Source organism: Bacillus sp. G402, assembly GCF_051172515.1.
In the GTDB taxonomy this organism is placed as follows: domain Bacteria; phylum Bacillota; class Bacilli; order Bacillales; family Bacillaceae; genus Bacillus; species Bacillus altitudinis.
Genome location: NZ_JBPIZC010000001.1, coordinates 915,739 through 1,031,081, shown reverse-complemented (window position 1 = coordinate 1,031,081; position 115,343 = coordinate 915,739). Strand labels below are relative to the sequence as shown.

General features: G+C 41.9%; 118 protein-coding genes, 1 riboswitch and 1 other annotated feature (3 of these 120 cut by a window edge). Of the genes, 116 read left to right on the top strand and 2 right to left on the bottom strand.

Annotation, left to right across the window (positions count from 1 at the left end):
• The 49 genes from spoVE to ACSBQP_RS05160 all read left to right on the top strand — a co-directional run.
• Positions 1 to 841, top strand: partial view of a stage V sporulation protein E gene (gene spoVE, locus ACSBQP_RS05400; RefSeq protein WP_007499768.1) — the 3' portion only. It extends 260 nt beyond the left edge of the window; 841 of the gene's 1,101 nt are visible here — the last part of the coding sequence; its start codon lies off the left edge, out of view; it ends in the stop codon at positions 839 to 841.
• Between the two features lie 198 nt (positions 842 to 1,039).
• The gene (gene murG, locus ACSBQP_RS05395; protein ID WP_008344982.1) at positions 1,040 to 2,134 is read left to right on the top strand and encodes an undecaprenyldiphospho-muramoylpentapeptide beta-N-acetylglucosaminyltransferase; all 1,095 of its coding nucleotides are present in this window, start codon (positions 1,040 to 1,042) and stop codon (positions 2,132 to 2,134) included.
• A 30-nt stretch (positions 2,135 to 2,164) separates the two neighbouring features.
• Complete coding sequence (gene murB, locus ACSBQP_RS05390) at positions 2,165 to 3,076, top strand: UDP-N-acetylmuramate dehydrogenase (RefSeq protein WP_007499764.1); 912 nt, start codon at positions 2,165 to 2,167, stop codon at positions 3,074 to 3,076.
• 136 nt (positions 3,077 to 3,212) lie between these two features.
• Positions 3,213 to 3,992: a cell division protein FtsQ/DivIB gene (locus ACSBQP_RS05385; protein WP_017359362.1), complete on the top strand. Its 780-nt coding sequence runs from the start codon at positions 3,213 to 3,215 to the stop codon at positions 3,990 to 3,992.
• Complete coding sequence (locus tag ACSBQP_RS05380) at positions 3,989 to 4,678, top strand: DUF881 domain-containing protein (RefSeq protein ID WP_007499760.1); 690 nt, start codon at positions 3,989 to 3,991, stop codon at positions 4,676 to 4,678. The genes ACSBQP_RS05385 and ACSBQP_RS05380 overlap by 4 nt, the downstream gene beginning before the upstream one ends.
• Positions 4,679 to 4,698: 20 nt before the next feature.
• Positions 4,699 to 5,424 (top strand): DUF881 domain-containing protein, encoded by a 726-nt coding sequence (locus tag ACSBQP_RS05375; protein ID WP_025207297.1) that lies wholly within the window; start codon positions 4,699 to 4,701, stop codon positions 5,422 to 5,424.
• On the top strand, positions 5,424 to 5,792 hold the full coding sequence (locus ACSBQP_RS05370) for a small basic family protein (RefSeq protein WP_003210988.1): 369 nt from the start codon (positions 5,424 to 5,426) through the stop codon (positions 5,790 to 5,792). Before ACSBQP_RS05375 ends, ACSBQP_RS05370 begins: the two co-directional genes overlap by 1 nt.
• A 159-nt stretch (positions 5,793 to 5,951) precedes the next feature.
• Positions 5,952 to 7,274, top strand: a complete 1,323-nt coding sequence (ftsA, locus tag ACSBQP_RS05365) for a cell division protein FtsA (RefSeq protein ID WP_007499754.1) — start codon at positions 5,952 to 5,954, stop codon at positions 7,272 to 7,274.
• A gap of 33 nt (positions 7,275 to 7,307) precedes the next feature.
• The gene (gene ftsZ / locus ACSBQP_RS05360) at positions 7,308 to 8,453 is read left to right on the top strand and encodes a cell division protein FtsZ (RefSeq protein WP_007499752.1); all 1,146 of its coding nucleotides are present in this window, start codon (positions 7,308 to 7,310) and stop codon (positions 8,451 to 8,453) included.
• Positions 8,454 to 8,753: 300 nt separating this feature from the next.
• Complete coding sequence (locus tag ACSBQP_RS05355) at positions 8,754 to 13,073, top strand: S8 family serine peptidase (protein ID WP_435028238.1); 4,320 nt, start codon at positions 8,754 to 8,756, stop codon at positions 13,071 to 13,073.
• Between the two features lie 250 nt (positions 13,074 to 13,323).
• Entirely contained in the window at positions 13,324 to 14,253 is a 930-nt protein-coding gene (gene spoIIGA, locus ACSBQP_RS05350; protein ID WP_017367198.1) for a sigma-E processing peptidase SpoIIGA, read from the top strand.
• Between the two features lie 59 nt (positions 14,254 to 14,312).
• On the top strand, positions 14,313 to 15,032 hold the full coding sequence (sigE, locus tag ACSBQP_RS05345; RefSeq protein ID WP_007499746.1) for an RNA polymerase sporulation sigma factor SigE: 720 nt from the start codon (positions 14,313 to 14,315) through the stop codon (positions 15,030 to 15,032).
• 143 nt (positions 15,033 to 15,175) lie between these two features.
• Positions 15,176 to 15,955 (top strand): RNA polymerase sporulation sigma factor SigG, encoded by a 780-nt coding sequence (gene sigG / locus ACSBQP_RS05340; protein ID WP_003211879.1) that lies wholly within the window; start codon positions 15,176 to 15,178, stop codon positions 15,953 to 15,955.
• Between the two features lie 150 nt (positions 15,956 to 16,105).
• Complete coding sequence (locus ACSBQP_RS05335; protein ID WP_052320394.1) at positions 16,106 to 17,044, top strand: sugar-binding transcriptional regulator; 939 nt, start codon at positions 16,106 to 16,108, stop codon at positions 17,042 to 17,044.
• A gap of 243 nt (positions 17,045 to 17,287) precedes the next feature.
• Positions 17,288 to 18,532 (top strand): NAD(P)H-dependent oxidoreductase, encoded by a 1,245-nt coding sequence (locus ACSBQP_RS05330; protein WP_435028237.1) that lies wholly within the window; start codon positions 17,288 to 17,290, stop codon positions 18,530 to 18,532.
• Positions 18,533 to 18,544: 12 nt separating this feature from the next.
• Positions 18,545 to 18,976, top strand: coding sequence for a transcriptional regulator GutM (locus tag ACSBQP_RS05325; RefSeq protein ID WP_008354650.1), 432 nt, complete (start codon positions 18,545 to 18,547; stop codon positions 18,974 to 18,976).
• Positions 18,977 to 18,993: 17 nt separating this feature from the next.
• Complete coding sequence (gene srlA / locus ACSBQP_RS05320; RefSeq protein WP_003210918.1) at positions 18,994 to 19,524, top strand: PTS glucitol/sorbitol transporter subunit IIC; 531 nt, start codon at positions 18,994 to 18,996, stop codon at positions 19,522 to 19,524.
• Between the two features lie 13 nt (positions 19,525 to 19,537).
• On the top strand, positions 19,538 to 20,548 hold the full coding sequence (gene srlE, locus ACSBQP_RS05315) for a PTS glucitol/sorbitol transporter subunit IIB (RefSeq protein WP_024720315.1): 1,011 nt from the start codon (positions 19,538 to 19,540) through the stop codon (positions 20,546 to 20,548).
• A gap of 26 nt (positions 20,549 to 20,574) precedes the next feature.
• Positions 20,575 to 20,931 carry a PTS glucitol/sorbitol transporter subunit IIA gene (locus ACSBQP_RS05310; RefSeq protein ID WP_007499733.1) on the top strand — a complete coding sequence of 119 codons (357 nt, stop codon included), beginning with the start codon at positions 20,575 to 20,577 and terminating at the stop codon, positions 20,929 to 20,931.
• Positions 20,932 to 21,059: 128 nt separating this feature from the next.
• Entirely contained in the window at positions 21,060 to 21,836 is a 777-nt protein-coding gene (locus ACSBQP_RS05305) for an ABC transporter ATP-binding protein (RefSeq protein WP_017367201.1), read from the top strand.
• A 79-nt stretch (positions 21,837 to 21,915) separates the two neighbouring features.
• A complete protein-coding gene (locus tag ACSBQP_RS05300) occupies positions 21,916 to 22,152 on the top strand; it encodes a YlmC/YmxH family sporulation protein (RefSeq protein WP_008344958.1) in 237 nt (78 codons plus the stop codon).
• Positions 22,153 to 22,364: 212 nt separating this feature from the next.
• Positions 22,365 to 23,228 carry a peptidoglycan editing factor PgeF gene (pgeF, locus tag ACSBQP_RS05295; protein WP_057079577.1) on the top strand — a complete coding sequence of 288 codons (864 nt, stop codon included), beginning with the start codon at positions 22,365 to 22,367 and terminating at the stop codon, positions 23,226 to 23,228.
• 6 nt (positions 23,229 to 23,234) lie between these two features.
• On the top strand, positions 23,235 to 23,924 hold the full coding sequence (locus ACSBQP_RS05290; protein ID WP_375830666.1) for a YggS family pyridoxal phosphate-dependent enzyme: 690 nt from the start codon (positions 23,235 to 23,237) through the stop codon (positions 23,922 to 23,924).
• Position 23,925: 1 nt separating this feature from the next.
• The gene (sepF, locus tag ACSBQP_RS05285) at positions 23,926 to 24,384 is read left to right on the top strand and encodes a cell division protein SepF (RefSeq protein WP_041090582.1); all 459 of its coding nucleotides are present in this window, start codon (positions 23,926 to 23,928) and stop codon (positions 24,382 to 24,384) included.
• A gap of 9 nt (positions 24,385 to 24,393) precedes the next feature.
• Positions 24,394 to 24,672, top strand: a complete 279-nt coding sequence (locus ACSBQP_RS05280) for a YggT family protein (protein WP_373422526.1) — start codon at positions 24,394 to 24,396, stop codon at positions 24,670 to 24,672.
• Positions 24,673 to 24,726: 54 nt separating this feature from the next.
• The gene (locus ACSBQP_RS05275; protein WP_025207303.1) at positions 24,727 to 25,503 is read left to right on the top strand and encodes an RNA-binding protein; all 777 of its coding nucleotides are present in this window, start codon (positions 24,727 to 24,729) and stop codon (positions 25,501 to 25,503) included.
• 26 nt (positions 25,504 to 25,529) lie between these two features.
• Positions 25,530 to 26,024: a DivIVA domain-containing protein gene (locus ACSBQP_RS05270; protein ID WP_008344947.1), complete on the top strand. Its 495-nt coding sequence runs from the start codon at positions 25,530 to 25,532 to the stop codon at positions 26,022 to 26,024.
• A gap of 59 nt (positions 26,025 to 26,083) precedes the next feature.
• Positions 26,084 to 26,321 (top strand) — a binding site (T-box leader).
• Between the two features lie 59 nt (positions 26,322 to 26,380).
• Positions 26,381 to 29,146 carry an isoleucine--tRNA ligase gene (gene ileS, locus ACSBQP_RS05265; RefSeq protein WP_008344945.1) on the top strand — a complete coding sequence of 922 codons (2,766 nt, stop codon included), beginning with the start codon at positions 26,381 to 26,383 and terminating at the stop codon, positions 29,144 to 29,146.
• Positions 29,147 to 29,306: 160 nt separating this feature from the next.
• Complete coding sequence (locus ACSBQP_RS05260; RefSeq protein WP_008344944.1) at positions 29,307 to 29,681, top strand: TraR/DksA family transcriptional regulator; 375 nt, start codon at positions 29,307 to 29,309, stop codon at positions 29,679 to 29,681.
• 94 nt (positions 29,682 to 29,775) lie between these two features.
• Positions 29,776 to 30,243 carry a signal peptidase II gene (lspA, locus tag ACSBQP_RS05255; RefSeq protein WP_008344942.1) on the top strand — a complete coding sequence of 156 codons (468 nt, stop codon included), beginning with the start codon at positions 29,776 to 29,778 and terminating at the stop codon, positions 30,241 to 30,243.
• The gene (locus ACSBQP_RS05250; protein WP_435028236.1) at positions 30,240 to 31,154 is read left to right on the top strand and encodes an RluA family pseudouridine synthase; all 915 of its coding nucleotides are present in this window, start codon (positions 30,240 to 30,242) and stop codon (positions 31,152 to 31,154) included. Before lspA ends, ACSBQP_RS05250 begins: the two co-directional genes overlap by 4 nt.
• Positions 31,155 to 31,324: 170 nt before the next feature.
• Positions 31,325 to 31,867, top strand: coding sequence for a bifunctional pyr operon transcriptional regulator/uracil phosphoribosyltransferase PyrR (pyrR, locus tag ACSBQP_RS05245; protein ID WP_007499718.1), 543 nt, complete (start codon positions 31,325 to 31,327; stop codon positions 31,865 to 31,867).
• 156 nt (positions 31,868 to 32,023) lie between these two features.
• Positions 32,024 to 33,352 carry a uracil-xanthine permease family protein gene (locus ACSBQP_RS05240; protein ID WP_045034243.1) on the top strand — a complete coding sequence of 443 codons (1,329 nt, stop codon included), beginning with the start codon at positions 32,024 to 32,026 and terminating at the stop codon, positions 33,350 to 33,352.
• 130 nt (positions 33,353 to 33,482) lie between these two features.
• Positions 33,483 to 34,406, top strand: a complete 924-nt coding sequence (locus tag ACSBQP_RS05235) for an aspartate carbamoyltransferase catalytic subunit (RefSeq protein WP_017367206.1) — start codon at positions 33,483 to 33,485, stop codon at positions 34,404 to 34,406.
• Positions 34,390 to 35,676: a dihydroorotase gene (locus ACSBQP_RS05230; RefSeq protein ID WP_035700692.1), complete on the top strand. Its 1,287-nt coding sequence runs from the start codon at positions 34,390 to 34,392 to the stop codon at positions 35,674 to 35,676. The genes ACSBQP_RS05235 and ACSBQP_RS05230 overlap by 17 nt, the downstream gene beginning before the upstream one ends.
• Positions 35,673 to 36,767, top strand: coding sequence for a carbamoyl phosphate synthase small subunit (locus ACSBQP_RS05225; RefSeq protein WP_019743288.1), 1,095 nt, complete (start codon positions 35,673 to 35,675; stop codon positions 36,765 to 36,767). The genes ACSBQP_RS05230 and ACSBQP_RS05225 overlap by 4 nt, the downstream gene beginning before the upstream one ends.
• The gene (carB, locus tag ACSBQP_RS05220) at positions 36,752 to 39,967 is read left to right on the top strand and encodes a carbamoyl-phosphate synthase (glutamine-hydrolyzing) large subunit (protein WP_007499710.1); all 3,216 of its coding nucleotides are present in this window, start codon (positions 36,752 to 36,754) and stop codon (positions 39,965 to 39,967) included. Before ACSBQP_RS05225 ends, carB begins: the two co-directional genes overlap by 16 nt.
• On the top strand, positions 39,964 to 40,740 hold the full coding sequence (locus tag ACSBQP_RS05215) for a dihydroorotate dehydrogenase electron transfer subunit (RefSeq protein ID WP_008344928.1): 777 nt from the start codon (positions 39,964 to 39,966) through the stop codon (positions 40,738 to 40,740). The genes carB and ACSBQP_RS05215 overlap by 4 nt, the downstream gene beginning before the upstream one ends.
• Positions 40,734 to 41,666 (top strand): dihydroorotate dehydrogenase, encoded by a 933-nt coding sequence (locus tag ACSBQP_RS05210; RefSeq protein WP_017359348.1) that lies wholly within the window; start codon positions 40,734 to 40,736, stop codon positions 41,664 to 41,666. The genes ACSBQP_RS05215 and ACSBQP_RS05210 overlap by 7 nt, the downstream gene beginning before the upstream one ends.
• Positions 41,638 to 42,342: an orotidine-5'-phosphate decarboxylase gene (pyrF, locus tag ACSBQP_RS05205; RefSeq protein WP_017359347.1), complete on the top strand. Its 705-nt coding sequence runs from the start codon at positions 41,638 to 41,640 to the stop codon at positions 42,340 to 42,342. Before ACSBQP_RS05210 ends, pyrF begins: the two co-directional genes overlap by 29 nt.
• Before the next feature lie 7 nt (positions 42,343 to 42,349).
• A complete protein-coding gene (gene pyrE, locus ACSBQP_RS05200; RefSeq protein WP_017367212.1) occupies positions 42,350 to 42,988 on the top strand; it encodes an orotate phosphoribosyltransferase in 639 nt (212 codons plus the stop codon).
• 159 nt (positions 42,989 to 43,147) lie between these two features.
• Positions 43,148 to 43,250, top strand: a riboswitch (SAM riboswitch).
• Positions 43,251 to 43,324: 74 nt separating this feature from the next.
• The gene (locus tag ACSBQP_RS05195; protein ID WP_008344920.1) at positions 43,325 to 43,471 is read left to right on the top strand and encodes a YezD family protein; all 147 of its coding nucleotides are present in this window, start codon (positions 43,325 to 43,327) and stop codon (positions 43,469 to 43,471) included.
• A gap of 45 nt (positions 43,472 to 43,516) precedes the next feature.
• Positions 43,517 to 44,218 (top strand): phosphoadenylyl-sulfate reductase, encoded by a 702-nt coding sequence (locus tag ACSBQP_RS05190; protein WP_008344917.1) that lies wholly within the window; start codon positions 43,517 to 43,519, stop codon positions 44,216 to 44,218.
• A gap of 13 nt (positions 44,219 to 44,231) precedes the next feature.
• Complete coding sequence (locus tag ACSBQP_RS05185; RefSeq protein ID WP_050827247.1) at positions 44,232 to 45,296, top strand: inorganic phosphate transporter; 1,065 nt, start codon at positions 44,232 to 44,234, stop codon at positions 45,294 to 45,296.
• A gap of 57 nt (positions 45,297 to 45,353) precedes the next feature.
• Positions 45,354 to 46,490 carry a sulfate adenylyltransferase gene (gene sat, locus ACSBQP_RS05180; protein ID WP_008344912.1) on the top strand — a complete coding sequence of 379 codons (1,137 nt, stop codon included), beginning with the start codon at positions 45,354 to 45,356 and terminating at the stop codon, positions 46,488 to 46,490.
• Positions 46,491 to 46,503: 13 nt separating this feature from the next.
• The gene (cysC, locus tag ACSBQP_RS05175; RefSeq protein WP_008344911.1) at positions 46,504 to 47,097 is read left to right on the top strand and encodes an adenylyl-sulfate kinase; all 594 of its coding nucleotides are present in this window, start codon (positions 46,504 to 46,506) and stop codon (positions 47,095 to 47,097) included.
• A gap of 28 nt (positions 47,098 to 47,125) precedes the next feature.
• Positions 47,126 to 47,881 (top strand): uroporphyrinogen-III C-methyltransferase, encoded by a 756-nt coding sequence (cobA, locus tag ACSBQP_RS05170; RefSeq protein WP_435028235.1) that lies wholly within the window; start codon positions 47,126 to 47,128, stop codon positions 47,879 to 47,881.
• Positions 47,882 to 47,924: 43 nt separating this feature from the next.
• Positions 47,925 to 48,743, top strand: coding sequence for a sirohydrochlorin chelatase (locus tag ACSBQP_RS05165; RefSeq protein WP_435028313.1), 819 nt, complete (start codon positions 47,925 to 47,927; stop codon positions 48,741 to 48,743).
• On the top strand, positions 48,724 to 49,227 hold the full coding sequence (locus tag ACSBQP_RS05160; RefSeq protein ID WP_435028234.1) for a precorrin-2 dehydrogenase/sirohydrochlorin ferrochelatase family protein: 504 nt from the start codon (positions 48,724 to 48,726) through the stop codon (positions 49,225 to 49,227). Before ACSBQP_RS05165 ends, ACSBQP_RS05160 begins: the two co-directional genes overlap by 20 nt.
• A 31-nt stretch (positions 49,228 to 49,258) precedes the next feature.
• Here ACSBQP_RS05160 and ACSBQP_RS05155 read toward each other — a convergent pair whose 3' ends face one another.
• Entirely contained in the window at positions 49,259 to 50,968 is a 1,710-nt protein-coding gene (locus ACSBQP_RS05155) for an Rqc2 family fibronectin-binding protein (RefSeq protein ID WP_056704713.1), read from the bottom strand.
• 165 nt (positions 50,969 to 51,133) lie between these two features.
• Here ACSBQP_RS05155 and ACSBQP_RS05150 point away from each other — a divergent pair, with 165 nt between their 5' ends.
• The 17 genes from ACSBQP_RS05150 to spoVM all read left to right on the top strand — a co-directional run bounded on the left by ACSBQP_RS05150 (position 51,134) and on the right by spoVM (position 68,704).
• On the top strand, positions 51,134 to 53,809 hold the full coding sequence (locus ACSBQP_RS05150) for a calcium-translocating P-type ATPase, SERCA-type (RefSeq protein WP_007499684.1): 2,676 nt from the start codon (positions 51,134 to 51,136) through the stop codon (positions 53,807 to 53,809).
• Positions 53,810 to 53,892: 83 nt separating this feature from the next.
• Positions 53,893 to 54,768, top strand: a complete 876-nt coding sequence (locus ACSBQP_RS05145) for a YicC/YloC family endoribonuclease (RefSeq protein ID WP_008344900.1) — start codon at positions 53,893 to 53,895, stop codon at positions 54,766 to 54,768.
• A gap of 76 nt (positions 54,769 to 54,844) precedes the next feature.
• Positions 54,845 to 55,114 (top strand): extracellular matrix/biofilm regulator RemA, encoded by a 270-nt coding sequence (gene remA / locus ACSBQP_RS05140; protein ID WP_008344898.1) that lies wholly within the window; start codon positions 54,845 to 54,847, stop codon positions 55,112 to 55,114.
• Between the two features lie 9 nt (positions 55,115 to 55,123).
• A complete protein-coding gene (gene gmk / locus ACSBQP_RS05135) occupies positions 55,124 to 55,738 on the top strand; it encodes a guanylate kinase (protein ID WP_007499680.1) in 615 nt (204 codons plus the stop codon).
• Between the two features lie 3 nt (positions 55,739 to 55,741).
• Positions 55,742 to 55,945 carry a DNA-directed RNA polymerase subunit omega gene (gene rpoZ / locus ACSBQP_RS05130; RefSeq protein ID WP_008344896.1) on the top strand — a complete coding sequence of 68 codons (204 nt, stop codon included), beginning with the start codon at positions 55,742 to 55,744 and terminating at the stop codon, positions 55,943 to 55,945.
• 115 nt (positions 55,946 to 56,060) lie between these two features.
• On the top strand, positions 56,061 to 57,278 hold the full coding sequence (coaBC, locus tag ACSBQP_RS05125; protein ID WP_326110332.1) for a bifunctional phosphopantothenoylcysteine decarboxylase/phosphopantothenate--cysteine ligase CoaBC: 1,218 nt from the start codon (positions 56,061 to 56,063) through the stop codon (positions 57,276 to 57,278).
• On the top strand, positions 57,275 to 59,683 hold the full coding sequence (priA, locus tag ACSBQP_RS05120; RefSeq protein WP_435028233.1) for a primosomal protein N': 2,409 nt from the start codon (positions 57,275 to 57,277) through the stop codon (positions 59,681 to 59,683). Before coaBC ends, priA begins: the two co-directional genes overlap by 4 nt.
• 15 nt (positions 59,684 to 59,698) lie before the next feature.
• Positions 59,699 to 60,181 carry a peptide deformylase gene (def, locus tag ACSBQP_RS05115; RefSeq protein ID WP_017359337.1) on the top strand — a complete coding sequence of 161 codons (483 nt, stop codon included), beginning with the start codon at positions 59,699 to 59,701 and terminating at the stop codon, positions 60,179 to 60,181.
• A 5-nt stretch (positions 60,182 to 60,186) separates the two neighbouring features.
• On the top strand, positions 60,187 to 61,140 hold the full coding sequence (fmt, locus tag ACSBQP_RS05110; RefSeq protein ID WP_017359336.1) for a methionyl-tRNA formyltransferase: 954 nt from the start codon (positions 60,187 to 60,189) through the stop codon (positions 61,138 to 61,140).
• Complete coding sequence (rsmB, locus tag ACSBQP_RS05105; RefSeq protein ID WP_039956215.1) at positions 61,127 to 62,470, top strand: 16S rRNA (cytosine(967)-C(5))-methyltransferase RsmB; 1,344 nt, start codon at positions 61,127 to 61,129, stop codon at positions 62,468 to 62,470. The genes fmt and rsmB overlap by 14 nt, the downstream gene beginning before the upstream one ends.
• Positions 62,471 to 62,473: 3 nt before the next feature.
• Complete coding sequence (gene rlmN, locus ACSBQP_RS05100; RefSeq protein ID WP_007499669.1) at positions 62,474 to 63,562, top strand: 23S rRNA (adenine(2503)-C(2))-methyltransferase RlmN; 1,089 nt, start codon at positions 62,474 to 62,476, stop codon at positions 63,560 to 63,562.
• Positions 63,563 to 63,565: 3 nt separating this feature from the next.
• Entirely contained in the window at positions 63,566 to 64,336 is a 771-nt protein-coding gene (locus ACSBQP_RS05095; RefSeq protein ID WP_017359109.1) for a Stp1/IreP family PP2C-type Ser/Thr phosphatase, read from the top strand.
• Positions 64,330 to 66,285, top strand: a complete 1,956-nt coding sequence (gene pknB / locus ACSBQP_RS05090; protein ID WP_025207318.1) for a Stk1 family PASTA domain-containing Ser/Thr kinase — start codon at positions 64,330 to 64,332, stop codon at positions 66,283 to 66,285. The genes ACSBQP_RS05095 and pknB overlap by 7 nt, the downstream gene beginning before the upstream one ends.
• Positions 66,286 to 66,297: 12 nt before the next feature.
• On the top strand, positions 66,298 to 67,194 hold the full coding sequence (gene rsgA / locus ACSBQP_RS05085) for a ribosome small subunit-dependent GTPase A (protein WP_336749778.1): 897 nt from the start codon (positions 66,298 to 66,300) through the stop codon (positions 67,192 to 67,194).
• Between the two features lie 3 nt (positions 67,195 to 67,197).
• Positions 67,198 to 67,848, top strand: a complete 651-nt coding sequence (rpe, locus tag ACSBQP_RS05080; RefSeq protein WP_007499663.1) for a ribulose-phosphate 3-epimerase — start codon at positions 67,198 to 67,200, stop codon at positions 67,846 to 67,848.
• Between the two features lie 59 nt (positions 67,849 to 67,907).
• Positions 67,908 to 68,552, top strand: coding sequence for a thiamine diphosphokinase (locus ACSBQP_RS05075; protein ID WP_041090541.1), 645 nt, complete (start codon positions 67,908 to 67,910; stop codon positions 68,550 to 68,552).
• A gap of 71 nt (positions 68,553 to 68,623) precedes the next feature.
• The gene (spoVM, locus tag ACSBQP_RS05070; protein ID WP_008354550.1) at positions 68,624 to 68,704 is read left to right on the top strand and encodes a stage V sporulation protein SpoVM; all 81 of its coding nucleotides are present in this window, start codon (positions 68,624 to 68,626) and stop codon (positions 68,702 to 68,704) included.
• 69 nt (positions 68,705 to 68,773) lie between these two features.
• Here spoVM and rpmB read toward each other — a convergent pair whose 3' ends face one another.
• The gene (rpmB, locus tag ACSBQP_RS05065; protein WP_003212514.1) at positions 68,774 to 68,962 is read right to left on the bottom strand and encodes a 50S ribosomal protein L28; all 189 of its coding nucleotides are present in this window, start codon (positions 68,960 to 68,962) and stop codon (positions 68,774 to 68,776) included.
• A 271-nt stretch (positions 68,963 to 69,233) separates the two neighbouring features.
• On the opposite strand from rpmB, the gene ACSBQP_RS05060 reads away from it, so the two are divergent.
• A complete protein-coding gene (locus ACSBQP_RS05060; protein ID WP_008344871.1) occupies positions 69,234 to 69,596 on the top strand; it encodes an Asp23/Gls24 family envelope stress response protein in 363 nt (120 codons plus the stop codon).
• Positions 69,597 to 69,611: 15 nt separating this feature from the next.
• A complete protein-coding gene (locus ACSBQP_RS05055; protein ID WP_048002836.1) occupies positions 69,612 to 71,285 on the top strand; it encodes a DAK2 domain-containing protein in 1,674 nt (557 codons plus the stop codon).
• 149 nt (positions 71,286 to 71,434) lie between these two features.
• Entirely contained in the window at positions 71,435 to 72,097 is a 663-nt protein-coding gene (sdaAB, locus tag ACSBQP_RS05050) for an L-serine ammonia-lyase, iron-sulfur-dependent subunit beta (protein ID WP_008344864.1), read from the top strand.
• 20 nt (positions 72,098 to 72,117) lie between these two features.
• Positions 72,118 to 73,020 (top strand): L-serine ammonia-lyase, iron-sulfur-dependent, subunit alpha, encoded by a 903-nt coding sequence (sdaAA, locus tag ACSBQP_RS05045; protein WP_008354543.1) that lies wholly within the window; start codon positions 72,118 to 72,120, stop codon positions 73,018 to 73,020.
• Positions 72,998 to 75,046, top strand: a complete 2,049-nt coding sequence (gene recG / locus ACSBQP_RS05040; protein WP_041507316.1) for an ATP-dependent DNA helicase RecG — start codon at positions 72,998 to 73,000, stop codon at positions 75,044 to 75,046. Before sdaAA ends, recG begins: the two co-directional genes overlap by 23 nt.
• Positions 75,047 to 75,158: 112 nt before the next feature.
• Positions 75,159 to 75,725, top strand: coding sequence for a transcription factor FapR (fapR, locus tag ACSBQP_RS05035; RefSeq protein WP_017359102.1), 567 nt, complete (start codon positions 75,159 to 75,161; stop codon positions 75,723 to 75,725).
• A gap of 15 nt (positions 75,726 to 75,740) precedes the next feature.
• Positions 75,741 to 76,739, top strand: a complete 999-nt coding sequence (gene plsX / locus ACSBQP_RS05030; RefSeq protein WP_159159617.1) for a phosphate acyltransferase PlsX — start codon at positions 75,741 to 75,743, stop codon at positions 76,737 to 76,739.
• Positions 76,740 to 76,754: 15 nt separating this feature from the next.
• Complete coding sequence (gene fabD / locus ACSBQP_RS05025) at positions 76,755 to 77,699, top strand: ACP S-malonyltransferase (protein ID WP_050827258.1); 945 nt, start codon at positions 76,755 to 76,757, stop codon at positions 77,697 to 77,699.
• On the top strand, positions 77,699 to 78,442 hold the full coding sequence (gene fabG, locus ACSBQP_RS05020; protein ID WP_039166716.1) for a 3-oxoacyl-[acyl-carrier-protein] reductase: 744 nt from the start codon (positions 77,699 to 77,701) through the stop codon (positions 78,440 to 78,442). Before fabD ends, fabG begins: the two co-directional genes overlap by 1 nt.
• Positions 78,443 to 78,523: 81 nt before the next feature.
• Positions 78,524 to 78,757: an acyl carrier protein gene (acpP, locus tag ACSBQP_RS05015; RefSeq protein ID WP_003212028.1), complete on the top strand. Its 234-nt coding sequence runs from the start codon at positions 78,524 to 78,526 to the stop codon at positions 78,755 to 78,757.
• Positions 78,758 to 78,941: 184 nt separating this feature from the next.
• A complete protein-coding gene (rnc, locus tag ACSBQP_RS05010) occupies positions 78,942 to 79,685 on the top strand; it encodes a ribonuclease III (protein ID WP_017367233.1) in 744 nt (247 codons plus the stop codon).
• Positions 79,686 to 79,790: 105 nt separating this feature from the next.
• Positions 79,791 to 83,351, top strand: coding sequence for a chromosome segregation protein SMC (smc, locus tag ACSBQP_RS05005; RefSeq protein ID WP_254505749.1), 3,561 nt, complete (start codon positions 79,791 to 79,793; stop codon positions 83,349 to 83,351).
• 21 nt (positions 83,352 to 83,372) lie between these two features.
• Positions 83,373 to 84,359, top strand: coding sequence for a signal recognition particle-docking protein FtsY (gene ftsY / locus ACSBQP_RS05000; protein WP_435028232.1), 987 nt, complete (start codon positions 83,373 to 83,375; stop codon positions 84,357 to 84,359).
• 342 nt (positions 84,360 to 84,701) lie between these two features.
• Positions 84,702 to 85,034, top strand: coding sequence for a putative DNA-binding protein (locus tag ACSBQP_RS04995; RefSeq protein WP_008344844.1), 333 nt, complete (start codon positions 84,702 to 84,704; stop codon positions 85,032 to 85,034).
• A gap of 13 nt (positions 85,035 to 85,047) precedes the next feature.
• Positions 85,048 to 86,391, top strand: coding sequence for a signal recognition particle protein (gene ffh, locus ACSBQP_RS04990; protein WP_007499640.1), 1,344 nt, complete (start codon positions 85,048 to 85,050; stop codon positions 86,389 to 86,391).
• 105 nt (positions 86,392 to 86,496) lie between these two features.
• Positions 86,497 to 86,769, top strand: coding sequence for a 30S ribosomal protein S16 (gene rpsP / locus ACSBQP_RS04985; protein ID WP_008344841.1), 273 nt, complete (start codon positions 86,497 to 86,499; stop codon positions 86,767 to 86,769).
• Positions 86,769 to 87,014, top strand: coding sequence for a KH domain-containing protein (locus ACSBQP_RS04980; RefSeq protein ID WP_012009937.1), 246 nt, complete (start codon positions 86,769 to 86,771; stop codon positions 87,012 to 87,014). The genes rpsP and ACSBQP_RS04980 overlap by 1 nt, the downstream gene beginning before the upstream one ends.
• A 103-nt stretch (positions 87,015 to 87,117) precedes the next feature.
• Complete coding sequence (locus ACSBQP_RS04975; RefSeq protein ID WP_008344839.1) at positions 87,118 to 87,504, top strand: YlqD family protein; 387 nt, start codon at positions 87,118 to 87,120, stop codon at positions 87,502 to 87,504.
• An 8-nt stretch (positions 87,505 to 87,512) separates the two neighbouring features.
• On the top strand, positions 87,513 to 88,037 hold the full coding sequence (gene rimM, locus ACSBQP_RS04970; RefSeq protein WP_007499637.1) for a ribosome maturation factor RimM: 525 nt from the start codon (positions 87,513 to 87,515) through the stop codon (positions 88,035 to 88,037).
• Positions 88,034 to 88,768, top strand: a complete 735-nt coding sequence (trmD, locus tag ACSBQP_RS04965; RefSeq protein ID WP_007499635.1) for a tRNA (guanosine(37)-N1)-methyltransferase TrmD — start codon at positions 88,034 to 88,036, stop codon at positions 88,766 to 88,768. The genes rimM and trmD overlap by 4 nt, the downstream gene beginning before the upstream one ends.
• A gap of 137 nt (positions 88,769 to 88,905) precedes the next feature.
• Positions 88,906 to 89,253 carry a 50S ribosomal protein L19 gene (gene rplS, locus ACSBQP_RS04960; protein ID WP_008344834.1) on the top strand — a complete coding sequence of 116 codons (348 nt, stop codon included), beginning with the start codon at positions 88,906 to 88,908 and terminating at the stop codon, positions 89,251 to 89,253.
• 90 nt (positions 89,254 to 89,343) lie between these two features.
• Positions 89,344 to 90,192, top strand: a complete 849-nt coding sequence (ylqF, locus tag ACSBQP_RS04955) for a ribosome biogenesis GTPase YlqF (protein WP_007499632.1) — start codon at positions 89,344 to 89,346, stop codon at positions 90,190 to 90,192.
• A gap of 76 nt (positions 90,193 to 90,268) precedes the next feature.
• Positions 90,269 to 91,033 carry a ribonuclease HII gene (locus ACSBQP_RS04950; RefSeq protein WP_076821715.1) on the top strand — a complete coding sequence of 255 codons (765 nt, stop codon included), beginning with the start codon at positions 90,269 to 90,271 and terminating at the stop codon, positions 91,031 to 91,033.
• Between the two features lie 28 nt (positions 91,034 to 91,061).
• A complete protein-coding gene (locus ACSBQP_RS04945) occupies positions 91,062 to 92,792 on the top strand; it encodes a glycosyltransferase (RefSeq protein ID WP_435028231.1) in 1,731 nt (576 codons plus the stop codon).
• Positions 92,789 to 93,064, top strand: a complete 276-nt coding sequence (locus ACSBQP_RS04940; protein WP_008344827.1) for a FlhB-like flagellar biosynthesis protein — start codon at positions 92,789 to 92,791, stop codon at positions 93,062 to 93,064. Before ACSBQP_RS04945 ends, ACSBQP_RS04940 begins: the two co-directional genes overlap by 4 nt.
• 176 nt (positions 93,065 to 93,240) lie before the next feature.
• Positions 93,241 to 94,401 (top strand): ADP-forming succinate--CoA ligase subunit beta, encoded by a 1,161-nt coding sequence (sucC, locus tag ACSBQP_RS04935; protein ID WP_008344824.1) that lies wholly within the window; start codon positions 93,241 to 93,243, stop codon positions 94,399 to 94,401.
• Positions 94,402 to 94,423: 22 nt separating this feature from the next.
• The gene (sucD, locus tag ACSBQP_RS04930) at positions 94,424 to 95,326 is read left to right on the top strand and encodes a succinate--CoA ligase subunit alpha (protein ID WP_007499624.1); all 903 of its coding nucleotides are present in this window, start codon (positions 94,424 to 94,426) and stop codon (positions 95,324 to 95,326) included.
• Between the two features lie 63 nt (positions 95,327 to 95,389).
• The gene (gene dprA, locus ACSBQP_RS04925; RefSeq protein WP_008344822.1) at positions 95,390 to 96,292 is read left to right on the top strand and encodes a DNA-processing protein DprA; all 903 of its coding nucleotides are present in this window, start codon (positions 95,390 to 95,392) and stop codon (positions 96,290 to 96,292) included.
• 194 nt (positions 96,293 to 96,486) lie between these two features.
• Positions 96,487 to 98,562: a type I DNA topoisomerase gene (gene topA / locus ACSBQP_RS04920; RefSeq protein ID WP_058213783.1), complete on the top strand. Its 2,076-nt coding sequence runs from the start codon at positions 96,487 to 96,489 to the stop codon at positions 98,560 to 98,562.
• 70 nt (positions 98,563 to 98,632) lie between these two features.
• A complete protein-coding gene (gene trmFO, locus ACSBQP_RS04915) occupies positions 98,633 to 99,937 on the top strand; it encodes an FADH(2)-oxidizing methylenetetrahydrofolate--tRNA-(uracil(54)-C(5))-methyltransferase TrmFO (protein ID WP_007499618.1) in 1,305 nt (434 codons plus the stop codon).
• Between the two features lie 62 nt (positions 99,938 to 99,999).
• Positions 100,000 to 100,917: a tyrosine recombinase XerC gene (gene xerC / locus ACSBQP_RS04910; protein ID WP_007499616.1), complete on the top strand. Its 918-nt coding sequence runs from the start codon at positions 100,000 to 100,002 to the stop codon at positions 100,915 to 100,917.
• Positions 100,918 to 100,931: 14 nt separating this feature from the next.
• Positions 100,932 to 101,477, top strand: a complete 546-nt coding sequence (gene hslV / locus ACSBQP_RS04905; protein WP_007499614.1) for an ATP-dependent protease subunit HslV — start codon at positions 100,932 to 100,934, stop codon at positions 101,475 to 101,477.
• A 16-nt stretch (positions 101,478 to 101,493) separates the two neighbouring features.
• The gene (gene hslU, locus ACSBQP_RS04900; protein WP_057079562.1) at positions 101,494 to 102,894 is read left to right on the top strand and encodes an HslU--HslV peptidase ATPase subunit; all 1,401 of its coding nucleotides are present in this window, start codon (positions 101,494 to 101,496) and stop codon (positions 102,892 to 102,894) included.
• A 34-nt stretch (positions 102,895 to 102,928) separates the two neighbouring features.
• Entirely contained in the window at positions 102,929 to 103,708 is a 780-nt protein-coding gene (gene codY / locus ACSBQP_RS04895; RefSeq protein WP_041108981.1) for a GTP-sensing pleiotropic transcriptional regulator CodY, read from the top strand.
• Between the two features lie 288 nt (positions 103,709 to 103,996).
• On the top strand, positions 103,997 to 104,386 hold the full coding sequence (gene flgB / locus ACSBQP_RS04890; RefSeq protein ID WP_017359092.1) for a flagellar basal body rod protein FlgB: 390 nt from the start codon (positions 103,997 to 103,999) through the stop codon (positions 104,384 to 104,386).
• The gene (gene flgC, locus ACSBQP_RS04885) at positions 104,386 to 104,838 is read left to right on the top strand and encodes a flagellar basal body rod protein FlgC (RefSeq protein WP_008344813.1); all 453 of its coding nucleotides are present in this window, start codon (positions 104,386 to 104,388) and stop codon (positions 104,836 to 104,838) included. Before flgB ends, flgC begins: the two co-directional genes overlap by 1 nt.
• 11 nt (positions 104,839 to 104,849) lie before the next feature.
• Positions 104,850 to 105,167 carry a flagellar hook-basal body complex protein FliE gene (fliE, locus tag ACSBQP_RS04880; protein WP_435028230.1) on the top strand — a complete coding sequence of 106 codons (318 nt, stop codon included), beginning with the start codon at positions 104,850 to 104,852 and terminating at the stop codon, positions 105,165 to 105,167.
• A 50-nt stretch (positions 105,168 to 105,217) separates the two neighbouring features.
• Positions 105,218 to 106,810: a flagellar basal-body MS-ring/collar protein FliF gene (fliF, locus tag ACSBQP_RS04875; protein WP_017359091.1), complete on the top strand. Its 1,593-nt coding sequence runs from the start codon at positions 105,218 to 105,220 to the stop codon at positions 106,808 to 106,810.
• A gap of 11 nt (positions 106,811 to 106,821) precedes the next feature.
• On the top strand, positions 106,822 to 107,838 hold the full coding sequence (gene fliG, locus ACSBQP_RS04870; RefSeq protein ID WP_017367244.1) for a flagellar motor switch protein FliG: 1,017 nt from the start codon (positions 106,822 to 106,824) through the stop codon (positions 107,836 to 107,838).
• Positions 107,831 to 108,595, top strand: a complete 765-nt coding sequence (gene fliH, locus ACSBQP_RS04865; RefSeq protein ID WP_217815755.1) for a flagellar assembly protein FliH — start codon at positions 107,831 to 107,833, stop codon at positions 108,593 to 108,595. The genes fliG and fliH overlap by 8 nt, the downstream gene beginning before the upstream one ends.
• Positions 108,592 to 109,908, top strand: coding sequence for a flagellar protein export ATPase FliI (fliI, locus tag ACSBQP_RS04860; protein WP_008344803.1), 1,317 nt, complete (start codon positions 108,592 to 108,594; stop codon positions 109,906 to 109,908). The genes fliH and fliI overlap by 4 nt, the downstream gene beginning before the upstream one ends.
• A gap of 8 nt (positions 109,909 to 109,916) precedes the next feature.
• Complete coding sequence (gene fliJ, locus ACSBQP_RS04855) at positions 109,917 to 110,360, top strand: flagellar export protein FliJ (RefSeq protein WP_024720352.1); 444 nt, start codon at positions 109,917 to 109,919, stop codon at positions 110,358 to 110,360.
• 12 nt (positions 110,361 to 110,372) lie between these two features.
• A complete protein-coding gene (locus tag ACSBQP_RS04850; protein ID WP_017359089.1) occupies positions 110,373 to 111,059 on the top strand; it encodes a MotE family protein in 687 nt (228 codons plus the stop codon).
• The gene (locus ACSBQP_RS04845; protein WP_435028229.1) at positions 111,060 to 112,382 is read left to right on the top strand and encodes a flagellar hook-length control protein FliK; all 1,323 of its coding nucleotides are present in this window, start codon (positions 111,060 to 111,062) and stop codon (positions 112,380 to 112,382) included.
• A complete protein-coding gene (flgD, locus tag ACSBQP_RS04840) occupies positions 112,382 to 112,825 on the top strand; it encodes a flagellar hook assembly protein FlgD (RefSeq protein WP_060781056.1) in 444 nt (147 codons plus the stop codon). The genes ACSBQP_RS04845 and flgD overlap by 1 nt, the downstream gene beginning before the upstream one ends.
• Before the next feature lie 21 nt (positions 112,826 to 112,846).
• Positions 112,847 to 113,638, top strand: coding sequence for a flagellar basal body rod protein FlgG (gene flgG / locus ACSBQP_RS04835; RefSeq protein WP_017359086.1), 792 nt, complete (start codon positions 112,847 to 112,849; stop codon positions 113,636 to 113,638).
• 37 nt (positions 113,639 to 113,675) lie between these two features.
• Positions 113,676 to 113,891, top strand: a complete 216-nt coding sequence (locus ACSBQP_RS04830) for a flagellar FlbD family protein (protein WP_008344794.1) — start codon at positions 113,676 to 113,678, stop codon at positions 113,889 to 113,891.
• Positions 113,888 to 114,316 (top strand): flagellar basal body-associated protein FliL, encoded by a 429-nt coding sequence (gene fliL, locus ACSBQP_RS04825; RefSeq protein ID WP_007499592.1) that lies wholly within the window; start codon positions 113,888 to 113,890, stop codon positions 114,314 to 114,316. The genes ACSBQP_RS04830 and fliL overlap by 4 nt, the downstream gene beginning before the upstream one ends.
• A 32-nt stretch (positions 114,317 to 114,348) precedes the next feature.
• Positions 114,349 to 115,343, top strand: partial view of a flagellar motor switch protein FliM gene (fliM, locus tag ACSBQP_RS04820; protein WP_008354483.1) — the 5' portion only. Its footprint extends 4 nt past the window's final position; the window shows 995 of its 999 coding nt (coding positions 1–995); it begins with the start codon at positions 114,349 to 114,351; the stop codon falls past the right edge of the window.
• Positions 115,337 to 115,343 carry the 5' portion of a flagellar motor switch phosphatase FliY gene (fliY, locus tag ACSBQP_RS04815; protein ID WP_035700748.1) on the top strand. It continues 1,115 nt past the right edge of the window, so the window shows 7 of its 1,122 coding nt (coding positions 1–7); its start codon is at positions 115,337 to 115,339; the stop codon falls past the right edge of the window. Before fliM ends, fliY begins: the two co-directional genes overlap by 11 nt.

The window sequence follows — 115,343 nt, the reverse complement described above, 5'->3', positions numbered from 1 at the left end:
GCTTGTCTTGATTCCTGGTATCGGTATGGAGAGAAATGGTTCAAGAAGCTGGATTGGTGTCGGTGCGTTTAGTATTCAGCCCTCTGAATTTATGAAGCTTGCGATGATTGCGTTTCTTGCAAAATTCTTATCTGAAAAGCAAAAGAATATCACATCCTTTCGTAAAGGTTTTGCCCCAGCACTAGGCATTGTGTTTTCTGCATTTGCCATCATTATGCTGCAGCCGGACCTAGGTACAGGAACGGTTATGGTTGGAACCTGTATTATTATGATATTTGTTTCAGGTGCGAGAATCGCTCACTTTATCTTTCTCGGTCTTTTAGGGCTTAGCGGATTTGCCGCACTTGTCTTATCAGCACCCTATCGAATAAAACGAATTACATCTTATTTAAATCCTTGGGAGGATCCACTTGGCAGCGGGTTTCAAATTATTCAATCGTTATACGCTGTCGGTCCAGGTGGCCTGTTTGGAATGGGGCTAGGTCAGAGTAGACAAAAATTCTTCTATTTGCCTGAGCCTCAAACAGACTTTATCTTTGCTATATTGTCTGAAGAACTTGGATTTATAGGTGGATCACTCATTTTGCTGCTCTTTAGTGTTCTATTGTGGAGAGGCATTAGAATAGCCCTCGGGGCACCAGATTTATATGGGAGTTTCTTGGCAGTGGGCATCATCTCAATGGTTGCCATTCAAGTAATGATTAATATCGCAGTTGTCACTGGCCTCATCCCTGTGACGGGCATCACACTCCCATTCTTAAGTTATGGCGGTTCATCACTTACATTAATGCTGATGGCAATTGGCGTACTTTTGAATGTAAGCAGGTATGCTAGATATTAATGTGCTGATAGTTCATGAAACCATATAGACTTGTATTTTGCAAAAGTATGAAAAAATGATTTGAAGAGTGAAAATGGCAGTTTCTGTTTCGAAAACATGATGATTGACTCTTCTTTACAGGTTTTGACGGAGCCCTGTTGTTTAAAACAGGGTTTATACTTTGTTCAGAGCAGAAAAAAATTGAGGGGAAATGGTATAATGCGTATAGTTATTAGTGGAGGCGGAACAGGCGGGCATATTTATCCTGCTCTAGCTTTTATTAAAGAAGTGAAAAGACTGCATCCTGATGTGGAATTTTTATATATTGGCACTGAGAATGGGCTTGAAAAGAAAATTGTAGAAAGAGAAAATATCCCTTTTAAATCAATTGAAATTTCAGGTTTTAAAAGAAAGCTTTCCTTTGATAATGTAAAAACAGTGATGAGGTTTCTAAAGGGCGTTCAAAAAAGTAAATCTTATTTAAAAGAATTTAAGCCGGATGCTGTTATTGGAACAGGTGGTTATGTGTGTGGTCCTGTTGTTTATGCTGCGTCTAAGCTAAAAATCCCGACGATCATTCACGAACAAAATAGCCTGCCAGGCATCACAAATAAGTTTCTGGCACGATATGTGAATAAAGTAGCCATCTGTTTTGAAGAAGCAAAGGAACACTTTCCTTCAGAAAAGGTTGTTTTTACGGGAAACCCAAGAGCCTCTGAAGTCGTCTCTATTAAAGAGGGAAAATCTCTTAAAGAGTTCGGGCTGGATGAGAAGAAAAAAACGGTTCTCATTTTTGGCGGGAGCAGAGGTGCAGCTCCAATCAATAAAGCAGTGATTGACATGCAAGATGAATTAAAGGCAAAGAACTATCAGCTTTTATATATTACAGGTGAGGTTCATTATGAAAAAGTGCTGAACGAATTAAAAGAAAAAGGTGAAGCACCGAATATGATCACAAAGCCTTTCTTGCATCAAATGCCGGAGTATTTAAAATCAATTGATGTCATTGTTGCAAGAGCGGGAGCCACAACGATTGCTGAAGTGACGGCACTTGGAATTCCGACCATCTTCATTCCAAGTCCATACGTGACCGCAAATCATCAGGAAATTAACGCAAGATCACTTGAAAAACATGATGCTGCGATCGTTTTAAGAGAATCAGAGCTTTCAGGAGATCGCTTGCTTCATGCAATTGATGAAATTGCTGGTAATGACGAGAAACTACATCAAATGAGCCGTTTAACAAAAGAACTCGGAGTACCAGATGCGGCCACACGTTTATATAATGTGTTAAAAGAAATTACGACTTCATGATGAATGATATGAGGTAAGGCGGAGGGTAATATGGAGAACTTGAAGAATGAATTATTAGAAGCGCAAGTTGGTAAAGTACTTGAAAACGAACCGCTTGCAAATCATACGACAATGAAAATAGGCGGACCGGCCGATCTATTAGTCATCCCTAAAGATGTCGATGCTGTCAAAACAATTATGGATCAGGTGAAAAAACATGATACTCAATGGACGGTCATTGGGAGAGGGTCCAATTTACTTGTTCTTGATAAAGGAATTCGCGGCGTCGTTTTAAAGCTGGGTGCTGGGCTTGATCACTTAACTGTCAATGATGAAGAGATTACAGTTGGCGGAGGCTATTCAGTTGTAAGACTTGCTACGTCTCTTAGTAAGCAGGGGTTGTCAGGATTGGAATTCGCAGCTGGTATTCCAGGTTCTATTGGTGGCGCTGTTTATATGAACGCAGGGGCACATGGATCTGACATCAGCAAGATTCTTGTGAAAGCGAGAGTCTTATTTGAAGATGGAACGATCGAGTGGTTAACTAATGAGCAAATGAACTTTAGCTATCGAACTTCTGTGCTTCAAAAGGAACGCCCTGGAATTGTTCTCGAAGCAGTGTTCAAGCTTAAACAGGACGAACGTGAGAAAATCACAAAGAAAATGCAGCAAAATAAAGATTATCGTAAGGAAACACAACCGTATAATAAACCATGCGCCGGCAGTATTTTTCGAAATCCATTACCTGAATATGCAGGACAGCTTGTAGAAAAGGCGAATTTAAAAGGATATCAGATTGGCGGGGCTAGAATTTCTGATATGCACGGAAACTTTATTGTCAACGCTGGTGGGGCGAAGGCTCAAGATGTGCTCGACTTAATTCAGTACATTCAAAAGAAAATCAAAGATGACTACAATGTAGAGATGCATACAGAAGTAGAAATTATTGGTGAAGCAAATTAAAGGCTACTACTTATGAATGATGGTATCACAGGAAAACAAACGGCATTTTTTCATGCCGTTTGTTTTCTAATCAATATGAGATAAAGAATGATCCAAAGGTGCGGACAAGCAGCTTTGAATGAGGTGAAGAGTATATATGCGGCCTGATCATGAAAATGAAAAGATCGTCAATATAGAAGAGCGAATCCCTAAAATTAAAGAACAAAGGAAGCAGAAAGCGAATCGGAGATTAATCTCTTTTATTTTGCTGTTTTTTATCATGGTTTTAATTATTGTCTATTTGCAAACACCAATCAGTAAAATTTCTTCTTTAACCATTACCGGTAATGAACATGTACCAACAAAACAGCTCGTTAAACTTTCGCAAATTAAAGAAGGCGAGACAGAGTTTTGGAATTTAAATAAAGATATGACAGCAGACCATATAAAGCAAAATAAATTGATTAAAAGTGTCAGTATTAAAAAACATTTCCCTAATAAGGTCAGTATTGCTGTCAAAGAGTATGCAAATATTGCGTATCTGCAAAAGGGACATTTTTATTATGAGCTTCTTGAAAACGGGACGGCTTTGCCAGATGAAGTAACGCCAAGTCACGCAGGACCTATTTTTGTCGATTGGGACAATAAAGAGAAATTGAAGCAAACAGTGAGAGCTCTGAATCAACTGCCGGCTTCTATTCAGGAACTAATCTCAGAAGTATATTACGTACCGACTAGCTCCAATCAATGGCTCGTTAAATTTTATATGAATGATGGAAACACCGTTATTGCATCAATTAAAACATTCGCAGATAAAATGACAACGTACCCTGCCATTGTCAAAGAGCTTTCGTCCTCTGAGAAAGGTACGATTCATATGGAAGTAGCCACCTATTTTGAAGCTTTTAAATCTAAGAAAAAGGAAGATGAACGTTGAGAGGCAAAACCGTCATATTCTCAATTGTAATGCTTGTTCTTGGATTTCTGATTTCTTTTTCATACCAATATACGAAGCAGCATCGAGCAGATGTCAATCGAACAGAACAATGGAAAAAAGAATATTCTTTGAAAAGTCAGCTAACAAAGCAAGAAAAGGCGAATCAAAAACTTGAAAAAGAACTTTATCGTCTTCAATCAAAAGTCCAAGAAACAGAGTTTGGTTTGAAAAATGAAAAAGAGCAGTATTTTAATGTTTTGGAAGATGTTGAGAAATACAGAATGTTTACAGGAGAAATAGGTGTAAAAGGGAAAGGGGTAAAAGTATCTCTTGAAGATGCATCTTATATCCCGAGTGGACAAAATGTCAATAATTACATTGTGCATGAGAGCCACATTTTCCATGTGATAAACGAACTATTTATATCAGGGGCATCTGCTGTAGCTATAAACGGACAAAGAATCACACACCAATCATACATACATTGTAACGGTCCAGTCGTCACGGTTGATGGTGTTCAACATCCAGCACCATTTGTCATTTCTGCTATTGGAGATCCAGCTGTTTTAATTCCTGCATTAAACATTGCAGGCGGGGTGGTTGATCAGCTGACAAGTGATCATATTTCCATGACGATTGAAAAGAAGGATATTCGTATGAATCCTCTTCTAAGAAACAAAGATTAAATGTGAAAAGGTGAGTGGTGTTGAGGAAAAAGAAGCCATTACTTAGTTTGACAGTCCTGATGGTCATATTTGGCATCATGGTCTCCATCCAGTTTAACTCTCTACAAAAGCCTAAAGTTCGCGATACTCGAGACGTTTGGGAATTAAGAGAGGATTTATCTGCATCTAAAAGTAAGGAACTGGATTTATTGAAAGAAATTGATAAATATGATGAAATGCTAAAAAAGTATGGCAACCAAGAAGATCAATCCAAAGAAGCACAATTAACAAAAACGTTGAAGGATTTGAAAGAAAAGGCTGGTTTTACAGAGGTAACGGGTGAAGGAGTTGAAATAGAAATTACTCAGCTTTTTTCTAAGGAACTTACCGGAGAAGAAGTCAAAAATATACCACCTGATCTTCTGAAAAAATTAATCAACGAAGCCAATATGTTTGGGGCAAAACATATTTCCATTAATGAACACCGGGTGATTAACACCAGTGTTATTCGAGATATTAATGGTACGACGAAAATGGATGGTTACAGCATAGATGGTGATACAGTCACTATTAAGATGGTCAGCGAGCAGGCCGATAAATTATACAGCCGTTTAAATGTATCAGATATTGGTGATTTGTTTGCTCAGGAAAATTTCAGTTTGAGTATTAGACCGCCGAAGAAAAACATTCATTTAAAAGCATTTGACGGTACAATTCAGTTAAATGAATTGAAGCCTCTTGACGATGTAAAGGAGGGAAAATCTTAATGTGGCTTCCTGTACTTGGTCTAATCATAGGAGTTGCGATCGGTTTCTTAACGAATTTTACGATACCGAATGAGTATTCTAACTATCTTTCCCTCGCTGTACTTGCTGCGCTTGATACATTGATTGGTGGAATCAGAGCACATCTGCAAGGGGCATACGATGAACTAGTGTTTGTATCAGGTTTCTTCTTTAATATTATACTCGCAATAAGTTTAGCTTTTCTGGGCGTCCATCTTGGTGTAGACTTGTATTTAGTCGGAATGTTTGCATTCGGTGTTAGATTGTTTCAAAATATCGCCGTTATTCGAAGAATTCTACTAACAAAATGGACAATTTCTAGAGAAAAAAAGAAAAAAAGTGAGTCATAAAAAAGGATATACATATGATGTAACGAATATTTTCAGTAATCCTAATAAAAAATGTTGATTTTTTAAGTTTTGTTACACACTTGTAAAAACACATTCATTGTATTGTTGTTCAGCAAATAATAGAATAGAAAGTATTGATATGTGAGGAGGTGCCATAGAATGAACAACAATGAAATTTACGTCAGCCTTGACATCGGTACATCCAATATAAAAGTCATCGTCGGAGAAATGGCGGATGATTCGCTTAACATTATAGGTGTTGGAAATGTCCCTTCAGAGGGGTTAAAAAAAGGATCGATTGTTGATATAGATGAAACAGTTCATTCTATTAGACAAGCATTTGAACAGGCTGAGAGAATGGTAGGTTTTCCTTTACAAAAGGCGATAGTCGGAATTAACGGAAACCACATTCATATTCAAAATACGAGCGGCGTGGTCGCAGTGTCTAGTGAAAATAAAGAAATACATGCTGAAGATGTGAGACGTGTCTTGGATGCTGCACAGGTAGTATCTATTCCGCAAGAACATCTCGTAGTAGACGTCATTCCGAGACAATTTATCGTCGACGGAAGAGATGAGATCACAGATCCGAAAAAAATGCTAGGTGTACGGCTAGAAGTGGATGGATCGTTAATCACAGGTTCTAAAACGATTCTACATAACTGGCTCCGATGTGTAGAGCGGGCTGGTATTGAAATTATGGATATTTGCTTGCAGCCACTCGCATCGGGTTCAGCAGCGTTATCGAAAGATGAAAAAAATCTAGGGGTAGCTCTTGTCGATATTGGCGGCGGCTCTACCACGATATCCGTATTTGAAAACGGGCATCTCTATTCTACTCACAGTATCCCATTGGGCGGAGAGAACATTACAAAAGATTTGTCTATAGGACTTAGAACTTCCACTGAAGAAGCTGAACGAATCAAAAAGCAATTTGGGCATGCATTCTATGATGAGGCATCGTCTGAGGAGACATTTGAAGTTTCCGTCATCGGTACGGACCAAAAGCAGACGTATACACAACTTGAAGCAGCCAATATCATCGAAGCGCGATTGGAAGAGATTCTGCTTTTTGTGGCAGAGGAATTACGCAATATGGGTGTCCATGATTTGCCTGGCGGATTCGTTCTAACAGGTGGACAGGCAGCTATACCAGGTATCCTTTCTCTGGCACAAACGGTCCTACAAAACAATGTAAGAATCGCAAGTCCTAATTATATTGGGGTCAGGGAACCTCAATATATGACAGGAGTGGGCTTGATCCATTTTGCTTATCGCAATGCAAAGATTCAGGGCAGACAGGTTGGATTCCAAATGCCAGATGAAGCATTTCATGAAGTAGGCGCGTCCATGGAGCCGGTTTCTTCTACACCACAAGTAAAAGAAGCTCAGCCAAGACCGAAAGTGAAACAAAAAGCGCAACAAGAGACAAATAAAAAACCGGGCAAAATGAAAAAACTATTTAATATGTTCTGGGAATAGAACTAGATTTTCGACGGATTAGGAGGATTCAGCATGTTGGAGTTTGAAACAAATATAGACGGCCTAGCATCAATTAAAGTAATCGGTGTAGGTGGCGGCGGAAATAATGCTGTCAACCGAATGATTGAAAATGACGTACAGGGTGTCGATTTTATTGCAGTGAATACAGATGCACAGGCGTTAAACTTATCAAAAGCAGAAACAAAAATGCAAATCGGTGCTAAGCTGACAAGAGGGCTTGGAGCAGGTGCGAATCCTGAAGTTGGTAAAAAAGCTGCTGAAGAAAGTAAAGAACAAATTGAAGAAGTCCTAAAAGGCGCTGACATGGTCTTTGTCACAGCTGGTATGGGCGGTGGAACTGGTACGGGTGCTGCACCTGTCATTGCGAAAATCGCAAAAGATTCTGGAGCCTTGACAGTTGGAGTTGTGACTCGTCCTTTCACATTTGAAGGAAGAAAGCGTCAGCTTCAAGCAGTTGAAGGAATTGCTTCTATGAAAGAAGCAGTTGATACGTTAATCGTGATTCCAAACGATCGCCTGCTTGAAATTGTCGATAAAAACACGCCAATGCTTGAAGCATTCCGTGCAGCAGATAACGTGTTAAGACAAGGTGTTCAAGGGATCTCAGATCTCATTGCAACACCAGGTTTAATTAACCTTGACTTTGCTGACGTGAAAACGATCATGTCTAACAAAGGTTCAGCTCTTATGGGAATTGGTGTCGCAACAGGCGAAAACCGTGCTGCTGAAGCAGCGAAAAAAGCCATTTCTTCACCACTTCTTGAAACAGCGATTGATGGAGCACAAGGTGTTATCATGAATATTACTGGTGGTACGAACCTTAGTCTTTATGAGGTACAAGAAGCAGCGGATATTGTTGCATCAGCCTCTGATGAAGATGTCAACATGATCTTTGGATCTGTCATTAATGATAACTTGAAGGATGAAATTGTGGTCACAGTCATCGCAACCGGTTTTATTGAGCAAGAGCCGGAAGTGACAAAACCTCAAAGAAATCCATTAGGACAAGGATTAAAGCAAAATCAATCCATTCCACAAAAGCGTGAAGTAAAACGTGAGGAACATCAGCAAACATCATCACAACCAAGACAAAATACACAGTCAAGTGATGATACATTGGATATCCCAACGTTCTTACGTAACCGCAACAAACGATAAGCAAACACGATTCATCCCCTTCCTTTGGAAGGGGTTTTTTTATGTCGTCATGGTGAGAAGATCCTGCGTCTGATTGATATAAAAGTCTTGTTTTCGCGTGTTATTTGGAACTATTGTATGTGTTTTGGCTCGAGTCTTTTAAGTCAAAAGAATCATTTTTAATTCCCTTTACAAAAAACGACAAAATGTTGAACTTTATTTGACTACATTAATGAGAACACCATGAATCTTGTCATGATCAAAAAGAAGGGGGAGGGGCAGGATACACACTGTTTGACCATTTGAGGAGGAGGGATTTTATTGAAAGTGAAGTTTCGTAAAACCGCCGTCTATCGTTTCATGAGTCTTTTGGTGATTGGTATTTTAACGATGACAAGCTTTGGGATGGTTCAAGCAAAATCGACTTCTACCTCATATCAGGAGGAAGCTGTTTCCTCTAAGACAACAAAAGCCAAGATTTCTTCGAGATTAAAGAAGCAGTTTCAAAAGGAAGATAAGGTGACCTTCTTAGTCAAAATGAAGGAACAAACGAATGTACAAAAAGTAGCAAAAGAAGCTGTATCAAAAGCAAAAAAACAAAAATTAACCGCGGCTAAAACGCAGTACACAAAAAGATCAGCCGTTGTATCTGAGCTGAGAGCAACATCTGATGAAACGCAGCAAGCGCTCCTAGCGTATTTACAAAAGGAAAAAAAGAATAAGCAAGTGAATGATATTCATTCCTACTATATTGTGAATGGTCTAGCTGTGACGGCAACAAAAGAAGTGATGGAAAAGGTTGCTTCTTTTCCTGAAGTAGCTCAAGTGTTGCCGAATGAAACACGTCAACTTCATCGTCCTGTTGATTTGAAGCATGCTAAGCCAAACAAACAAATCAAAGCAGTAGATGGAGTTGAATGGAATATTGCTCAGGTGCATGCACCAGAAGCGTGGGATTTAGGCTATGACGGGACTGGAACCGTTGTGGCAAGTATTGATACAGGTGTCGAATGGGATCATCCTGCGCTAAAAGAAAAATACCGCGGGTTTGACCCTGCTCGTCCGAACGAACCATCTCATGAACTGAATTGGTATGATGCCACAACAGGCTCTGAAGTCCCTTATGATGACTTGGAGCATGGGACCCATGTGACAGGCACAATGGTTGGTTCTGAGCCAGACGGAAAAAATCAAATTGGGGTCGCACCGGGAGCAGAATGGATTGCAGTGAAAGCTTTTTCAGAAGATGGCGGTACAGATGCTGATCTGTTAGATGCCGGTGAGTGGATTTTAGCCCCGAAAGATCAAAACGGAAATCCTCACCCAGAAAAGGCACCCGATGTTGTGAATAATTCGTGGGGCGGTGGACCAGGTCTTGATGATTGGTATAAAGATGTAGTGAATGCTTGGAGAGCAGCAGACATCTTTCCAGAATTTTCAGCCGGTAATACCGATTTATTCAATCCAGGCGGTGCGGGTTCGATTGCAAATCCTGCTAACTATCAAGAAGCCTTTGCTACAGGCGCAACAGACCAGGACAACAAGTTAGGGTCTTTCTCCCTTCAGGGTCCTTCTCCATATGGCGTAATGAAACCAGATATTGCGGCTCCGGGAGTAAACATTCGTTCTTCGATCCCGGGAAAAGGATATGAGGATGGGTGGAATGGTACATCGATGGCAGGTCCGCATGTCTCAGCAGTTGTTCTTCTTCTTCGCCAAGTGCAATCAGACCTTTCTGTTGATGAAATACAGCAAATTCTCATTGAGACAGCGAAACCACTGACAGATCAGCAATTTCCTGAATCCCCTAACAATGGCTATGGGGCAGGGTTGGTTGATGCAAGAGAGGCGATTACGGCTTTAACCAATGGAATCGGTACGATTGAAGGTCAGGTGACAAAAGAGGGAGAAGATACAGAACCACCTGTTTTTTCACATAAAGGTCCGAATGAAATTTTTGCTGCAACGCCAACCCCATTAACCATCACTGCAGAAGATGGGATAGCAGTGACAAATGTTTCTTTGACTTACCGAGTAGATCAAGGTGAGTGGGAGACGCTGAAAGCCAACCGCACGGATGGAAATCATTTAAAAGGAACCTATACGGTGCAGCTCCCTGAACTTGAGGGGGAAAACGTGACATACCGATGGATTGTGAAAGATTTTGGAGGAAATGAAGCGGCATCAGATTCTTATACACTTCCAATTAAAACATCCATCACCACTGGCTACTCACAAGATTTTGAAGCATGGCCAAGTGGATGGTTCAGTGGTGGAACAAAAGATCCGTGGCAGTGGGGAAAACCGTCCACAGGTCCAAAACAAGCATTTAGCGGGGAACATGTCTATGCCACCAATTTAGACAGTCCTTATGAAAATAAAACGGACGCCAATTTGTCTATGCCGCTCATTGCTGTACCAGATTCAGGTTCTTCCTACCTGCAATATCAATACTGGCATGATCTCGAAGCCAATTATGATTATGTGCATGTCTATGTACAGCCAGAGGGTGAAGACGCCGTTCAAGCGTCTGCTTATACGGGGAAAACAAATGCGTGGACAGCAGGCGAAGTTGATTTATCTGCTTATAAAGGTCAAAAAGTGAGAGTCCTGTTTCAGATAAGAACAGATGGCAGTGTCACAAAAGATGGCTTTTATTTAGATGATGTGAAAATCACAGATGAGGCTTTGTCTCAACAAGCCAAGAACCAGCTAGGTGTGATCAAAAAAGAAAAATCCACAAGCCAGAATAAGAAATCAGTTGATCCAAAAAAGGCAAAGCCTGCTAAAGTAAAAAATAAACATGTACACATTCAAAAGCAAAACAGTCATGATGCTCCGTCTATTCAAGCTCTTCCAATGAGAGCGCAAATCAGTGTTCTAGAAAGCGGAAAATCAACTTCCACCGATGAAGCGACAGGGAAATATCAGCTGTCTCAAGGAGCAGGAGAATGGACAGTGAAAGCGGAAGCTTACGGCTTTGAATCACGGTCCCAAAAAGTCAAAGTGGCATCAAAAGAAACAGCAGAAGCGAATTTCTCCTTACAGCCGCTAGAGAAACGAACGATCTCCGGCACGGTCGTCAATGAAACAACTGGTGAAAAGGTGAAGAATGCAACTGTTTATCTTGTGGAAGACGCAAAAATTGAGCCGGTGAAAACAGATGAATCCGGTGAATTTTCTCTAGAGGCATTAAGCGGTGTCTATACAGTCAAAATTTTTGCAAAGGGGTTTAAAGGCTATACGTTTTCAGCGGATGTGACGGAAAAGCCACTTGAAAAGTCAGTGAAACTTGAGCCCTTTATCGGTTTTCCGGGAGAGATTGGCTACGATGATGGAACGGCTGAAAATGCACGGGCTTTCTACGATCCTGGCAATGGTTGGGCTGTGAAGTTTTCATTAGAAAAAGGAAAGAAACAAGCACAAGTCACAGGTGGCCTTTTCCGGTTTTGGACATCAGAATGGCCAGCTCCTGGAGGCGATGAATTTGCTGTTGAAGTATATGATGCTTCTGGGAAGGGTGGCGCACCAGGTGAGAAAATCGCAGGACCTTTAAAAGCAAATGCACTGCGTAATGGTGAATGGACAAAAGTAGATTTAGAAGATCAAGCCATTACAGTGGATGGCGATTTCTATCTTGTTTATATTCAAACGAAAAAGAATACCGAATCTCCGGGACTTGCCACAGATGAAGATGGCCCTAATGCTGAAAGAAGCTGGCAGCTGACGAGCGGTGCTTTTTCTCCTTCTCCGAAAGAAGAGGGGAATTATATGATTCGTGCGCTCGTAAACTATGAAGCAGATGTACCAGAAATCACTTCTCCAAAGGAAGGAACCATTACAAATCAAGGTGAATTGACGATTGAAGGCACGGCCTCTCCGGGTCTCGATGTGGCCATTTATCAAAATGATGAAGAGGTGGCCAACGTCAAATCAGATGAGTCGGGTACTTTCAAAGAAAATGTATCTGTTCCAAGTGGAGAGCATGTCTTCACGGTGGCGACTGTAACGGATAAAGGCTCAACAAAACATTCCAAGCCAGTCAAGGTGATCATCGATCAAACAGCACCGACGTTGACCATTGATACACCGAAAAAAGGTGACAAGTCTAATAGAGAATCACTCACGGTGGAAGGGAAAGTAGCGGATGATTATCTAGACCAAGTCACAGTCAATGGAAAAAAAGCGACCGTAAAGGATGGGGCATATTCTGCAAGGGTGCTACTTGAAAATGGGAAAAATACAATCAAAGTGACAGCAAAAGATGCAGCTGGAAACAAAACGACTAAAAAGGTCGACATCGATGTACAATATGATGCACCTGTCATTTCTGAATTAACGCCAAAAGAGAATATGAATCTATCATCAGGTGAATCGGTTAAGATTTCATTTAAAAGCAGGGAAAAGCTAGATGCCACCTTTGTTCTTCATATGCCGCTGACAAATGCTAGATCAAAACTTCAAAACACAACCGAACTGCCGATTCGTGAAGTAGCACCGGGAACGTATGAAGGCTACTGGACGGCGACATCTATTGCAAAAGCAAAAGGTGCAGTGATTGAAGTCATTGTCAAAGATGATTATGGAAATGTCACAAGACAGAAGGCAGAAGGAACACTCACCATCAATGAGAAAGAATGACAGCGAAAAAGACACGACTCATCGGAGCGTGTCTTTTTTTTGTGCAATTGATAGAGGAGACACTTGTCCAACAAATCATCCTGATGTTCTTTCTGTTTCATACGTCGACAAAAACGATAACAATCCACCAAAAGTTCTCTATCATCCCCTACAAGAATTGACAGACTTCCATCCTATGACTGTTTTATACTGGTACAAACAAGTGCAAGTACTGCTTTTGATTCTTTGTTTCAGATGAAAGGAGCAGAAGGTGGTCATTTATTTAGATGTCATTTGGCTGTTAAACTTTTGTTTTGATCTATTGCTGCTCTTACTCACGGCATTTATTCTCAAACGACAAGTGAAAAAAAGGCGATATATGTTAGGAGCTCTCATTGGATCGAGCATTGTTCTCTTGCTCTTTACGCCATTTGCAATGATTGTGTCGCACCCTTTAGGCAAACTGCTTTTTTCTGTCTTGATCGTGCTTGGAACCTTTGGCTTTCAAAGATTTCGTTCCTTTTTTCAAAACCTGTTTGCTTTTTACTTTGTCACATTTTTGATGGGAGGGGGCATGATCGGGGTTCATTCGTTTTTGCAGACAAATACAGTCATTCAAGATGGACTGCTTATTTCACAAAATGATGGATTTGGTGATCCCATTAGCTGGCTTTTTGTTCTCACTGGCTTTCCGGCCATTTGGCTGTTTTCAAAGAAACGATTAGGAGAGGTTGGTGCGAAAAAAAGACAATATGACGAACAAGTACTTGTGGAGATACACATTCAAGGAGAAACGATCCGCTTAAATGGTCTGGTCGATTCTGGAAATCAGCTGTATGATCCATTGACGAAAACACCTGTCATGATCGTCCAGCTCGATCAGCTCACATCTATTTTCGGAGAGCCATTTATAGAAAAAATGAAACAGTTTCATCCTGTTGAAGTGATGCAAAAGCTTGATGACCATTTTCCGCTGCTTGATCGTTTAAGACTCGTTCCATATCGCGCAGTCGGTCATGATCACGGGTTTCTACTATGCTTTAAACCAGATACGGTCGTCCTTTATACAAAAACGCATATGATCCAGCCAGCGAAGTGTTTTGTTGGGATGAGTCTAAGTGGATTATCAGCAGATCAGGAATTTCAATCCATCATTCATCCAGAGATGTTAGACGGAAAAATGATACAAGGGGTGTCGTAGTTTTTTTGTGATGTCTTTTATCTTACGAAGTCAACTGGACATTTAGAAGGGAGAAGAAGATGAAAAAATTAAAATTTAAACTCACTTACTACTGGTATAAACTCCTCATGAAGCTAGGGCTAAAGAGTGATGAGATTTATTATATTGGTGGAAGTGAGGCACTGCCTCCGCCGTTATCAAAGGATGAAGAACAAGAATTGCTCGTTAAATTACCAAAAGGGGATCAAACAGCAAGAGCCATTTTGATTGAACGAAACTTGCGATTGGTCGTTTATATCGCAAGAAAATTTGAAAACACAGGCATTAACATTGAGGATTTGATTAGTATCGGAACGATAGGCCTCATAAAAGCAGTAAATACGTTTAATCCAGAAAAAAAGATCAAACTGGCCACATATGCGTCTAGATGTATTGAAAATGAGATTTTGATGTATTTGCGCCGAAATAATAAAATCCGTTCAGAAGTATCCTTTGATGAACCGCTTAACATCGACTGGGACGGTAATGAACTGCTTTTATCAGATGTACTTGGGACAGATGATGATATTATCACCCGCGATATTGAAGCAAATGTCGATAAAAAATTACTGAAAAAAGCGTTAGAACAATTAAACGATCGTGAAAAACAGATCATGGAACTGAGGTTCGGTTTAGTTGGCGGTGAAGAAAAAACACAAAAAGATGTTGCCGACATGCTTGGTATTTCTCAGTCCTATATTTCAAGGCTCGAAAAAAGAATTATTAAACGATTGCAAAAAGAATTTAATAAGATGGTCTAAAAAAAATTTTTTGAAAGCTTTATCCCTGCACTGTCAAAGGGATCACCATTTTTTCACATCTTTCTCGTCGTAGACCGTGCATATTTTTCCATCCCACGGAGATACTGAACTTTGTACAACAGCTCCTGTAGGGAGGGAAAAAAGTGTCCAGAAATAAAGTGGAAATCTGCGGAGTCGACACCTCCAAACTGCCTGTTCTGAAAAACGACGAGATGAGAAAATTATTCAGACAGCTGCAAGATGAAGGTGACGATACAGCAAGAGAAAAGCTAGTTAATGGCAATTTGCGGTTGGTTTTAAGTGTGATCCAGCGTTTTAACAACAGAGGCGAGTATGTTGATGATCTCTTCCAAGTAGGCTGTATCGGATTAATGAAATCAATTGATAATTTTGATTTAAGCCACAATGTCAGATTTTCAACTTATGCGGTTCCTATGATCATAGGAGAAATCCGTCGATACTTGCGCGATAACAACCCTATCCGGGTGTCTCGTTCACTAAGAGATATTGCCTATAAGGCGCTTCAAGTCCGTGAGAGACTGATTAGTGAGACAAGCAAGGAACCAACGGCAGAAGACATTGCCAAAGTGTTAGAAGTCCCTCATGAGGAAATTGTTTTTGCCCTAGATGCCATTCAAGATCCTGTTTCTTTGTTTGAACCGATTTATAATGACGGAGGAGATCCGATTTATGTGATGGATCAAATTAGTGATGAACGGAACAAAGATACACAATGGGTAGAAGAATTGGCCTTAAAAGAGGGAATGCGCAGATTGAATGATCGAGAAAAAATGATTCTTCGTAAACGCTTTTTCCAAGGCAAAACACAAATGGAAGTGGCAGAAGAAATCGGCATTTCTCAAGCACAAGTATCAAGGCTTGAAAAAGCAGCAATCAAACAAATGAATAAAAATATTTTTTAAAGCCGCCACTAATGTGCGGCTTTTTTCATTCTTTTTAGAGAACCCATTTCTAGTATTGACTCTGTTATTTTTTTCATTTAATCTGTTTTTAACAAATGTTATTTGAAATATCATTTGTGAGGGAATAGAGAAGCGGAAAGAAGGGTTATTATGACATTCCATGATGAAAGAAGGCTGCTCATTAAGGTTGCGCATATGTACTATGAAGAAGGCGCCACTCAATCTAAAATTGCAGAAGCTGTTGGGGTTAGCCGTTCGCTCATATCGAAATATTTGGCAAAAGCACGTGAAGCAGGAATCGTGGAAATCATTATTCATGATGAAGTGAATCAACAATATGGTTCGTTAGAAAGAAAAATAGAGCGAAAATACGGGCTGCGAGAAGTCGTGTGTGTGGAATCTCTCAGTCAAGAAACAACAAAAAGTCGAATAGGAGCTGCGGCTGCGGGCTTTTTATTAAAAGTCATGAAGGATGGACAAGTCATCGGTTTTTCATCAGGGACCACCTTGCATGAAATGGCGAAAGCGCTTACGTCTGTTCAGCATTTTCCGTCTGTGACATTTGTTCCGCTAGTCGGAGGCGTCGGAAATGAAGATGTTGATATTCATGCCAACTATATTATTGGAAGATGCTCAGAAGCACTCAAATCAAAATGTGAGTTTTTACATGTGCCTGTCATGCTTGATACGAAAGAAGCGAAAGATGTACTCATTAGACAGCCGTCGATCAAAAAAGTCATTAAATTAGGAGAATCATCAAATATCGCGGTCGTAGGAATAGGCGGTGTTCCGCAACATTCAACGATGGTGAAATCCTATATGACAAGTGGTGAGGAAGATATCCTGCAAGCGAAAGATGTCGCGGGTGACATTTGTTATAACTTTATTGATCATAAAGGTGAAGTGTATCCGCATCCGTGGAACGACCGGGTGATGGGGATCAGTCCTCAAAAACTGAAAGAGATCCCGCTTGTGATTGGTGTCGCTGGAGGAGAAGAAAAAATTGAAGCGATCAGGGCAGCGTTAGAAGGTGGATTAATTCATGTGTTAATTACAGATGAACAAACCGGAGATGCCCTATTAAAGTAACTACCTAAGCCGATTAGGTAGTTTTTTTGAGTCTTTAGACTCAAAAAGATTGAAAATTTTATCGATTTTATCTTGACACAAAGTTGACACATCATATAAACTAAGTTCATAACAAATGATAAATAAAATAACAAATGTTACAAGAAACAGATTTTTGTTAATTTTTATAACATTTGTTAAAAGTTTCAGATTATTTTTCTAGCAATCTATTGTGAAGCAAGAAAACCTGAAAGGATGATTTAGATGTCAATTTATCAACAATTGTTAGCACGAGAACGCAGCGGAGATCCAATCAAAGTTGGGATAATCGGGGCAGGCCAAATGGGGTTTGGACTCATTTCACAAATTTCTAAAATTCCAGGCATGATTGTCGCAGGTGTTTGTGATATTCATCGTAGTGCAGCTGAGAAAGCAGCGAATTTTTACAAGCAACATGCGAAACCACATCAAATGGTCGTCACAAATGATTACAGAGAAGTGATTCAATCAGATTCTGTGGAAGTCGTTGTGGATGCAACAGGTGTTCCAGAGGTCGGAGCAAATATTTCTTTGGAAGCGCTTAATTCAAAAAAACATCTCGTTCTTTTAAATGTAGAAGTCGATATAACGATCGGTTTGGTCATGCATAAATTATTCACGAATGCAGGACTTGTTTACTCTGGATCAGCTGGAGATGAACCAGCAGCAACGCTAGAACTATATGAATTTGCAAAAACAATGGGTCTTGAAGTATTGGTTGCTGGGAAAGGTAAGAACAACCCATTCTTCCCAGAAGCAAACCCAGATACGTGTAAAGCTGAAGCAGATAGTAAACATATGAGTGCCCACATGCTGGCAGCATTCCAAGACGGAACAAAAACGATGGCAGAAATGAACCTATTAAGTAATGCAACAGGACTTTTGCCTGATAAAGTCGGCATGCACGGAGTAGAAGCGAATTTAGAAAATGTAGCAGATAAATTAAATCAAAAACAGCAAGGCGGCGTACTGGATAACTTCGGAGTCGTTGAATATGTAAACGGACTGGCGCCAGGTGTCTTTGTCATCGTCAAGAGTGATCTTGAGCCAGTAGATGAAGAGCTTCGTTACTTAAAAGTTGGAAAAGGTCCTCACTACACACTGTATCGTCCTTTCCACTTAGCAAGCCTTGAAACACCAGTGACGATCGCAAAAGCAGTCTTACAACACGATTCTTCAATCCATCCAATTGGTGTACCAGTATCAGAAACTGTCGCTGTGGCGAAAAGAGATATTAAAGCAGGAGAAACACTTGATGGTATTGGCGGATACTCCGTAAGAGGTGTACTTGAAACACATCAAGACATGAAAGCGAACGGCCACATCCCAATTGGCTTAATCAGCGGAAAAGTGGTAGCGAAAAAAGATATCAAATTGGGGCAATTCCTATCTCATGATGATGTAGAACTTGATTCAAACACAACGGTCTGGAAGCTGCGTTCATTACAAGATCACTTATTTCAATCATAAGGACGTGAGGCTATGGAAAAATTAGCAATCGTACTTTGCATTATTCTGATTGTGCAGTATGGTTTATCGTTTATTCAAATCAAGTACTACCGCAAAAGCATGGATTCACTGATTGACGACTATAAAGGGAAACAAGGCTATCACTTGTTTTCAGGAATGGAGCGGCGCAAATTTGGTCCTGGAGCCATTGCGCTCATCATTGTCGATGAATCATACATCATTCAAAAGTGTCATGTGCTGGGTGGCGTCTCGATTTTGTCTAAATTTAAGGAACTGCCTTCCTATGAAGGAAAACATGTGGGGGCTGTGCTTGATGAGCATCACATGATGAAACAAACATTGAAAAAGCGCAAAAGGGGACCAGCTGTCATGCAAGCACTCTCCATGGCAGCGGAGCAGGCGCTTGTCTCGATTTCTAAAAAAAATATAACAAATGTGAACTAAGAAAGGGGAGATGAAACATGGAATGGATTCAATGGTTTGGAGAGCACTTTATCGGGATGTTTGAAGCCGGCGGAAAGCAATTCATGGGTCTTGTTACAGGTATCGTTCCAACGCTTGTTGTGTTACTTACTTTCACTTATGCTGTCATGAAGTTTATTGGAGAAGAGCGAGTGAATAGAGCGATTCAGTTTGCAGCGAAATATACCATTTTGCGCTATACGTTAATGCCGATCTTATCCGTTCTTATTTTGACAAACCCAATGGCTTATACGTTTGGCCGCTTCTTACCTGAAAAACAAAAACCAGCATTCTATGATTCAGCTGTTTCATTTGTTCATCCGGTGACATCGCTGTTCCCGTATGCCAACGCAGGAGAACTGTTTGTCTACTTAGGAATTGCGAACGGGATTAAAGAAGCTGGATACTCTATGTCAGAGCTGGCTGTTCGTTACTTCTTAGTCGGGATCGTTGTCATTTTACTTCGCGGAATCATTACGGAATGGATCACAAAGTACTTAGCAGGAAAAATGAAAGCGAATTCACAATAGGGGAGGGTTAGACATGACAAACCACAAAGTATTTGTTGCAAAAGGTGCTGGCGGATGGGGAAAAGGATTAGAGCTTGAACCAACCGGTAAAAGAAGAAAGGTCGTTTCCATTACAGGAGGAGGCATTCACCCAGTTGCACGTAAAATTGCAGAAATGACAGGGACAGAAGCATGTGATGGCTTTAAAAATTCTATACCAGAAGATGAAATGATGTGTGTTGTCATTGACTGCGGAGGAACAGCGCGAATCGGACTTTATCCAATGAAACGCATTCCAACTGTCGATGTGCTGGCATCCTCTCCTTCTGGACCGCTTGCAAAACACATTACAGAGGATATCTTCGTATCAGGTGTCACAGAAAAAGATATTTCCTTTGCGGAAGCATCTGATAGTGAAGGGAATGTAGAAGGTCAAGAAAGCAGCGGCCCAATTGACAAAGAGAATTTCAAAGAAACCTATTCAAAATTGAAAGAGGAAAATATCGAACGTCAAGAAAAAGGGAATTTCCTCATGAGATTCTCAAGAGGAATCGGAAAAGTAACCGGCACATTCTATCAAGCTGGTCGTGATTCTGTTGATATGCTCCTTAAAAACATTATTCCATTCATGGCCTTTGTCAGTATGTTAATTGGAATTATCAATTATACAAAAATCGGTGATCTGATTGCCCATTTCCTTTCACCTTTGGCAGGATCTTTATGGGGGCTCTTACTGCTCGTTGTTGTCTGTACCTTACCGTTCCTATCGCCTGTCTTAGGACCTGGGGCAGTCATCGCACAAGTCATCGGTGTACTGATTGGTAGTCAAATTGCACTAGGAAACATTCCGCCTCAATTTGCTCTTCCAGCACTGTTTGCGATCAACGGTCAAGTAGGGTGTGACTTTATCCCGGTTGGGCTATCACTTGGTGAAGCAAAGCCGGAAACGGTACAATATGGGGTACCAGCTGTTTTGTATAGCCGTCTCATTACAGGCGTTCTATCTGTTGTGATCGCATACGTTGCCAGCTTCGGTATGTATTAAACGTATTAAAGGAGGAATCGAGATACATGGTAACACAATCTGTCGTAAAAGAAATTGGGATCTTAGTCCCGCAGTTTAAAGAAGATAAGCTGATTGTTTTATTTGGACCAGCAGCGCCGCAGGAATTAAGAGATATGTCTGTCATTCATGAGTTTGAACACTTAGAAGAAGAGCCGCTGAAATTAGGCGGAACGATTCAAGTGGGCGACCAAACGTATACCATTACTGCTTTAGGCAATAAAGCAAATGACAACTTTAAGGAACTCGGCCATATTTCGATCTACTTCCAAGAGCCGTTTGATGATGTATTACCGGGAGCTGTCTTTGCATCCCCGCATACGTTTCCTGATATTAAAGAAGGCGTGCGAATTGAAATTTCGTAACCATGCAAAAAAGCTGTTCCTTTTAGGGAGCAGCTTTTTTGCGTTAGGTTTACTGATTGAAACATTTGCGATATGCTGTAGACGTTATTATTTGTATATTCAGAATTTTTATTCAGGGGGAAAAGATCGTGTCGCTTGACTTGAAGGATGTTTCTTTAAAACGAAATGGAAAATGGCTGCTTCGTTCTATTGACTGGCAGGTGAAAGACCAGGAACACTGGGTGCTTTATGGTTTAAATGGTGCTGGGAAAACGGCTTTATTAAATATGCTTTGCTCATATTATTTTCCAACGTCAGGTGAGATGACGGTGTTAGGCCATGTGTTTGGCAAGGAAGCGCTTGGTGAAAAACTAAGGAAGAAAATTGGTCTCATCTCTGCTGGTCTTGAAAAGAAGCTGCACAGAGATGACAATGCATTTGAAATTGTTTTGAGCGGGGCATTTGCTTCCATCGGACTTTATGAAACGCCGACAGATGAGATAAGAGAGAAGGCGATTGATTTATTAAAAACATTTGGCTCATTTCAATATGCCAATCGCACGTATGAAACCCTGTCGCAAGGAGAGAAACAAAAAGTGCTGATCGCAAGAGCTTTAATGAATGATCCGAAGCTCCTAATATTAGATGAACCTGTGACGGGTCTTGATTTCTTAGCAAGAGAACAAGTGCTGGAGACGATCTCATTGATTGCATCAAAACCAGATGCGCCCACATTGCTCTATACGACCCACCACGCAGAAGAGATTCTCCCGATTTTTCAGCATACCTTATTATTAAAAGAAGGTACTGTTTTTCATAAAGGGGAGACAAAGCAGATGATGACAAGTGACTTGCTTTCTTCCTTTTTTGAATGTCCAGTTGAAGTCATGTGGCAAAACGGCCGCCCTCACTTAAGTAAATTGTAGATAAGAGAAACTATTGGTCTGCTTCCCTGCTTTTCCATCATACATATTATAGTAGAAAACGAAAGGCGGGGAAGGACAGATGATCAGTATTTCTGAATTCCAAATCAAAGATGTCGTCGATGTGTCGAGCGGAAAAAAATTAGGTACTATTGGAGACATTGATATCAATGTCACAAGCGGTAAAATACAAGCGATTATCATTGGCGGTACAGGTAAAATGATGGGATTTTTCGGAAAAGAAGAGGAAATGATTGTCCCGTGGCGAAATATAGTAAAAATTGGCGAAGATGTGATACTTGTCCGATTGTCTTCTTAATTCGTGTAAACTCCTCAATCAATAGATCAAATTTTCCTTGAAACAAGCTCTCCATTCTCAGCAATCAATGTCTTTTTCGGGTAAAAAGATTACGTTTTCATATCAATTTGAAAAAAAACCTGTAGAAAGGGCACATTTGAGTGTAATATTTAATGAATCCCACTAACTGTCTTTGCACGTCTTGTGGTAAAATAGGAGCGATATAAAGAGAGATGAATGAAAGGTGGGAGGCAGCTTTGATAGACAAATATGACCCCTTTCAGCAGAAATCACCTTATGCAATGATGATTCATGATTGGACGAACATGACATGTTCTGGAAAAGAGATATTGGCCGGTTTTACGACAAAAAATGGCGGCTTTAGTCTTTCTCCATATCAATCAATGAACACTGGACTCCATGTAGGAGATGATGCTTCTAGTGTCCAAATGAATCGTCAAGTCATTGCAGATGCTACTGCTGTGCCGCTCTCTAATTGGGTGTTTGCTGACCAAACACACGAGGATCGCATCATGAAAGTCACGAAGGAACAAAAGGGAAGAGGAAGTCTTCAGTATGATGAAGCGCTCTCTAGAACAGATGGTTTATACACCTCTGAACCAAACATCATGCTCGCTCTTTGTTTCGCTGACTGTGTTCCGCTTTATTTTCTAGCGCCGCAATCTGGGCTGATTGGAACGGCTCATGCTGGCTGGAAAGGAACCGTTAAGCAAATTGGCGCCAACATGGTTGATGCATGGGTTCGCCAAGAAGGCGCTGATGCCGATCATATACAAGTCGTCATTGGACCATCCATTGGCAGCTGCTGCTACATAGTAGATGATGTTGTCATAGATCAAGTGAAACAGCTTCCTTTTACAACAGAGGATGTGTATTCCGAGATGTCACAAGGACAATACAAAATTGACTTAAAAACATTAAACAAAAACGTATTACTTCATGCAGGATTAAAAGAAGAAAACATACATGTCAGTTCGATGTGCACAAGTTGCAATGAGCAGCATTTCTTCTCACACCGGCGTGATCAAGGGAAAACAGGACGTATGATGTCTTTTGTCGGGTTTAAGGAGGCATAAGTGCAATTGAATGTACGAGAGAATCTCAGACAAATAAATGAACAAATCAACGAAGCATGTAAAAGAGCAGGTAGACATCAAGACGATGTATCGGTTGTCGCTGTCACAAAATATGTCTCGATTGAACGAGCATTAGAAGCCAAGGATGCCGGAATTTTGCACTTTGGTGAAAATCGTGACCAAGGGTTACTTGAAAAACAGGCAGCCATAACCGATGAAAACATTAACTGGCACTTCATCGGCAGTTTACAGACGCGAAAAGTGAAATCTGTCATTCAGACCATTGATTACTTACATTCGCTCGACAGAATGTCCCTTGCGAATGAAATTGAAAAAAGAGCGGATCACACGGTTCGCTGTTTTGTACAGGTGAACACATCACTTGAGGAGTCAAAACACGGCTTACAAAGCGAAGACGTGATTCCATTTGTCAAACAGCTGGCTGATTTCAAACATATTGAAATTGCTGGACTCATGACGATGGCTCCATTTACAGATGATCATACTGTGATACGAAACTGTTTTAAAACATTAAAAAGCCTTCAACAAGAGGTAAAACAACTGAACCAAGTAAATGCACCTTGTCAGCATTTATCGATGGGCATGTCAAACGATTTTGAAATCGCAATTGAAGAAGGTGCGACATTTGTTCGGATTGGCTCTTCACTTGTTGGAAATGAAACAGGAGGTGCGTGACATGAGCATAAAAAATAAGTTTAAAAGCTTCTTCACACTCGATGATGAAGAGTATGAGTACGAATATATTGATGAAGAAAGAGAACCAACACAAGAAGAAAAAAACACAAAAGATAAAGCGGCATTTCAAGAGCGTCCTCAGGCAGGAAAACAAAATGTCGTCAGCTTGCAAAGCGTGCAAAAATCCTCTAAAGTGGTGTTAAGTGAGCCGCGTGTTTATGCAGAGGCTCAGGAGATTGCAGACCATATTAAAAATCGGCGTGCAGTCGTCGTCAATTTGCAGCGCATTCAGCACGATCAAGCAAAGCGAATCATCGACTTCTTAAGCGGAACGGTTTATGCAATCGGTGGAGACATTCAGCGTATTGGCTCGAATATATTCCTCTGCACTCCTGATAATGTGGATGTATCTGGCACAATATCAGAGCTATTGACAGAGGAAGAACCTCAGAGGTGGTAAATCATAGTTATTCTAAATTTCATTTTTAATATTTTGGGTACGGTCTTAACGATTTACTCATTCGCGATCATTATTTACATCTTTATGTCATGGGTGCCATCTGCAAGAGAAACATCGATTGGCCGCTTCTTGACAAACATTTGCGAACCGTATTTAGAACCATTCCGTAAAATTATTCCGCCAATTGGCATGATTGACATCTCGCCGATTGTGGCATTGCTTGTGATTCGTTTCGCATCATCGTATGGACTAACTGGTCTTTATAATATGATTGTACGATTCATGTAAACAGGCTGCCGGGCTTGGCATCTGCCAGGCTCTTTTACATAAAAGGGGAACAAAATGAGCGATATTTATCAACATTTTAGAAAAGACGAACAGCCATTTGTCGACCAAGTATTAGGCTGGAAAAACATCGCACTCGATCAATATCGAATGAAATTAACAGACTTTCTTGATCCGCGTGAGCAGTTCATTACCCAGTCCGTGATTCAGCATTCTGATGAACTGGGTCTCATGTTTTTTGGCGGGTATGAGGAAGCAGAGCGAAAAAGGGCTTTGATCTATCCTGATTATTTAGCACCGTCTATACAGGATTTCGAGCTGACTTATTTTCAGGTGAACTATGCGAAAAAGTTTATTTCTATAGAACACCCCAACCTTCTCGGTTCGCTCATTGGGACAGGCCTGAAGCGTCAAAAATTCGGTGATTTGTTGTTTTCAGAGGACAACGTGCAATTTATTTGTACAAGCGATGTTGCCGATTTTGTTCGGGCTCAGCTGACGCATGTCGGCAGAGCATCTGTTTCATTAGAGGAAATCAGCAAGGCAGATCTTCAGCCAGTCATCAGCAAAACCGATATCAAAGAAGATACGATTTCTTCACTGCGGCTTGACGCTGTATGTGCTGCTGTCAGCCGTCAATCTCGGCAAAAAGCACAGCTTTTGGTCAAAAATGGTCTTGTCAAAGTAAACTGGAAAGTCACTGAAGACCCTTCCTTTACAATTGGTGAAGGTGATCAGCTCTCTGTCAGGGGATTTGGCCGCTTTAGCTTAAAAACAATTGATGGGAAGACAAAAAAAGATAAATTCAAAGTAACATTTGAGCTTCTGACATAACGAATTTGAATCTGGAGGTGGCAAGATTGCCATTAACACCTAATGATATTCATAATAAAACGTTCACAAAAAGTTTTCGCGGCTATGACGAAGATGAAGTAAATGAGTTTTTAAGCCAAGTACGTAAAGATTACGAGATCGTACTTCGCAAAAAGAACGAGCTTGAAGACAAAGTCAACGAGCTTGATGAAAGACTAGGCCATTTTGCAACAATTGAAGAAACATTAAACAAATCCATTCTTGTGGCGCAAGAAGCAGCAGAAGACGTGAAGCGTCATTCTGATAAAGAAGCGAAATTGATCATTCGTGAAGCTGAGAAAAATGCAGACCGTATTATCAACGAAGCGTTATCAAAATCAAGAAAGATTGCAATGGAAATCGAAGAGCTCAAGAAACAGTCGAAAGTCTTTAGAACTCGTTTCCAAATGCTCATCGAAGCTCAGCTTGATCTTCTGAAAAATGATGATTGGGATCATTTGCTGGAATATGAAGTTGACGCTGTCTTTGACGAAAAAGAATAAGCGCATCACCTTGACATGACGTGCTCATGTTGCATATAATACCATCATAAATTAACAAGAGATAAACGTTTGAAAGGGACACTCGCAGCGGTTACATGCGTAATAAAGCGAATCAGGGACGGTGGAAGCCTGACATTACGAAACGCTGCAATGAGATCACCCCTTTAGTTCCTTTTCTGAAATGAATGAGTAAGAAAAGGCGTCTGATCACGTTACGATTTTAGAGTGGATAAGCGGCAATTTCATAGCGCTTGTCTAAAAGGGTGGTACCGCGAGACAAGCCTTCTCGTCCCTTATGGGATGAGAGGGCTTTTTTTATTGTTTTTTAATACGAATTTGCATGTGGAGGAATAGGTATGAACTACAAAGACACCTTATTAATGCCAAAAACAGAATTCCCGATGAGAGGAAACTTGCCGAACAAAGAGCCTGAAATCCAAGAGGAGTGGGCAGAAAAAGACATCTATCAAATGGTTTTAGAGCGGACAAAAGGACGCCCGACCTTTATTTTGCATGATGGACCTCCATATGCGAATGGTGACATTCATATGGGGCACGCACTCAATAAAATCCTCAAAGATTTTATTGTCCGTTTTAAATCAATGAATGGATTCCATGCACCGTACGTACCGGGCTGGGATACACATGGCTTACCGATTGAAACAGCCCTTACGAAAAATAAAAAAGTCAAACGCAAAGAAATGTCGACAGCAGAATTCCGTAAACTATGTGAGGAGTATGCTTGGAAACAAATCGAAGGTCAGCGCAATCAGTTTAAGCGTTTGGGCGTAAGAGCAGACTGGGACAATCCATATGTGACATTAAAGCCTGAATACGAAGCGCAGCAAATTCTTGTCTTTGGTGAAATGGCGAAAAGAGGCTATATTTACAAAGGTCTTAAGCCTGTTAACTGGTCTCCATCAAGTGAATCAGCACTTGCTGAAGCAGAAATTGAATACAAGGACAAACGTTCACCATCGATTTACGTATCATTTAAAGTGAAAGATGGCAAAGGCGTACTTGAAAATGGCGAGCAGTTCATCATCTGGACAACAACACCTTGGACACTTCCTGCAAACCTTGGCATTTGTGTACATCCAAACCTAGAGTACAGTGTGCTTCAAGTGGGTGCTGAGCGATATGTCATCGCATCTGAACTAGTTGAACAAGTGGCAAAAACACTTGGCTTTGAAGAGTACGAAGTTGTGAAAACGTTAAAAGGTAAAGAATTAGATAAGGTCGTTGCAGCACATCCAATTTACGATAGAGATTCTCTTGTGATGCTTGGCGATCACGTCACAACAGATGCAGGAACAGGCTGTGTTCACACAGCGCCAGGTCACGGGGAAGATGACTTTATCGTAAGTATGAAGTACGGTCTTGATGTGTTATGTCCAGTAGATGAAAAAGGTGTGATGACAGAAGAAGCACCTGGTTTTGAAGGACTATTCTACGAGGATGCCAATAAAGCCATCACAGAACAGCTTGAAGCAAAAGGCGCATTGAAAAAACTCGACTTTATCACGCACTCCTATCCGCATGACTGGAGAACGAAAAAACCAACAATTTATCGTGCAACTGCTCAGTGGTTTGCTTCCATTAAAGATTTCAGAGAAGCGCTATTAGATAATATTAAAGAAACGAAATGGGTTCCAGCTTGGGGCGAAACGCGCCTGTTCAATATGGTGCGTGACAGAGGTGACTGGTGCATTTCAAGACAGCGTGTATGGGGCGTTCCAATCCCAGTCTTCTATGCTGAAAATGGTGAGCCAATCATCACAGATGAAACGATTCAGCACGTCTCTCAATTATTTAGAGAACATGGCTCGAATATTTGGTTTGAAAAAGAAGCAAAAGAATTATTGCCTGAAGGCTTTACACATCCAGGCAGCCCGAATGGTGAATTTACAAAAGAGCAAGATATCATGGATGTATGGTTTGATTCTGGTTCTTCTCACCAAGCGGTATTAGAAGAACGAGATGACCTTGTTCGTCCGGCAGACCTTTACCTTGAAGGTTCTGATCAATATCGCGGCTGGTTTAACTCATCTTTATCTACAGCAGTTGCTGTCACTGGAAAAGCGCCATATAAAGGTGTTCTCAGCCATGGCTTTACGCTTGATAAAGAAGGACGCAAGATGAGTAAATCATTAGGCAATACGATTGATCCGACGAAAGTGGCGAAGCAGCTTGGTGCGGAGATTCTTAGACTTTGGGTATCTTCTGTCAACTATCAAGCCGATCATCCAGTGTCTGACGACATTTTAAAACAAGTCGCAGAAGTTTATCGTAAAATCCGTAACACGTTCCGCTTCTTGCATGGTAACCTGTTTGACTTTGATCCAGCAGTCAATGCAGTACCAGTCGAAGAGCTTCGCGAAGTGGATCAATATATCTTAATCAAATTAAACAAATTGATTGATAAAGTGAAAAAAGCTTATGATGATTACGAATTTGCGGTTGTCTATCATGCCATCCACAACTTCTGTACGATTGAGCTTAGCTCTTTCTATCTCGATTTTGCAAAAGATGTGGTATACATTGAGCATGCGGATCATCCAGACCGCCGCAGCATGCAAACGGTCTTCTACGAAACATTAATGGCGTTAGTGAAGCTGACAGCACCAATTCTTCCGCATACAGCAGACGAACTATGGAGCCACTTAAGCTTTGTTGAAGAACCAAGTGTTCAGTTAACAGATATGCCAGAAGGTGTAGCTGTTCCTCAAGCAGAAGCGACAGAAGTGAAGTTTGACCGCTTTATGGAAGTACGTGACGATGTGCTAAAAGCGCTGGAAATTGCGCGTAATGAGAAAGTCATCGGACGTTCACTTGAAGCAAGTGTGACCCTTTATGCAACAGAGGAAGTGAAAAACCTTCTTGCATCCATTAAAGAAGATGTGAAGCAGCTCTTTATCATTTCTGAATTAACAGTAGAAGATGAGAAGCATGCAGACGCATCAGCGCCTGAATACACATCAGGACGAATTGTTGTTCAAAAAGCAGAAGGCGAACTGTGCGAACGTTCCCGCATTATTTCAAAAGATGTTGGCGCAAATCCAAAATACCCAACATTGTCGCTCAAAAATGCTGAAATTGTGGAGAAATATTACCAGAATTAACAGCGTGATATCACCAACTAGCGCCCCGCATATAGCGGGGCGTTTTTGATATAGAGAAAATGACAGCGTTTAGAACGAAAGGAAAAATCTTATGGCTTTAAAGTGAACAGGCGGGGCAACAATATGATTATCACGACAGGGCAGGAGTTGAAACAGCGACATGAATGGCGATCTAGAGACGATTTACATGGAACTCCTTCAAATGAGAGAAGAACTGCAATCGAAACTGTTTGAATATGCATCATTGCGTTCACCCGCTGAACATGTCACGTTCGATCAAGCAAAAACGACCACGCTTCTTTATCACATCAAAGAAGAACTGCAAGATGTTTCGCTCGCGATTGCAAAAATTGAACAAGGAACTTATGGCATATGTGAGGCGACTGGGCATACAATGCCCATTGAACAAATGAGTATTCTTCCGACTGCTCGTACGACTGACGACTTTTTATATCATAAGCAATACGAGAAAAAAGCATTCACCCCTTATCCTTATGAATCGAACGATTCTCATTTTGAAGCCTTCCACATGTAGGGAGGTTTTTGTCTGTCAACTAAAGTTTCTTTACTCCTTCCTGTTTTCTTGATAAAATGCTTAAAGACCAAAGTATGAAGATGGAGGAACGTGTGTGTTCTATTACATAATCGCATTCGTGATAATTTGTTTAGATCAATTAACAAAATGGCTCATTGTCAAACATATGATGCTCGGTGATTCTATTCCTGTGATTGATGGCTTCTTTTACATCACATCCCACCGAAATTCAGGAGCCGCATGGGGGATTCTCCAAGGACAAATGTGGTTTTTCTATGTGATCACACTCGTTGTTATTGCAGGAATTGTTTATTATTTGCAAAAACATGGACAAAAGGACAAGCTACTTGGCGTAGCACTTGCCTTAATGCTTGGCGGAGCGATTGGGAACTTTATTGACCGTATTTTCCGTCAAGAAGTGGTTGATTTTGCTCATTTCGTATTTGGGGATTATCATTATCCAATCTTTAATATCGCAGATTCCTCTCTATGTGTGGGGGTCATTCTGCTCTTTATTCAAATGCTGTTAGATGGAAAGAAAAATAAGGAGTCAACTACATGAATCAAGTAAACATTGCCGTTTCAGAAGAACAAACAAGTGAACGGCTTGATAAATTTTTAAGCACAACTGAACCAGAATGGTCAAGAACCCAAGTCCAGCAGTGGGTGAAAGATGGGCTCATCGAAGTAAATGGAAAACAAGTGAAGGCCAATTATAAAGTACAAGCTGGAGATCAAATCAAAGTAGAGATTCCAGATCCAGAAGCACTAGATGTAGAAGCGGAATCAATGGATCTTGATATTTATTATGAGGATGAAGATGTACTAGTGGTCAATAAACCAAGAGGAATGGTCGTTCATCCAGCACCAGGACATGTGACAGGTACTCTTGTCAATGGCCTCATGGCTCATTGCAATGATTTGTCAGGCATTAATGGTGTGATGAGACCAGGAATTGTCCACCGGATTGATAAAGATACGTCAGGGCTTTTAATGGTCGCAAAAAATGATATGGCGCATGAATCACTCGTCAATCAGCTGGTGGCGAAAACGGTCACTAGAAAATACACAGCCGTTGTTCATGGCATCATTCAGCATGATACTGGAACGATTGATGCACCAATAGGTCGAGACAAAAAAGATCGCCAAAGCATGACGGTCACAAAAGAAAATGCAAAGCAGGCAGTCACTCATTTTGATGTGATGGAGCGCTTTAAAGACTTTACCGTTGTAGAATGCCGCCTTGAAACGGGAAGAACCCACCAAATTCGTGTTCATATGAAATACATTGGCTATCCGCTTGCCGGAGATCCAAAATATGGCCCGAGAAAAACGGTTGATTTCAATGGACAACTGCTACATGCAGGCGTGTTAGGATTTGATCACCCTAGAACAGGAAAATATATGGAGTTTACAGCTCCAATTCCAGCTGATATGCGGGGCTTTATCGATTCATTAAGAAATAACGATTGACAGGCCGTTCTTTTTTTGAAATAATAAACGAAGAAATTGAGATTCTTTAAAACAGTCCAGAGAGGCTGAGAAGGATAACGGATCAATTTGTGCACGAGTATGCACAAATGAGCGCCCCTCTCTGCCCTTTGCAGAAGGGGCTTTTTATTTGTCAAAAAGAGGTGTAAAAGATGGAACAAAAAGCAGTCATTCTTGATGAACAAGCGATAAGACGAGCGCTTACCCGTATTGCACATGAAATGATTGAGCGCAACAAAGGGATGAAGGATGTCATCCTGGCCGGGATCAAGACAAGAGGTATTCATCTTGCAAAGCGCCTTGCAGAGCGCATCGAGCAAATTGAAGGAAACCCAGTGACGGTGGGTGAACTGGATATTACGCTATACCGTGATGACCTGACAAAAAAGACAGAGAATCAAGACCCGCTTGTCAAGGGTGCAGACATTCCAGCTGACATTAATGACAAAACACTGATTGTCGTGGATGATGTGCTGTTCACAGGCAGAACGGTGAGAGCGGCTATGGATGCGCTTGTGGATGTAGGGAGACCTTCTTCCATTCAGCTGGCTGTTCTAGTCGACCGGGGACACCGGGAGCTGCCGATTCGGGCAGATTATATCGGAAAAAACATCCCGACATCAAAAGCAGAGACAGTCATGGTTCAGCTCAATGAAGTAGATCAAAACGACCTTGTCGCTATATATGAAAAATAACCTTTTTAAATGCATTCCAGAGAGTTTGCAAAGAGGGCATTAACAAGAGACACCGAGCACACGGCTAAAGTGACGTGTACGGTTTTTCTAGGCCTCTTTGCGCATACTCGCAAAGAGGCTTTTTTAATGAAAAAGGACACATCTAGGAGGAAAATCATGAGTCAGCAAAAAGCCAATTTAGGCATTCGAGATATCCCAAAACCGTTCACATGGCTGTCACTCAGCCTGCAGCACTTGTTTGCCATGTTTGGTGCAACCATTCTTGTACCAAAGATCATTGATATGAGCCCAGCCGTCGCGCTCATCTCAAGCGGGGTTGGAACCATTGTGTACTTAATCATCACAAGAGGGCAGATTCCGGCGTATCTTGGATCGTCCTTTGCCTTTATCGCCCCTATCTTGAATGTAAAAGCCACCGGCGGCCCTGGAGCAGCAATGGTAGGTGCCTTTATGGCGGGTGTGGCATATGCACTCATCGCATTATTTATTAAATGGCTCGGCACAGGCTGGCTAATGAAGCTTCTGCCGCCTGTCGTTGTAGGACCCGTCATTATGGTCATCGGACTCGGACTCGCTGGAACAGCTGTTAACATGGCGATGTACGTCGATCCGAATGCAAAGGAGCTTGTTTACAGCCTGAAGCACTTAATGGTTGCAGGCTTCACGCTCGCTGTCACCATTATTAGTATGATCTTCCTAAGAGGATTCCTTAGCTTGATTCCAGTCTTAATCGGCATTATTAGCGGCTACCTCTTTGCCTTAACACAAGGCATTGTGAACTTCCAGCCAGTCATTGACGCAAAATGGTTTGCTGTACCAGACTTTGTTGTGCCATTTGTCGACTATACACCTGCTGTGACTTTAAGCATTCTCACAGTGATGGTGCCGGTTGCCTTTGTGACCATGTCTGAGCACATCGGCCATCAAGTCGTGTTAAGCAAAGTTGTTGGACAAGATTTTATTAAAAAGCCAGGTCTTCATCGCTCCATTTTAGGAGACAGTGCGGCGACAATCTTCGCTTCACTCATCGGCGGACCTCCAACAACGACTTATGGAGAGAACATTGGCGTCCTTGCCATCACAAGAGTGTTCAGTATCTTCGTCATCGGCGGAGCAGCGGTGTTTGCGATCTGCTTCGGCTTTGTTGGGAAAATTTCAGCATTAATCAGTACAGTACCATCCGCGGTTATGGGGGGCGTTTCGTTCCTGCTCTTTGGAATCATAGCCTCAAGCGGACTGCGAATCCTGATTGATCATAAAGTGAATTTTGAAGAAAAGCGCAATCTCATTATCGCATCAGTCATCTTAGTCATTGGTATTGGCGGGGCATTCATTGAGGTGAAACAAATCAATCTGACGCTGTCAGGAATGGCACTCGCTGCTATTACTGGCGTCCTGCTAAACCTGATTCTGCCGCATCAAAAGGCAGAAGATGATGAGTCAAATGAATCGAATACCGAAAACCTTTTAAAAGAAGTCCAGTGAGGCTGACAAGGGTTCTAAACGGAGCAGAACGTGCGAAAGCACCCCTGCTTCTTTTGGAGAACCCTAAGCTGCCGAGGCTTAGGGTTTTTTTGAACCTGAAAGTGATGAAAAACTAGAGGGGGCAGAAAAAATGAATGATTTATCGACAATGAGCAGCTTGTCAAAGGAAGAAATTTTACAGCTGATTGAAGAAGCATGTGCATTGAAAAAAGGGAAACAGGAACATGGTTTAGCAGGTGAATTTGTAGCGAACCTCTTCTTTGAACCAAGTACAAGAACGCGTTTTAGCTTTGAGGTGGCAGAGAAAAAACTTGGAATGAATGTGCTGAACCTAGACGCAGCAAGTACCTCTGTTCAAAAGGGAGAGACCCTTTACGATACAGTGAAAACACTTGAATCCATCGGAGTGAAGGCATGTGTCATCAGAGACAGTACAGACGAATATTACAAAGAGCTGATTGGGAAGGTCGGGATTCCAATCATTAATGCGGGAGATGGCTGCGGTCAGCACCCTACCCAATCATTGCTGGATTTGATGACGATCTTCGAAGAGTTTGGCGGTTTTGAAGGCTTAACCATCTCGATTCATGGTGATATCAAACATAGCAGGGTGGCAAGGTCCAATGCTGAAGTCCTCGCAAGACTAGGAGCGACAGTGCTCTTTTCAGGACCAGCTTCCTTCCAAGATGAACAAAATCCTCATGGAACGTATGTCGAGGTGGACGAAGCCATGAAGCGGTCTGACGTGGTGATGCTGCTGAGAATTCAGCATGAAAGACACTCAGAAAAGATGGGCAACGAGGGTTACTTATCGACTTATGGATTAACAGTAGACAGGGCAAGCAAAATGAAAGAAAGAGCGATTATTATGCATCCAGCACCAGTAAATAGAGGTGTTGAAATAGATGATTCATTAGTAGAGTCAAAACAGTCAAGGATTTTCAAACAAATGGAAAATGGTGTGTATATCCGAATGGCTGTGTTAAAAAGGGCTTTTCAAAATAGCAGACTACATCAAAAAGGGAGAGATTCTGTCTATGTCATATCTCATTAAAAACGGTTTTATCTTAACAAGCACAGGGGAAAGAGTGCAGCAGGATATTAGGGTAGAAGGAAAAGTGATTCAAGCAATGGGTCATTTAGAAAGAGAAGACGGAGAAGAAGTCATTGATGCAGCAGGGCTATTTGTATCACCAGGTTTGATTGATCTGCATGTGCATTTAAGAGAGCCAGGCGGCGAGAAAAAAGAAACCATTGAAACAGGTTCTAAGGCAGCAGCAAGAGGCGGGTATACGACCATTGCAGCGATGCCAAATACACGGCCAGTTCCAGATACAAAAGAACAAATGGAATGGCTGATGAATCGAATCAACGAGACCTCCTCTGTAAGAGTACTGCCATACGCTTCCATCACGACGAGACAAATTGGCGAAGAGATGACAGACTTTGCAGCGTTAAAAGAAGCGGGCGCATTTGCCTTTACGGATGACGGTGTTGGTATTCAAACCGCAGGCATGATGTACGAAGCAATGAAAAAGGCAGCAAGCCTTGATCAAGCCATAGTGGCGCACTGTGAAGATAACTCACTCATTTATGGAGGATGCGTTCATGAAGGAGACTTTTCAAAAGCAAATGGGTTAAACGGGATACCGTCAATTTGTGAATCGGTGCATATTGCAAGAGATGTCCTCTTAGCAGAAGCAGCGAATTGTCATTATCATGTATGCCATATCAGCACAAAGGAATCCGTCCGAGTGGTACGCGATGCAAAAAAAGCAGGCATTCGTGTGACAGCTGAGGTCTCGCCACATCACCTGCTCTTATGTGATGCAGACATTCCAGGTCTTGACACAAACTATAAAATGAATCCGCCGCTCAGAGGAGCAGAAGATCGCGAGGCACTGATCGAGGGGCTTTTAGATGGCACGATTGATTTTATCGCCACAGACCATGCACCGCATACAGAAGAAGAAAAGAACGAAACGATGCAGAGGGCACCTTTTGGGATTGTTGGACTTGAAACAGCGTTCCCGCTTCTGTACACACGTTTTGTGAAAACAGGGGAATGGACATTAAAAGAACTTGTTGATTATATGACCATCAAACCAGCAGAAGCCTTTGCTCTTCCATACGGAAAGCTGGAAGAAGGTCAAATCGCTGATATCACACTGATTGATTTAAACAAAGAAATGGCAATTGACAAAAAAAGCTTCTTATCTAAAGGACAAAATACACCGTTTGACAAATTGACTGTATCAGGATGGCCGGTCATGACACTTGCATCTGGGGAAGTCGTTTATGAAGAGGGGAGACTAGTAAAATGAAGAGACGCTTAGTGCTAGAAAACGGAACAGTATTCGAAGGAACAGGCTTTGGCAGCTTAGAACCGTCAGTCGGAGAAGTCGTCTTTAACACAGGGATGACAGGCTATCAAGAGATTTTGTCTGACCCGTCGTACTGCGGACAAATTGTCACACTCACTTACCCGCTGATCGGCAACTATGGCATTAACCGTGATGATTTTGAATCGATCACACCGTTTGTGAAAGGGCTGATCGTGAAAGAGCTTTGTGAAAAGCCTTCAAACTGGCGCTCTTCATACTCACTTGATGAGTATTTAAAAATGAAAAATATCCCGGGTCTTAGCGGCATTGATACACGCAAGCTCACGCGCATGATTCGAAGTGCAGGTACATTAAGAGGAGCTTTTGCAGGACCGGATGAACAAGTAGAAGACGTTGTAAGCCGCCTTCAAACGATGCAGCTACCAACAGATCAAGTAAGCCAAGTATCTGTGAAAAATGCGTATCCAAGCCCAGGAAGAGGAAAAAGAATTGTGCTTGTCGATTTCGGCATGAAGCATGGCATTTTGCGCGAACTCAATAAGCGAGATTGTGATGTCATTGTGGTGCCATACAATATCACGGCAGATGAAGTATTACAGTTAAAACCAGACGGCATCATGCTTTCAAACGGACCTGGGGATCCAGTCGATGTGCCAGAAGCGGTTGAAATGATTCAGCAGCTGATTGGAAAGGTACCACTCTTTGGTATCTGCTTGGGACACCAGTTATTCGCGCTTGCGTGCGGCGCAAGTACAGAAAAAATGAAATTTGGGCATAGAGGATCCAATCATCCAGTCAAAGAACTAGCAACTGGCAAGGTAACCTTGACGTCTCAAAACCATGGCTACACGGTTAGCGCCATTAATGAAGACGTGCTTGAAGTCACACATATTGCGCTAAATGACAATACCATTGAAGGATTAAAACATAAAGAAGCACCAGCATTCACTGTCCAGTATCACCCAGAAGCATCACCGGGTCCAGAAGATGCGAACTACTTATTCGACGAGTTCATGGACATGATTCATACAACTGAGAAAGAAGGGGAAGAAGTATGCCAAAACGCGTAGATATCAAAAAGATTTTAGTGATCGGTTCAGGTCCAATCATCATCGGTCAGGCAGCGGAGTTTGACTATGCAGGCACACAGGCTTGTTTAGCGCTAAAAGAAGAGGGCTATGAAGTCGTTCTTGTGAACTCTAACCCTGCGACGATCATGACAGATACGGAAATGGCCGACAAGGTATACATCGAACCACTGACACCAGAATTTTTAACACGAATCATTCGAAAAGAACGTCCTGATGCGATTCTGCCAACACTTGGCGGACAAACTGGATTGAACCTTGCTGTTGAATTATCAGATCTTGGTGTACTCGCTGAATGCGGTGTTGAAGTACTAGGCACAAAGCTGTCAGCTATTCAAAAAGCAGAGGACAGAGATTTATTCCGTAATCTAATGAATGAATTAAATGAACCTGTACCAGAAAGTGAAATCATCCATAACCTTGAAGAAGCGATGGCATTCACAGATCAAATCGGTTTCCCGGTCATTGTTAGACCAGCCTATACACTAGGCGGAACAGGCGGCGGAATTTGTACAAATGAGCAAGAATTAAAAGAAATCGTCGAGAATGGACTGAAGTTAAGTCCGGTGACACAATGTTTGCTTGAAAAAAGTATCGCAGGTTTTAAAGAAATTGAATATGAGGTTATGCGTGACAGCGGAGATCATGCCATTGTGGTTTGTAACATGGAAAACTTTGATCCTGTCGGCATCCACACAGGTGACAGTATCGTTGTGGCACCAAGTCAAACGCTAAGTGATCGTGAATATCAGCTGCTTCGTAATGTGTCACTCAAGCTGATTCGTGCACTTGGCATTGAAGGCGGATGTAACGTACAGCTGGCGATTGATCCAGACAGCTTCCAATACTATATTATCGAAGTAAACCCGCGCGTGAGCCGTTCTTCTGCTCTTGCGTCTAAAGCAACTGGATATCCAATTGCAAAACTTGCAGCGAAAATCGCAGTTGGCCTAACACTTGATGAAATGATGAACCCAGTCACAGGTAAAACATATGCAGCGTTCGAGCCAGCACTCGACTATATTGTTTCAAAAATCCCGCGCTGGCCGTTTGATAAGTTTGAATCTGCCAACAGACGACTTGGAACACAAATGAAAGCAACGGGTGAAGTCATGGCAATTGGCCGCACATTAGAAGAGTCTCTTTTAAAGGCTGTTCGTTCACTTGAAGCGGATGTGCATCACATTGAATTAAAAGACGAAGCGGACATTACAAACGAAGTGCTTGAAAAGCGGATTATCAAAGCAGGAGATGAGCGTCTGTTTTATATCGCTGAGGCACTAAGAAGAGGCTATACCGTCGAACAGATTCATGAATTCTCGAAAATTGATTACTTCTTCCTTCATAAACTGGAAGGCATCATCGCTTTTGAAAAGACACTAAAAGAAAACAAAGGCAATGTAGACGTTTTAAAAGAAGCGAAAGAAAAAGGTTTCTCAGATATTTATATTAGCCGCGAATGGAATATGAATGAGGCAGATGTCTACAACCTAAGAACAGAAGCAGGCATCGTTCCTGTGTATAAGATGGTGGACACATGTGCGGCAGAATTTGAATCAGAAACACCGTACTTCTACAGCACATATGAAGATGAAAATGAATCCGAACGAACAGATAAGAAAAGTGTCATCGTGCTAGGCTCAGGTCCAATCAGAATCGGACAAGGGGTTGAATTCGATTATGCGACCGTTCATTCAGTGTGGGCAATCAAACAAGCAGGCTATGAAGCCATTATTATTAACAACAACCCTGAAACCGTCTCAACAGACTTTAGTATTTCAGATAAGCTCTACTTTGAACCACTCACTGTAGAAGATGTGATGCACATCATCGACCTTGAACAACCAGAAGGTGTCGTCGTTCAGTTTGGCGGACAAACAGCGATTAACTTAGCAGATGAATTATCAAATAGAGGGGTTAAGATACTTGGAACATCGCTTGAAGACCTTGATCGCGCGGAAAACCGTGACAAGTTTGAACAAACATTAGAAACTCTCGGCGTGCCGCAGCCAAAAGGTAAGACAGCAACGTCTGTGCCAGAGGCAGTAGCAATTGCGAATCAAATCGGTTACCCCGTGCTTGTCCGTCCTTCCTATGTATTAGGCGGCCGTGCAATGGAAATTGTGTATCAAGAAGCTGAGCTCCTTCACTACATGGAGAATGCGGTGAAAGTCAATCCGCAGCACCCAGTGCTCATTGACAAGTATTTGACAGGAAAAGAAATTGAAGTAGATGCTGTGTCTGACGGAGAAACGGTTGTCATACCAGGCATTATGGAACACATTGAAAGAGCCGGAGTTCACTCTGGAGACTCCATTGCGGTCTACCCGCCGCAAACTTTGTCAGAGGACATCAAAGCGAAGATTGCAGAATACACGATTAAACTCGCAAAAGGCCTTAACATCATTGGGCTTTTGAACATTCAATTTGTTCTATCAAAAGGAGAAGTGTACGTACTTGAAGTGAATCCGCGCTCAAGCCGGACTGTCCCATTCTTAAGTAAAATTACAGGCATTCCAATGGCGAACTTAGCTACAAAGGTTATTTTAGGAGAAAAACTGAAAAACTATGGCTACCAAGAAGGGCTTCATGTTGAGCAAGAAGGCGTATATGTGAAAGTTCCAGTCTTCTCTTTTGCAAAACTAAGAAGAGTAGATATTACACTAGGGCCTGAAATGAAATCAACAGGTGAAGTCATGGGGAAAGATGTCACAATCGAAAAAGCCCTCTATAAAGGGTTGATTGCATCAGGCATTCAAATTCCAAAAGACGGAACGGTTCTCCTGACAGTGGCTGATAAAGATAAAGAAGAAGGACTTGAGATTGCAAGAAGATTCCATTCCATCGGCTATCATATTTTAGCAACAGAAGGAACAGCGAATTACTTAAAACAAGCCTCTATTCCATCAAGTGTTGTCGGCAAAATAGGAGAAGAAGGAAAGAATCTGCTGGATGTCATTCGAAATGGTGAAGCCCAATTTGTCATCAACACCTTAACAAAAGGAAAACAGCCGGCAAGAGACGGCTTTAGAATTAGACGTGAATCTGTTGAAAATGGTGTCGCTTGCTTAACGTCACTAGATACAGCGGAAGCGATTTTAAGAGTGCTAGAGAGCATGACATTTAGAGCAGATGAAATGCCAGAAGTGAAAACGAATGCTGAGGTGACAGTAACGATATGAAAAAAGCATACTTGACGGTCGTCTCAAACCGAGAGATCGCTGATCATATTTACGAAATGACATTAAAAGGTGATCTTGTTGAATCCTTTCAAACAGCTGGACAGTTTCTTCATATAAAGGTCAGTGAATCCATGACACCGCTGCTGAGAAGACCGATCAGTATTGCCAACATTCATGCCGAAAAGCAAGAAGCAACCATCATTTACCGCGCAGAGGGAGAGGGCACAAAGCTCCTTTCCCAAAAGCGGGCGGGAGAGTCAGTCGATGTGTTAGGACCGCTTGGAAACGGCTATGACCCTTCAGTCGTTCAGGCCGGACAGACCGCATTATTAGTCGGTGGAGGAATCGGTGTGCCTCCGTTATATGAACTGTCTAAGCGGTTAACGAAAAAAGGCGTCATCGTAAAACATGTTCTCGGTTTTCAATCGAAAAAGGATGTATTTTATGAGGAGATGTTTCAAGCGCTCGGAGATACATTTATCGCAACCGTTGATGGAACATATGGCTCGAAAGGTTTCGTGACAAATGTCATTGAAGAGAATGAGCTGGACTTTGATGTCTTGCTTTCCTGTGGACCGACACCTATGTTAAAAGCACTAAAAGACTCTTATCCCGATAAGCCTGTCTATATTTCAATGGAAGAACGAATGGGCTGTGGAATCGGTGCATGCTTTGCTTGTGTCTGTCATACCGATCAGCACGAGAAACCGTACGTTAAAGTTTGTCTGGATGGACCTGTTTTTAAAGCGGAGGAGGTGGCGCTATCATGCTAAACATCGAATTACCCGGCTTATCTTTAAAAAATCCAATCATTCCTGCATCAGGCTGTTTTGGATTTGGAAAAGAATTCGCATCATTATATGACCTTTCCTTGCTGGGCGGCATCATGATTAAAGCCACGACCCTTGAACCGAGATTTGGCAACCCGACACCGAGGGTAGCTGAGACAGGAGCCGGTATGCTGAATGCGATTGGTCTCCAAAATCCAGGTCTAAAAGGCGTGCTTGAACATGAATTACCTTGGCTTGAGCAGTTCGATACCCCTATTATTGCCAATGTTGCTGGATCACAAGTTGATGATTATGTTGAAGTAGCAAAGCAAATTAGTCAAGCAAGCAATGTTCACGCCCTTGAACTGAATATCTCGTGTCCGAATGTGAAAACAGGCGGAATTGCCTTTGGGACCGATCCAGAAATGGCGGCTACATTGACAAAAGCTGTTAAGGAAGTTTCCTCCGTTCCTGTTTATGTGAAACTGTCACCTAATGTAGCCAATATCGTTGAGATTGCTAAAGCGATTGAATCGGCTGGAGCGGATGGACTCACCATGATCAATACCTTAATTGGGATGCGTTTAGATTTAAAAACAGGCAAACCCATTCTTGCCAATAAAACAGGCGGATTATCAGGTCCTGCTGTAAAACCTGTTGCCATCCGAATGGTGCATGAGGTCAGTCAGGCCGTTTCTATTCCGATTATTGGGATGGGCGGGGTGCAAAGCGCTGAAGATGTACTTGAATTTTTACTAGCTGGCGCAAGTGCGGTAGCTGTTGGGACAGCCAATTTTGTGAACCCATTTATTTGCCCGGAAATCATTGATGAACTGCCGAATGTGTTAGCGGCTTATGGGTATTCATCTGTAGAGGAATGCATCGGAAGGAGCTGGAAACATGAAGCACTTGCCCATCATCGCGCTTGATTTTCCATCAGGACAGGAGGCGCACGCCTTTATAGATCGTTTTGAAGGCACTCCATTATTCGTAAAGGTCGGCATGGAGCTGTTTTACCAAGAAGGTCCTGCCATTATTGACGCACTGAAAGAAAAAAATTGCCGTATTTTCCTTGATCTGAAGCTTCATGACATTCCAACAACTGTGCAAAAAGCGATGAACAGACTTGCTGCACTTGGTGTTGATTTGGTGAATGTGCATGCAGCCGGCGGGAAAAGAATGATGCAGGCGGCCGTAGAGGGGCTTGAAAGCGGAACCCTTGCCGGGCAAAATCGCCCAAGCATTATTGCAGTGACCCAGCTGACAAGCACGTCAGAAGATATGATGAAAAAAGAATTACTAATTGACCGCCCATTGCAAGAGGCTGTGCTTCATTATGGACAATTGGCATATGAAAGTGGACTTGATGGTGTGGTGTGCTCTGTTCATGAATCAAAACAGCTTCATGAACAAATCTCTCCTTCCTTTCTCACTGTGACGCCAGGAATTCGCTTACCAAATGATCAAACGGATGACCAAAAGCGTGTGGCGACACCTGCCTTTGCCAAAGAGCAGGGTGTTTCACAGATTGTTGTGGGAAGATCGATCACAAAAGCCACAAACCCAGTGGAAGCTTATCAACAAATTTTGAAAGAGTGGGAGTGACTGCCGGATGAAAACGAAAATCGCGAAGCATTTATTACAAATCAAAGCTGTCTCTTTAAAACCAGACGAACCATTTACATGGGCGAGCGGTATCAAATCACCGATTTACTGTGACAATCGCCTCACCTTGTCTTATCCTGAGGTCAGAGGGGACATTGCGGAAGGTTTAAAAGACTTGATTCTCACTCATTTTGAAGGAGCGGAAGTTGTCGCAGGTACAGCTACAGCTGGCATTCCTCATGCGGCATTAGCAGCTGATCGTCTGAACGTACCGATGTGTTATGTAAGAAGTAAACCAAAAGCACACGGAAAAGGAAATCAAATTGAAGGAGCCGTATCACCTGGACAAAAGGTGGTTGTCGTAGAAGACCTCATCTCAACTGGAGGCAGCGTTCTTGAAGTTGTAGCGGCTCTAGAAGAAGAAGGCTGTGACGTACTCGGAGTTGTTGCGATCTTCACTTATGGACTGCCAAAAGCAACTGCGGCTTTTCAAGAGAAAAACATTCCCTATGTCACGCTGACAGACTATGACACACTGACAGAAGTGGCACTTGAGCTAAAAGCAATCGAGTCTTCTGCTATGAATAAACTAAAACGCTGGAGACAGGATCCTTCGTCTGAATCTTGGATGGAAGAAACGGTCTAAAAAGCTTGTTTTGTTTTAAAAAAAGCTGTGCTGCGCTGCACAGTTTTTTATTTGGTTAAAAATAGTAAAATAGACTCAAATTTAAATAAAAACTAATCCTATCAATAAAGTCGGGTTGACTTTTGTTTGAATTGTGTTAATATTTAATACAAATTAAAACTCTTATCCAGAGAGGTGGAGGGACTGGCCCGATGAAGCCCGGCAACCTGCGATTTGCAAGGTGCTACTTCCTGCAAAATGATTCTATTTTGAAAGATAAGGAAATCGTGAGCTTCCTCATCTTTCTTTCGGACTGAAAGAAAGTTTTTTTATTTTAACGGTGAGGAGGAAGAGGAGATGGAACTGAAACAAAACCAGGATGAGGACTTAGTGAAGCATATGCAAGAGCTGATTGGGGATATGAAATTCGGTTCAATTACGTTGATCGTTCAGGACGGTCAAGTGATTCAAGTGGAAAAAAATGAAAAAATCAGATTAAAGTAGTGCGGAGAATAGCAATAGAAGCAGTACTCCGGAAGGGGAGAAACAATGTTAACTTATGAAAATTGGCAAGAGCCGTCCATTACATTTCAAGAGGACGATTTGTATAAAGGGGCCTTATCTGTGCTGAAATGGGCGTACGGCCACTATGGTGATCAGCTCGTTTATGCATGCAGTTTTGGCATTGAGGGCATTGTCCTGATCGATCTTATTGCGAAAGTAAAAAAAGATGCAAGAATTGTCTTTTTAGATACAGGTCTGCATTTCAAGGAAACATACGACACCATTGATGCAGTGAAGGAAAGATATCCTGGTTTAGACATCGTGCTGAAAACACCTGAGCTGACGGTGGAAGAGCAGAATGAGCAGCATGGTGATAAATTATGGGAAACGAATCCTCAAAGCTGCTGCCATATGAGAAAGGTCATTCCATTGCAAGAGGCACTATCTGGCTATCCGGCATGGCTGTCTGGTTTAAGGAGAGAGCAGTCGCCTAAACGAGCAGGTACGAACTTCTTAAATAAGGATGAAAAATTCCAATCAGTCAAAGTATGTCCGCTCATCCACTGGACGTGGAAGGACATATGGAGATATGCGTCTAGAGAGGATCTTACTTATAATCCGCTGCATGACCAAGGATATCCAAGCATCGGGTGTGCACCTTGTACACAGCCGGCATTTACTGCTGATGATTTGCGTTCTGGAAGATGGTCAGGGACAGCAAAGACTGAGTGCGGATTACATGAGTAAGGGAGCATAATGTATGGAAATCGCCGCAATTTTATTTAGCTTATTCTTTGCTTTAAATATTGGCGCAAGCGGAGCAGCTGCTTCGATGGGCATCGCATATGGTTCAGGTGCGATCAAAAAGCCAATATACGCGCTCAGCGTTTGTGCAGTTGGAATATTAGCAGGTTCAGTGATTGGCGGCGGTGAGGTCGTCAAAACGATCAGCTCCGGGATTATGCCGGAATCTGTCATCACACTTGAAATTGTGTGTATCATCATTGGCTCGGCCGCATTATCACTTTTCATAGCGAATCTCTTAGCCATTCCTTTATCCACAAGTGAGGTCACAGTAGGAGCTGTGGTCGGTGTGGCAGCCGCATATAAAGTGCTGTATGTGAAATCGATCTTAGTCATTGTCTCTTTTTGGGTGATTATTCCGATTGTTGCCTTTGTTTTTACCTTTGCTGTTGTCAAAATCATCAGATTGTTCCCTAAACGGACATTATCCAAAAAAGGTACATTGATCTTATCTGTTGTTTTGATTATCAGTGGGTTTTTAGAAGCATTTTCAGCCGGCATGAACAATGTCGCCAATGCGGTCGGCCCGCTTGTCGCGTCAGGTGTTTTAACAGTCGGGCAAGGAACCCTTTACGGCGGAATCTTTGTGGCCATTGGGGCGCTGCTTCTAGGAAGAAGGGTACTAGAAACAAACGGAAAGAAAATTACACGCTATCAAACGGGTGAAGGCATTCTATTATCGAGCACCGGTGCAGGACTTGTCATCGTCAGCTCTATATTCGGACTCCCTGTTCCCCTTACTCAAATTACCTCCTCGTCCATTATTGGGCTAGGTATGGCAAAGGGTGGACCGAACATATTCCATAAACATGTTGTGAAAAAAATGCTGAAGGTATGGGTTGTGTCACCTTTCTTATCACTTAGTCTATCTTATTTGCTGGTAAGCCTTTTCTTAAAAGGAGACTATTACTCTATCTTTATCATGATGAGTGTACTGCTTGCTTCACTAGGTGCACTGAGTCTTATGAAGGCAGTTAAAAATGAGAGCAGCTCGATTCATGAACAAGGCGGCGGGATTTAAATATAAATCCGACTATTAACATCTAATAAATATGAACATTGAGAGGAAGATGAACAAATGAGTTTAACACCACATGGTGGCGTATTAATTAATCGAGTAAATGAAGAATTTGATCTAAGCACAGCTGCGAAAGAAATTGAGCTGGATGCCATCTCTTTTGCAGACCTTGAACTCATCGCAATTGGCGGGTATAGTCCAATTGAAGGGTTTTTAACGAAAGCTGATTATGAAGCAGTTGTCAGCAGTATGCGACTAGCAAGTGGTGTCGTTTGGTCTCTTCCGATTACTTTGCCTGTCACAAAGGAAAAAGCAGCGGAGATCAATCAAGGTGACATTGTTCGTCTATCGTATAATGGAACAGTATACGGGGTCATTGAGGTGGAAGATCAATACACACCTGATAAGGAAAAAGAAGCAGTGAATGTGTATAAAACAGATGACCGCAATCACCCAGGCGTGAAAAAATTATTTGAACGCGGTGATACGTATATTGGTGGTAAAATTACACTGACGAAACGCAGCGAAAAACCTTTCCCGCAATTTACGTATGAGCCAGAAGAAACAAGAAAACATTTTAAAGAAAACGGCTGGAAAACCATTGTCGGTTTCCAAACGAGAAACCCAGTCCATCGTGCGCATGAATACATTCAAAAGACAGCACTGGAAACAGTGGATGGTCTATTTCTAAATCCACTTGTTGGTGAAACAAAATCTGATGATATTCCAGCAGATGTAAGAATGAAAAGCTATCAAGTGTTACTGAACGGTTATTACCCGAAAGACCGCGTCTTTTTAGGTGTTTTTCCTGCTGCCATGCGTTATGCTGGACCAAAGGAAGCGATTTTTCATGCGCTTGTGCGTAAAAATTATGGCTGTACACATTTTATTGTCGGCAGAGATCATGCGGGTGTTGGTGATTATTACGGCACATACGAAGCGCAGGAGCTATTTGAACAATTTACAAGCGAAGAAATTGGGATCACACCATTAAAATTTGAGCACAGCTTTTACTGCAATACATGTGAAGCCATGGCAACACCAAAAACATGCCCACATGATAAAAGCGAACATGTCATTCTCTCAGGTACAAAGGTTAGAACGATGCTGAGAAATGGTGAATTACCACCGAGCACGTTCAGCCGAAAAGAAGTCATTGAAACATTAATCGAAGGATTAAAAACGACGGTATCTTAAAGGAGGATATGACATGAGCAACGAACATATCGTGTGGCATGATTCATCTATTACTAAAAAAGAATATCAACAGAAAAACAACCATACAAGCGGAATCATTTGGCTGACAGGTCTAAGCGGTTCAGGTAAATCAACGATCGCCAACGCAGCGGCTCGAGAGCTGTTTGAACAGGGGTATCAAGTGACAGTCCTTGACGGCGATAACGTACGCCATGGACTCAATAAAGACTTAGGCTTTTCAGATGACGACAGAAAAGAGAACATTCGGCGCATCGGTGAAGTGGCGAAATTATTTGTTGAGCAAGGAACGATTGTTATTACTGCTTTTATTTCACCATTTCAAGAAGACCGCCAAATCGTAAGACAGTTAGTCGAAGACGGAGAATTTCACGAAGTGTTTGTGAAATGTGATCTGAACGTGTGTGAAGAGCGTGATCCAAAGGGGTTATATAAAAAAGCAAGAAACGGCGAAATTCCATTTTTCACGGGAATCGATTCACCATACGAAGAGCCAGCTGCGCCTGAGCTCGTCCTAGATACAGGTGAATTATCACGCGAGGAGTCAAAACAGCGCCTTGTTGATTATGTAAAGGATAAAACGAAATAATCGCCTGATGGCAGGGGGAGAAAGCAAGATGGGGAAAGTATACATTGTTGGTGCCGGACCGGGTGACCCAGACTTAATTACGCTAAAGGCCCATAAGGCAATACAGCAGGCAGATGTCATTTTATATGATCGTCTTGTCAATCAAGAGATTCTTGCCCATGCCAAACCGGAGGCGGAGTTGATCTATTGCGGCAAACTGCCGAATCATCATACGATGAGACAGGAAGCGATTAATGAAGCGCTTGTTGCTTATGCGAAGGAAGGGAACATAGTCGTTCGTCTAAAAGGCGGTGATCCCTTTATATTTGGCCGTGGCGGTGAAGAAATCGAATGCTTAGCTGAGCATGGTATTCCATATGAAGTTGTCCCAGGGATTACTTCTGGCATTGCAGCCGCTGCTTATGCAGGCATTCCAGTCACGCACCGAGAATTCAGCTCAAATGTTGCGTTTGTAACAGGGCATTATCAAAAGGATGAACATTTTGAAGAAAAGTGGGAAGCGCTGGCGACGGGGATTGATACCCTTGTCATTTACATGGGCGTCAAAAACGTGGAAAGAGTCCAGCGGCTGCTTTTGAAGAATGGGCGGAAGCCTGAAACCCCAGCTGCGTTTATTCACTGGGGAACGACCACAAGGCAAAAGACGACTTGCTGCACGGTGGCGACACTATCTGAAACGGTTGAAAAAGAAGGGATCGAGCACCCAAGTTTAATCGTGGTAGGAGATGTCGTTCACTTTCATCAAAAGTTGAACTGGTTTGAACCAGCACTGATTGAGAAATGAAAACAAAGATGAAAAGACACGTGTAGACATCGTGTCTTTTCGTCTGAATAAAACTAAGGTCGCAAGGAGGAGTCAAATGAAACAAGCTGTCCTTTATGTTGGGCATGGAAGCAGGGTAAAAGAAGCACAGGATAAAGCCATTTCTTTTATGAAAAGCTGTATGCCGTTAGTGGAAGCAGATATCCAAGAAATTTGTTTTTTAGAGTTGACGGACCCTTCAATCGAAGAAGGGTTTGAGACTTGTGTACAAAAAGGAGCAACCCACATTGCGATCGTCCCGCTCCTCCTTTTAACTGCCATGCATGCCAAATCAGATATTCCAGATGAGATTGTGAAAGTACAAAAACGTTTCCCACAAGTGAAGGTGACATATGGAAGACCTATAGGCGTGAACCAAGAAGTCACGAAAGCGGTTATCGCAAGGATTGAAGAAGCAGGATACAAGGGAGAGCACGCAAAAATTCTCTTAATTGGCCGCGGAAGCTCTGATCCAGATGTAAAGCGGGATGTGTTTGGCATTGCAGATGATGTCCGTAGCATGTTGCCTTGTGCAGAGGTTTTTCCGTGTTTTATTACAGCGTGTGAACCGAATTATCGTGACGTCTTAGCACAGTTAACAGTAGATGACGATACGCCTGTCTATCTCGTGCCTTATCTTTTATTTACCGGCATTTTAATGAAAGAGATTGAGAGTGAAGCGAATCAGGCGAGAGAGCGGCTGCAAGATGTCCGTGTCTGCCGGTATATTGGGTTTCATCCCCATGTAAAAGCAGCTTATATTGAACGTGTGCAGGAAACCATCTTAAACAAAGAGAATGCGTTTCGTTTTCAAGGAGAAAGCCATGCTTCCAGTTCATCTTGATCTAACCAATAAACATGTGCTGATTGCCGGCGGTGGAAGGATTGCGGCTAGAAGGACGAGTGCGCTATGCATGGAGCCATGCAGCATAACCATTGTGAGCCCTGACATTTGTGATGAAATGGCGGATCTCATTGAGACATATGAGCTGACTTGGAAGAAAAAGAAAGTTGAGGCGGAAGATGTAAAGGATGCATTTTTAATTGTCGCTGCTACAGACGATCCTTCAGTAAACGAGTGGATGACGCAATCAGCGCTTCCTCATCAGCTCGTCAACTGTGTGAGCCAGTCAGAGCTTGGCAATGTGATTGTGCCAAAAGTTGTGAGGGCAGGAAAAGTGACAATCTCTGTATCTACGAGTGGTGCAAGCCCAGCCCGCACTAAACAGCTGGCTGAGGCCATTGAGACCTTGCTTGAACAAGAGGATGTAGATGCACTCGATGAGCTCTATATAGAAAGAAAAAAACGACAAAGAAAAAGCCGATAAAATCTCATCCAAAGATTTAATCGGCTCTTTTTTATTTTCTCAGCTTTAGGACAACATCCTCATCAGGCGTCACAAATAATGTTTGCTGCTGATCATACGTGACAAAGCCCGGTTTTGCTCCGTTTGGTTTTTTCACATGCCGGATTTTCGTATAATCGACAGGGACGGAGCTTGATTCTTTTGCCTTCGAGAAGTAGGCAGCAATTTGTGCCGCTTCAAGTAAGGTTTGTTCATCAGGCGCTTTGTGACGAATGACGACATGTGATCCAGGAATATCCTTTGTGTGTAGCCAAATGTCATCACGAGCTGCCGCCTTTGTGGTCAAATATTCGTTTTGCTTGTTGTTTTTTCCAATGAGAATCGGAACACCTTGAGAGGATTCATATGCTTCAAGCTGAATGGCCGATGGTTTTTTCTTTTTGGCATTGCGTTTTTGTTTGGGACGCAAATATTTTCCTTCCACCAGTTCTTCTCTTATTTCCTCTAAATCTTTTGGTGAGGCAGAGGACAGCTGCTGGATCAGCTCGTCAAAATAAACAATTTCTTCATGCGTTCGCTTGATTTGTTCATTTACGGCCTCTACTGCATTTTTTGCCTTTTGGTATTTTGTAAAATACGCTTGCGCATTTTCAGAAGGGGTTTTGTTTGTTTTGAGCGGGATCGTGATCTCTCCGCCATCTTCATCATAATAATTGATAACTGTCGCTTCTTTATCCCCTTTTTTAATCGCATATATATTGGCAGTAAGCAATTCACCATAAAGCTGGTACTTGTGCGCATTTTGAGATTCTTCAAGTGTTCTTGTTAGTTTTTTCAGCTTGTTTTCATTTTTCTTTTTTTCATTCGCAACAAAACGTTCAAGATCAGCCGCCTGCTGTTTGACTCTGTCTCTTTCAGCTTTTCCGAAATAAAAGCGGTCAAGTAGCTCACTAAGAGAATCAAACGTCTTCATGTCACCATCGACGTGCTGAAGTTCTAATAAATAAAAATACTCTTTCCCATCTTTTCTCGTGAGCTGAGGGGTAAAAGAATGCGCCTGAATGAGCTGGAACATCTCGAGCAATGTACTTGGAATCGTTTCCTGATTGGCAAGACCGGCCCTGTGGACAGCTTCCTTAGCAAACAGCGGAGAAACCCCGGAGAATGTATCGACAATTTGATTGGCGATTTTCCCTTCTTGAAAACGTAAATGCTTTAAAATATCTTCCTTTGTCACGTCAAAAGGATTCAGCTTTTGCTGTGCCGGCGGCAGAAGATATTGATGTCCGGGCAGCACCGTTCGATAGCTGTTCACAGATGGAGAAAGATGTTTCAGTCCGTCAATGATCTGCTCCGTTTCGTCCTCCACGAGAATTAAGTTGCTGTGCCTGCCCATAATTTCAATATACAGCTTACGGGTTTGTTCATCGCCAATTTCATTTCGGCTTCGCACGTGCAGCACGATCACCCGATCTAACCCAATTTGTTCAAAACGTTCAATGAACCCACCCTCAAGATGTTTTCTGAGAAGCATACAAAACATTGGCGGTTCGCTCGGATTATCATCATGGTGCTCAGTGAGCTGTACTCTTGCATAGCTCGGGTGAGCGGATAAAAGCAGCTTATGATTCTTCCCCTTTGACCGGATATGAAAAATCAGCTCATGCTTGTATGGCTGATGTATTTTCGAAATTCTTCCGCCAGTTAATGTTTCTTGCAATTCATTAGTCATACCGTATGTAAAAATGCCGTCAAATGACATGTTGGATACACCCTCTTCTTTCACACAAATCTACTGAAAGAACCTTACGTTTTCTCGTTCTTTAGGCAGTCTTATTATTATAGCATGATTTAGGACGAGTCTGAATAAACTGGCTTATAGAACACTGCATAAGAGAGAGAACAAAAGAGGAGTGGACGAGGTCAAATGAATTGGCATGAACTGAACCAAACCGATTTATTAAAAACAATGAATACATCGATAGGTGACGGACTGTCAGAAAAAGATGTGCAAAAGCGGCTTGAAAAGCATGGGCCAAATGAATTGCAGGAAGGGAAAAAGGCGTCGGCATTCGTTATTTTTTTAGCGCAATTTAAAGACTTTATGGTGTTAATCCTGCTTGCGGCAACGATTATTTCTGCCTTTTTAGGTGAATACATTGATGCTGTGGCGATTGTGGCGATTGTGCTGATAAATGGTGTGCTTGGCTTTTATCAGGAACGCCGTGCGGAAAAGTCCCTCCAAGCACTAAAGGAATTATCAACGCCGCATGTCTATGCAAGGAGAAACAATGAATGGGTCAAGATCCCGTCGAAGCACCTCGTGCCGGGAGATATTGTGAAGTTTTCAAGTGGGGACAGAATTGGGGCGGATATCAGATTACTAGAAACAAAGAGTTTGGAAATCGAAGAATCTGCCCTCACTGGAGAGTCCATCCCAGCGGTCAAACATGCGAGTCCGCTCTCACGAGATCATGTCTCGCTTGGAGATTTGACGAACATGGCCTTTATGGGGACGCTTGTCACAAGAGGAAGCGGTGTAGGGGTTGTCATTGGTACAGGGATGAATACGGCGATGGGACAAATTGCCGGTATGCTGGATTCTGCAGGTAATATGGAAACACCGCTGCAAAGACGCCTTGAGCAGCTGGGGAAAATTTTAATTGTTGCTGCATTATTTTTAACTGTGCTTGTAGTTGTTCTTGGTGTGGTGCAAGGTCATGATTTGTATCATATGTTCTTAGCGGGTGTATCTCTCGCTGTTGCTGCGATTCCAGAAGGACTGCCGGCGATCGTCACTGTCGCACTTTCCCTAGGTGTGCAGCGGATGATTAAACAAAAATCCATTGTCAGAAAGCTGCCGGCTGTGGAAACACTCGGCTGCGCCTCGATTATTTGCTCAGATAAAACAGGCACAATGACACAAAATAAAATGACAGTGACACATGTATGGGCAGAGGGGAAAACGTGGAATATTTCTGGCACTGGGTACGAGCCGTCAGGTGATTTTACCTTAAACGGAGAACTTGTCCATGTAGACAAACATCCAAGCCTGCAAAAGGTGCTATTATACGGAGCGCTTTGTAATACATCGACCATCGTTGAAAAAGACGGAGAGATGAGACTTGATGGTGATCCGACAGAAGGAGCACTTCTAACCGCTGCGCGTAAAGCGGGTTTTACAGAGCAATTCATCGAAGCGGGATTTCGTGTGGTGGAGGAATTCCCTTTTGACTCTGAAAGAAAAATGATGTCAGTCGTCGTGGAAACGAATCAGAAGGAGCGGTATGTCATTGCCAAAGGGGCGCCAGATGTGCTGATGAACCGTTCAAGTCATATGATGCACGGCGGACGCACCGCCTCATTTTCAAAGGCCCACCGGCAAGAAACAGAAGCTGCCATTCAAGGTTTAGCAAGACAAGCGCTTAGAACCATTGCAATTGCATATAAAAAAGTAAGCCTGACAGAAAAAATCACCTCTGTTCAGCAGGCAGAAACTGGCCTCACATTTATCGGTCTAGAGGGCATGATTGATCCACCTCGTCCTGAAGTGAGACGAGCGATTAAAGAATGCCGGGATGCTGGCATTAAAACAGTGATGATTACAGGCGATCACGTAGAAACGGCTAAAGCGATCGCTAAAGATTTAAGTCTCTTACCGAAGCAAGGAAAGGTGCTTGATGGAAAAGCTCTGGATCAGCTAAGTGACAAAGAGCTGGAGCAAACAGCAGAAGATGTGTACGTCTTTGCCCGTGTATCACCTGAGCATAAACTGAGAATTGTGAAGGCCTATCAAAAAAATGGTCATATTGTCGCGATGACAGGTGATGGGGTGAATGATGCGCCAGCGATTAAACAGGCGGATATCGGAATATCCATGGGGATTACCGGAACAGACGTTGCCAAAGAAGCTTCTTCTCTTATTTTGCTTGATGACAACTTTGCGACCATTAAATCCGCTATTAAAGAGGGCCGGAATATTTATGAAAACATTCGCAAATTTGTCCGCTATTTGCTGGCATCGAATGTGGGAGAGATTTTGGTCATGCTGTTTGCGATGCTTCTTGCGCTTCCATTGCCTCTCGTTCCAATTCAAATTTTGTGGGTAAACCTTGTCACAGACGGCTTGCCGGCTATGGCACTTGGAATGGATAAACCAGAAGGCGATGTCATGAAGAGAAAGCCGCGGAACATGAAAGAGGGGATTTTTGCAAGAGGGCTTGGTTGGAAGGTCATATCAAGAGGGTTTCTGATCGGGATTGCCACTTTGTTAGCCTTTATGTTTGTGTATCACCGTGATCCGAACAATCTTCAATATGCGCAGACGGTTGCATTCAGCACACTCGTTTTGGCGCAGCTCATTCATGTGTTTGACTGCCGCAGTGAACGGTCTATTTTTGAACGCAATCCATTCGGGAATATGTACTTAATCGGCGCCGTTGTGTCTTCCCTGCTGCTGATGCTTGTGGTCATTTATTATCCGCCGCTTCAGCCGATTTTCAAAACGGTGGCGGTCGCACCAGTTGATTGGCTTCTGATCATCGGTATGTCTGCATTGCCAACTTTTTTACTGGCAGGATCACTTTTGACAAGAAAAAAATAATTGGTTATGGTATAATTTTGAGGTAATAGTGTCTGCTATTACCTTTTTCATTTTATTAATATGAAAGAATTGGGTGTTTTCACATGATACGCAGTATGACGGGATTCGGCCAAGCGAGTAAAACGGATGGTGAACTGACAGTGTCAGTTGAGCTAAAATCGGTCAATCACCGTTTTAAAGAGGTTCATGCCCGTTTGCCGAGGCCGCTTTTATATTTCGAAGATACATTAAAAAAAATCATTCTTCGTCACGTGCAGCGCGGTCGAATTGAGCTGTTTGTTACGATTGAAGGCGGTAAACTTGCAAGCCGGTCTTTACAGATTGACTGGCCGCTGCTTGATGAATATATGAAAGCCGCAAAAGACCTTGAGGACCGCTATCATATTTCAGGTATTCAGCATGTACATGACTTACTGAAGCTGGAACAGGCTGTTCAGGTGGAAGAGTCAGTCAGCCGAAATGAGCAGCTGGAGCATTTGCTGATAGACACTTGTGAAGAAGCTGTCAAGGAGCTTTGCTTCATGAGAGAGCAGGAGGGAACATCACTTCAAAAAGACTGTGAACTCAGGCTGTCTGAACTCGAGGCATTTACAGAAGAAATCAAAGTGTTTGCACCAGAGGTTGTGAGTCAGTACAAAGAACGATTGAATCAAAGATTGCAAGAATGGATCGGAGAGGCGCTTGAAGAGAGCAGACTGACCACAGAGGCGGCCATTTTTGCTGATCGCTGTGACATTACAGAAGAGATTACCAGGCTGAAAAGTCATTTTCAGCAGTTCCAGCAAATTTTGACGCAAGGTGGCGCTGCCGGACGAAAGCTTGACTTTCTTGTACAGGAGCTCAACCGTGAAGTGAACACGATTGGATCAAAAGCAAACCATCACCATTTAACAAAGCTGGTGGTTGAAATGAAAAGCGCTATTGAAAAAATAAAAGAACAAGTGCAAAATATAGAATAGTCATTGTGTATGCTGTTTACAGTGCGTCTCTTTCGGCGAGACTAGAGACGTTTATATTACAGGGGGACGAAAGAAGATGACCATAAAGTTGATCAATATCGGATTTGGAAACATCATTTCAGCGAATCGGATGATTTCAATCGTCAGTCCGGAATCAGCACCGATTAAACGAATGATACAAGACGCAAGAGATCGAGGCATGCTCATTGATGCGACATACGGAAGAAGAACCCGTGCTGTTGTCATTATGGACAGTGACCATGTCATCTTATCTGCCGTTCAGCCTGAGACTGTCGCGCAAAGACTTTCTGTAAAAGAAGAAATCATAGATGAAGGGCAGGGGTAATACGCCATTATGAAAGAAAGAGGACTTTTAATCGTTCTCTCTGGACCTTCGGGAGTTGGAAAAGGAACGGTCAGACAAGCCATTTTCTCCCAGGAAGATACGAAATTTGAATACTCTATTTCTGTGACAACCCGCAAACCGCGTGAAGGTGAGAGAAATGGTGTTGATTATTTCTTTAAAACCAGGGAAGAATTTGAACATATGATTGAAAACAAAAAGCTGTTAGAATGGGCAGAGTATGTTGGGAATTACTACGGCACGCCTGTTGACTATGTAGAACAAACATTGAGCGAAGGAAAAGATGTTTTCCTTGAAATCGAAGTGCAAGGTGCACTTCAAGTAAGAGAAGCATTCCCAGAAGGTCTCTTTATTTTCCTTGCACCGCCAAGTCTTTCAGAACTTCAAAACCGCATTATTACACGCGGGACAGAATCTGAGGATCTCATCCGTAACCGAATGGCTGCTGCAAAAGAAGAAATTGAAATGATGGATGCTTATGACTATGTCGTTGAAAACGACGATGTCGAGCTTGCATGTGAAAGAATTAAAGCGATCGTCCTTGCAGAGCACCTGCGAAGAGACAGAGTCGCACCAAGATATAAAAAAATGCTGGGGGTAGAATAAACCATGTTAGATCCTTCAATTGACTCATTGATGAACAAACTTGACTCAAAATATACACTTGTCACAGTGTCTGCACGCCGTGCACGTGAAATGCAAATCCATCAAGATCAACAAATCGAAAACACAAAATCCTATAAATTTGTAGGGAAAGCTCTTGAAGAAATCGATGCTGGTCTTTTGACATTTGAAAAAGAAGAGCAAGAATAACATCGCTTCTGCTATGCAGATACGATACGTTCAAAAAAGTCAAAACTATGATTGGTTTTGACTTTTTTGAATTGTAGACGAATTTGTGAAAAAGGCCGTTAAGGGGGACAAACAAATGTTACAGTCAAAAAATATTTTACTCGGCGTCAGCGGAGGAATCGCCGTATATAAAGCAGCTGCACTCACTAGTAAACTCGTACAGGCAGGCGCAAACGTAAGAGTGATTATGACAGAATCTGCCCGTGAGTTTGTGTCTCCGCTCACCTTCCAAGCCCTATCTCGGCATGAGGTGTATGTGGATACATTTAAAGAAAACAATCCAAAAGTCATTGCGCATATTGATGTAGCTGACTGGGCCGATCTCATTCTTGTTGCCCCTGCAACAGCACATACCATTGGTAAAATGGCCGCAGGACTTGCTGATGATATGCTCACAACCACCTTGCTTGCTTCAACAGCTCCTGTATGGGTTGCACCGGCTATGAATGTGCACATGTATGACCATCCAGCTGTCAAACGGAACATCCGCACTTTATATGAAGACGGCTACCGGTTTATAGAGCCAAGTGAAGGCTATTTAGCATGTGGCTACATTGGAAAAGGACGCTTAGAGGAGCCTGAAAAAATTGTTGAACACATCCGTGCGTTTTTTGATGAGCCAACCAGCTTGCCGCTTTCAGGTAAAAAAGTCGTGGTCACAGCTGGCCCTACACGAGAAGTGATCGACCCTGTTCGTTTCCTTTCAAATCGATCTTCTGGGAAAATGGGCTATGCCATTGCAGAAGCTGCCGAGCAAATGGGGGCTGATGTCACGCTCATTTCAGGACCTGTTTCGTTAACTGCGCCTGAGCATGTGGATGTGGTGCAAGTGGAATCGGCTGAGGAGATGTATCAAGCAGCGTTAGAGGTGTACGAGAAAGCAGATATAGTGATTAAATCAGCAGCCGTTGCCGATTATACGCCTGTCACGACGTATTCTCATAAAATGAAAAAACAAGACGGTGAACTAGCGGTTGAATTTAAGCGGACGAAAGATATTTTAAAAGAGCTTGGGAAAAGAAAAGAACATCAGGTGCTAGTCGGCTTTGCAGCTGAGACGCAGGATGTAGAATATTATGCGAAAAAGAAAATCGAATCCAAGCATTTAGATATGATTGTCGCGAACAATGTTGCAGCAGAGGGCGCAGGCTTTGGCACAGATACGAATGTCGCAGCATTGATCAAAGCAGACGGAACAAAAAAAGAGCTGCCAATGATGAGTAAAAAAGACCTTGCCTTTGAAATCTTACAGGAGGCAAAACAGCTGCTGCCAAAAGAGCGTGATCGAGCATGATTGCTGAAGTGATCGTCGATGTCACAACGAAAGCCATTGACAGGCCATTTGACTATCGTGTGCCAGACCGCTTTAAAGGCCTTGTCAAGGCTGGTATGAGGGTAGTGGTTCCTTTTGGCCCAAGGAAGATTCAAGGGTTTGTGACAAAAATCAAAGAAGAAACAGACGTACAGTCAGGAAACATCAAGGACATTGTCGATTTATTTGATTTATCTCCTGTTCTGACAGATGAGCTATTGGAGCTTTCCCACTGGCTGACGGAAAAAACATTGTCCTATCATATTACGGCGCTTCAATCGATGCTCCCAGCAGCGATGAAAGCCAAATATGAAAAAGAAATTCAGGTGTTATCAGCTGAGGAACTTCCGCAGTCATTGAAAGAGCTTTTCGGTCAGCAAGAGAGCATCCTTTACGCTGACATTCCGCCTGAACAGCTGAAGCCTATTCAAAAGCATGTCCAAAAAGGCCATCTAGAAGTCAGATATCACGTCTCGCAAAAATCCGGAAAGAAAAAGGTGCGGACACTTCAGATAGCAGTTACGAAAGAAAAACTTGAAGAAAAGCAGGAACAGTTAAAGAAAAATGCGGTGAAACAGAAGGCGCTGCTTACCTTTTTACTTCAAACGAATGAAACGACGTTTTTAGCAAAAGATTTGCAGCAGCAAACAGGTGCTAGTTCTCAAACGATAAAAGCCTTGATTCAGGAAGGTCTGTTAACAGAAAGCTATGAAGAGATTTATCGAGATCCTTATCGGGATAGGGAGTTTACACCGTCTACTCCTCTTGATCTCACAGCAGAGCAAGCAGAAGCGGCAAAACCCATTCATCAAGCAGTGAGCGATGACAAACATGAAACGTTTTTACTGCACGGAGTCACAGGAAGCGGTAAAACCGAAATTTATTTACAGACGATTGATCATGTCCTCCAAAAGGGAAAAGAAGCGATCGTCCTAGTTCCTGAAATTTCATTAACGCCTCAAATGGTCCAGCGTTTTAAAGAGCGCTTCGGGTCCAATGTGGCTGTTCTTCATAGCGGCTTATCGACTGGGGAAAAATACGATGAATGGCGGAAAATCCACCGCAAGGAAGTCAAGCTTGTCGTTGGCGCAAGATCGGCTGTTTTCGCCCCGTTTGAAAATCTAGGAATGATCATTATAGATGAAGAACACGAATCGTCATATAAACAAGAAGAAATGCCTCGGTATCATGCGAAAGATGTGGCCATTGAACGAGCAGGGCGGCACCAATGTCCGGTTGTATTGGGCAGTGCAACGCCTTCACTTGAGTCATATGCGCGTGCGAAAAAGGGTGTGTATACACTGCTGACGCTCAAACGGCGCGTCAATCAGCAGCAGCTGCCGCACGTTTCGTTAATTGATATGAGAGAAGAATTAAGAAACGGCAACCGCTCCATGTTCTCAGAAGAATTAATGCTCAGGTTAAAAGAAGTACTTGAAAGGAAAGAGCAGGCGGTTTTATTTCTCAATAAAAGAGGCTATTCATCCTTTGTGATGTGCCGTGATTGCGGATATGTGGAACAATGTCCACATTGTGAGATTTCTCTCACTTATCACCGCTTTCAAAAACGGCTGAAGTGCCATTACTGCGGTCACGAAGCTCCTGTACCTGCAGAATGCCCAGAATGCCATAGTGAGCATATTCGCTATTTTGGTACAGGCACGCAGCGTGTGGAAGAAGAGCTGACGAAGGTATTGCCAGAAGCAAGGGTCATCCGAATGGATGTAGATACAACCTCTCGGAAAGGCGCGCACGAAAAGCTTCTCACGTCCTTTGGCAACAAAGAAGCGGATATACTGCTTGGGACGCAAATGATTGCAAAGGGCTTAGACTTCCCAGATGTTACACTTGTCGGTGTCCTTAGTGCGGATACGTCTCTTCACATCCCTGATTTTCGTTCAAGTGAAAAAACGTTTCAGCTTCTCACGCAAGTAAGCGGACGTGCGGGACGTCATGAAAAAGCGGGGTCAGTCATTATTCAATCATATACACCTTCGCATTATAGTATTGAATTAACCAAACAGCATGATTATGAAGCCTTTTATGAGCAAGAGATGTTGCACCGTCGTCATCAGTCCTATCCGCCATTTTATTTTTTGGCGATGGTGACTGTATCACATGAAGAAGTGACGAAGGCAGCGCATGTCACAGACAAAATTGTTCAGTTCTTGAAAATGAATTGTGCACCGAATACAAGGATTCTCGGTCCTGCTGCTTCTCCGATCGCTAAGATCAAAGATAGATATCGATATCAATGCGTGATAAAATACAAAAGGGAAAATGAACTGGCAAGTTTATTACGAAAAATACAAGATCATTATCAAAAAGAAATGGAACAAAAACAGTTGATGATATCAATCGATATGAATCCATATATGATGATGTAAAACGGAGGTCTTTTCGTGGCAATCAAACCGATAGTCTTACATCCTGCAGACGTGCTTGAACAACAAACAGAGCTTGTTGATACATTCGATAAAAAACTGAAAAAACTGCTGGATGATATGTATGATACAATGCTTGAACTAGATGGAGTCGGCCTAGCCGCACCACAAATCGGCATCTCAAAAAGAATCGCCGTGGTCGATATCGGCGAAGATTCTGGGAGGATTGACTTGGTAAATCCTGAGATTCTTGAAGTGGAAGGGAGCCAGACAGACATTGAAGGCTGCCTGAGCTTTCCATCTTTGTACGGAACGGTTGAAAGACCAAATTATGTGAAGGTGAAAGCCTTTGATAAGAAAGGCAAACCATTTACAATAGAAGCAGAAGGATTTTTAGCAAGAGCTTTATTGCATGAAATTGATCACTTAGACGGTGTATTATTCACGTCGAAAATCATTCAAACCTATACAGAAAAAGAACTTGCGGAAATGGAAGGGTGAAGAAAATGGCACGTATCGTATTTATGGGAACCCCTGATTTCTCAGTACCTGTGCTGCAAACACTTATCACAGAAGGATATGAAGTTGTCGGGGTCGTTACACAGCCAGATCGCCCGAAAGGCAGAAAACGAGTGCTGACACCGCCTCCTGTAAAAGTAGAAGCCTTAAAACACGGCATTCCAGTTTTACAGCCTGAAAAGGTACGTCTTGATGAAGAAATTGATAAAGTGCTGGCGTTAAAGCCAGATTTAATCGTAACAGCAGCATTCGGACAAATCTTGCCAAAAAGATTACTTGATGAACCTGAATTTGGCTGTATCAACGTTCATGCCTCACTGCTGCCAGAACTAAGAGGCGGTGCACCGATCCATTATGCGATCCTGCAAGGCAAAAAGAAAACAGGCGTGACGATCATGTATATGGTAGAAAAGCTTGATGCAGGTGACATGATTAGCAAAGTAGAAGTAGAAATTGATGAATTAGACAACGTCGGAACACTGCATGATAAATTAAGTGTGGCTGGTGCGGCCTTATTAAAAGACACAGTTCCAAATGTGTTAAGCAGGTCTATCTCGCCAATTCCGCAAAATGAAGAGGCAGCAACGTATGCACCAAATATTAAGCGGGAGCAGGAAAGATTAGACTGGACCAAGCCAGGAGAAGAGCTTTACAACCAAGTTCGCGGCTTAAATCCATGGCCAGTTGCCTATACTGAATGGAACGGTGCTAACTTAAAAGTATGGGAAGCGAAAAAAGTTCCGCTTCAAGCACCAGAAGAACCTGGGAAAGTGATTGAGCTTCAAAAAGAAGGGCCAGTCGTTGGAACAGGAAATCAGCAAGGCCTTTTATTAACGAGTGTACAGCCCGCTGGAAAGAAAAAAATGAGCGGTGAAGACTTCTTAAGAGGCGCAAATATCGAAATTGGACAGAAATTAGGGTTAATCAATGAAGAAAAGTAATGTGAGAGAAGTAGCGCTGGACGCTTTAATCAAACTCGAACAAAATCAAGCCTACAGTAACTTGCTTTTGCAGTCAGTGATGAAAGAGAAAGAACTTTCCGATCAAGACAAACCGCTATTAACAGAACTTGTATACGGTACACTGCAAAACAAGCTGGCACTTGATTATATGCTCACACCCTTTGTGAAAAAACCGCAAAAAGTGGCTCCATGGGTGATGCAGCTTTTGCGGATGTCTCTTTATCAGATGGTTTACCTTGAAAAAATTCCAGATCGTGCAGCCATCCATGAAGCAGTGGAGCTAACGAAAAAGCGCGGACATAAAGGCATTTCTTCACTAGTCAACGGCGTTCTTCGTTCTGTGCAAAGAGAAGGCGTGCCATCATTTGATGCGATCAAAGATCCGGTAAAAAGGCTCTCAATAGAGACAAGCCATCCATTATGGCTCGTACAAGAATGGGTGGAGGCGTACGGTTTTGAAGCAGCAGAAAGCATGTGCCGTATTCATTTAGTCCCGCCAAAGCAGACATTGCGTGTCAATCAAATGAAAAAAAACCGCACTGCACTGCAGCAAGAACTCATGGATGCAGGAATTGAGACAGAGCTCGGCGACTTATCTGAGGATGCACTCAAACTCATGAAAGGATCTATCGTATCTACTCCTTTCTTTCAAGAGGGCTTTGTCACGATTCAAGATGAAAGCTCCATGCTTGTCGCAAGAGCGCTGGATCCTCAGCCGGGAGAAATGGTGCTTGATGCCTGTGCCGCTCCTGGTGGTAAATCAACACATATCGCAGAGCGAATGAACGATGAGGGGAAGATTGTGTCTCTTGATTTACATGAGCACAAAGTAAAACTGATCAAACAGGCAGCAAAGCGTCTAAACTTAACGCATATTGAGGCAAAAGCGCTTGATGCAAGAAAAGCATCCGACCATTATGATGATGCTTCGTTTGACCGTATTCTCATTGATGCACCATGTTCAGGTTTTGGCGTCATCAGACGAAAACCAGATATGAAATATACAAAGTCCTCGGAAGACTCAGCAAGACTTGCGACAATTCAGCAATCGATCTTGCATGAAACAGCCCAGCTGCTAAAGCCAGGCGGTACCCTTGTATACAGTACATGTACAATGGATCCAACAGAAAATCAACAAGTGATTCATGCGTTTTTACAAGAACACCAAGACTTCGAACCCGATCTATCTCTTAATGAACGGCTGCCTGAGCAGGTTGCTCCGTTTGTTCAAAACGGAAGTGTACAAATACTTCCTCATTATTTCGGAACAGATGGTTTCTTTATTTGCAGCATGAGAAAGAAGGGATAAAAAATGACAGAACAAAAACAAAAAGTAAGAAAAGAACTGAAAACAGACATGCCGTCGATCTACTCGTTTGAGCTAAATGAAATCAAAGACTGGTTAAAGGAACAAGGCGAAAAGCCTTTCCGTGCAACACAAATTTTTGAGTGGCTTTATGAAAAACGCGTCACATCCTTTGATGAAATGTCTAACCTTTCAAAGGAATTAAGAGAAAAATTAAAAGATCAATTCGCCATCACGACTTTAAAAACAGTGATCAAACAAACTTCTCAAGATGGAACGATCAAGTTCTTATTTGAATTACACGATGGCTATACCATTGAAACCGTGCTGATGCGCCACGAATATGGCAACTCTGTCTGCGTCACAACACAGGTTGGCTGTCGGATTGGTTGTACATTCTGTGCATCTACACTTGGCGGTTTGAAACGTAACCTTGAGGCGGGAGAAATTGTGGCCCAAGTATTGAAAGTACAACAGGCGCTTGATGAAACAGATGAACGCGTCAGCTCAGTTGTCATCATGGGTATTGGCGAACCGTTTGATAACTTTGATGAAATGCTTGCATTCCTTAAAATCATTAACCATGACAACGGTTTAAATATTGGTGCACGTCATATTACCGTTTCGACGAGCGGGATCATTCCAAAGATTTATCAATTTGCGGATGAGCAAATGCAAATCAACTTTGCTGTCTCCCTGCACGCACCAAATACTGACATTCGAAGCCGCCTCATGCCAATCAATAAGGCATACAAGCTGCCAAAATTAATGGAAGCTATTGAATATTACATTCAAAAAACAGGCAGACGCGTGAGCTTTGAATACGGTCTGTTTGGCGGAGTCAATGATCAAGTCCATCATGCAGAAGAACTTGCTGATTTATTAAAAGGAATCAAATGCCATGTAAACCTCATCCCGGTGAACTATGTACCAGAAAGAGATTACGTGAGAACACCAAGAGAACAAATCTTCCTATTTGAAAAAACGCTGAAAGAACGAGGCGTAAACGTAACGATTAGACGAGAGCAAGGCCATGATATTGATGCTGCTTGCGGTCAGCTAAGAGCGAAGGAGCGTCAGGAAGAGACGAGGTGACGAATGTTGATAAGGGCAGCCTTTCAAACCGATACAGGAAAAGTCCGTCAGCATAATGAAGATGATGCAGGTATTTTTGAAGCAAAAGAAGACACACTTCTAGCTGTTGTAGCAGATGGAATGGGAGGTCATCTTGCTGGTGATGTAGCCAGCAAGATGGCAGTTTCTTCTTTAAAAGAATACTGGCAGGAAACATCTTCAATTCCAAATAAACCAGCCGATCAAGAAAATTGGTTAATCTCAAAAATTAGCGACATTAATGACCAAGTATACGAACATGCGAAAAACAATGAGGAGTGCCAAGGAATGGGGACGACCATCGTTTGTGCGCTCGTTCATTTGCAAACGGTCACAATAGCCCATATTGGTGACAGCCGCTGCTATTTGCTAAGAGAAGGCGCGCTAACCCAATTAACAGATGATCACTCACTAGTGAATGAGTTAGTGAAAACAGGAGAAATTTCAAAAGCGGATGCAGAATATCATCCAAGAAAAAATGTGCTGACCAAAGCGTTAGGAACGGATAAACACGTTCAAATTGATGCACGAACTTTTGAAGTGGATCCAGGAGATCAAATTTTGCTTTGCTCAGACGGGTTATCGAATAAAGTAGAAGAAGAGCATTTGATTCAGATTTTATCGAAAACAACCGCACCAGATGAAAAAGTAACAGAGTTAGTTCAAACAGCGAATGACAACGGCGGTGAAGATAACATTACAGCAGTACTGTTAGAAATCTCCTCCCAAACAGAGGAGGGTGACAGCAAGTGTTGATCGGAAAAAGGATCAGCGGCCGTTATCAAATTCTTCGCGCAATAGGCGGAGGCGGAATGGCCAACGTTTATTTGGCGGAGGATATGATTTTAGATCGCGAAGTGGCGATTAAAATTTTACGGTTTGACTTTGCAAGTGATGATGATTTTATTAGACGGTTCCGGAGAGAAGCGCAATCAGCAGCCAGCTTAGATCATCCGAATATTGTCAGTATCTACGATGTAGGAGAAGAAGATGACATTTATTATATTGTCATGGAATATGTCGAAGGGATGACGCTCAAAGAATACATACACGCCAATGGACCGCTTCATCCAAAAGAAGCCGTTCGCATTATGGAGCAAGTCGTTGCGGCGATGGAAGAAGCCCATGCGAAACAGCTCGTCCATCGAGACATTAAGCCTCACAATATATTAATAGACAACTTGGGGAATATCAAAGTCACTGATTTTGGCATTGCCATGGCACTTAGCTCAGCGACCATTACCCATACGAATTCTGTTCTTGGCTCCGTGCATTATTTGTCCCCAGAGCAAGCGCGCGGCGGTCTTGCAACGAAAAAGTCAGACATTTATTCACTTGGTATTGTTCTTTATGAGCTGATTTCAGGACGCATGCCATTTGAAGGAGAATCCGCTGTCAGTGTCGCACTGAAGCATTTGCAATCAGAGCCGCCATCTGTGAGAAGGTGGAATCCTTCTGTACCACAAAGCGTGGAGAACATCATTTTAAAAGCGATGGCCAAAGATCCATTCTATCGATACGAAGATGCATCTGAAATGCAAAAAGACTTAAAAACGGCTTTTGACCCTGCAAGACTAAAAGAAAAGCGCTTTGTCATTGAAGAAGATCATGAAGCAACAAAAGCCATTCCTATTATAAAAGATCATCAAGTCGATCAAGACAATGAAAAAACAGCCGTCCACCCGGTTCAAAAACCAAAGAAAAAAGAGAAGCAAAAGCCGAAGAAAAAACGGAAAAAATGGCCGTGGATTGTAGCGTCGATCTTATTTGTTTTGACGGCTGCGACCATTTTAGCGATCACGGTATTCCCAGGATTACTCTTTCCAAAGGATGTAGAGGTGACCGATGTTTCTGGCATGACGGTTGAAAAAGCGGAAGACACCTTGAAGAAAGCCGGATTTACCGTCGCTTCTGAACCCATTGATATTGCCGACGAGAAGATTGAAAAAGGGCTGGTTGTCAAAACAGACCCGAAAATCGGAACAAAGGTAAAAGAAGGGACAGAAATTCAGCTTTATCAAAGTACAGGTAAAGAAAAAACCGAATTACCTGATGTAACAGGTGAAAAGGTCGAGAAAGCAAAAGAACTATTAGAGAAAAAAGGGTTTAAACAGGTTGTTGTGGAGGAAGTGAATGATAATGACACAGAATCAGGCATTGTCATGGAACAGAAACCTTCTGCGAATACAGAACTTGTCGCAGCAGATGAAGAAGTCACATTGACCGTCAGTATAGGCCCTGCCGATATTACCTTACGGGATTTAACGACGTATAGTAAACAGGCCGCATCAAATTATCTAGAGGATAATGGACTAAAGCTAGATGAAAAAGAAGCATATTCTGACGATGTGCCAAAAGGTGAGGTCATGAAGCAGGAACCGGGAGCGGGGACAGCTGTTAAACCTGGTGATACGGTTAAAATTACGTTCTCTCTTGGCCCAAAAGAGAAACCGGCTAAAACGGTGACTGAAAAGATTGCGATCCCGTATGAACCAGAAACAGAAGGACAAGAAATGAATGTTCAAATATCTATTGATGACGCAGAACATAGCATTTCTGATTTATATGAAACCTTTAAAATCACTGCGCCCACTGAGCGAACGATTAAATTTAAGATAGAACCTGGTCAAAAAGGATACTATCAGGTGACAGTGGATGATAAAGTAGTAAGCTCCAAAACGATTGAATACCCTGATGATGAATAAAGGAGGGACTTTATGCCTGAGGGCAAAATTATTAAAGCATTAAGCGGATTTTATTATGTGCTGGATGAGTCTCTAGAAAGTGGCAAAGTAATTCAGTGTAGAGCGAGAGGGATTTTTCGTAAAAACAAAATAACCCCTCTTGTTGGAGATTATGTCGTCTATCAAGCAGATAACGATAAGGAAGGCTATTTGCTGGAAGTAAAAGAGCGGACCAATGAGCTGATTCGGCCGCCTATTAGCAACGTTGATCAAGCGGTGCTCGTTTTCTCAGCAGCAGAGCCGACCTTTAGTACATCGCTTTTAGACAGATTCCTAGTGCTTGTTGAAGAGAGCCGGATTGAACCGATTATCTGCATCACAAAAATGGACTTGCTGAAAACAGAGCAAGAGCGAGAAACGATTCAAGCCTATGCAGAAGACTATCGCCAAATTGGATACGACGTTCATTTAACATCGACGATCGAAGGGGATGGAATTGAAAAGCTGACCCCGTATTTCCATCACAAGATTACTGTATTTGCAGGTCAATCGGGTGTAGGGAAGTCTTCCCTCTTAAATGCGATGAGTCCTGATTTAGCACTGAAAACAAATGATATTTCCTCCCATCTTGGCAGGGGGAAACATACAACAAGACATGTGGAACTCATTCGAACGGCTGAAGGGCTCATTGCTGATACACCAGGATTCAGCTCACTTGAATTTACAGGTATCGAAGCGGAAGATTTAGGGCTCTATTTCTTAGAAATCAGAGAGAAGAGTGCAGAATGTAAATTCAGGGGCTGTTTGCACGTAAAAGAGCCTGGATGTGCGGTAAAAGAGGCAGTAGAACACGATCGCATCAGAGAGTATCGCTATCAGCATTATTTAGAGTTTTTAACTGAAATTAAAGACAGAAAGCCGAGGTACTAAATCATGGTTTATATTGCCCCATCCATTTTATCAGCCGATTTCGCAAATCTTGCGAAAGATATCCGTGATGTGGAACAAGGTGGAGCGGATTATATTCATATTGATGTGATGGACGGTCATTTTGTACCGAATATGACATTTGGACCAAATGTAGTGGAGGCGATCAGGCCGCATACAAAGCTGCCGCTCGATGTTCACTTAATGATTGAGCAGCCAGACCAGTATATCCCTGCATTTGCAAAAGCGGGCGCTGATATTATCTCTGTTCATGTTGAAGCGTGTCCACACTTACATCGCACGATTCAGCATATAAAAGAACAAGGTGTCAAAGCAGGGGTTGTTTTAAACCCGCACACACCCGTTTCTCAAATTGCGCATGTATTAGAGGATGTTGACCTCGTCTTATTCATGACGGTGAACCCTGGTTTTGGCGGACAGGCGTTTATTCCATCTGTTCTCTCAAAGGTAAAAGAAGTAAAGACACTTAGTGAACAAAAAGGCTTAACTGATTTACTCATTGAAATAGATGGCGGTGTCAATGTAGAGACAGCAAAGAGCTGCAAAGAGGCAGGCGCTAATCTACTTGTTGCCGGCTCAGCGGTATATGGGAAAGACGACCGCGCGGCGGCCATTCAGGCCATTCGAGAAGCATAACAAAAAGAACCAAAGTCATTGTGATCTTTGGTTCTTTTTCAATGGAGAGGAGCGTAATCATGCACATACATATCGTAGCTGGCGGTCCTTTTGCGTACATCCCGCCGCTTGATCATGAAGCATCTGAGGAGGACATTCTCTGGGTCGGCGTAGATCGGGGAACCCTTTTCTTACTAGAGCATGGCATTGTACCTGACAGAGCATTTGGTGATTTTGATAGTGTGACAGAAGAAGAGCTTCATGAACTGAAAAAGAAATTGCCTGCACTCAATCTATTTCAGGCAGAGAAAGATGAAACGGATTTAGAACTTGCGCTGAACTGGTCTTTGCGTCAGAATCCAGCACATATTCAAATTTACGGCATCACAGGCGGAAGAGCAGATCATTTTCTTGGGAATATCCATCTCCTTTACAAAGGCATTCAGCACAAACAGAGCATGACCCTTGTAGATAAACAAAATATCATTCAAATGTTTGGACCTGGTACATACGAAATCAAACAAGACCTGGATAAAAAATATGTGTCGTTTTTGCCTTTCGGTACATCGGTTGAAAAGCTGACATTAAAAGGTTTCAAATATCCTCTGAAAAATTGTCATATTGAGCCTGGTTCCACACTATGTATTAGTAACGAACTCATCCACTCAAATGGTACTTTTTCTTTTCATGAAGGCATATTAATAATGGTAAGAAGCAAAGATTGACCAACCTATCAATGTGGATGGCTGATTAAGCTCAATTGTGCTGCAAGCGGTACTTTTAGGAGGGGGACAAAATGAAATTTTATACAATCAAACTGCCTAGATTTCTTGGCGGCATTGTCCGTGCGATGCTTGGTTCATTTAAGAAAGATTAATGAGTAATCTCCTTTATTTCCACATAAAAACGCCTGCTACAGTTAATTGTAGCAGGCGTTTACTCTTGCTTATACACGCTCAACTTTACCAGATTTCAAAGCTCGAGCTGATACATATACTCTTTTAGGCTTACCGTCCACTAGAATACGAACTTTTTGAAGGTTCGCGCCCCATGTACGTTTTGTAGAGTTCATTGCGTGAGAACGGTTGTTCCCAGCTTTTGTTTTTCTGCCTGTAATAACGCATTTACGTGCCATTTGTTTCCCTCCTAACTGCGAAAACATCATCATATTCTTCATATACGTACTTAGAGATGCCTCAAGATACTTTAATAATTTACCACAGCTTCAAGGGGTTTGCAAGGATTGTTTGCTCCTCTTTCAAGAAAAATACCTTGACATCTTGATAAAAAATCAAGGCTATAGTATAAGTAGGATTGGGTCGGATTGAATGATTTCTTTTAAAAAGAAGGGTCTTATAGTAAAATAGTGATAACTCAGGGCAATTTCTCAAAAAGGGGGAACCAATGTGTCCATTGAACTTAGAACGAAATACGGACAAATTGATATATCAAATGAAGTCATTGCAATGGTGGCAGGAGGCGCTGCGATCGATTGCTATGGTATTGTTGGCATGGCGTCCAAAAATCAAATAAAGGACGGCTTGACGGATATTCTCCGCAAAGAGAACTTCAGCCGGGGTGTTCTTGTGCGTCAAAAAGAAGATCGCATTCATATTGATATGTACATCATCGTCAGCTACGGTACAAAAATATCAGAAGTCGCACATAATGTTCAAACGAAAGTCAAATATACGATTCATCACACGATTGGACTTTCAGTTGACTCAGTCAACATTTATGTACAAGGAGTAAAAGTTACGAACCCGTAGTAAGGAGGAAATATATTGTCTATTAGAAATCTGGGTGGCCGCTCATTTGCAAAAATGATTCTTGCAGGTGCTCACCATCTTTCTCAAAACGCACAAATTGTTGATGCGTTAAATGTTTTTCCAGTACCAGACGGAGACACGGGGACAAATATGAATTTGTCAATGACTTCAGGGGCAAAAGCAGTTGAAGAAACAAATACCGATCACATTGGTAAGGTCGGGGTGGCTCTGTCGAAAGGGCTGTTAATGGGGGCAAGAGGAAACTCAGGTGTGATCCTGTCTCAGCTCTTCAGAGGTTTCAGCAAAAATATAGAACAAAAAGAAACAATTGACGCAAAAGAATTTGCGCTTGCCTTGCAGGCCGGTGTTGATACAGCATATAAAGCCGTCATGAAACCGATTGAAGGAACCATCTTAACGGTTGCAAAAGACGCAGCAAAGAAAGCGGTTGCTGTTTCAACAACAGAAGACCAAATCGATCGTGTGCTTGAATTAACGATTGAGGAAGCAAGAGCATCACTTGACCGCACGCCAGATCTCCTTCCTGTTTTAAAAGAAGTCGGCGTTGTAGATAGCGGCGGTAAAGGACTTCTTTGTGTATATGAAGGTTTTCTTGCTTCATTAAGAGGAGAAGAGCTCCCTCCTAAAACGGCCTCTTTGCCAACATTAAAAGAATTAGTGAGTGCAGAGCATCATAAAAGTGCACAAAGCCATATGAACACAGAAGATATTGAATTTGGCTATTGTACAGAATTTATGGTGAAATTCGAAGAAGACAAACAGTCCTTTGACGAAAATGCCTTCAGAGAAGAATTAAGCGAATTCGGAGATTCACTTCTTGTGGTATCTGATGATACGCTTGCAAAAGTTCATATTCATGCAGAGCAGCCAGGAGATGTCTTATCATATGCACAGCGCTACGGCAGCTTGATTAATATGAAAATTGAAAACATGAGAGAGCAGCATAGCTCGATCGTCAATGAAGAAAAAGATCACTCGCCTGCTGCACCAAAAGCAACAGCTGCTGAAAAACAGCGTTTTGGAGTAGTGAGTGTCGCAATGGGAGAAGGGATTGCTGACTTGTTTAAAAGTATCGGAGCATCCGTCGTCATTGAAGGCGGACAGACAATGAATCCGAGCACAGAAGACATTGTCAAAGCAATTGATAGCATTCATGCCGAAACCGTCTTTATCTTACCTAATAATTCTAATATTGTCATGGCAGCTAAACAGGCGGCAACTGTCTCAAGTCGTGAGGTCGTTGTTATTCCGACAAAGACCGTTCCTCAAGGAATGTCGGCACTTCTTTCTCTAAATGAAGCAGCTTCAAATGAAGACAATGAAGCAGCGATGTTAGAAGCGATTGATCATGTGAAAAGCGGCCAAATTACCTTTGCGGTAAGAGATACCCAAATTGATGGGATCGACATTGCCAAAGGCGATTATATGGGCCTATACAATGGAAAAATCACCTTAACAGCTAAAAATCAATTAGATGCAGCAAAAGAGCTTTTGACCCAAATGGTGACAGAAGATGATGAGATTGTCACAATCATCAAAGGGGAAGATGCATCATCTGATGAGATGGAAGCTTTAGAAGCATATATTGAAGACACATTTGAAGATGTAGAAGTTGAAGTCCACGATGGAAAACAGCCGCTTTATTCATATATTTTGGCTGTTGAATAAAGAAAGAAGGGCACATGAAGCCCTTCTTCTTCTTTTGCATTTTTTTACTATGTGTTCATCGGTGAAATGAGTTGCGGGAATCGAATGAATCCATTAGTCTAAAGGGAGTAACAAACCAATCTGTGATTGGTGATGAGAGGGGAAGACCTATGAAATTTAGAAGTGTGTTTGATATTATTGGACCCGTCATGATTGGTCCATCAAGTTCGCACACGGCGGGTGCGGCTCGTATTGGAAGAGTGGCTCGCAGCTTGTTCGGAAGGGAACCGAAACGAATTGTTGTGTCGTTTTATGGCTCTTTTAAAGATACGTATAAAGGACACGGGACAGATGTAGCCATTATCGGCGGTGTTCTTGATTTTGATACATTTGATGAACGAATTAAAACAGCGATTGATATTGCAAAAAGCAAAGAAATCGACATTGAGTTTAAAGAAGAAGATGCGGTACCAGCGCATCCAAATACAGCAAAAGTAGAAATTTCAGATGCGAATGGAAGCCTTGAATTAATCGGGATTTCCATTGGCGGAGGTAAAATTGAAATCACAGAATTAAATGGCTTTGAACTGAGACTCTCAGGGAATCATCCGGCCATTCTTGTGGTTCATAACGACCGCTACGGGACGATTGCAGCAGTTGCCAATGTGTTAGCGAAATTCGCCATCAACATTGGTCATATGGAAGTGGCACGTAAAGAGGTCGGGCAAGAAGCACTCATGACGATTGAAGTGGATCAGAATATTGATCCAGCGGTTTTAACAGAGCTTGAGACGCTGCCAAACATTATTCAAGTCACACAAATTGCAGAGTAACAACAAGGAGGTTATGTATGATGTTTAAAAACGTCAAAGAACTCGTGCAGCTAACAGAAGAACGGAATACCTCCATTTCAGAAATTATGATTACTCAAGAAATGGAAGTGACAGGGAAGTCACGTGAAGACATTTTCTCGCAGATGTACCGCAACCTAGAAGTGATGGAACAGGCCGTTGAAAACGGACTGAAAGGTGTGAAATCATTATCTGGTTTAACAGGCGGGGATGCGGTGAAACTTCAAGCATATATCGCATCAGGCAAAACATTGTCTGGTCATACCATTTTAGATGCCGTGAGTAAGGCAGTGGCAACAAATGAAGTGAATGCAGCAATGGGAACGATCTGTGCAACGCCTACAGCTGGCTCAGCAGGTGTTGTGCCAGGAACGCTCTTTGCGGTGAAAGAAACATTAAAGCCAACAAAGGAACAAATGGTCAGATTCCTATTTACATCTGGTGCATTTGGTTTTGTTGTCGCCAATAACGCAAGTATCTCTGGTGCAGCAGGCGGCTGTCAGGCAGAAGTAGGATCTGCATCAGGTATGGCAGCAGCAGCCATTGTAGAAATGGCAGGCGGTACGCCGCAGCAATCCGCTGAAGCCATGGCCATCACCTTAAAAAATATGCTGGGTCTTGTTTGCGATCCAGTCGCAGGACTTGTGGAAGTGCCATGTGTGAAACGAAACGCAATGGGCGCTTCTAATGCGATGATTGCAGCAGATATGGCACTTGCCGGCATTACAAGCCGCATCCCTTGTGATGAAGTCATTGATGCGATGTACAAAATTGGTCAAACGATGCCAACAGCTCTTCGTGAGACTGCACAAGGCGGACTTGCTGCAACACCGACAGCAAGGGAGCTTGAAAAGAAGATTTTCGGAGGTGTGACCTCATCTCGTGATACAGAAACTGCAAGATAAGATCTCTGCCCTCAAAGGGATTGGAGAAGAAACAGAAAAAACACTAAATGAACTTGGAATCTACACAGTAGCCGATTTACTCGGCTACTTTCCTTATCGATATGACGACTATGAGCTTCGCAACTTAGAAGAAGTCAGACATGACGAACGTGTCACAGTTGAAGGAAAAGTGCACAGTGAGCCCGTTCTCACCTATTATGGAAAAAAACGAAGCAGGCTGACATTCAGGCTGCTTGTCGGTCGTTTTTTGATTACAGCCATATGCTTCAATCGCCCTTATTTAAAACGAAGTCTTGTTTTAGGCGATACGGTATCCGTCACAGGGAAGTGGGATAAAAACCGGCAATCCATTATGGTGCAGGAATTTAAAAAAGGAACACACGAACAAGATGGCAGTATAGAACCTGTTTATTCGGTCAAAGAAAATGTAACCGTGAAGATGATGAGACGATTTGTGAAACAAGCGTTGTCACTCTATGTAGACCATGCAGAAGATCCACTGCCAAAGCAACTTGTAGCTGCTTATAAACTCATGTCTTATCAAGAAGCACTAAAAACCATTCATCTCCCTGAAACGAGAGACTCGCTCAAGCAAGCAAGACGACGCTTCGTGTACGAGGAATTTCTCATCTTTCAGCTGAAGATGCAGGCGATCAGAAAAAAAGAACGAGAAAAAACATCAGGCATCCAGCATCCGTTTTCAAAAGAGGCGGTCTTTGAGTTTGTTCATAGCCTGCCGTTCCCGCTGACAAAAGCACAATCAAGAGTGCTGGATGAAATTATGTCAGATATGGCATCCCCGTACCGGATGAACCGGCTTCTTCAAGGTGATGTTGGATCGGGGAAAACAGCTGTAGCGGCAATTGCCCTTTATGCCGCTCATTTATCCGGCTTTCAAGGTGCGCTGATGGTGCCAACTGAAATTTTGGCAGAACAGCATGCCGATTCACTGTATCAGCTATTTGAAAAATGGGGGCTAAATATTGCTCTTTTGACGAGTTCAGTGAAAGGAAAGCGCCGCAGAGAACTGCTTGAACGTCTGAAAGAGGGAGATATTGATATTTTAGTCGGCACGCATGCCCTTATCCAGGACGAAGTGGAATTTCAGCAGCTTGGTCTTGTTATTACAGATGAACAGCACAGGTTCGGCGTGGAACAGCGGAAAAAACTGCGAAGCAAAGGGCAGGACCCAGATGTTTTGTTTATGACCGCAACGCCGATTCCAAGAACGCTTGCCATCACAGTATTTGGAGAAATGGACGTCTCTGTCATTGATGAGCTGCCAGCCGGCCGAAAGCAGATTGAAACGTATTGGGTGAAGCATGACATGCTTGAACGGATTCTTGCTTTTGTTGATAAAGAGCTGAGAAAAGGCAGACAAGCGTATATTATTTGTCCACTTATAGAAGAATCAGACAAACTGGATGTCCAAAATGCGATTGATGTTCACAGCATGCTGACAGAGGCGTATCGCGGAAAATGGTCGATCGGCTTAATGCATGGGAAACTCGCAAGTGATGAAAAAGATCAAGTGATGAGAGATTTCACTTCCAATGAAGTGCAAATCCTTGTGTCAACGACAGTTGTTGAAGTTGGAGTCAACGTGCCAAATGCGACCATCATGGTCATTTATGATGCGGACCGCTTTGGACTGTCACAGCTTCATCAGTTAAGAGGCCGGGTCGGACGCGGAGAGCATCAATCTTTTTGTATTTTAATGGCGGACCCTAAATCAGAGACCGGTAAAGAGCGCATGCGGATCATGTCTGAAACAACGGATGGCTTTGAACTGTCTGAAAAGGACTTAGAACTAAGAGGCCCTGGCGACTTCTTTGGCAAGAAACAAAGCGGTATGCCTGAATTTAAAGTGGCAGACATGGTTCATGACTATAGAGCGCTTGAAACCGCTAGAAAAGATGCGGCAGAGCTCGTGCAGTCTGAAGCCTTTTGGACAGACCCTGAATATAAAGAACTTAGGCAAACACTTGTAGACAGCGGTGTGCTTGGCGGAGATAAATTGAGCTGATTAAGTGCTGGAGGAATTTTCTTGTCTTTTTGAAACAAGGATTGATTTATCATCTATGAGATTATATACTACTATTAGTACCTAGTCATAAATGTACGGATGGTGTCTGCATATGAAACTAAATAAAAAAGAACGACAAAAGCTTCTCCAGCAAACGATCAGCTCGACTCCGTTCATTACTGATGAAGAATTGGCAAGTAAATTCGGTGTAAGCATTCAAACAGTTAGACTTGACCGTTTGGAGCTGTCAATCCCTGAATTACGCGAACGAATTAAGCACGTGGCCGAAAAGACATTAGAGGATGAAGTGAAGTCTCTTCCGCTGGATGAAGTCATTGGAGAAATGATTGATGTAGAGCTTGATGATCAAGCGATTTCCATTTTTGAAGTGAGAAAAGAGCATGTATTCAGTCGTAACCAAATTGCCAGGGGACATCATCTTTTTGCCCAGGCAAATTCGCTGGCAGTAGCCGTCATCGACGATGAACTGGCTTTGACAGCAAAAGCAAATATTAAGTTTACAAGGCAGGTCAAACAAGGCGAAAGAGTTGTCTCAAAAGCCAAAGTTGCCTCACATGATAAAGAAAAAGGCAGAACCGTAGTTGAAGTAAACAGCTATGTAGGTGAGGAAGTTGTCTTCTCAGGCGATTTCGTCATGTATCGCTCAAAACAAAAGTAAAAGGTGGCACATAACATGAGAATTGCAGTCGATGCAATGGGGGGAGATCATGCCCCTAAAGCCATTATTGACGGTGTGCAAAAAAGCTTAGAAGCATTTTCAGATATCGAGATTACACTAGTCGGCGATGAAAGCAAGATCAAATCATACATAACAAATCATGAACGCATCACGATCTTAGATGCAAAAGAAGTCATTGAACCAACGGATGAACCAGTGCGTGCAGTGAGACGTAAAAAGGATTCTTCTATGGTGAAAATGGCGCAGGAAGTTTCAGAAGGAAGAGCAGATGCCTGTATTTCAGCTGGAAATACTGGGGCACTCATGACAGCAGGCCTGTTTATCGTAGGCAGAATTGATGGCATTGACAGACCAGCACTTGCTCCGACGTTGCCAACACTTGATGGTAGCGGGTTCTTATTATTGGATGTCGGTGCAAACGTTGATGCAAAGCCAGAGCATCTTGTGCAATATGCCATGATGGGATCTATTTACGCAGAGCATGTCTTCCCGAAGAGCAATCCACGCGTTGGACTTTTAAATGTCGGGACAGAAGATAAAAAAGGCAACGATTTAACGAAAAAAACCTTTGAATTATTAAAAGCATCAGATTTGAATTTCGTAGGAAATGTAGAATCGCGTGACTTATTAGAAGGTGTAGCTGATGTCGTTGTCACAGATGGTTTCACGGGGAATATCGCCCTTAAAACGATCGAAGGCACAGCCCTTTCTGTTTTTAAGATGCTGAAAGAAACCTTAACATCCAGCTTCACAGCTAAAATAGCAGCAGGTATGATGAAGCCAAAATTAATGCAGATGAAATCTAAAATGGATTACTCCGAATATGGTGGTGCCGCATTATTTGGTTTAAAAGCACCCGTTATTAAAGCGCATGGTTCCTCTGATGAAAATGCGATTTTTCATGCCATTCGTCAGGCGCGCGATATCGTTATAAAAGACGTTTCAGCTATCATTCATCAAGAAGTTCAAAAAGAAGACACGAATGAGTCGTAATGGAGGTAGAGCAGCATGAGTAAAATTGCTTTTTTATTCCCAGGCCAAGGCTCTCAAAAAATTGGCATGGGAAAAGATTTATTTGACCAAGAAGCAGCATCTAAAGCTGTGTTTGAAGAAGCAGATCAGACCCTTGATTTTGATTTATCTTCAATGATTTTTGAAGGAGATGCAAAAGAACTGACGCTGACATATAATGCACAGCCAGCTCTTTTAACGACAAGCATCGCGATCTTAAAGAAATTTGAAGAGAGCGGAATCAAAGCAGATTATGCAGCAGGGCACAGTCTGGGTGAATATACAGCCCTTGTTGCAGCGGGAGCTCTTTCGTTTAAAGATGCCGTTTTCGCAGTGAGAAAGCGTGGCGAATTAATGAATGAAGCCGTTCCAGCAGGAGAAGGCGCAATGGCGGCGATTCTTGGCTTAGACCAAGCGGCGCTTGTAGAAGTGACAAGAGAAGTGACAGAAAGCGGTCATCTTGTAGAACTTGCGAACTTAAACTGTCCGGGCCAAATCGTCATCTCTGGTACAGCAAAAGGTGTGGAACTTGCATCAGAGAAAGCGAAAGAAAAGGGCGCAAAACGTGCAATTCCACTTGAAGTGAGTGGACCTTTCCATTCTGCATTAATGAAACCAGCAGCTGAAAAATTCACAGATGTATTATCTAAATTAGACATTTCTGATGCCGCGACGCCAGTGATTTCAAACGTAACAGCAGACATCGTGACATCACGTAATGAAATTGAAACGAAGCTGATTGAACAATTGTATTCTCCTGTTCGATTTGAAGAAAGTGTAGAACGCCTGATTGACTTAGGCGTGACAACATTTATTGAAATTGGTCCTGGTAAAGTGCTCTCAGGTCTTGTGAAAAAAGTCAATCGCCGCCTGACGACCATTTCCGTATCAGATCAAGAAACAATTGAAGCAGCAATTCAAACACTCAAGGGGGATTCTTGATGCTTACAAATAAAACAGCCGTTGTCACAGGTGCATCACGCGGTATTGGCCGTTCGATTGCGATCGATTTGGCGAAAAAAGGTGCCAATGTTGTGGTGAACTATTCAGGCAACGAAGCAAAAGCAAATGAAGTCGTCGATGAGATCAAAGCACTTGGCCAGCAGGCTTTTGCTGTCAAAGCGGATGTGTCAAATGCAGAAGATGTACAGGCATTAATGAAACAAACCGTTGATACATTTGGTTCAATCGACATTCTTGTGAATAATGCTGGAATTACAAAGGACAACCTGCTCATGAGAATGAAAGAAAATGAATGGGATGATGTCATTAACATAAACTTAAAAGGTGTCTTCAACTGTACAAAAGCTGTGACACGTCAAATGATGAAACAGCGCAGCGGAAGAATCATCAATGTAGCATCTGTTGTCGGCGTTTGTGGAAACCCTGGACAAGCAAACTATGTTGCAGCAAAAGCTGGTGTGATCGGTTTAACGAAAACAACAGCGAAAGAGCTGGCAAGCCGTCATATTACAGTCAATGCCGTAGCACCAGGCTTTATTTCTACTGATATGACTGACAAGCTTGATGAGAATGTTCAAACAGAAATGCTTAAGCAAATCCCGCTCGCACGCTTTGGTGCGCCTGAAGATATAAGCAACGTTGTTGTCTTTTTAGCTTCAGAAGGAGCAGGTTATATTACAGGCCAAACCATCCAAGTGGATGGCGGAATGGTTATGTCCTAAGAAATATCAAAATTTCGTTACGTTTTCTCTAGTTTTTTAAAAACGAATCAACTATAATACTTTGAGGGGAGGTGAAAGGCAATGGCAGACGTATTAGAGCGTGTATCAAAAATTATTGTAGACCGCCTTGGCGTTGATGAGGCTGACGTGAAAATGGAGGCTTCATTTAAAGAAGATTTAGGCGCTGATTCCCTTGATGTAGTTGAGCTAGTTATGGAACTTGAAGATGAGTTCGATATGGAAATTTCTGACGAAGATGCTGAAAAAATTGCAACAGTCGGTGACGCTGTGAACTACATAAATAGCCAGCAATAAGCGTAACAAAGTCCCGTCTATTTTCATGGCGGGACTTTGAAAATTTATGTTAGTTTCAACATATTCAGCTGATCAATTGTCAGCCTTTTTCAGATGCTAAGGAGCACGGTTTCCTTGCATGTAGAAAGAGAGACTCCATATAATCAGTATCCTTAAAGGCGATAACGCCTACCTGGAGGTTGCTATGCCAAAACACTATAAAGACAAACAGAAACAGAGCAAAAAACTAGAGCAATTCAGAGAATTTCAGCAGCGCATTTCTGTACACTTTAAAAATGAAAAACTACTCTATCAAGCCTTTACACATTCCTCTTATGTGAATGAGCATCGTAAAAAACCTTATGAGGATAATGAAAGACTTGAATTTTTAGGGGACGCTGTTTTAGAGTTGACGATCTCACAGTTCTTATTTGCAAAGTACCCAGCCATGAGCGAGGGAGATTTAACAAAACTGAGAGCGGCGATCGTATGTGAGCCATCACTTGTGTCATTAGCACATGAGCTGTCCTTTGGAGACCTTGTTCTTTTAGGAAAAGGGGAAGAAATGACAGGCGGCAGAAAACGCCCAGCACTCTTAGCAGACGTATTTGAGGCGTTTATCGGAGCGCTTTATTTAGATCAAGGACTTGAGCCTGTTGAACGATTCCTAGAAGCCTATGTATACCCGAAAATTAATGACGGGGCATTCTCACATGTCATGGACTTTAAAAGCCAGCTTCAAGAATTTGTTCAGCGAGATGGAAAAGGTGTACTTGAATACCGAATCCTGCATGAAAAAGGTCCAGCACATAACCGGGAATTTGAAGCCAATGTATCCCTTAGAGGAGAAGTGCTCGGAATTGGAAATGGTCGTTCAAAAAAAGAAGCGGAACAGCATGCTGCACAGGAAGCACTTGCTAAATTACAGAAACATCATATGAACCAATAAAATCCCCCTCGTGATTCAGGGGGATTTCACTCTGTTTTCCATCATCTTTTTTCAGTTCATATGGTAAGATAATAGTACTTTAAATACATAAGGAGGATCACTCTCATGTTCCTCAAACGTTTAGACGTGATAGGATTCAAATCTTTCGCACAGCGGGTGACCGTAGACTTTGTCAAAGGGGTTACAGCTGTTGTTGGACCAAACGGAAGCGGCAAAAGTAATATTACTGATGCGATCCGCTGGGTACTTGGAGAGCAATCAGCAAAAAGCCTCCGCGGAGGAAAAATGGAAGACATCATTTTTGCAGGAAGTGACTCAAGAAAACGAGTCAACTTAGCAGAAGTGACATTAACGCTCGATAACGAAGATCACTTTTTGCCGATCGATTTTCACGAAGTCAGTGTGACAAGAAGAGTCTATCGTTCTGGAGAAAGTGAATTTCTCATTAACAATCAATCTGTCCGCTTAAAGGATATTATTGATCTTTTCATGGATTCAGGTCTTGGAAAAGAAGCTTTTTCGATCATCAGCCAAGGTAAGGTAGAAGAGATTCTATCGAGTAAAGCTGAAGAAAGACGTAGCATCTTTGAAGAAGCAGCTGGTGTCCTGAAATATAAAACAAGAAAGAAAAAAGCCGAGAATAAACTGTTTGAAACGCAGGACAACTTAAACCGGGTGGAAGATATTCTGCATGAACTAGAAGATCAAGTAGAACCACTAAGAATGCAGGCATCTATCGCAAAAGACTATCTGCAAAAGAAAGAAGAACTTGAAAATGTAGAAATTGCTCTCACCGTCCATGATATTGAAGCACTGCACAAAAAATGGACAACACTTGGTGAAGCTGTCGAGCGGTTCAAACAAGATGAAATGAAGCAGTCCACAGACATTCAAGCGAAGGAAGCCAAAATCGAAGAATCGAGAGACCGTATTCAGGCGCTTGACGATTCGATTCATGACCTCCAAGAAGTCCTCCTTTTCACAAGTGAAGAACTAGAAAAGCTTGAAGGGAAAAAAGAAGTTCTAAAAGAACGGAAAAAAAATGCGGCCGCTAACCAAGGGCAGCTAGAAGACACGCTCGTGCGTTTAACCGAAAAACAGTCGTTGTTAACGAAAAAGATTGAACAGCAGAAAGTCACACGTGACAGCCTGCAAACAGAAGTGCAGCAGCTAAAAGATGAAGTGAAAACAAAACAGCATCAGCTGTCTCTTCATAGTGAAGATGTGGAAGGGCAAATTGAACAGCTGAAAAGCGATTATTTTGACCTATTAAACGAGCAAGCTTCTATCCGAAACGAACGTACATTACTAGAAGAGCAGCAGCGCCAAGCAGCCTTGCAGCTAGAGCGGTTAACGCAAAATAATCAGAAACATATCGAAGAACGGGTGTCTGTGAAGGAAAAGAAAACAGAAGCCGAGCAGCAACTTTCAGAACGAGAAGAAGACATTTTGGCTCAGGTGAAACGCTTTAGAGAAGCGGAACAAAAGCTAGAGCAGATGAAGCGTCAATACGAGAAAAAAGAAACGGCACTTTACCAAGCCTATCAATATGTACAGCAGGCAAAATCTAAAAAAGAAATGCTTGAATCGATGCAGGAAGACTTCTCAGGTTTTTTCCAAGGAGTAAAAGAGGTTTTAAAGGCAAAGGACCGGTTAGGCGGTATTCACGGGGCGATTGCAGAGCTGATTCAAACAGAGCAGCAACATGAAACAGCGATTGAAATTGCACTTGGCGCAGCCACGCAGCATGTCGTTACTGAAAATGAAGCGGCTGCCAGACAGGCCATTGGATACTTAAAGCAGCATTCCTTTGGGCGTGCGACCTTCCTGCCGATGAACGTCATCAAAGAACGAACCATTCAGTTTAGAGATATTCAAACAGCTGAGCAGCATGACGCATTTATCGGCGTAGCGAGTCAGCTCGTTTCCTTTGACGAAAAGTATGAAAAAGTCATACAGAATTTGCTTGGAACGGTCCTGATTGTTCAAGACTTAAAAGGTGCCAATGAGCTGGCGAAAATGCTTGGACATCGTTATCGCATCGTGACCCTTGATGGGGACGTGGTGAACCCAGGCGGTTCAATGACTGGGGGCGGCGTAAAGAAAAAGAACAATTCCCTCCTCTCCAGAACCCGAGAGATTGAAACATTAACAAAGCAGCTCGTTGAAATGGAAGAAAAAACAACGATCCTTGAAAAAGAAACAAAAGAAACGAAGCAATCGATTGCCGCAAGCGAAGTCCAATTAAATGAACTGCGTCAGCGCGGCGAAATTCTTCGAGAAAAGCAGCAAGAGTTAAAAGGGACATTATATGAACTGCAAGTAGCGGAAAAAAATATTAACGCTCATCTAGAGCTCTATGATCAAGAAAAAGAAGAGTTGCAGCAGCGCTCTAGCGAACTTGCGAGCAAGGACAAAGAGCAGGCAGCCCTTGAAACATCTATAGGTGAGAAACTGACCTCTCTTGACGAAGAGATCAACACGTTAACAAAACGGAAGCAGACCCAAAGCTCAACGAAAGAAACCATTTCTTCCGAATTAACAGAGCTGAAAATCTCGCTTGCCAAAAAAGAGCAGTCTTTAGCGAATGAACAAGAAAAACTATCGAGCTTAACGGCTGAATTAGAAGAGGCTGAAAAGACGCTGACGGAAACAAAAGAAGATTTGTCCCTCTTAACAAGTGAAATGTCATCCAGCTCAAGCGGCGCCGAACAACTGGAAGAAGCGGCAAAAGAGAAACTGGAACATAAAAACAAAACGACAGCGCTTATCTCAGAGCGACGCAAACAGCGCCTGGCTCTTTCTGAAACATTAGAATTCGCAGAACGTGAACTAAAAGAGCAAAAACGCCTGTATAAACAGCTCACGACAAGCTTAAAAGATGAAGAAATCAAGCTTGGCCGCATGGAAGTTGAACTTGATAACCTCATCGCCTATTTAAACGAAGAGTATGCCCTTTCGTTTGAAGGAGCAAAAGAAATGTATCATCTGACGCTATCGCCGGATGAAGCAAGAAAACGCGTGAAATTGATCAAACTAGCCATTGAAGAGCTTGGAACAGTGAACTTAGGCAGTATTGACGAGTATGAACGTGTGAATGAACGTTTTCTCTTCTTAACTGAACAGCGCAATGATCTGACAGAAGCGAAAAATACGTTATTCCAAGTCATTGAAGAAATGGATCAGGAGATGACGAAACGTTTCTCTGAGACATTCTCTCAAATCCGCGGGCATTTTGAATCTGTTTTCCAAGCATTATTTGGCGGAGGAAGAGCAGACCTTAAGCTCACAGATCCAAACGATTTACTAAACTCAGGCGTCGATATTGTGGCGCAGCCGCCGGGGAAAAAGCTGCAAAATCTAAGCCTGCTTTCAGGCGGAGAAAGAGCATTAACAGCCATCGCTTTATTATTCTCGATCTTAAAAGTGAGACCTGTTCCATTCTGTGTGCTAGATGAGGTAGAAGCAGCGCTTGATGAAGCGAATGTGTTCCGCTTTGCCCAGTATTTAAAGAAATATAGCCAAGAAACACAGTTCATTGTGATTACACACCGAAAAGGAACCATGGAAGAAGCAGATGTTCTGTACGGTGTCACGATGCAGGAGTCAGGTGTCTCAAAACTAGTATCTGTCAAACTAGAGGAAACGAAAGAGCTTGTCCAGTAATTAAAGGAGGTTTTTGAACCAATGAGCTTTTTTAAGAAATTAAAAGAAAAATTTACGCAGCAAACCGATTCAGTATCAGAAAAGTTTAGAGATGGACTTGAAAAAACGAGAAATTCGTTTCAGGGAAAAGTAAATGAACTCATTTCTCGCTATCGTAAAGTGGATGAAGACTTTTTTGAAGAACTAGAAGAAGTGTTAATCGGTGCTGATGTTGGTTTCACGACTGTGATGGAACTGATTGATGAGCTGAAAAAAGAAGTGAAATTAAGAAACATTCAAGACCCAAGTGAAGTACAAGCAGTCATCTCTGAAAAACTCGTGGAGATTTACAATAGTGGTGAGGAACAAATCTCTGAACTGAACATTGAAGACGGCCGTTTAAATATTATTTTATTCGTAGGCGTGAACGGTGTCGGTAAAACCACCACCATTGGTAAGCTGGCAAACAAGCTAAAAAATGAAGGGAAATCCGTCATTTTAGCAGCAGGTGATACGTTCCGTGCGGGGGCGATTGAGCAGCTTGAAGTATGGGGCGAGCGCTCTGGTGTTCCTGTCGTTAAACAAACAGCAGGCTCTGACCCGGCAGCGGTCATCTATGATGCCGTTCAATCAGCTAAAGCCAAAAAAGCAGATGTCTTGATCTGTGATACAGCAGGCAGACTGCAAAACAAAGTCAACTTGATGAAAGAGCTAGAGAAGGTCAAGAGAGTCATTGAACGCGAAGTGCCCGATGCACCGCATGAAGTACTGCTTGCCCTTGATGCGACAACAGGTCAAAATGCGATGGCGCAAGCGAAGGAATTTTCTAAAGTAACAAACGTGACAGGTATCGCTTTAACAAAGCTTGACGGTACTGCAAAAGGCGGGATTGTTCTTGCCATTCGCAATGAACTCAACATACCTGTAAAACTTGTCGGATTAGGTGAAAAAGTAGACGATCTGCAAGAGTTCGATGCTGAATCGTATGTGTACGGATTATTCTCAGACATCATTGATCAAGAAGACTAATCAAGATGCCGACAAAACTGCCGGCATTCAGCGTGTAGACAAACCCTCGCATTCTTTGTCAGTCCTGCGTGCTGGTGCTCACGAATGTGACATTCGCTCCGCGCCAGTACTCGTCCTTCCTAGACTTCAAAGGTTTTCTATCACGCTGAAAAGAAGACAAAGGGCTAAAATCAAGTTCATTTTAGCCCTTTGTCAACAATCTGGGGATGCCGGCAAAATTGCCGGCATTTTTATTTAAATATCGCCGCAGGAAGTGACAAGATAAAAACTTGACACATAGATCAGAACCGTGTAAACTTAGTTGTTGTAAAGGGAATGAACTTAACAAAGGGGAGAGAGCCCATGACGCTTGAAAAGACAACGAGAATGAACTACTTGTTTGATTTCTATCAATCGTTGTTGACCGCAAAACAAAAGAGCTACATGTCGCTTTACTACCTAGACGATTTTTCCCTCGGTGAAATTGCGGATGAATATGAAGTATCAAGACAGGCTGTTTATGATAATATTAAACGGACTGAAGCGATGCTTGAACAATATGAAGAAAAGCTGCTCTTGTTTAAGAAATTTAAAGAGCGTAAAGAACTTCTCACAAAAATGAGAGAGCTTGTAGCAGATTCCGCGCAAAAGGAAGAAGCAGAAGCTTTAATTGAATCGCTTGAGAAATTAGATTAGGAGGCGGCACAGTATGGCATTTGAAGGATTAGCCGACCGACTGCAGCAGACGATTTCAAAAATCCGCGGCAAAGGAAAAGTGTCAGAGCAAGATGTAAAAGAAATGATGCGCGAGGTACGCCTTGCCCTTCTTGAAGCTGACGTCAATTTTAAAGTAGTCAAAGACTTTGTGAAAAAAGTAAGCGAGCGGGCAGTTGGACAAGAGGTCATGCAAAGTCTTACCCCAGGACAACAGGTCATTAAAGTTGTAAAAGAAGAACTCACTGAATTAATGGGCGGGGAAGAGAGTAAAATCGCTGTAGCGAAAAAATCTCCAACTGTCATTATGATGGTTGGTCTTCAAGGGGCAGGTAAAACGACCACAACTGGAAAGCTTGCCAACTTACTTCGCAAAAAACATAATCGCAAGCCGATGATGGTGGCCGCTGATATTTACAGACCAGCAGCGATCCAGCAGCTTCAAACGCTTGGGAAACAGCTTGATATGCCCGTATTCTCATTAGGTGATCAAGTTAGTCCTGTCGAAATTGCCAAACAGGCAATTGAAAAAGCGAAAGAAGAACATCATGATTATGTCATTTTAGATACAGCAGGACGTCTTCATATTGATGAAGACTTAATGGATGAACTTCAGAAAGTAAAAGAAGTCGCAAATCCAGAAGAGATTTTCCTCGTTGTTGACTCGATGACTGGTCAAGATGCTGTCAATGTCGCAAAAAGCTTTAATGAACAGCTTGGTTTAACAGGTGTCATTCTGACAAAACTAGACGGTGATACGCGAGGCGGGGCAGCACTTTCAATTCGTGCAGTCACAAATACGCCGATTAAATTCGCCGCACTAGGTGAAAAGCTTGATGCAATTGAACCATTCCATCCAGAGCGGATGGCATCAAGAATTCTTGGCATGGGAGATGTGCTCACGCTTATTGAAAAGGCACAAGCAAACGTTGACCAAGATAAAGCGAAAGAGCTTGAACAAAAAATGCGGACAATGAGCTTCACGCTCGATGATTTCCTCGAGCAGCTTGGGCAGGTTCGCAACATGGGTCCACTTGATGAACTGATCCAAATGATGCCGGGAGCCGGTAAAATGAAAGGGCTCAAAAACGTCCAAGTAGACGAAAAGCAGCTCAATCACATCGAAGCGATCATTAAATCAATGACGACCGAAGAAAAAGAACAGCCAGAGGTCATCAATGCAAGCCGAAGAAAACGGATTGCAAAAGGAAGCGGAACATCTGTACAGGAAGTCAATCGCCTTTTAAAACAATTTGACGAAATGAAAAAGATGATGAAGCAAATGACCAACATGTCCAAAGGAAAGAAAAAAGGCGGCTTTAAATTACCATTTATGTAATTGGTTATACATGATAAAACCGTTGTTAAGAAAAAACACTTTACAAACCCTTTTATCATTGTTAATATACTATCTTGTTGAAATATTTTCGGAGGTGCTAGTAAAATGGCAGTAAAAATTCGTTTAAAACGTATGGGAGCAAAAAAATCTCCTTTCTATCGTATTGTTGTAGCAGATTCTCGTTCACCACGTGACGGTCGTTTCATCGAAACAGTTGGAACTTACAACCCAGTGGTATCACCAGCTGAGGTGAAAATCAACGAAGAATTAGCGCTTAAATGGCTTCAAAATGGTGCGAAACCATCTGATACAGTTCGTAACCTTTTCTCAAGCCAAGGAATTCTTGAAAAATTTCATAATGCGAAAAACAGCAAATAATGAATGAGCTGTCCTTGGAAGAATTGATTGTGTCCATCGTCGAGCCACTTGTTGATTTCCCTGAAGATATTCACGTATCTTCATTAGAAAAAGATGAGCAGGTCATTTACACACTGTCTGTCAATGCTGAAGATACCGGAAAAGTGATCGGAAAGCAGGGACGTACAGCTAAAGCGATACGAACAGTCATGTTTGCAGCAAGTGCAGAGTCTTCTAAGAAAGTTCAACTTGAGATTGCTGACTAAAAAGGGAGAGGGCTTAGGACCTCCCCTTTTTTTACACGTTTAAATCTATTTTTCGTTATACTGTAGAGGACAAATGCCTTCGGATAGGGGGACAAAAAGGAAGATGCAGATCATTCAACATGTCACCGTCATGCAAGTATTAACTGAAAGCAGTAAGGACAAACTGTTAACGACTTTTTTGGAGAAAAAAGAAAGACTAGAACGTGAATGCAATCAACTATATTTTCAACTAAAAAAGCATGAAAAAGAACCACATCAGCAAGAAGCCATCCCTCAATTTCAAAAAGCCATTGAAAAAAGACAAGAGAAAATGAGGCAAATTGATTTTCAAGTCGAGCAGCTGCATATCTTGCCTCTTGGCAGTGAAATGAAAGAAACAGAAGTGGATGCGCTGATTGAAGTAAAAATAGGTGATAAATGGGATGACAAAATGCAAGACAATGTCATCGTCGTGAAAGACGGCACCATTGTGGAAATACGTCAGGGGTGATTGAGAACATGGAGCTAGAATGGTTGAATGTCGGAAAGATCGTCAATACACATGGAGTGCGCGGAGAAGTACGTGTTGTGTCAAAGACTGATTTCCCAGAAGAACGCTACAAAAAAGGCAGCGTCCTTTATATTTTCAAACAAAATCAAAAAGAACCGCTAAAAGTGACTGTCGCATCACATAGACAGCACAAACAATTTGATTTACTGACATTTGAAGAAGTCGGCTCGTTAAATGAAGCTGAGCAATTAAAAGAGTCGATTTTAAAAGTAGAAAAAGAACATCTTGGTTCATTAGATGAAGGGGAATTCTATTTCCACGAAATCATCGGCTGTGAAGTATATGATGAAGAGGACAAACTGATTGGTCAAATCAAAGAAATTTTAACGCCAGGGGCAAATGATGTATGGGTGGTTGGAAGAAAAGGCAAAAAAGATGCCCTCATCCCTTATATTCCATCTGTCGTCAAAACAGTTGATATTTCATCCAAGAAAGTACACATTGAAGTGATGGAAGGACTCATTGACGAATGAAAATTGACTTTTTAACACTGTTTCCTGAAATGTTCGAAGGAGTGCTTCACTCATCGATCTTAAAAAAAGCTCAGGAAAAAGATGCGGTCTCATTTGATGTCGTGAATTTTAGGGAGTATTCCGATCATAAACATAAAACAGTGGATGACTATCCGTATGGCGGTGGTGCTGGCATGGTTCTGAAAGCACAGCCTGTATTTGATGCGGTAGAAGATTTAACGAAAAAAGCAAACAAGAAGCCCCGCATTATTCTTGTTTGTCCTCAAGGAGAAAGATATACACAAAAGAAAGCAGAAGAGCTTGCAAAAGAAGAGCATCTTATGTTCATTTGCGGCCACTATGAAGGCTACGATGAGCGCATCAGGGAGCATCTTGTCACAGATGAAATTTCAATCGGAGATTTCGTTCTCACAGGCGGAGAGCTGCCGGCGATGATGATTGCAGACAGTGTGGTCAGGCTTTTGCCTCATGTGCTTGGAAAAGAAGCGTCTCATATCGAAGATTCATTTAGTACAGGTCTGCTTGAGCATCCGCACTATACAAGACCAGCTGATTATAAAGGATTGAAAGTACCAGATGTGCTTCTCTCTGGAAATCATGCCAAAATTGAAGAGTGGCGGCGTAAAGAATCGTTGAAGCGAACCTATACAAGACGGCCAGATTTGATCGATTCTTGCAAAACATTAACGGATGAAGAAAAAAGATGGCTTTGGCAGCTTCATAATGACTAGATTGTATTGCACAAGGTATACAGGTGTGGTATGATACTACTTGTGACTTGGACGGCTTGCCGATTCAAGTTTGAAAACGATGTTCCGCTGCAATGAAGAAAGAGGACATGAGCATCTGTTGGAAGGAGTTGAAAACGATGCAACAATTGATTGAAGAAATCACAAAAGAACAATTACGCACTGATCTTCCTGCGTTCCGTCCTGGTGACACTTTACGTGTACACGTGAAAGTTGTCGAGGGTACTCGTGAGCGTATCCAGATCTTTGAAGGTGTTGTAATTAAGCGTCGTGGTGGTGGAATCAGCGAAACTTTCACAGTTCGTAAGATCTCTTACGGTGTAGGCGTTGAGCGTACATTCCCTGTACACACACCAAAAATCGCTAAGATCGAAGTTGTACGTCACGGTAAGGTACGTCGTGCGAAACTTTACTACCTACGTGAACTTCGCGGTAAAGCGGCTCGTATCAAAGAAATCAGACGATAATGATATCAAAGGAAAGAGCTTGTTACCTGTAACAGGCTCTTTTTTTGTACAATGTATAGAGACAACCGTTAGAAGAGAGAAGGTGCACATATGACAATTCAATGGTTTCCAGGCCATATGGCAAAAGCAAGACGGGAAGTCACAGAAAAATTAAAGCTCATCGACATCGTATTTGAATTAACCGATGCAAGGATTCCGATGTCCTCTAGAAACCCAATGATTGAAGAAATCCTCCAAAACAAACCGAAAATTATGCTTTTGAACAAAGCAGATAAAGCAGATCCTCGTATGACAAAAGAGTGGCAGGCACACTTTGAAGCGCAAGGTGTACGGTCGCTTGCCATTAATTCTGTCGATGGACAAGGGTTAAATCAAATCATTACGACATCAAAAGAAATCTTAAAAGAAAAGTTCGATCGAATGAAAGCAAAAGGTGTTAAGCCGCGTGCCATTCGAGCTTTGATTATCGGAATTCCCAATGTCGGCAAATCAACGCTGATCAATCGGTTGGCAAAGAAAAATATTGCGAAAACAGGAGATCGACCTGGTATTACGACGTCACAGCAATGGGTGAAGGTAGGAAAAGAACTTGAACTGCTCGATACCCCCGGAATTCTCTGGCCGAAATTTGAAGATGAACAAGTAGGTCTTAGGCTGGCCGTCACCGGAGCGATTAAAGACTCAATCATCAACTTGCAGGATGTCGCCGTTTATGCGCTACGCTTTTTAGAAGAGCACTATCCAGAGCGATTAAAAAAACGCTATGATCTAGCAGAAATACCTGAAGATACAGTTGAGCTGTTTGATGCCATTGGCACAAAACGCGGCTGTCTGATGAGTGGAGGATTCATTAATTACGACAAAACGACCGAAATCATCATTCGGGATATTCGAACGGAAAAATTTGGTCCCCTCACTTTTGAGAAGCCTGAAAGCTAAAAGACACGCAGCTCATGCGGGTCTTTATTTTTTGCGAAAAACTGCCGATATAAAGAAGGAGGCTGCGGAAAAGCCAATGTACACGGTCAAACAAATAAAAGAATTAATAGAACAACATGCTGACGACGAGTCATACATTCGTGAACTATTGAAAGACGATACAAGAAAAAGTGTCCAAAAGTTGATGGACAAATGGAACAAAGACAGAGAAAAGCAGCAAGAACTGCATGCAGCATGGAAGCAAATGCTGCAATTTGAAACCAAAGCAAAAGCGCAAGGATACACTTATATTGCAGGCATAGATGAAGCAGGAAGAGGACCACTCGCTGGCCCAGTGGTTGCGGCAGCTGTGATATTAAAAGAAGATACCGTCCTACTCGGTTTAAATGATTCAAAACAGCTATCTGAGAAAAAAAGAATGACCTATTATGAGCTCATTCAAAAGGAAGCGCTCGACATCGGCATCGGCATTGTTGATGCGGCAACGATTGACGAAATCAATATATACGAAGCATCAAGACTGGCGATGGTGAGGGCTGTAAAGCAGCTCACTCACACACCTGATTATCTACTCATAGATGCGATGACGCTCCCGCTTCCTACTCAACAGGAGAATATCATCAAAGGAGATGCTAAAAGCGCATCCATCGCAGCTGGTGCATGTATTGCCAAAGTGACAAGGGACCTAATGATGGAAGAGTATGGACGCCAGTACCCTGAGTATCAATTTGAAAAACATAAAGGGTATGGAACGAAAGAGCATCTAGCTGCCATTCAAACACATGGCGCCACACCTATCCACCGGTTATCATTTGCACCAGTGAAATCTGTTATTTCATAAATATATTGACACAAGGAGGCTGCCTGTGATGACAAGAGTTGAAGATATACATACTGCACTGAATAGTCGGCTGAATACGGCAGAATCTGTTCCGCTTAACACGGAAGGAAAGGAAAATATTCACCGGCTCATTCTTGGTAAAGTACTAAAAATGCTTGGAGATGATACAGCGCTTGTTCAAATAGGCGCTACTAAAATAAAAGCGCAGCTAGCGGCTCAGCTTAAAGCCGATTCATTCTATTGGTTCCAATTAGAACAAGAAGGTGGAGGCAGCCTGAGTAAATTAAGAACTGTTCAGCAATTTGACCAAGATCCTAAAACATTAAAGGATGCCGCAGCTAAACTACTAGAAGGTCTGTCGCTTAAAAATGGACTTGAACAAATGTTAACAGCTACAGCCTTTTTAAAAGAAAAACCGGTCATCAACGAAGCAGAGTTAAAAACGGCAGTAAAATGGATTGAACAACTTCAAGGCGCGGATATCAAAAAAGGTCTGCAAGCACTTCTTTTTGCTTTAAAGAAAGATTTGCCGATTCAGCAAGGAGTGCTCCAATCAATATTAGCGATGAAATCCCCCTCTGCACTTCATCAGGATGTGACAGCACTGCTAGATCGATTAACACAGCTTCCGAAGCACTCAGAAGCCACACAGGCTCTTACACAGGCCGTTCGTACGGTCGTAAATGCTAAGACAACCGTTCATGCAGAAAAGCTCTTATCGGTGCTTCTAGGAGCAAAAGAAGGCCAAACGAAGCAAGGAGAAAGCTTGCAGGTGCAGCCTCATGTCAATCCGGCTCAGCAAACAAAGCAGAGCCAGCCCGCCGCTATACAAGGGCGACAGGTGGATACAGTGAATCAGAACAGCGTGCAGCAATTATTAAGTCCAAAACAGCTCCCGCTTCAGCAAATAGAACGCATTCTGACGAGCATCACAAAGCAAGGTACAGACGGACAGCAGCAGCTTGATGTAAAACAACTCACATCACTGGTTCAAGTAGTCCAGCAGGCAGGGCCACAGGCTGACGCAAAGGCAGCCGTGCTTCAAAGGGAATTTCCGTTTCTTTCAAAAACAGAGGCGAACGCATTGGCAAAGGTCATTCAGCAGACTGAACCAGCATTAAGCAATAAAACCGATGTACTCGATTTACTGATGACGATGAAAAAAGCGATAGGTGTACGAGATGAAATTGGGATGCTGAAATTACTGGAAAAGGGCAGCCAAGATGTCAAAAGCCAAGAGCTTCACCAATTAAAGATGGTTTTAAATGATGCAAGGCAAGCTGATGTTCCCGAGCCCGTAAAAAAAGAAGTGGATCAATTATTCCATAGATTAAATGGGCAGTTACTAGTGCATCAGGAAAACCAAACAGTTAGTCAAATGATGGTTTCTTACCCGCTTTTCTCAAAACATAGTGTTCAAGATTTAACCTTTATTCTAAAAGGGCATAAGAAAAAAGATGGCTCTATCGATATTTCTCAGTGCCGTTTAATGTTTTATTTAAACATGGAAAACTTAGAAGAAACGTTAATAGACTGTACGATTCAGCAAAAAGTGATGTCAATTACAGTCGAGACGGCTCACGAACTGCAAGGGACCATTAATCCAATGATTCCAGCTGTTCGAGAGAATTTAAATGCCCTAGGGTATAGTTTGACGGGGATTACAGCGAAAAAGAGAGAAGAGCCAATTGATCCGTCTGACTTTCTAGATGAACACTTTCATAAAATCAGCGAGAAAGGGCTGGACTTACGAGTATGAAAGATTCAAAACCGCTTAGAAGAGCGGTCGCTCTACACTATGATGAAGAAAAACAAAAAGCGCCAAAAGTCGTTGCAACAGGCAGTGGCTATGTGGCTGATCATATTATTGAAGAAGCTCAAAAAGCTGGGGTCCCTATTCAAGAAGACCGTAATTTAGTAGAACTGATGCGCCACTTAACGCTCGATGAGGAAATCCCAGAAGCGTTATACGATACTGTAGCAGAAATATTTTCATTTATCTATCGATTGGATCAAAAAATGAAAAAATAAGGTAAAATAAGTGTTTTGACTGAAAAATTTATATTTTTAATAAAATAAAAGTTTGAATGTTTAGAAGGATTTTACGATTTTACATAGAACCCTAGACATTCTCTTTTTTATTCTTTAAAATGAAAGCGCAGTCTATTTTATAATTTTTGTTTCTACATATGTTGGGAGGATGGGAAATGAATATCCATGAGTACCAAGGAAAAGAAATCCTAAGAAAATATGGGGTTTCAGTTCCAAATGGTAAAGTAGCATTTACACCTGATGAAGCAGTGAAAGCATCAGAAGAGCTAGGAAGCTCTGTATATGTCGTAAAAGCACAGATTCATGCAGGCGGCCGTGGTAAAGCAGGTGGGGTAAAAATTGCAAAAACAAAAGATGAAGTGAAAGGGTTTGCAGAGGAATTGCTCGGCAAGACACTTGTCACACATCAAACAGGGCCTGAAGGGCGCGAAATAAAACGCTTACTTATTGAAGAGGGCTGCGATATTCAAAAAGAATACTATGTAGGACTCGTTTTGGATAGAGCAACATCAAGAATTGTTTTGATGGCTTCTGAAGAAGGCGGTACTGAAATTGAAGAAGTAGCAGAAAAAACGCCAGAAAAAATCGTGAAAGTGGTCATCGACCCAGCGATTGGTCTCCAAGCCTATCAGGCGAGAGAAGTTGCGTTTAAAATTAATATTCCAACAAAATTAGTTGGTCAAGCTGTTAAGTTTATGACAAGCCTTTACAATGCGTTTATTGAAAAGGATTGTTCAATTGCCGAGATAAATCCTCTTGTTGTAACAGGTGATGGAAAAGTCATGGCACTTGATGCAAAATTAAACTTTGATAGCAATGCCTTATATAGACAAAAAGATATATTAGAATACCGTGACCTTGATGAAGAAGATCCAAAAGAGATTGAAGCATCTAAATATGACCTAAGCTACATTTCTCTAGATGGGAATATTGGCTGTATGGTGAATGGAGCAGGCCTTGCGATGTCTACAATGGATATCATCAAGCATTACGGCGGGGACCCTGCAAACTTCCTTGATGTTGGCGGCGGTGCAACTGCTGAAAAAGTAACGGAAGCATTTAAAATCATCTTATCTGATCAAAATGTCAAGGGGATTTTCGTGAACATTTTTGGCGGCATCATGAAATGTGATGTCATCGCAGAAGGTGTTGTTGAAGCGACGAAACAAGTCGGCTTAACATTACCACTCGTTGTACGTCTTGAAGGAACAAACGTTGAATTAGGGAAGAAAATCCTGAGTGATTCAGGCTTAAATATCACTTCTGCTGAGTCTATGGCTGACGGGGCAGAAAAGATTGTATCTTTAGTCAAGTAGAGCAGAAAGGCAGGGAACCTAAATGAGTGTATTTATTAATAAAAATACGAGAGTAATTGTTCAGGGGATTACCGGTTCAACCGCATTATTCCATACAAAACAAATGATTGAGTATGGAACAAATATCGTTGGCGGTGTCACACCTGGAAAAGGTGGAACTGAAGTAGAGGGAGTTCCTGTATTTAATACTGTATCTGAAGCAGTACAGACAACTGGAGCAAATGCTTCTGTTATCTATGTACCAGCACCATTTGCAGCAGACGCCATTTTAGAGGCTGTTGATGCAGAAGTGGATCTAGTGATTTGTATCACAGAACACATTCCAGTTCTGGATATGGTTAAAGTGAAACGCTATATGGAAGGTAAGAAGACAAGACTTGTTGGACCGAACTGTCCTGGCGTGATTACACCTGAAGAATGTAAAATTGGCATCATGCCTGGCTACATTCATAAAAAAGGTCATGTTGGTGTTGTATCTCGTTCTGGAACGCTTACATATGAAGCGGTACATCAGCTTTCAGAGGCTGGTGTTGGTCAATCAACAGCTGTAGGAATTGGCGGAGACCCTGTCAATGGCACGAACTTTATTGATGTATTAAAAGCCTTCAATGAAGATCCTGAAACGCATGCTGTGATCATGATTGGTGAAATCGGTGGTACTGCTGAAGAAGAAGCAGCTGAATGGGTAAAAGCAAATATGACCAAGCCGGTTGTTGGCTTTATTGGCGGTAAAACAGCGCCTCCAGGAAAACGCATGGGACATGCTGGCGCCATTATTTCTGGTGGTAAAGGAACTGCTGATGAAAAAGTAAAAACAATGCGTGAATGTGGAATTGAAGTGGCAGAGACACCATCTGTCATGGGAGAAACCTTAATTAAAGTGTTAAAAGAGAAGAATCTCTTCGAAGCTTGTAAAACGCATTAATGACACAAGAAGACTTGTTCTTTGACAAGTCTTCTTCTTTCTATCTTAAACTGGAGGAATGGTATGTACAACGTGTCCGAAAGAATGATTTTTCACCGCTTAAAAGGCCTCATCTCACCCTCTTTGTTAACAAAATGGTGGAAAGTCGATCCTGAGCTATATATAAATGAAGAAACACATCATTTCAAACAGGATCGATCATTACAAAAGATCGACTTTACCCGCTTACAACAAGCTGAAGAAAATGAATTCCCCATTTTTCAACACATCGTTCAAGCCTATTTAAAGCAAAATATTCACATGATTCCCATCACATCACCTTTATATCCCAGCTCACTAAAACACATTTATGATCCTCCCCCAGTATTATTCCTAAAAGGAAACGTTACCTATTTAAATGAAGAAAAAAGTTTAGGTGTAGTAGGTACACGAGTGCCAACCTCTTATGGAGAAGCGTGCGTGAAGAAAATTGTTGGAGAACTTGTAGAGGAAGATTGGATGATTGTGAGCGGTTTAGCAAAAGGAATTGATGGACTTGCACACAAAGAGTGCATAAGAAAAAAAGGAAAAACGATTGGTGTTGTAGCTGGCGGTTTTCAACATGTATATCCAAAAGAACATGTGCAAATGGCTCAATATATGGGAGAACATCATTTACTGTTGTCAGAGCATCCGCCTTATATCAAACCAGAAAAATGGCATTTTCCAATGAGAAACCGATTAATTAGTGCCTTGACAAGAGGAACCATCGTGGTCCAGTGCAAAGAAAAGAGCGGTTCGCTTATTACAGCCTACCAGGCATTAGAGCAAGGAAAAGAAGTGTTTGCTGTTGCAGGATCGATCTTTGATTCTAATTCTATAGGTCCAGCTAGACTGATTCAGCAAGGTGCCAAGCTTGTTCATTCAACGAAGGATATTTTAGAGGAATTCTCCTTGAGCGGTGTTCAATATACTGAACTCCCATAAAAATATCGTTTGACAAAAGACATCGGAATATTTAATAATAGTGAGGATTTAAGTTTACACTTTGTTTTTCGTGTTTATAATGATGTTCATCATAAAGAATTTTTAACGATTGCCTGTTAGATAGGTGCAATTAACATAAATATAAATTTGTGAAATGGATAAAGAGAGAACACCTCTTAAGGGGGATTTTGAGTATGGCTGATTATTTAGTCATCGTTGAGTCGCCAGCAAAGGCGAAAACGATTGAGCGTTATTTAGGAAAAAAGTATAAAGTAAAGGCTTCAATGGGGCACGTAAGGGATTTACCGAAAAGTCAGCTTGGTGTTGACACTGAGCATGACTTCGAACCGAGATATATTACGATTCGAGGAAAAGGTCCAGTCTTAAAAGAATTAAAAACAGCAGCGAAGAAAGCAAAAAAAGTATATCTCGCAGCTGACCCCGACAGAGAGGGAGAAGCGATTGCTTGGCATTTAGCTCACAGCCTTGACCTTGACCTCTCTTCGGATTGCCGCGTAGTCTTTAACGAGATTACAAAAGATGCAATTAAAGATTCCTTTAAGCATCCACGTATGATCAATATGGACTTGGTTGATGCGCAGCAGGCAAGACGGATTTTAGATCGTCTCGTTGGATATAAAATCAGCCCGATTTTATGGAAGAAAGTCAAAAAGGGCTTAAGCGCCGGTCGTGTTCAATCAGTTGCACTCCGCCTGATTATTGACCGCGAGAATGAAATTAATGAATTCAAACCAGAAGAATACTGGACAATTGATGGCACCTTCCTAAAAGGGAAAGAAAGTTTTGAAGCGAGTTTCTTTGGCGTAAATGGCAAAAAACATCCGCTAAAAACAAAAGAAGATGTAAAAGAAATCCTTTCGAAATTAAAAGGAAGCAAGTTTTCTGTTGAAAAAGTGACGAAAAAAGAACGTAAACGCAACCCAGCTGTTCCGTTTACAACATCTACCTTACAACAAGAGGCAGCGAGAAAACTAAACTTCCGTGCGAAGAAAACGATGATGATTGCACAGCAATTATATGAAGGAATTGATCTTGGTAAAGAAGGTACAGTAGGTCTCATTACATATATGAGAACGGACTCAACACGTATTTCCAATACGGCAATTGAAGAAGTATCTGCTTTCATTGATCAAACGTACGGCAAGAATTTCTTGAATACAACAAAACGTACTGCCAAAAAGAACGAAAATGCACAGGATGCTCACGAAGCCATCCGTCCGACTTCTACGCTAAGAAAACCAGCAGATGTCAAACATGTGCTAAGTAGAGATCAGCTTCGTCTTTATAAATTGATTTGGGAACGTTTTGTGGCAAGCCAAATGGCACCAGCTGTTCTTGATACAATGAGTGTGGATCTTGAAAATAACGGACTTACTTTCCGTGCAAATGGAAGTAAGGTGAAATTCCCTGGATTTATGAAAGTATATGTTGAAGGGAAGGACGACCAGTTAGAAGAAAAGGACAAAATGCTTCCTGATCTGAAAGAGGGAGATACCGTTCTTTCAAAAGATATTGAACCAGAGCAGCACTTCACGCAGCCGCCTCCACGTTACACTGAGGCAAGACTTGTCAAAACCCTTGAAGAGCTAGGTATTGGCCGCCCATCTACGTATGCACCAACATTAGATACCATTCAAAAGCGTGGCTACGTGGCACTTGATAACAAACGGTTTATTCCAACAGAGCTTGGAGAGATTGTGCTCAACTTAATTATTGAATTCTTCCCTGAAATCATTAACGTAGAATTTACTGCGAAAATGGAAAAAGAACTTGATAGCGTTGAAGAAGGTACGATTGAATGGGTACGCATTATCGACAGTTTCTATCAAGATTTTGCAAAACGGGTAGAAAAAGCAGAAGCAGAGATGCAGGAAGTTGAGATCGAGCCTGAATACGCCGGAGTTGATTGCGAAGAGTGTGGTCATCCAATGGTGTACAAAATGGGGAGATACGGTAAGTTCATGGCATGCTCTAATTTCCCTGACTGCCGTAACACAAAACCAATTGTCAAAGATATTGGTGTCAAATGCCCGACTTGTCACGAAGGAAATATCGTTGAACGGAAATCTAAGAAGCGCCGCATTTTTTACGGTTGCGATCGTTTTCCAGAGTGTGAATTCGTCTCTTGGGACAAACCAATTGAAAGAAAGTGTCCAAAATGCGAAAATATGCTTGTAGAGAAAAAGCTGAAAAAAGGCATTCAAGTTCAATGTGTGAACTGTGATTATAAAGAGGAACAACAAAAATAGCGGTGAGCAGCCTTGTTCACCTGCTTTTTTATGTCATCAAATAGAACTTACGAAATAGGAGAGTTGTACAATGAGTCAATTTGTAAATGTGATCGGAGCAGGTTTAGCAGGAAGTGAAGCGGCATGGCAAATTGCCAAGCGCGGAATTAAAGTCCATCTGTATGAAATGAGACCTGTCAAACAAACACCAGCTCACCACACTGATAAATTTGCGGAGCTCGTATGCAGTAACTCATTGCGTGCGAATGCTTTAACGAACGCAGTAGGTGTTTTAAAGGAAGAAATGCGTCATTTAGATTCAGCAATCATCGCAGCAGCAGATGAAAGCTCGGTTCCTGCTGGTGGAGCGCTTGCAGTAGATCGTCATGAATTTGCAGCGAACGTCACAGACCGTGTGAAAAATCACCCGAATGTGACCGTCTTTCAAGAAGAAGTGCAAAGCATTCCAGAAGGTCCGACGATTATCGCAACGGGTCCTCTTACATCAGAAGCACTTTCAAAAGAATTAAAATCTTTAACAGGTGAAGAGTATTTATATTTCTACGATGCAGCAGCGCCGATCCTCGAGAAAGACAGCATCGATATGGATAAAGTGTATTTGAAATCACGTTATGATAAAGGGGAAGCGGCTTATTTAAACTGTCCGATGACAGAAGAAGAATTCGATCGTTTTTATGAGGCGCTCATTTCGGCTGAAACTGTGCCGTTAAAAGAGTTTGAAAAAGAAATCTTCTTCGAAGGCTGTATGCCCATTGAAGTCATGGCCAAAAGAGGGAAAAAAACCATGCTCTTTGGACCGATGAAACCAGTTGGACTTGAAGATCCGAAAACAGGAAAAAGACCTTATGCTGTTGTTCAATTAAGACAGGATGATGCAGCAGGTACTTTATATAATATTGTTGGTTTCCAAACACATCTAAAATGGGGCGATCAAAAGGAAGTATTCCGTTTGATCCCAGGTCTTGAAGAGGCAGAGATTGTTCGTTATGGTGTGATGCACCGTAATACATTTATTAACTCGCCAAGCCTTCTAAAACCGACGTATCAATTTAAAAATAGAGACGACTTATTCTTTGCCGGACAAATGACTGGTGTTGAAGGATATGTTGAGTCTGCGGCTTCAGGACTAGTGGCTGGAATCAATGCAGCTCGTTTTGTTAAAGGAGAAGAGCTTGTGACACTTCCAGAAGAAACAGCGATTGGCAGTATGGCTTACTACATCACATCAACAAACAAGAAAAGCTTCCAGCCGATGAATGCAAACTTTGGCTTGCTGAAAGATCTTGGCGTTCGAATTAAAAACAAACAAGAGCGCTATGCAGAGTACGCTAAACGCGCAATCGAAACTATTCAAACTATTTCGAAATCTCTGTAGTAAAACATTGCACGGGAAGCAAGATATGTGATACCATTTAAAAGCCTTAAAGAGGTGTAAAAATGACAGATAAACAGCGTCTTGTCCACTTATTCATTGAATATTTGCAGATTGAAAAGAACTATTCAGCTTTAACGATCTCAGGTTATACTGAGGCGATTGAAGAGTTTGTCAGATTTATGAACATTCAAGGAATAGACGGTTTTGAAGAGGTATCCTATCAAGATACGAGAATTTATTTAACAGAAGCTTATGAAAAAGGCCTTACAAGAAGAACGATTAGTAAGAAAGTCTCTGCACTTCGCAGCTTTTATAAATTTTTATTAAGAGAACAGCTTGTGAAAGAAAATCCTTTTTTACTCGTTAGCTTACCAAAGCAGGATAAGCGAATTCCTTCATTTTTGTATGAAGAGGAACTAAAAGAGCTATTTACAGTTTCTGATGTAAATACACCGCTTGGTCAAAGAAATCAAGCCATTTTAGAACTTCTTTATGCAACAGGTATGAGGGTCAGTGAGTTATGTTCATTAAAAGAATCTGATCTTGATTTATCGATGGATACAGTGCTTGTTCATGGGAAAGGCAGCAAACAGCGGTATGTACCTTTCGGCTCTTATGCACATGAAGCGCTCTCCACATATTTAGAGGATGGAAGGCAGAAGCTGAAAGTGAAGGGAAAGGATCGTGCTGATTCACATGTGTTTTTGAATCAGCGCGGAGCTCCTCTTACAGACAGAGGCGTTCGATTCATTCTAACTGAATTAATGAAAAAGGCATCTGGCACATTACATATCCATCCTCACATGTTAAGGCACACCTTTGCTACGCATCTTTTAAACGAGGGAGCGGATTTAAGAAGTGTTCAAGAACTTCTCGGTCACTCAAATTTATCATCAACACAGGTGTACACGCATGTATCAAAAGATTCTTTAAGAAAAACGTACATGTCTCATCACCCAAGGGCTTTTAAACGATCCTAAAAGGAGGTTTTTTCATGTCATCATTTCATGCAACCACAATCTTTGCCGTTCAACATAAAGGAAAAAGTGCGATGGCTGGAGACGGTCAAGTCACTTTTGGGCAGGCTGTCGTCATGAAACACACAGCAAAAAAAGTGCGCCGTCTTTTCGGAGGCAAAGTACTCGCAGGTTTTGCTGGTTCAGTTGCAGATGCATTTACACTCTTTGAGAAGTTTGAAACGAAGCTTGAAGAATACGGTGGTAACCTAAAACGAGCAGCTGTAGAACTGGCGAAAGAATGGCGAAGTGACAAGATGCTCAGACAGCTTGAGGCCATGCTGATCGTCATGAATAAAGAAAGCATCCTGCTCGTATCTGGAACAGGAGAGGTCATCGAGCCAGACGATGGCATTTTGGCTATCGGGTCAGGCGGTAACTACGCGCTTAGCGCCGGGAGAGCACTCAAAAAACATGCAGGTGACCATCTCTCAGCTCGAGAGATTGCAAAGGCGGCTCTTGAAACGGCCGGAGAAATCTGTGTCTACACGAACGATCAAATCACTTTAGAAGAGCTTGAATAGAAAGGACATGAGACGTATGGAGAAAAAGCCGTTCACCCCAAGAGAGATAGTTGAAAAGCTTGATCAGTACATTATTGGTCAGCTTGATGCGAAAAAAGCAGTGGCGGTGGCTTTAAGAAACCGTTACAGAAGAAGTCTTTTACATGATAAGCTAAAGGATGAAGTCGTTCCTAAAAACATCTTAATGATTGGTCCGACAGGTGTGGGGAAAACAGAAATTGCCCGCAGAATTGCAAGGATTTCTGGTGCACCTTTCATTAAAGTGGAAGCGACGAAGTTTACTGAAGTTGGATATGTCGGACGTGACGTAGAATCAATGGTCAGAGATTTAGTGGAAACAGCAATCAGAATAGTCAAAGAAGAAAAAATGAAGGATGTTCAAGAAGAAGCGGAAAAACAAGCAAACAAACGGCTTGTTCATCTACTTGTTCCTGGAAAGAAAAAAAGTCAGTCTGTGAAAAATCCTTTTGAGATGCTGTTTGGTGGTTCTGATGCTGATGAAAGTGATCGAGATCACTCAAGTGAAGAAGTAGAGCTTGAGTCGACGAGAAAACGCATTGCGCACCAGCTGGCGATGGGTGAACTTGAAGACCATTACGTCACGATTGAAGTTGAAGAGCAGCAGCCTTCCATGTTTGATATGCTTCAAGGCTCGGGTATGGAGCAAATGGGTATGAACATGCAGGATGCGCTTAGCAATCTCATGCCTAAAAAGAAAAAACGCAGAAAGCTGACCGTCAGAGAAGCGAGAAAAGCGTTAACTGCTGAGGAAGCTTCAAAACTGATTGATATGGATGAAGTCGGTCAGGAAGCCGTGCAAAAAGCAGAGCAGCAAGGAATCATCTTTATCGATGAAATCGATAAAATTGCCAAAAGCGGTGGTGCATCGTCTGCAGATGTTTCTCGTGAAGGGGTTCAACGTGATATTTTACCGATTGTAGAAGGTTCCACTGTGATGACGAAGTATGGGGCTGTGAAAACAGATCATGTTCTATTTGTAGCAGCAGGCGCTTTTCATATGGCGAAACCCTCGGATTTGATTCCAGAGCTTCAAGGGCGCTTCCCAATCCGTGTAGAATTAGATAAATTAAGTATAGAAGACTTTGTGAAAATCTTAACGGAACCAGATAACGCGTTATTAAAGCAATATAAGGCTTTACTTGAAACAGAAGGTATATCTCTTGAATTTTCTGACGATGCTATTCATAAGATTGCCGAAGTGGCTTATCACGTCAATCAGGAGACGGATAACATCGGTGCAAGAAGGCTTCACACCATACTTGAGAAGCTGCTAGAAGAGCTCTCATTTGAGGCGCCTGATATTACAATGGAAACAGTGACTATTACCCCTCAGTATGTAGAAGAGAAGCTAGGAAAGATTGCAAATAACAAAGATTTAAGTCAATTTATACTTTAACAAATGAATAAAGTAATCTAGGAGGATCATTATTATGGCGTTACTACAAAAAACAAGGATTATTAACTCGATGCTGCAAGATGCAGCGGGGAAACCGGTTAATTTTAAAGAAATGGCAGAAACACTGAGAGATGTCATTGATTCAAACATTTTCGTATTAAGCAGAAGAGGGAAGCTTCTTGGCTACTCCATTAACCAGCAGATTGAAAATGCACGTATGAAAAAAATGCTGGAAGATCGTCAGTTCCCTGAAGAATATACAAAAAGCTTATTCAATGTCCCTGAAACATCTTCAAACCTTGACATCAATAGTGAGTACACAGCTTTCCCGATTGAGAACCGTGATTTATTCCAATCAGGTTTGACAACGATTGTACCAATCATCGGAGGCGGAGACCGCTTAGGGACGTTAATCCTTTCTCGTTTGCAAGATACATTCAAAGATGATGATTTAATTCTTGCTGAATACGGCGCAACAGTTGTTGGAATGGAGATTCTTCGTGAGAAAGCGGAAGAAATTGAAGAAGAAGCAAGAAGTAAAGCGGTTGTTCAAATGGCGATCAGCTCTCTTTCATACAGTGAACTTGAAGCGATTGAACATATCTTTGAAGAACTTGATGGAAACGAAGGGCTGCTTGTGGCAAGTAAGATTGCTGACCGTGTAGGAATCACTCGTTCAGTGATCGTAAACGCACTTCGTAAATTAGAAAGTGCAGGCGTTATTGAATCTCGTTCTCTTGGAATGAAGGGAACTTACATTAAAGTATTAAACAACAAATTTTTAATTGAACTTGAAAATTTAAAATCTCACTAATCAAAAACCCCTTTTCGGCCGAAATAAACGCTGAAAAGGGTTTTTTTGTATAAAAAAAGAGGATTTGTCCGAAAAATGACACTCTTTTTTCCAAGAAACCCCTTACAATTCTGTAGTGCTTTGAATCTAGGTCTTTATACCTATTCGTAAAATAGATATATATTACGAGTTTTTTTTACAATTACATCATAGACTTTAATCCTATTATTTCTTACAATGAACATATGGTTTTACAAATCTCGACATGATTAAATGGAATGAAATACATATGATTGGAGGTATATGGTTTTGGATATATTTTCTGGAACGATAAGCAACCTTGAGAATGCCTTGGGCAGAGCGAATGTTAAGCAAAAAGTCATAAGCAATAATATCGCGAATATAGACACACCGAACTACAAGTCTAAAAAAGTTGCATTCCACGACATGCTAAATGATGCGTCAATCAAATTAGATGCTAAAAAAACATACCAAGGTCACATTGATTTTTCTAAAACAGGGTCTAATTATTCAGTTGTTTCGAGTAACCGTACTTCTTATCAAGAAAACGGAAATAATGTCGATATTGATCAAGAGATGAGTGAACTCGCTAAAAACCAAATTCAGTATAATGCGTTGGTTGAAAGAATGAGCGGAAAGTTCAATTCTCTTAAAACAGTTTTGACAGGAGGTAAGTGATGTCAATTTTTTCAGGCGTTAACGCTTCGGCCTCAGCATTAACAGCACAGAGGCTCAGAATGGACGTTGTATCCTCTAACCTTGCGAATATGGATACAACAAGAGCTAAACAGGTTGATGGCGAGTGGGAGCCTTATAGACGCAAGCTCGTCACATTACAGCCGTCAGGTGAATCATTTTCATCTATATTGAACTCAAGCATGAATTCGAGCGGCAAATTAGGAAACGGCGTCAAAGTAACGAAAATTACTGAAGACGAAACTCCATTCAACCTTCAATATGATCCTACAAATCCCGATGCCAATGAAAATGGATATGTTCAAACACCAAACGTTGATCCATTAAAGGAAATGGTTGATCTCATCAGCAGCTCAAGATCATATGAAGCAAACGTGACTGCGCTGAATGCGAATAAAAGCATGCTGATGAAAGCTTTAGAAATAGGAAAGTAAGGTGAAAAGAATTGGTTAACGCAATATCTCCTTTCCAGCTTCAAACCGCTCAGCAAGCAAGTGAATTGACGAATGCATCGTCTGTGCAGGCGGCTTCACCTAAAAGTCAAACGAATTTCTCTGATGTGCTGAAGAATTCCATTGAGGCATTAAATCAATCACAGCTGAAATCAGACCAGTATACGAATGCTCTCGCACAAGGGAAAGATGTCAATCTCGATGAAGTCATGATTGCTTCACAAAAAGCGAGTGTGACACTCACAGCTGCAACCGAGTTTCGGAATAAAGCAGTCGAAGCGTACCAAGAGATTATGAGAATGCAGATGTAGGAGGTGCTGGTGGACAAAAAATAGACTGAATGGAATGACCGGGGGTTAAGATGAATCGTACTTTAATGCAATTAAGAACAAAAACAGTTGAGTTTTGGCGAAATCGATCAAAATTACAAAAAATACTCATGATTGGCGGCGTAGCTGCCCTAGCAATCATTATTACGGTTGTTAGCATCTTTGCTTCTTCTGAAAAAATGGTTCCGTTGTTTAGAGATTTGTCTGAGGCAGAAGCAGGACAAATCAAACAGGAACTGGATGGCAAAAACGTTAAATCGGAACTTGCAAATAACGGAACGACGATTTTAGTTCCAGAAAAGCAAGCGGACACTTTAAAAGTAACACTTGCATCAGAAGGACTTCCTAAAACGGGGAATATTGATTACTCCTTCTTTGCGAACAATTCCGGCTTCGGTTTAACAGATAATGAATTTGATGTTCTGAAAGTAGACGCAACTCAGACAGAACTATCCAATCTGATCAACACGATTGATGGGATTAAAGATTCAAAGGTTATGATTAACCTGCCAAAAGATTCCGTTTTTGTTGGAGAAGAGCAAAGTAATGCATCAGCATCAATTGTGCTGCAAGTTCAACCAGGCTACACGCTTACTCAGCAACAAGTAAAAGGCCTTTATCATCTTATTTCAAAAAGTGTGCCGAATTTAAAAACAGAAAACATTGTCATTATGGACCAAGATTCCAACTACTATGACTTAAACAGCAGCTCAGATTCCTATGCAAGTGGAATGGATGCACAGCAGCAGAAAAAAGAGGAGATTGAAAAGAATCTTCAACGAAAAATTCAACAGCTGCTTGGAACGATGATGGGTCAAGAGAAAGTTGCCGTATCGGTCACTACAGACATTGATTTTACTGAAGAAAAAAGAAAAGAAGATCTTGTCGAACCAGTTGATCAAGAAAACATGCAAGGAATTGCTGTCAGCGCTGAAAAGATTGCTGAAACTTATTCAGGTAATGGCGCAGCAGCTGGAGGCACCGCTGGAACAGGTGACGATGATGTCACAAATTATCAAGGTGCCGATGGAACGAATGGAAGCGGAGATTACGAAAAGAGCGAAGATCGTATCAATTATGAAGTCAACCGCATTCATAAAGATATCAAAGAAAGTCCTTATAAAATCAGAGACGTTGGCATTCAGGCGCTGGTTGAACCGCCTACTGCAAACGATCCGAACTCATTAACTGCTGAAAGGCAGGATGATATCAAAAAAATTCTTTCAACCATCATCAGTACATCGATTGATAAAGAATACACAAACGGTCAAGCGCTCACTCAAGCAGACTTAGATAACAAAATCGTTTTATCTGTATCAAAATTAGACGGTAAACAGCAAACGGCAGCAGAAAACCCTTCAAACAATATTCCGATTTGGGTTTATATTGTTGGCGGTGTGCTACTACTCGCCATTATCGCTCTCATCATTCTTCTCGTACGTAAGCGAAGAAAAGAAGAGGAAGAAGAGTTTGAGTTTGATGAACGTACACCAATCCATGTTCCTGATATCGATACTGAGCCAGAAACAGAAGAAATGGTGAGAAAAAATCAGCTTGAAAAAATGGCAAAAGATAAACCAGAAGACTTTGCTAAATTGCTACGCAGCTGGCTGTCCGAGGATTAGGAGGAATACACATGTCGAGAAAAGATCCAAATCGACTAACAGGCAGACAAAAAGCAGCAATCCTAATGATTTCCTTAGGGCTAGACGTGTCAGCATCTGTATACAAACATCTGTCTGAAGACGAAATAGAAAAATTAACATTAGAAATTTCAAATGTAAGAAGTGTAGATACTGCTAAAAAAGATGAGATCATCGAAGAATTTCACAGCATTGCCATCGCGCAGGACTACATATCACAAGGTGGCCTTATGTACGCAAGACAAGTGCTTGAAAAAGCGCTTGGTGAGGACAAAGCGGACAGCATCTTAAATCGCTTAACATCCTCACTTCAAGTGAAACCATTTGATTTTGCTAGAAAGGCTGACCCAGAGCAAATTTTAAACTTTATCCAGCATGAGCATCCACAAACCATTGCGCTCATTCTTTCCTACCTAGATCCAGTACAGGCTGGACAGATTTTATCTGAGTTAGGCGAAGAAGTACAAACCGAGGTTGCAAGAAGAATTGCTTTAATGGACCGCACATCTCCAGAGATCATCAATGAGGTGGAACGTATTCTTGAACAAAAGCTCTCTTCAACCTTTACGCAAGATTATACCCAAACGGGCGGAGTCGAAGCGGTAGTCGAAGTCCTGAATGGTGTAGACCGTGCAACGGAGAAAACCATTTTAGATACACTGGAAATTCAAGATCCTGAGCTTGCTGATGAAATTAAGAAACGTATGTTTGTCTTTGAAGACATTGTCACTCTTGATAGCAGAGCCATTCAGCGCGTGATTCGAGATGTTGAAAATGACGATTTACTGCTTTCACTCAAAGTGGCAAGCGAAGAAGTCAAAGAAATTGTCTTCCGCAACATGTCGCAACGTATGGTCGAAACGTTCAAAGAAGAAATGGAGTTTATGGGACCTGTCCGGCTTAGAGATGTCGAGGAAGCACAGACTCGTATTGTCAGTATCGTAAGACGACTTGAAGAGGCTGGAGAAATCGTCATAGCTCGAGGTGGAGGAGACGATATCATTGTCTAGGATTATCAAACATGAAACATCTGTTATTCCTGAACAAGGCCGTCAAACCATTCCCTTACAGCAAGTGGAATTCAAAAGAGAACATCACGAAGAAGAGCTTGTCAACGAGACTGAGGCATCTCAGCTTGTATTAAGTGATGCACAAGATGAAGCAAGCCGTATTTTAGAAAAAGCAAATCGTGAGATGGAACAAACAATGGCTGAAATCAATCAGCGGCGAGCTGATTTTGAAGCAGAAAGAGTACAGCTCATTGAAGAAGCAAAACAAACAGGATATCAAGATGGTTTTCAAAAGGGCGAAGCAGATGCGAATTTACAGTATCAATCGATTCTTGATCAAGCGAATGACATTGTCAGCCTTGCAAAGCAGGACTATGAAGCAAAAATCGAAAGCTCTGCTGAAGAAATTGTCGAACTTGCGTTTGAGCTCGCTAAACGAGTATGGAATGCAGTTGAGGACACAAAAGAACAATTTTTAACGCTAGTGAAGCAGGTCATTTCAGAAGTGAAAGAATATGACGATATTTCCATCTATGTCGACCCTGCACATTACGAGCATGTGATGGAATATAAAGATGAATTAAATAGAATCCTTCAAAAGAATACACATCTTGCCATTTACTCGGATGAAAAAGCACCAAAAGGTACTTGTTACGTCGAAACAAGCTTTGGAAAAGTGGAAGCGAGTGTTGATACCCAAATGAATCAGTTAAAAGAAAAGTTATTAGAAGTCATTGATTCAGGTGATCACAAATGAACATAGATGTGCTAAAAGAAACGATTGAAACTGCCGATCCTTATAAACGTTTTGGTAAAGTCAATCGAGTTGTTGGACTGATGATCGAGTCCAAGGGGCCAGAAAGCTCAATCGGTGATGTATGTCTGATTCACAAAAAAGGGAGCAAGAATCATCCGATCAAAGCAGAAGTCGTTGGTTTTAAAGATGAAAACATTTTGCTCATGCCCTACGTAGAAGCCTCTAACATCTCACCAGGCAGTCTTGTTGAAGCAACAGGTGAGTCGTTAAAGGTCAAAGTAGGAACTGGTTTAATCGGGCAGGTTGTTGATGCCTTCGGTGATCCACTGGACGGCAGCATGCTTCCTAAAGGACTTGCACCTGTCTCAACAGAACAATCTCCTCCAAACCCGATGGACAGACCGCCTATTCGTGAAAAAATGGGCGTTGGTGTCAGAGTGATTGACAGCTTGCTCACAGTCGGCACTGGTCAAAGAATTGGCATATTCGCGGGAAGCGGTGTTGGTAAAAGTACCTTGATGGGGATGATTGCCAAGCAGACAGAAGCGGATCTCAATGTCATTGCACTTGTTGGAGAGCGTGGACGTGAAGTTCGCGAGTTTATCGAAAAAGATTTAGGAGCTGAAGGACTGAAGCGTTCGATTGTTGTTGTCGCAACTTCAGATCAGCCCGCACTGACAAGATTAAAAGCAGCCTATACTGCAACGGCCATTGCTGAATATTTCAGAGACAGAGGCAAAAATGTCATGTTCATGATGGATTCTGTCACAAGGGTCGCCATGGCACAGCGAGAAATAGGACTTGCAACAGGCGAACCGCCAACAACAAAAGGATATACGCCTTCAGTGTTCGCTATACTGCCAAAATTGCTAGAACGAACTGGTACAAATCAACTTGGTTCCATCACAGCGTTTTACACAGTGCTTGTTGATGGTGACGATATGAATGAGCCGATCGCTGATACAGTGCGGGGGATTTTAGATGGCCACATAGTACTTGATCGTGCATTGGCCAACAAAGGACAGTTTCCAGCTGTCAATATTCTGAAAAGTATCAGTCGTGTCATGAGTAATATCGCAAGTCATGATCATAAGGAAGCGGCTAACCGGTTCCGCCAGCTTTTATCCACATATCAAAACGCTGAAGACCTCATTAACATTGGAGCATATAAAAAAGGTTCCTCTAAAGATATTGATGAGGCCATGCAAGCTTACCCACAACTGATTTCATTTTTGAAGCAGGATGTTGAAGAGGCTGTATCGATTGAAGACAGTGTGAGGATATTGCTCAGTTTGATGAATAGAGAGGATTGACAAAAACAGTGAGATATCAATACAAATTTCAAAAGCTCTTAGAATTGAAAGAAAGTGAAAAAGACAAATCACTCGCAGCGTATCAACAATCCGTTTCGGCATTTGAGCAAGCCGCTGAAAAACTCTATGAAAATATGAGTAAAAAAGAGCTAATGGAAAAGAGCAAAGAAGAAAAGCTGAGAAGTGGGATGAGTGTTCAAGAAATGCGTCATTACCAGCAATTTGTGACGAACTTAGATAACACCATTCATCATTATCAGCAGCTTGTGATCATGAAACGCCATCAAATGAATGAAAAACAATCTGATTTAACAGAAAAAAATATTGAGTTTAAAAAGTTTGAAAAAATGAAAGAAAAGCAATTTGAAAAGTTCTCCCTTGAACATAAGGCAATTGAAATGAAAGAAATGGATGATATCTCTATCAGCCAATTCATGTTTCAAGGACATTAGGAGTCGAGATGAATGCCTAAGAAGGAAAAAACAAAGGAATCAAGTGGCGGCGGTAAATTTCAATGGATCTTGTTTATTGTCATTATCCCATTGGTTGTGCTTGTGATCGTGACGGGCACAATCCTTTATATGGCGGGTTATGATCTAAAGAAACCGCTCCAAAACATTCCGGGGATTAGCAGCTTGGTTGGATCAGATGACACATCAAAAACGTCATCTTCAAATAACGATCAACGTGATACAGAGTTGAAAGCGTTGAAAAAGACGATTAAAGAACAAGAGAATGAACTTGAAATTGCTCAAAAAGACTTGAAGACAAGTGATGAAGAGATTAAACGATTGAATCAAAAAATCAATTCACTTGAAAAAACATCTGATAAAGAGAACACGTCAGCAAGTGACAGTTCATCAAACAGTACATCATCAAGTAATAACGCATCAGGATCTTCCTCTGATTCGTCAGCATCTTCTAATCAGCAATCAAAAGGAAAGGTCGCCAGCATTTATGAAAGCATGGATGCAGGGAAATCTGCCAAAATTTTATCAGAGCTAAGTGATAAAGAAGCTTTGAAGATCCTTGAAGAACTGAGTAAAAATAAGCTGACGGACATATTAGCAAAACTGACACCTCAGAAGGCAGCAACGTTCACGAAGGAGCTTGCCAAAAAAGAAGAAAGTGAAAATGGAGGTGGACAATAAGTGAAGCTATTGGACATTGGAGCCTTACAGCAATCTTCCCAAGGTCTCTCGGGACTAAAGGGAGAGGGGGCAGTATCTGCTCGCGGCCTGTTTAAACAATTGTTAAATGGCGCAGGTATTCAAAGTGGTCCAGCTATTTCTCAGCCAGCAGAAACCAATCTTTCCATGAATGATGCGATGCAAATCATTGAAAAATGGATGCAATTACCTGAAGAAGGAATAGATGGAGATCTTCTTGCGGCACTTCAGGCGCTGCAAGGTCAAAAGCTTGAGGGGGCTGACTTAAAGTCACTTGAAGAGCTATTTCAAAAGATGGAATCGGTAATCTATGGCGATCAAGATGAGAAGCCAGTTGCTAAACATAGTGAACAGCTCATACAAGTCCACTTTTTCTTATATCAAATACTGAATCAGCAGCCGGTGAGCTTTGATGCAAAACTTGTACAGGATATTCAAGCAAAAGGTGAAGATTTCATCAAGTTTCTAACGAAAAACGGAGCAGATGCAAAGCTCATTCAACAAGTAAAAGAGCAGTTCTTCTCACAAGGATCGGCACCTAAGCTGAATAATATGTCGCAAAGCGAGCTGAAACACTTTAATCAGTTAATCGATCATATGATGGCGAATGCGAAAGGGTCAGATAAAGAGTGGAAAATTTCCTTAGGAGAGTTAAAAGAAATGGTTGCTCCGAGGCAAGAATCTTCCTTCTCATCTCCAGCAAAAGGTGTTGCCTCACTTGAATGGCTCATGAAAAAAGAAGTCACCAAAGGTCAAGGCACTACGGCACCTGCTTCTGAAAAAACAATCACCCATACGCTGCTCCCAGGGCATAAACAGTTCTTCCAACTGCAATCAGCTGCTCCTGTGCAGCAGACGCAAACAACTGACGAAAAGCCAGGCACGGTTGATCAGCAGATTTTAAATACGTGGAAACAAATGAAGTTCACACCATTTGGCAATTCAAGCGGACGGTTTACCGTACGATTAAATCCAGAAAATCTAGGGTTTATTACCATCCAGCTAACGAAACAAAACGGGATGTATGCGAGTAAAATTACAGCTTCAACGCAAGCAGCAAAAGAGCTGCTCGAGCATCATCTGCCGCAGCTCAAGCAGGCGTTACCGAATATGTCGGTTCAAGTTGACCGTTTCCATATACCGCTTCAGTCAAATGAGCAGCCGTCTTTTGGACAATTTAATGAGGAAGGCAAGCAGCAGCCATCAAAAGGACAAAGTTTCCAGCAGCCTGATGAACAGGAAGCTGAATTCCAAGATGTACTGGATGCGCTTGTTGGATCAGAAGAAGAAGAGGAGGAGATCTAATGGCAACTGTTGATGCGACGAATAGAACAGCCGCGCAAGCGGACACTTCTTCAACCGCAGCAAAGAAAACAGATACACTTGGCCGAGATCAGTTCTTAAAAATCTTGCTTACGCAGCTTCAAAACCAAGATCCGACAAACCCGATTGATGACCGTGAGTTTGTCACACAGCTTGCAACATTTTCTTCTTTAGAACAGCAAATGAATATGAACGAATCGATCACCAAAATGAATCAGATCATGTCTACATTTGTTGCACACCAAGATCCATTTACGACATATGTAGGCTGGATTGGTAAAGAAGTAGCAGGCAAACAAGATGATAAAGACATATCTGGCACTGTGAAGTCTGTGAAAAACATAAACAATGAATACTTCCTATATTTAGAAGATGGAACGAAAATCAGCCCTTGGGACGTTACAACTGTTGGAGAAAAATCGTAAGCAAATCGAGGAGGAAAATAAATGTTACGCTCACTTTACTCAGGAATTAGTGGAATGAAAAACTTCCAATCAAAATTAGATGTTGTAGCCAACAACGTAGCCAACGTCAACACACACGGATACAAAAAAAGCCGTATCACTTTTAAAGATATGGTCAGCCAAACCATTGGAAGTTCTGGTGGGCCAACGAACAACTCTGGTTCAATCAACTCAAAGCAAATTGGTTTAGGGTCATCTTTATCTTCAATCGATAAAATCATGTCAGCGGGATCTTCTCAAAATACAAATGAACCTTACGACTTCTATATCAATGGAGATGGGTTTTTCCGTATTGAAGTTCAAGGAGAAGTTCTTTATACAAGAACAGGAAATTTCGACACTGATTCAGAGGGAAGCTTAGTCACCCCTGATGGAAATTATCTACTTGGAATGAATGGACAAAAGATAACGATTCCAGACGGTGTTTCAAGTGTAAGTGTTGGTCCAGATGGAACGATTTCGGTTGTTGAAAACAATGTATCAAGAACCGTTGGTCAAATATCACTCGTATCTTTCCGTAACGCAGGAGGGCTAGACAAAGTTGGTGACAACCTTTACCGCCAAACGTTAAGCTCAGGTGCTCCAAGTAATCCAATCGTACCAGGTGAACAAGGAACGGGCGTCGTCCAAACAGGTAAACTTGAAATGTCAAACGTTGATTTAACAGATGAGTTTACAGAAATGATTATCGCACAGCGTGGATTCCAATCGAATGCAAAGACGATCACAACATCTGATGAAATTCTGCAAGAACTTGTGAATCTGAAACGATAGGAGGTAGGAGGAGCGGTTTATCGCTTCTCTGCTTAATATGATTGAAGTGACAAGATTAAATGGCAAAGGATTTATGCTCAACGCTCTCCATATCGAGCAAATCGAAAGCTTTCCAGACACGACCATTACACTCGCCAATGGAAAGAAATTCGTTGTGAAAGAAGATGAAGAGCAGCTTCAGGAGAAAATCATTTCTTTCTATAGAAAAATCCAAGTCATTTCATTGAATCAAGGAATAGAGGAGTTTGAATGAAGAAGAAATTAGTCGTAGTAATGCTAATCATGATTATTGCTATCGTCGGAATTGGAGCAGGTATTGTCTTTCTGGTGAATGGGTCAGACGAAGCAAAAGCAGAAAAAGAGCCAACAGCAGATGAAGTCGTAAAAGCTTCTGTTGAAATTCCTGAGATTGTGACCAATTTAAAATCTGAAGGAAATGCGGTCAAACTTGTACTAAATATTGAAACAGATTCAGAAAAAGCCAAAGAAGAGCTTGAAAAAAGAAGCTTCCAAGTGAAAGATGCTGTGATCGACATTTTATCAGACACGAATGCAGATGAACTTGATGGCAAAAAAGGCAGAGAACATTTTAAAACACAGGTCAAAAACAAAGTGAATAACTATTTGCAAGATGGCAAGGTGAAAGAAGTTTATATAACCTCCTTTAATCTGCAATAGAGGCGATTAATTGACACGATGGAGGTGAAGAAATGTCAGGAGAAGTGCTTTCCCAGAATGAGATCGATGCATTATTATCCGCCATATCAACAGGCGAAATGGATGCAGAAGAGCTGAAAAAAGAAGAAACGACGAAAAAAGTGAAAGTGTACGACTTTAAACGTGCACTGCGCTTTTCAAAAGACCAGATTCGAAGTTTAACAAGAATTCATGATAACTTCGCTAGACTGCTTACCACACACTTTTCAGCGCAGCTAAGATCATATATTCAAATTTCTGTCAGCTCGGTTGACCAAGTGCCATATGAAGAATTTATTCGTTCGATTCCTAATATGACATTATTAAACTTATTTTACGTCAGCCCGCTTGAAGGAAGAATCATGCTTGAAGTGAACCCAACGATTGGCTATGCCATGATGGATAGGCTGATGGGTGGGATTGGCATTAGTCATAATAAGACAGAATCACTGACAGAAATCGAAACAAAGATTATCTCAAACATGTTTGAGGGAGCTTTGGAAAACTACAGAGAAGCGTGGCAGTCCATAACCGACATCGAGCCAGAAATGGCAGATTTCGAGGTAAATCCCCAGTTTGTTCAAATGGTGTCACCAAACGAAACAGTTGTCGTCATTTCTCTTAATACACAAATTGGTGAGGTAAGCGGGGTTATTAACCTCTGTATTCCTCACGTAGTATTAGAGCCTATTATTCCGAAGCTGTCTGTACACTACTGGATGCAATCGGAACGAAATGAACCGAAACAAGAAGAAACAAAGGCCATTGAAAAACGGATTATGACGGCGAAAATACCGGTAGTCGCAGAGCTTGGACAATCGGAAATGACGGTGGAAGAGTTTTTGAATTTGGAAATTGGTGATTGTATTGCCTTGGACAAACCAGTAAATGCGCCTCTTACTGTTATGGTCGGAAATAAACCGAAATTCTTGGGACAGGCCGGCCGCGTGAATCGGAAACAGGCGATTCAAATTCTAGATCACGACATAAGAGGTGAAGAAGATGGAGA

Excerpts from the sequence above, each read along its gene's own strand:
- rsgA (WP_336749778.1), top strand. The coding sequence starts at position 66,298 with ATGCCTGAGGGCAAAATTATTAAAGCATTAAGCGGATTTTATTATGTG.
- rlmN (WP_007499669.1), top strand. The coding sequence starts at position 62,474 with ATGACAGAACAAAAACAAAAAGTAAGAAAAGAACTGAAAACAGACATG.
- remA (WP_008344898.1), top strand. The coding sequence starts at position 54,845 with ATGACCATAAAGTTGATCAATATCGGATTTGGAAACATCATTTCAGCG.
- ACSBQP_RS05225 (WP_019743288.1), top strand. The coding sequence starts at position 35,673 with ATGAAGAGACGCTTAGTGCTAGAAAACGGAACAGTATTCGAAGGAACA.
- ACSBQP_RS04995 (WP_008344844.1), top strand. The coding sequence starts at position 84,702 with ATGACGCTTGAAAAGACAACGAGAATGAACTACTTGTTTGATTTCTAT.
- carB (WP_007499710.1), top strand. The coding sequence starts at position 36,752 with ATGCCAAAACGCGTAGATATCAAAAAGATTTTAGTGATCGGTTCAGGT.
- acpP (WP_003212028.1), top strand. The coding sequence starts at position 78,524 with ATGGCAGACGTATTAGAGCGTGTATCAAAAATTATTGTAGACCGCCTT.
- ileS (WP_008344945.1), top strand. The coding sequence starts at position 26,381 with ATGAACTACAAAGACACCTTATTAATGCCAAAAACAGAATTCCCGATG.
- dprA (WP_008344822.1), top strand. The coding sequence starts at position 95,390 with ATGTACAACGTGTCCGAAAGAATGATTTTTCACCGCTTAAAAGGCCTC.
- ACSBQP_RS05335 (WP_052320394.1), top strand. The coding sequence starts at position 16,106 with ATGACATTCCATGATGAAAGAAGGCTGCTCATTAAGGTTGCGCATATG.
- smc (WP_254505749.1), top strand. The coding sequence starts at position 79,791 with ATGTTCCTCAAACGTTTAGACGTGATAGGATTCAAATCTTTCGCACAG.
- rnc (WP_017367233.1), top strand. The coding sequence starts at position 78,942 with ATGCCAAAACACTATAAAGACAAACAGAAACAGAGCAAAAAACTAGAG.
- plsX (WP_159159617.1), top strand. The coding sequence starts at position 75,741 with ATGAGAATTGCAGTCGATGCAATGGGGGGAGATCATGCCCCTAAAGCC.
- fliI (WP_008344803.1), top strand. The coding sequence starts at position 108,592 with ATGAACATAGATGTGCTAAAAGAAACGATTGAAACTGCCGATCCTTAT.
- pgeF (WP_057079577.1), top strand. The coding sequence starts at position 22,365 with ATGAATGAAAGGTGGGAGGCAGCTTTGATAGACAAATATGACCCCTTT.
- ACSBQP_RS05195 (WP_008344920.1), top strand. The coding sequence starts at position 43,325 with ATGGAACTGAAACAAAACCAGGATGAGGACTTAGTGAAGCATATGCAA.
- ACSBQP_RS05325 (WP_008354650.1), top strand. The coding sequence starts at position 18,545 with ATGGAAAAATTAGCAATCGTACTTTGCATTATTCTGATTGTGCAGTAT.
- fabD (WP_050827258.1), top strand. The coding sequence starts at position 76,755 with ATGAGTAAAATTGCTTTTTTATTCCCAGGCCAAGGCTCTCAAAAAATT.
- flgG (WP_017359086.1), top strand. The coding sequence starts at position 112,847 with ATGTTACGCTCACTTTACTCAGGAATTAGTGGAATGAAAAACTTCCAA.
- ACSBQP_RS05310 (WP_007499733.1), top strand. The coding sequence starts at position 20,575 with ATGGTAACACAATCTGTCGTAAAAGAAATTGGGATCTTAGTCCCGCAG.
- ACSBQP_RS05235 (WP_017367206.1), top strand. The coding sequence starts at position 33,483 with ATGAATGATTTATCGACAATGAGCAGCTTGTCAAAGGAAGAAATTTTA.
- hslU (WP_057079562.1), top strand. The coding sequence starts at position 101,494 with ATGGAGAAAAAGCCGTTCACCCCAAGAGAGATAGTTGAAAAGCTTGAT.
- pyrE (WP_017367212.1), top strand. The coding sequence starts at position 42,350 with ATGAAAACGAAAATCGCGAAGCATTTATTACAAATCAAAGCTGTCTCT.
- rsmB (WP_039956215.1), top strand. The coding sequence starts at position 61,127 with ATGAAGAAAAGTAATGTGAGAGAAGTAGCGCTGGACGCTTTAATCAAA.
- ylqF (WP_007499632.1), top strand. The coding sequence starts at position 89,344 with ATGACAATTCAATGGTTTCCAGGCCATATGGCAAAAGCAAGACGGGAA.
- flgC (WP_008344813.1), top strand. The coding sequence starts at position 104,386 with ATGTCAATTTTTTCAGGCGTTAACGCTTCGGCCTCAGCATTAACAGCA.
- fmt (WP_017359336.1), top strand. The coding sequence starts at position 60,187 with ATGGCACGTATCGTATTTATGGGAACCCCTGATTTCTCAGTACCTGTG.
- sdaAB (WP_008344864.1), top strand. The coding sequence starts at position 71,435 with ATGAAATTTAGAAGTGTGTTTGATATTATTGGACCCGTCATGATTGGT.
- sigE (WP_007499746.1), top strand. The coding sequence starts at position 14,313 with ATGAAAAAATTAAAATTTAAACTCACTTACTACTGGTATAAACTCCTC.
- fliL (WP_007499592.1), top strand. The coding sequence starts at position 113,888 with ATGAAGAAGAAATTAGTCGTAGTAATGCTAATCATGATTATTGCTATC.
- ACSBQP_RS04830 (WP_008344794.1), top strand. The coding sequence starts at position 113,676 with ATGATTGAAGTGACAAGATTAAATGGCAAAGGATTTATGCTCAACGCT.
- gmk (WP_007499680.1), top strand. The coding sequence starts at position 55,124 with ATGAAAGAAAGAGGACTTTTAATCGTTCTCTCTGGACCTTCGGGAGTT.
- trmFO (WP_007499618.1), top strand. The coding sequence starts at position 98,633 with ATGAGTCAATTTGTAAATGTGATCGGAGCAGGTTTAGCAGGAAGTGAA.
- fliG (WP_017367244.1), top strand. The coding sequence starts at position 106,822 with ATGTCGAGAAAAGATCCAAATCGACTAACAGGCAGACAAAAAGCAGCA.
- ACSBQP_RS04980 (WP_012009937.1), top strand. The coding sequence starts at position 86,769 with ATGAATGAGCTGTCCTTGGAAGAATTGATTGTGTCCATCGTCGAGCCA.
- ACSBQP_RS04945 (WP_435028231.1), top strand. The coding sequence starts at position 91,062 with ATGACAAGAGTTGAAGATATACATACTGCACTGAATAGTCGGCTGAAT.
- rpoZ (WP_008344896.1), top strand. The coding sequence starts at position 55,742 with ATGTTAGATCCTTCAATTGACTCATTGATGAACAAACTTGACTCAAAA.
- flgD (WP_060781056.1), top strand. The coding sequence starts at position 112,382 with ATGGCAACTGTTGATGCGACGAATAGAACAGCCGCGCAAGCGGACACT.
- sat (WP_008344912.1), top strand. The coding sequence starts at position 45,354 with ATGAGTTTAACACCACATGGTGGCGTATTAATTAATCGAGTAAATGAA.
- pyrF (WP_017359347.1), top strand. The coding sequence starts at position 41,638 with ATGAAGCACTTGCCCATCATCGCGCTTGATTTTCCATCAGGACAGGAG.
- sucC (WP_008344824.1), top strand. The coding sequence starts at position 93,241 with ATGAATATCCATGAGTACCAAGGAAAAGAAATCCTAAGAAAATATGGG.
- murG (WP_008344982.1), top strand. The coding sequence starts at position 1,040 with ATGCGTATAGTTATTAGTGGAGGCGGAACAGGCGGGCATATTTATCCT.
- rplS (WP_008344834.1), top strand. The coding sequence starts at position 88,906 with ATGCAACAATTGATTGAAGAAATCACAAAAGAACAATTACGCACTGAT.
- ACSBQP_RS05095 (WP_017359109.1), top strand. The coding sequence starts at position 63,566 with ATGTTGATAAGGGCAGCCTTTCAAACCGATACAGGAAAAGTCCGTCAG.
- ACSBQP_RS05150 (WP_007499684.1), top strand. The coding sequence starts at position 51,134 with ATGAATTGGCATGAACTGAACCAAACCGATTTATTAAAAACAATGAAT.
- ACSBQP_RS05215 (WP_008344928.1), top strand. The coding sequence starts at position 39,964 with ATGAAAAAAGCATACTTGACGGTCGTCTCAAACCGAGAGATCGCTGAT.
- trmD (WP_007499635.1), top strand. The coding sequence starts at position 88,034 with ATGAAAATTGACTTTTTAACACTGTTTCCTGAAATGTTCGAAGGAGTG.
- fabG (WP_039166716.1), top strand. The coding sequence starts at position 77,699 with ATGCTTACAAATAAAACAGCCGTTGTCACAGGTGCATCACGCGGTATT.
- cobA (WP_435028235.1), top strand. The coding sequence starts at position 47,126 with ATGGGGAAAGTATACATTGTTGGTGCCGGACCGGGTGACCCAGACTTA.
- xerC (WP_007499616.1), top strand. The coding sequence starts at position 100,000 with ATGACAGATAAACAGCGTCTTGTCCACTTATTCATTGAATATTTGCAG.
- sdaAA (WP_008354543.1), top strand. The coding sequence starts at position 72,118 with ATGTTTAAAAACGTCAAAGAACTCGTGCAGCTAACAGAAGAACGGAAT.
- rpe (WP_007499663.1), top strand. The coding sequence starts at position 67,198 with ATGGTTTATATTGCCCCATCCATTTTATCAGCCGATTTCGCAAATCTT.
- rpmB (WP_003212514.1), bottom strand. The coding sequence starts at position 68,962 with ATGGCACGTAAATGCGTTATTACAGGCAGAAAAACAAAAGCTGGGAAC.
- ACSBQP_RS05155 (WP_056704713.1), bottom strand. The coding sequence starts at position 50,968 with ATGTCATTTGACGGCATTTTTACATACGGTATGACTAATGAATTGCAA.
- ACSBQP_RS05210 (WP_017359348.1), top strand. The coding sequence starts at position 40,734 with ATGCTAAACATCGAATTACCCGGCTTATCTTTAAAAAATCCAATCATT.
- fliF (WP_017359091.1), top strand. The coding sequence starts at position 105,218 with ATGAATCGTACTTTAATGCAATTAAGAACAAAAACAGTTGAGTTTTGG.
- ACSBQP_RS05190 (WP_008344917.1), top strand. The coding sequence starts at position 43,517 with ATGTTAACTTATGAAAATTGGCAAGAGCCGTCCATTACATTTCAAGAG.
- ACSBQP_RS04940 (WP_008344827.1), top strand. The coding sequence starts at position 92,789 with ATGAAAGATTCAAAACCGCTTAGAAGAGCGGTCGCTCTACACTATGAT.
- fapR (WP_017359102.1), top strand. The coding sequence starts at position 75,159 with ATGAAACTAAATAAAAAAGAACGACAAAAGCTTCTCCAGCAAACGATC.
- sucD (WP_007499624.1), top strand. The coding sequence starts at position 94,424 with ATGAGTGTATTTATTAATAAAAATACGAGAGTAATTGTTCAGGGGATT.
- ACSBQP_RS04850 (WP_017359089.1), top strand. The coding sequence starts at position 110,373 with ATGCCTAAGAAGGAAAAAACAAAGGAATCAAGTGGCGGCGGTAAATTT.
- ftsA (WP_007499754.1), top strand. The coding sequence starts at position 5,952 with ATGAACAACAATGAAATTTACGTCAGCCTTGACATCGGTACATCCAAT.
- ACSBQP_RS04975 (WP_008344839.1), top strand. The coding sequence starts at position 87,118 with ATGCAGATCATTCAACATGTCACCGTCATGCAAGTATTAACTGAAAGC.
- ACSBQP_RS05230 (WP_035700692.1), top strand. The coding sequence starts at position 34,390 with ATGTCATATCTCATTAAAAACGGTTTTATCTTAACAAGCACAGGGGAA.
- ACSBQP_RS05370 (WP_003210988.1), top strand. The coding sequence starts at position 5,424 with ATGTGGCTTCCTGTACTTGGTCTAATCATAGGAGTTGCGATCGGTTTC.
- srlA (WP_003210918.1), top strand. The coding sequence starts at position 18,994 with ATGGAATGGATTCAATGGTTTGGAGAGCACTTTATCGGGATGTTTGAA.
- ACSBQP_RS05275 (WP_025207303.1), top strand. The coding sequence starts at position 24,727 with ATGAGCGATATTTATCAACATTTTAGAAAAGACGAACAGCCATTTGTC.
- ffh (WP_007499640.1), top strand. The coding sequence starts at position 85,048 with ATGGCATTTGAAGGATTAGCCGACCGACTGCAGCAGACGATTTCAAAA.
- pyrR (WP_007499718.1), top strand. The coding sequence starts at position 31,325 with ATGGAACAAAAAGCAGTCATTCTTGATGAACAAGCGATAAGACGAGCG.
- rpsP (WP_008344841.1), top strand. The coding sequence starts at position 86,497 with ATGGCAGTAAAAATTCGTTTAAAACGTATGGGAGCAAAAAAATCTCCT.
- hslV (WP_007499614.1), top strand. The coding sequence starts at position 100,932 with ATGTCATCATTTCATGCAACCACAATCTTTGCCGTTCAACATAAAGGA.
- ACSBQP_RS05260 (WP_008344944.1), top strand. The coding sequence starts at position 29,307 with ATGAATGGCGATCTAGAGACGATTTACATGGAACTCCTTCAAATGAGA.
- ACSBQP_RS04950 (WP_076821715.1), top strand. The coding sequence starts at position 90,269 with ATGTACACGGTCAAACAAATAAAAGAATTAATAGAACAACATGCTGAC.
- topA (WP_058213783.1), top strand. The coding sequence starts at position 96,487 with ATGGCTGATTATTTAGTCATCGTTGAGTCGCCAGCAAAGGCGAAAACG.
- rimM (WP_007499637.1), top strand. The coding sequence starts at position 87,513 with ATGGAGCTAGAATGGTTGAATGTCGGAAAGATCGTCAATACACATGGA.
- ACSBQP_RS05185 (WP_050827247.1), top strand. The coding sequence starts at position 44,232 with ATGGAAATCGCCGCAATTTTATTTAGCTTATTCTTTGCTTTAAATATT.
- ACSBQP_RS05250 (WP_435028236.1), top strand. The coding sequence starts at position 30,240 with ATGAATCAAGTAAACATTGCCGTTTCAGAAGAACAAACAAGTGAACGG.
- ACSBQP_RS05160 (WP_435028234.1), top strand. The coding sequence starts at position 48,724 with ATGCTTCCAGTTCATCTTGATCTAACCAATAAACATGTGCTGATTGCC.
- priA (WP_435028233.1), top strand. The coding sequence starts at position 57,275 with ATGATTGCTGAAGTGATCGTCGATGTCACAACGAAAGCCATTGACAGG.
- ftsY (WP_435028232.1), top strand. The coding sequence starts at position 83,373 with ATGAGCTTTTTTAAGAAATTAAAAGAAAAATTTACGCAGCAAACCGAT.
- ACSBQP_RS05075 (WP_041090541.1), top strand. The coding sequence starts at position 67,908 with ATGCACATACATATCGTAGCTGGCGGTCCTTTTGCGTACATCCCGCCG.
- ACSBQP_RS05145 (WP_008344900.1), top strand. The coding sequence starts at position 53,893 with ATGATACGCAGTATGACGGGATTCGGCCAAGCGAGTAAAACGGATGGT.
- murB (WP_007499764.1), top strand. The coding sequence starts at position 2,165 with ATGGAGAACTTGAAGAATGAATTATTAGAAGCGCAAGTTGGTAAAGTA.
- spoVM (WP_008354550.1), top strand. The coding sequence starts at position 68,624 with ATGAAATTTTATACAATCAAACTGCCTAGATTTCTTGGCGGCATTGTC.
- ACSBQP_RS05385 (WP_017359362.1), top strand. The coding sequence starts at position 3,213 with ATGCGGCCTGATCATGAAAATGAAAAGATCGTCAATATAGAAGAGCGA.
- ftsZ (WP_007499752.1), top strand. The coding sequence starts at position 7,308 with ATGTTGGAGTTTGAAACAAATATAGACGGCCTAGCATCAATTAAAGTA.
- codY (WP_041108981.1), top strand. The coding sequence starts at position 102,929 with ATGGCGTTACTACAAAAAACAAGGATTATTAACTCGATGCTGCAAGAT.
- ACSBQP_RS05330 (WP_435028237.1), top strand. The coding sequence starts at position 17,288 with ATGTCAATTTATCAACAATTGTTAGCACGAGAACGCAGCGGAGATCCA.
- srlE (WP_024720315.1), top strand. The coding sequence starts at position 19,538 with ATGACAAACCACAAAGTATTTGTTGCAAAAGGTGCTGGCGGATGGGGA.
- sepF (WP_041090582.1), top strand. The coding sequence starts at position 23,926 with ATGAGCATAAAAAATAAGTTTAAAAGCTTCTTCACACTCGATGATGAA.
- ACSBQP_RS05300 (WP_008344958.1), top strand. The coding sequence starts at position 21,916 with ATGATCAGTATTTCTGAATTCCAAATCAAAGATGTCGTCGATGTGTCG.
- cysC (WP_008344911.1), top strand. The coding sequence starts at position 46,504 with ATGAGCAACGAACATATCGTGTGGCATGATTCATCTATTACTAAAAAA.
- ACSBQP_RS05240 (WP_045034243.1), top strand. The coding sequence starts at position 32,024 with ATGAGTCAGCAAAAAGCCAATTTAGGCATTCGAGATATCCCAAAACCG.
- coaBC (WP_326110332.1), top strand. The coding sequence starts at position 56,061 with ATGTTACAGTCAAAAAATATTTTACTCGGCGTCAGCGGAGGAATCGCC.